This window comes from Pseudaminobacter sp. Soil_N_29 (assembly GCF_057656055.1).
Genome location: NZ_JBDGLC010000002.1, coordinates 57,149 through 171,387, shown reverse-complemented (window position 1 = coordinate 171,387; position 114,239 = coordinate 57,149). Strand labels below are relative to the sequence as shown.

The following is a 114,239-nucleotide window of genomic DNA, read 5'->3' as shown; positions in this document are numbered from 1 at the left end:
AACGATTTGCTCCCGGTTGCCGATGCGATCAGTTCGATTAAACCTTTTCCCATCAGAAGGCCTGCGGGCACGGCAACAATGACCTGAAAGCTCAGGGCGCTAACCAATACCGTCGCAACCTCGCCCCGAGTGAAGCCGAGGATGCGGAGGCTAGCAAGTTCCCAGACTTGCTCCTGCAACGCGATGCGAGCACTATTGTAGACGACGCCAATGGCGATCAGCATGCCAAAGGTGGCGAGGATTACCGCCCCCACCAGCACAATTCCAGCGATTGTGTTGTTGAACAGCGTGATCCAAAGCATCTTAACGGAACTTGCCTCTACCTTAGGCATCAACTCGATCAGCTTTAAGATTTTGTCGAGTTGAGTAGGGTCGATCCTCAGGGTTGCGGCATTCGCTACAGGGCTCTCCGCCATCAAGCGATTGAGCGCAGTACGTTCCATCATAACCGAAAGGCCGAGGATATCGTCGGAGATTCCCCGGACTCGCACTTCGCGGATCGGCCGACCGGATTCCAGAATTTCAAGGGTGACATTGTCCCCAATGCCCAGATGCAGCAGTTTCGCGAGCTGTCGACTGACCACGACACCGTCTAGCGGAACGGGTATCGCGCGTAGCGACGGGTCTCTCAGGACCTTGAGTTCCGACCCCGGATCGACCCCGAGCAGCGAAGTGCGGTACGTGCGATACCCTGAACGTAGTTTCATTTGCACAACACGCTGGAGTTCCGCCTTCAACACGCCAGGTATTGCCTGCAATTCATTGAGTGCGTCCGTTGAGACCGGTTCTGTAAAGGCAAGGAATGCATCGCCACGCTCGATGCGCCCGAAACTGACGTCGACCATATAGTCGATTGCGTCAAACCAGTAGAGCCCGAACAGAATGAGGGGAAGAGCCAGCGCGAGCCCAAGGGTCGTCAATAACGTTCTGAATGGCCGCGAAAGCACAGTGCGCACCGCGATGATGGCAAGCATCGAGATACGTCCAGTTTTGACTACCTGTAGCCCCCAGATTGGCAGGTGCGCACCCGGCATTTCAGCCCGCATGGCCTCTGCAGGAGGAAGAGTTACGATGCGGTACACTGTGGATGCGGCGGCTAAATTACCTGCGCCTATACTGACGAGGGTCGCAGCGGCCAGGAGCCACGGCTCAAGTTGGATTTCAAGCAAAGGAAATCGGAAGAAGGTGCGATAGCTCTCGACGACAAGGATGGCGAGCCAACGCCCAAGGGCAACACCGAGTGCGGAGCCCAGCAATGCAATCACTGTCACCAGCTTGAAATAGTGGAACGCAATAGAGAGGTTGGTAAAGCCAAGTGCCTTCAATGAAGCTATCTGTCCTCGTTGGGTCTCGACTATCCTGGCAATGACGACGTTGAGCAGAAACGCCGCGACACCGAAGAACAGAGACGGCATGACAATGCTAAGAGTCTCTTGCTCGGCCAGTTCATCCGCGAGGAATCGATGTGAAGGCTGATCATTGCGGTCGTAAGCACCCGTGCCGCCGTAGGGTGCCAACAATCGATCGATCTTGTCTATGACGCTTGTTTTGCTTGCACCGGGCGCAAGCGTCATCACCACGTCGTTGAACGCACCCTGCATGTCAAAGGCGCTCGCTACCGCCTCTTCACTGGCCCAGAGCACGACGAAGTTTCGGTCATCTGGGAGCGGCAGGGCAGCACGCGTGGCGAACACGAACTCAGGCGACAGTGCGGTGCCCACGACGCGGAACTCTTGCAGACGGCCATTGAGAACCACATCGATGCTGTCCCCCGGCCGCACCGAACGCGCAACAGCATAGGCAGCGCTGATGACGACATCCTCTCGGTGCAGTGGATCGGGCAAGCGTCCTTCCAGGATGTACAGCCGATTTAGCAGAGGCTGCCCCGAGGATGGCAGCGAGATCACGCGTCCCGAGATCGGTAGGTTCGTGTCGTCGCGAATGACGCGAACCGTTTTCGCCACGCGCGGTTCCACCAACCCGATGCCGTCGATCTCACGCAGACGGTCTGCAATGTTGAGAGGGGCTCGCGTCACGCCAGCAAAAAGATCCGCGAAACGCTCATTGCGATAGTGCATGTCCATCGCGGTGACCAACGCGAAGTAATTCGAAAGTGACATCACGAATACGGCCACCCCGGCCGCGATCAGCACAACGATGCTGAGGACTTGTAGTCGCATCACCCAAAGATCGCGCACCAGCTTGATATCCAGGACCGCTACCACGTGACCTCCTGGGCCCGGATACGCTTGGAATTCAGTTCCTCCCGGACGATACGTCCCCCACTTAACCGCAACACCCGATCAGCCATTCCCGCTATTGCAGAGTTATGTGTGATTACGACGGTTGTTGTCCCGAACTCGGCGTTGACCTTGGCGATCGCTGCAAGAACAAGCCGTCCGGTCTCTACGTCGAGTGCTCCTGTCGGCTCATCGCAGAGCAATATGTCCGGCCGCTTAACAATTGCCCGTGCGACCGCGACGCGCTGCTGTTCGCCGCCAGACAATTGGGAAGGGAAGTGACGCGCACGATGCGACAGTCCAACAAGCTCGAGCGCCACAGCCGGCTGCATCGGGTTGCTGGCAATCTGTGCCACCAGCCGCACGTTTTCCTCAACGGTGAGACTCGCTATTAGATTGTAGAACTGGAACACGAAACCAACGTGCTCACGTCTGTATGCCGTGAGCTCGGAATCAGCAGCTCCGGTCAGTTCGTGGTCGCGCCAAGTCGCCATACCAGACGTTGGGGCGTCCAAACCGCCAAGGATATTGAGCAATGTCGACTTACCCGAACCGGATGGCCCGAGGAGGACGATAAATTCTCCTTCCCGGATTTCCAGATCAACGTCTTTCAAGGCAACAACGCGGGAGTCGCCTGAGCCGTAGATCTTAGTCAGCCCACGCGCCACGAACACAGGTGCAGAAGTAGGCTCAGACTTCTCGGACTCGGGATGCGCTGGGTTTCCCACTCCGGATTTACACCCCTACTAAAAGCAGTTGGGCGGGGTCGCCGAGGGCATCCTGACACCCTTCGCCACCAACAGACCAGCGAAATTGACGTCGCGAACACATGCTGAGTGAAAACATGATCGCGGGTTCCTCCACTTCGTGACCTGGTGTAAGCGGCTGGACTGCTGCTCGATGCAACGACACTTCGCATTCTGCAAATACCGCTCCTGTAACAAGGAGCCCGCCTACCCAGGTGAGACGGCAGGTTTCGGCGGTGACTATCCTTCATGCCAGCCGATGAGACGGACATGCCGTTCGCGTGGGCGAAAAGAAGCTACTCCACCGTCAGGCTGCACCTTGCCGCCGATCTAGACTGTCAGCGCAACCCCCGGGGCACGGAGATTAGCCCATTGAAGCAAGCTATTTTGGCACTGCACCCCCTGGGCCGATATTGCAGGGCGGTTTCAAGCGCCACCTTGGGGGCTGTTAATAGGCGATCCACCTGAATATGGCGGCGATCGAGAGGGCCTCTCAGTGGGAAAGAAGCACCGGCATCGTCAAGTGGCTGAGTACGCCCTCGGTCGCGCCGCCGAGGACGAAGTCGCGCACGCGCGAATGCCCGTAACCACCCATGACAAGCAGGCCACACTCCATGTCGACTGCCTGTCTTTGCAGCGTTTCGGCAATTGGCCGCCCATGGCCGGTCACTGCGACGGCTTCTGCCGGAAAGCCGCGCTCGCGCAGGCTCCCCGCCATCCGCGCGCCGGCATTCGCCTCCGTCAGCGGTTTCTCGTCGCCCACGGTCAGAACATGGATGTTGGATGCCAGTTGGAGGAAAGGAAAGGAATCCGCGGCGGCACGGGCGGCGACCCTGCTTCCATCCCAGGCGATCGCGACGCGGTCCAACTTGATGGCTTCCGTGCTGGTTTCCGGCATCAACACTGCAGGGCGGCCAGAACCGAAGATGACGGCTTCCGCCACCATCCGAGAGGTCGGGTTTCCGGGAGACCATCCGACCAAACTCAGATCGTGGTAGCGCGCATGCCCGGCAGCGGTTTCGCCAAAAAAGGCAAGGGCTGCTCCGACCTCCTGTGTTGCGACCTCGACATCCATCACCAGCGCCTTCTCTCGGACAGCGTCCAGCAGATGTCTCCCCTGCCTGCGGCTCAACTCTTCAGCTTCGCGGATCATATCGGGCAGGTTCATCAGAAGACGGGCAAGCACATTGGAAACGGCAGGAATGTCGGCATTGAGCGCGATGGCATGCAGCTTTGCGTCGATGTGGGCAGCAAACGTTGCAGCGTTTGCCGCAGTCGCCGGCGAGTTGGGGTCTGGATAGGTGACAAGAGGAACAAAGGCCTGCAACTTCAAGACGATCCACTCCTGTGCTGGTGATTGGAGGTTTACCGACCTGTGTGCGCGAAGCATATTTGCCGCTGCGCGTGTCCCGCCTTGATTTGCCTCAAACTTCGCGAGTGAATGCCCAGATGAACAAAAGTACGCGCGCCCATTTGCTGCTCGCCTGATTGCATGGTCCGGATGAAAATGGCGAAGATGTCCCGTGCAAATGGGCGCGCACCGTCGGAATAGTTCCCCATCGCGGTTTTTCCTGACTTGGCGCGAAGCCGCGTTATCAAAACAATCAAGTCCAAAGAAATCCTGGTGGTGTCGATGGCGATCATGCAGGCAGGTGCATATGCTCCATCCATGAAGGCCCTCCACTGGCTGATCTTTTTTCTGGTGATCGGCTTGTACGGCCTCTCCTACAATGAGGATTTGTTCGCCCGCGGCAATCCTTGGCGCGACACCGCATGGTGGCTGCACATCTCTTTCGGGCTGCTGCTCTTCGTGCTTGTCCCGATCCAGATCGCTCTTCGGCTTTGGCGGGGAGCGCCTAAACTTCCTCTCGCGATGAGCGGACTTGAGCGAAATCTCGCTCACCTCATGCATTTTTTACTGTACGTGCTTCTGATCACAATCACAGTGCTCGGAATTCTTCTAACCTGGTTCAGGGGCGACCAGTTAACCTTCTTTGGTCTCCTCACGGTGCCATCTCCTTTTCCCACAAACCGGGAAACAGCCGAATTTTTCGAGGAAACGCATGAACTCGCTGCCAATATCATCCTTGTTCTGGCCTCGATGCACGCTGCGGCCGCACTTTGGCATCACTTCGTTCGCAAGGACGATGTCTTGAAGCAAATGCTGCCGGGAGCTTACGGGCGGCGAACTCGTTGATGTCGCGCGTGCGTGCTTCCGGTCCAGAGGCATTGAGCGGTCGAACTCGAGAAATGCATTTTGCCCGGATCAGGCCGCGTCGATGCCGGTGTGAAGTCGGCTGCCACCGCGGCAATGTCGGCCTGTAGGGCCGCGATCCATCAGGGTCGCAGGCAGCCCGGCAGACGGAGGCTGATTGCAAAATGAGTACGGACCGCGAGCGTTTCGGCCTCGCCGGGCCGCCGCCCTACAGGAACACCGCGCCGGCGGTGGTCGCTGAGCTCCGCTCCGATTCCGAACGGGGCCTGAGCGAGGCCGAGAGCGCCTCTCGGTTGAGACATTGCGGCCGCAATGAGTTGCAGGCGCAGACGCCCCGTCCTGCCTGGCGCAAATTTCTCGCGGAGTTCAACAATCCGCTGGTTGCGCTGCTGGTCGGCGCAGCCGCGATCTCGATGGCTCTGTGGGCCTGGGAGCGCAACGCTGTCCTGCCGTATGAGGCGTTCGCCATCCTGGCGATTGTGCTTTTCAACGTCAGCATGAGTTACGTCCAGAAGGCCCGTGCGGAACAGGCGGTGTCGGCACTGCAATCGATGACCGCCGCTCATGTGGATGTCCTGCGCGACGGCAAGAGGCGCAGCGTGCTGGCATCGGAGCTTGTGCCGGGTGATCTCATGTTTGTCGAGGAAGGCGACATCGTACCCGCCGACGCGCGGCTGACGAAGTCGATCTCGCTGCAGATGAATGAGGCCGCGCTTACCGGCGAGAGCTTTCCCGTTTTGAAGGATACCGCCGCGATCCCGGACGACGTGCTGCTGGGTGATCGCAGCAACATGATCTTCAGCGGTACCGTTGTCACCTATGGTCGCGGCCGGGCAGTTGTAACCGCAACCGGCATGCAGACCGAAATGGGCCGCATTGCCGATTTGCTCGAAACGACGCTGGAGCAGCCGACTCCCCTGCAGGCGGAAATCGATCAGATCGGCCGCCTGCTCGGGGTGATTGTCGCGGTCATTGCGGTCGCGATTTCCGGGACATTGTTGTTCGTCACGGGCCTCACGGGCCTGGAAGCTATTTTCGACATCCTGTTCCTGGGAATAGCTCTCGCCGTCGCCGCCGTTCCCGAGGGGCTTCCTGCGGTCGTGACCCTGGTGCTTGCAATCGCCATCAAGCGCATGGCTGCGCGAAACGCCATCGTCAGACGGATGGCAGCCGTCGAGACCCTCGGATCGGCCGATGTCATCGCATGTGACAAGACGGGGACGCTGACGCGCAACGAAATGATGGTCCGGCAAGTTGTGACCGCGAGCGGCAACGTGAGCCTGGGCGACTGCGGCTGCGATCCGACGGGCGAAACTCTCGGTGGCATCGAAGGGCGGATCGCGGGTCGATTGCGGGCGGAGTTCATGCGGACACTCATTGCCGCCGACCGCGCCAGTAATGCCGTTCTGCTGGAACAAGGCGCGAGCCTGACGGCGCGAGGCGACCCGACCGAGGTCGCCCTTCTTGTTGCCGCTCGCAAGGCCGGAGTGGATGCTGGTAAGCTTGACGCCCGTTTTGAGCGCGCAGGTGAAGTTCCGTTTTCCTCGGAGCGGAAACGGATGAGCACGGTCCACACGGATCGGGAGCGGCAAGACGCGCTACGCGTCTTCACCAAGGGCGCGCCGGAGGTCGTCCTCGAGCGCTGCGCATATGAACTGGTCGGCGAAGGGGTTCGACCTCTGACAGCGGAGCGCAGGGCTGGCATTCTGTCGGCCAACGAGCACCTGACACATAAGGCATTGCGAACCCTGGGCGTCGCGTTCCGGACCTTGCCGACAGTTGCCGCCCAACGGATTGACCACGCCATCGAGCACGAACTGGTCTTTCTGGGTATGGTAGGGATGATCGACCCGCCGCGAGACGGGGTCAGGGAGTCCGTCGCCCGCGCGCTTGCTGCCGGCATTCGCGTCATCATGATTACCGGTGACCACCCGTCAACCGCGGCCGTCATCGCCGGCGAACTGGGGATTGCACATGAAAAGCGCGCGCTGAGCGGCGCAGATATCGAGGCCATGACCGACCAGGAGTTGGCCGAGACGGTTCTTCGGGCCTCGGTCTATGGCCGTGTCAGCCCCCAGCACAAGCTCCGCATAGTGACGGCATTGCAGCGGAACGGAAAGATCGTGGCGGTGACCGGGGACGGCGTCAATGACGCGCCTGCGTTGAAAGCAGCCGACATCGGCGTGGCCATGGGCATCAGCGGAACAAGCGTCTCGAGGCAGGCGGCCGACATGGTGCTCGCCGACGACAATTTTTCGACCATCGTCGCCGCTGTCGAGGATGGGCGCGCCATCTACGCCAACATCCGCAAATTCCTGTTCTACCTGCTCTCATCCAATGCGGGGGAGGTAATGACGATGTTCTTCGGGGTGCTGCTTGCGCCGGTCATTGGCTTGTCGTCGAGCGGAACCTTCTCACTGCCCTTGCAGGCGACGCAGATACTGTGGATCAACCTGTTGACCGACGGCGCGCCGGCTCTGGCTCTGGGGGTGGAGCCTGCGGCTGCAACCGTCATGAACGTGCCTCCGCGGGCGCGGGATGCAGCCGTTGTCACAGTTGAGATGGGGCGCGACATTCTTCTCGTCGGGACGATCATGGCCCTCGGTTCCCTTGCCATCCTCGATGCCGCGCTGCCTGGAGGGCTGCTCGAGGGCACCGGCTCGCTGGCATATGGGCAGACGATGACATTCACGACCTTGGTGATGTTCCAGATGTTCAACGTCTTCAACGCGCGTTCCGAGACGCAAAGTGCGTTTGCCAGCCCGTTCGTCAACCGTTGGCTCTGGATGGCGGTTGGTCTTTCCATTGGGCTTCAGGTGGCCGTGGTGTACGTGCCGTTCTTGCAGGAGGCATTCGCGACAGTGCCCTTGAGCGGCAGAGACTGGCTCGTGTGCACGGCAGTGGCAAGTTCGGTGCTCTGGCTGCGAGAACTCTCGAAGCTCGTTGTCCGCTATCGGAAATGAGCACCGTCGTCCCGGCGCGGCTTCGACGATGGTTGGTACCAAACGGTTGGATTAAGATCGGGCTCGGTGGGCCGAGGGATTGGCGATCCACCGACAGCAACATGGGAGAGTTGGCATGTATCCGCATATTCTAATAGCGACGGACGGATCGGAGCTTGCATACAAGGGCCTCGAGCAGGGCCTGGCGCTTGCGAGTGCGCTGGGCAGCAGGGTCACAATCATCCACGTGACAGAGCCGTATCCCGCCATGGCGCTGCCAGGTTTTGGCTGGCCGAGCACGCCTGACGAAATCGGAGCCTACATGGAGCGCGCCGATAAGTATGGGGCTTACATTCTCTCCTCCGCCAAGGCCAAGGCAGAGCAGATGGGCGTGGCCGCGGAGACCGTCTATGTCGATCAGGCCAGACCGGCCGAAGCCATCATCGAGACGGCAGAAGACCTGCTTTGTGATGCCATCGTCATGGCGTCGAACGGCCGCCGCGGTCTCAGCAAGCTGCTGCTCGGGAGCCAGACTCTTGAGGTGCTGACAAAGACCAGGATTCCCGTCCTGGTGGTGAGGTGACAAACTCATTTCACATCACCGACGATTGTCGCCGCGGGGGAGGGGCCTTCGTCCGCACTGGCGGAACATTCGATGCCGACCGGCTAACGGTCCACCAACCCGATCAGGCGGCGACGGTCCCGAACAGCCAGCCGATGCCGGCAGTCGCTGCCATCGCCGCTGCTCCCCAGAACAGCACACGTCCAGCGCCCACCACGGGGCTCGCACCTCCGGTCTTCGCGCCCACCGCGCCCAGCCCGGCCAGGAACACCAGGGATGCAGCAGCGACAGCCGGGATCAGCACGCCGCGTTGTCCGGGAAGGTCGACGGCCATGTGATCGATCAGCCCCTTGATCTCGCCGAGCGGGATCTTCGCCACAAGCTGGATGCGAAGCAGCGGCCTGCGCAAGCGGCGGCTTCATCGCGGTCGCCGCGGCCATCGCAAGAATGCTTCGCGCACGCACAAGGTACCGCTTCATAACGAGCCCTCAGCGCTTGGCGGCCCTCACGTGATCGAGCGCAGCGCGCAGTCCCTTGGCGAGTTTCCCGGCCTCGTCATGCGCCCAGAAATGCATGAAAAACAGCCGCGGCTGGTCGGCGAGCATATGGTTGTGCAGGGCCGTCACCTCGATGCCGTTCTCCCGCAGGGCGCGTAGCACGGGGTTCACCTCCTCGGCGGTGAGGACGAAATCCCCGGTGGTCGCCGCCTTGCCGTCGCCGAGGGGCTGGAAGTTGATGGCGGTGGCCGATCCCATCGCACCCGGAACGGGTATGCCGCGGTCCGCCACGGGATCAGCGCGTGGGATCGAAACTTGATAGACGCCTCCGTTCGCCTTTCCCGTGTGGCCAAGCTCGCGGTCGATCCCGGCAGTGTCGAGGTCGAGCTTCTCGTCGGCCCCGCCAGCAGGAGCGGCAGCCGACGCCCCTCCGCTGACCGGGGTTCCGCTCTTGCCCAGTGCCTCGCCAAGGGCTCGTGCCAATGTCACGGGGTCGCCCTGGCCCTCCACATGCATGTACATGGTCGCAGGCTGCGACCGCAGCAGGTGGTTGTGCAGACCCGTGATCTCGATGCCGTTGTCGGCGAGTGCCTTCATCACCGGGCTGACTTCGTCCTGGGTGAGCACGAGATCGCCCATCACCATGGAGTCCCTGTCGCCCGTAGGCCTGAAGGCCAGCCAGGAGCCGAGCGCCAGCGCTGGCTTGATGGCGATGCCGTCGAGTGTAACCTTGAGATCGGAGCGGGGCAGCCCGACCCTGTAGATGCCGTCTGGTAGCTCGGTGCCGGATTTCCCGAGCGCCTGCGCAACTGCTTTCCAGTCTGGTGCTGCCAGAACAGGCTGAGCGACTCCGAGGGAGGCCACAAACGCTAGGCCAGCAATGATGTTTGCACGCATGGTTTACTCCTGTACTCCCACCCTCCGGTGCCCAATCGGGCAAATGTCGAGCGCCGCGAAGACGACAGCACGCTCCCGGAATTTTGACGTGCGGTACCCGATCACGCGGCCGGATGCATGGAGGGCGGCCAGCTATGTGTCTCCGTCTTGCGCCGCGAGGCCCAGGCATAGAGCGCGTCGTAGATGATAAAACCGTGTTTCAGCACCTCGTGGTCGTCGGGCGACAGGTCCCGAAGGCCCATCGATATCGCCAGCAATCCCGCCGACTGGGGCGTGAGGTTGTGCCGGTCTGTGTCGGCACCGCGGACGATGGCGGCGATGGTAACGATCCCGGGATCACGATCGAGGCCGTGCTTTGAGACGAAGGTGTCGAAGCTGCAGCCTTCGCCGACATGAGTGTATTCGACACCAGGCACGTCGTAGGGAATGGCTCCTGTCTTCTCGGCAACCTTGATCACCTGATCCGGCGGCACGAAGAGGAATTCCGGCTCCTTGTCGATGAACCGTGCGATCAGCCAGGGGCAAGCGATGCGGTCGATGACGGGACGTTCGCGAGTGACCCATTTCATGACGCAGTCCTTTCTTCAGTGAACGCGAATGGGACCGTCGGCCCGCCGATTGCATGCCAGGCGGCGATGCCGCCGGAGAGCATGTGAGCGTCGAGGCCGCGGCGGCGCAGTTCGGCAACGGCATCGCCGCCGACCTGGAAGCCGTAGAGGCAATAGACGATGATGGGCTTATTCCTGGGCAGGTCGTCGGCCCAGTCAGCGATCGTCTCCGATACCCGCGAGATCGCCCCCGGGAGCATGTCACTGCGATCTGGCAGGTCTTCGGTGAGACAGACGTCCAGCACGACGACTTCGTCCCGCCGTTCAATGCAAGCGAGCAGATCCTCGGGCGCGATGCGGTCATCGGAGACCGCTGTCTGGAACCCATCTGTCCGCTGCGTCGCCAGCCGTTGGAAACGCTCACCGACGCGCGCCCAATGGATGTTCTTCATGAAGGCCTCGACATACGCGCCCGCCTTGGCCCCGAAATCGAGGTGGTAGGCATGTTCATACATGTCGAGCGCCAGGATTGGCACACTGCCAGCAAGGCAGTTTGTATGATCCTGCGCCCACTGGATCATGAGGCGTTGATGGCGCTCCGACCAGGAAAGCAACGTCCAGCCCGAACCGCCCGCCTGGGCCTTGGCGCAAGCCGAGAATTTGGCGCGCCATCCGGCAACGCTTCCGAAATCCCGTTCCAGTGCGGCGGCGAGATCGCCAGTCGCATCTCCAGAGCCACCGAGCCCTTCGAAATAGATCTCGTGCAGGATCGCCGAATTGGCGGCGATGAGTTCCTCCCGTTTCAACCCGTTGATGTCGAAAACCGGAGCCGTGCTCCAGTCGAGATCGTCAAGACGGCGCTCGATAGCATTCAAGCGCCGGACGGCACCCCCGTAATTGTTCTCGTAATGGCTTGCCAGCAGTCGCTCCGACAGCCCGTCTAGGCGTGGCGGCTTGAAGGGCAGCGGCATGATCCGATGCATGTCATCCTCCTGCAGGATCCGCGATGGAGGGATGCTACGCGTAAATGCAATATGATACAACTGTTGCTTTTCGCATGGCCAATGATACGGTATACTTATGAGAGAGAATGAGACACCGGCACAGCAGAGTTGGTTGCTGCTGATCCACCAACTGCCGAGCAAGCCAGCCTACTTCCGGGTGAAAATCTGGCGTCGCCTGCAAGGGATTGGCGCGGTCGCCGTCAAGAGCACGGTCTACGCGCTGCCTGCGAACGCCGACACGCAGGAGGATTTCGAATGGCTTCTGAAGGAGATCGTCGAGGGTGGCGGCGAGGCCTTTGTATGCGAGGCGCGTCTGATCGATGGCCTTTCCGACGCCCAAGCACGTGCGCTCTTCGATGCCGCGCGCGACGAGGACTTCGAGGAAATTGTCAAGGAAGCGCGGACGTTGCTGGCCCGACTCGGGAACAGTGCGCCACTTCAGGAAGGAGCCGATGTTCGCGCGCTGGTCAGGCGTCTGCGCAAGCGGCTAACGGATATCGCGGCGATCGACTTCTTCGGTGCGACCGGTCGCCTCTCGGCTGAAAGCCTGGTCGCGGAGCTGGAGCGTAGGCTCACAGAGGACACGGACATGACCAGAGACTTGCCAGAAGCGCCGCCGCCGCTGGCGGGCGATCTCAAGGGACGAATTTGGGTCACACGCAAGGGCGTGCATGTCGACCGCATTGCCTGCAGTTGGCTCATCCGCCGCTTCATCGATCCCCACGCCGTCATCCGCTTCGTGCCAGGCAAGGGATACGTTCCAAAGGAGGGTGAGGTTCGCTTCGACATGTTTGAAGGCGAGATCACCCATGAAGGCGACCATTGCAGCTTTGAGGTCTTGCTGAACCGGGCCCACATCAATGACCCGGCGCTTCAGGCCATTGCCGAGATTGTCCACGACATCGACTTGAAGGATGCGAAGTTCGGTCGGGAGGAGACGAGCGGCATTGCCAGCCTAATCGCCGGAATCTGCGTGGCGAACGCTGAAGACGATCATCGGATCGCCCAAGGCGCACCTGTCTTTGACAACCTCTACCAGTATTTTCGCGCCAAAGGCGGATGACGCCCAGGAAGGAAACCATGGGCAAGATGGGCGACCTCAACACCGTCCCGGACCGAAATTCCGGTATCCCTGTCCATGGGGTTTCGTTCGGCGAAGCGGTTCGCGTCTGGGCGCGGGTCGCCGCCCTCAGCTTCGGCGGCCCCGCCGGGCAGATTGCGGTGATGCACCGCATACTTGTCGAGGAGAAGCGCTGGATCGGAGAAGTAAGGTTCCTCCACGCCCTCAACTACTGCATGCTGCTGCCAGGACCCGAGGCCCAGCAGTTGGCGGTCTATGTCGGATGGCTGCTGCACAAGACGAAGGGCGGCCTCGTTGCCGGCACGCTGTTCGTGCTTCCGGGCTTCCTGTCGATACTGGCGTTGAGCTACATCTACGCCGCGTTCGGAAACGTCGGAATTGTGCAAGGCCTCTTCTTCGGGCTCAAGGCAGCGGTGTTGACCATCGTTGTGCAGGCCGTGATCCGGATAGGCCAGAGTGCCCTGAGAAACACCGTCATGGTGGGGATTGCGGTCGCGGCGTTCGTCGCGATCTTCTTCTTCCGCGTACCCTTCCCACTCATCATTCTCGCCGCCGGGCTGGCCGGATACATCGGAGGTCGTACGGGGTCGCCCCTCTTCCGCGTCGGCGGCGGGCACAATGCTGGCGACGACGCGCTGATGGACAGGGATTCGGCACTGGGCGAGGACACACCTCGACACGCGCGTCCGAACATCATCGGGTCGTTGAAAATATCCGGAATCTTTCTCCTGTTATGGCTGCTACCCGTTGCGATTTGCCTCGCTTTGCTGGGACGCGACAGTGTCTTCAGCCAGATCGCGGTGTTCTTCAGCCAGATGGCGATGGTGACGTTCGGCGGTGCCTACGCCGTGCTGGCCTATGTCGCGCAGGAGGCTGTTCAGCACTACGGATGGCTGCAACCAGGGGAGATGCTGGATGGGCTGGGAATGGCCGAAACGACACCGGGTCCCCTGATTATGGTTGTTCAGTTCGTCGGTTTCATGGGCGCTTTCCGAGTTCCTGGCCACCTTAACCCGATGCTGGCCGGGACTCTTGGAGCGGTACTGACCACCTGGGTTACCTTCGTGCCATGCTTCCTTTGGATCTTCCTGGGCGCGCCATACATCGAAGCTCTGCGGAGTAACGCGGCACTGACCGGTGCGATGTCCGCGATCACCGCGGCGGTCGTCGGTGTGATCATGAACCTGGCTACATGGTTCGCACTGCACACGCTGTTCGGACAACTGAGCCCATGGCGAGGTTTTGGCGTTTTCATCGATGTGCCCATCTGGCAGACGGCGAACGTTCCCGCCATCGTCCTGACCGTCGCTGCCGCCATAGCCACGTTCGGAGTTGGAGCGAAAATGATCCCGACGCTTCTTGCCTGTTCGATCGCGGGAGTGATCTGGTACCTGGCGGGTGGCACTGTGTGACGGCCGCACCTGGCTGACCTCGTGTCGAGAATTCGGGAACTGTGTCGGTATCGCCCAGTGGACTTTAGGCAGAGCCTGGGAGCATTCCGGCCCCGGCACGTGATCGCTGCGCTTATGCACTGCGCTGGATGAGTATTGGCGAATGCTGCGGCTGTCACTTAGTTTGGCTTCTTCCTTTTGGGGGCTCCAACGGGTGCTCGGCCAATCCCGAAGCGCTGGGTCGAATTGGCGGGTGTCATGATACTCCGGTTCGACCGACCAGGCGGCCTTCACCGGGTCGAGAGGCCTGGGAGGTGAAAGAACTCCGACTCACCGCACTGAAAGAGCATCTCGATGAAAGGTGGGCCGCTCGACGAAGGCGACTAGCCAGCGAAGCGACAAACCAAATAAACTCCGCGGAGATGTCGGTTCCGCCACAGCCTCTTCGAATGAAACTGGCTTCCGCTTTAAACAGCAACAGGAGATGAGTCGAAGTGCGCGTGATCGTTTTTGTGAAGGCGACCGAGGACAGTGAACAGGGCGTGATGCCTTCGACAGAATTTGTCGAAGCGATGACTAAGTTCAATGAGGAGTTGGTCAACGCTGGCATAATGGTGGGCGGCGATGGCCTGAAGCCCTCAAGCGAAGGCAAGCGCATCGCGTTCGACGGTCCGAGCCGGACAGAAATCGACGGACCGTTTGCCCAGACGCGAGAACTGGTCGCTGGGTTCTGGATCTGGGAAGTCAAGGATATGGCCGAGGCTGTTGAGTGGGTGAAGCGGTGCCCCAACCCGATGCCTGGCCCCTCCGAAATTGAGATCCGCCCAGTCGTTGAGTTTGCTGACTTCGGCGGCGCCATGACGCCGGAACTCATCGAACGCGAAGAGCAAATGCGCGAGAGACTTTCCCAGTGAGAAGAATGGTATTTGCAGCCAGACCGGGGAGCCGGCCAAGTGGCCGCTAAAACCGCGGGCCGCCCGAGGTACATTTCTGGCGAACCTCGGTCGGCCTTTCTCGACATGGGCAGAAGCCAATTTCAGCGAGATTGGGGCTGGTGTTGGCAATACGGCCGTGCAGGGCCCAGTCATGCGTTCAATGCTAGCGCCAGGTCATCGGCGCGCATAGCTTCCGCTGCAGGATCATCTGGCAGTCCTTCTCACCTTTAGGTTCGCAACGCGCCCGTGGCCGCGTCGGCGACCTTGGCGCGCAGTCGCACGGGAAAAAGTACACGATGGCATGTAATGACCTTCAACCAATAAATGCATGCGAACTCAATGTGGCGCACCGCAATGTGAGACCATGGAGGGTCAAGCCATGACCAAGACCTCACACGAGGCTTGCGCGACGCGCTTAAGTCCTAAAAGTTTTCAACTCTCCGCCATTAACTCACGATTGTTTTCGTTTGAACTCTCCTGTCTTTTAGCCGGGCCGAGCGTTGACTATGCTCCTGAACGCGGCGTGACCTGCCGGAGCGCGCCACTTCAATTCCCAGGTCTTGCCGAGTCTGCCGCGAATGGGCCAATGCGGTCGGCGAAGGCGAGATAGACCTCGCTCTGGAATGCTATGAGTTGCTGTTACAGCCAGAGCACCAGAACGATGCCTTTATCAGCGCATTCCAGCCGATCGATGTCAAAGCTAAGCGGCGGGCTGGCCTGTCCTACGTCTCAGCCCGCGGGCCAAGCCTTGTGGAGGTCGTCGATGACGTAGGCGTGAACGTGGTTGCGGCCATTTCCCGCCCCAGCAAGGTGCGGATGATCGGGCGGGAGGTCGTGGTGGGTGTGCTCGATGGCCTCCGGATCTCGGGCGGGCCAGACCGAGAACGCGATGGCGACCGCGGCGGCGGCAAGCACGGCGAGGATGGCCGCTGTCAGCGGCAGGCCGAGCGCCGATCCAGCCCATCCGGCGAGCGGATATGCGATGAGCCAGCAGGCGTGCGAGAGGGCGAATTGAGCGGCGAAGAGTGCTGGACGGTCCTCGGCATTCGCGGAGCGGCGCAGGAGACGCCCGGAAGGGGTCTGGGACATCGAGTAGCCGAGGCCCAGGATGAACCATAGTGCCAGCAGCCATGGTAGGAGGACAGCGCAGCGGCGGCGAGCGTTCCAAACGCGAGGAGGGCCGCGCCGCCGAGCATCGCCGTGCGGTCCGGGACCGCCTCCAGCAGTTGCGGGAGCAGAAGCGCAGCGACCATGGATCCACCTCCGAAGGACGCGAGGGCGATGGCCGTCGCCTCCTGATCGAGTCCGAACACGGCTTGCACGTAGACCACGGTGTTCACGATCACGAGCGCACCAGCCGAGGCTACAGCCAGATTGACCGCAAGCAGTCCCCTGAGGCGCGGGGTCGCGAGATAGATGCGGATGCCGCGCGTGGTCCGGTCGTAGCTGCTGCGCGGCTGCGACGGCTTCGGGCTGGGTAGCGACACGGTGAGCACAAGCGCTGCGGAGGCAAGAAAACCGACGACTGTGCCGCTGAACAGGCTGTGGAAGGAGATTACGGTCAGGAGCGCAGCCGCCAGCATGGGGCTGACGACGCTTTCGAGGTCGTAGGCAAGGCGGGAGAGCGACAGCGCCCGGGTATATTCCTTCTCGTCCGGAAGTACGTCGGGGATCGTCGCCTGGAAGGTCGGAGTGAAGGCCGCCGACGCCGACTGGAGCACGAAGATCAGCACGTAGACCTGCCACACCTCGGTCACGAAAGGGAGCAGAACCGCAACCGCCGCCCGCACGAGGTCAAGGGCCACCAGCATCGACCGGCGCGGCAGCCGCTCAGCAAAGGCTGAGGCGACGGGTGCGACCCCGACGTAAGCGACCATCTTGAAGGCAAGCGCTGTGCCGAGCACGGCCCCGGCTTTCGCCCCGGCGAGTTCGTAGGCGAGCAGCCCGAGCGCGACCGTCAGCAGTCCCGTGCCGACGAGCGCGATCACTTGAGCGGCAAAGAGATGGCGGTAGGTTCGGTCGGAGAGAACAGCCAGCATCACAGGTACTTCGCGATTTCCTTGAACTCGTATATCGGGCGGCGGCGCTCGCGGGGCTGACGACCGACAACCCCCTCCAGGCAATGATCGAGATGGTCCTGGATCTGCGTGCGTTTGGCGCAAGCCACGGCCTTCTTGATCGCGTGCAGCTGCTGTGGGACGTCGAGGAAGGGTTTTCCGCCTTCTATCATAGCGATGACGCCGCGAAGGTGACCGTCAGCGCGCTTGAGGCGTTTGATGATGTCGGGGTGGGGCATGGCGGTGCTCTGTCATGCGGCATTATATAGTCAACATGCGAACCGCCTGCCGCCTTCTCGAGGCTCGGAGCGGCTGCTTTCGATTGTCGCAGCCGTAAGCAACCCAGTTGCGTAGACTCCCGTGAAGTGCAGTCCGAAATGGGTCCGCCAGCATCGCCGCGACAGGCCTCGGTCGGGAGAGGGGAATATGTTCTTTTTGGCACTCGTTCGCTCTTGCCGCCCCGCTGGTTCCAATTGAAACAAGCGGTTGCGAAACCTGGTTGCATTGCTGGACGAGTTCGCTAGACCCGATCGGGGTGAAATAACGGAGAAAGCAGTGCCTAATATAGACGATGTTGCGCTCGTGCGGCTGACTTCTGACGTCGTGTCGGCCTACATTTCCAACAACGCCGTTCCGGCGGCTTTGCTCCCTGATTTGATTGCTGAAATTCATGCGTCCCTCAGCAAGCTCGGCAAAGAGTCCGTGGCCCCTGCTACCGAGGGCCCGAAGCCTTCAATTGGGATCAAAAAATCAGTGACGGACGACTATCTGATCTGCCTCGAAGACGGAAAAAAGTTCACATCCTTGAAGCGACATCTTGCAACGCGCCATAACCTGACCCCCGACGAATATCGGGTAAAATGGGGACTTCCGGCCGACTATCCGATGGTTGCGCCTGCTTACGCAGCGGCTCGGTCGACACGCGCCAAGAAAATTGGTCTGGGCAGGAAACGCATTTAGATAGAGCTTCAAAACGCGGCCAAAAAGCTGCCAGCTGGACAGCTATGTCTCTCGCCAACTCTATATCGGCGATTACGTCTGCATCTCCTAATGGGCGGCAACCATACGCACCGCACGGACTGGTTCAGCCTCTACCCGTTCCCCGATGTCGTTCGCGATGCCTATATCGGCAAAGGCGATACCGTGATCGGCGATGGAGCCTGGATCGGAATGCGTGCCATGATCATGCCAGGCGTCACGATCGGCGAAGGGCGCGCTGTGGTGGCTTCGGGTGCCATTGTCACCAAAAACGTCGCACCCTACACGATCGTGGCTGGCAATCCCGCCGCGCCCATTCGCCTACGGTTTCCTGCGGCGGCGGTGCAGAAGCTTCACGAGCTTGAGATATACAAATGGACAGACGTCAAGTTCGAAGCCTTGAGGCGCTTCATAACGGCGACTGATATCGACACTCATGGCAGCTTCCGCCAAATACGACCAGCAACAGGGAGCGACCGCTTAGGGGTGGGAAGCGGAATGGCTGCTTTTGGGCGGGCATAGCAAGCAAGCGGACGTTCGGTCAGCCAACACGATCTTCAGCTCTGCGCACCATTGTTGACGTTCATTGCTCGATCGCCAATCCTGAAACCCGCCGTTCCCAAGACGCGCCGTGAAGCATGCTCAAGGCGGCCTGGGCTTTCAAGTTACGCGACCTACGCTGGGATCATCTCATCTGGAGCGGCGGTTTTTCAGGACGGTTTTACCTTGCCTTTCAACGGGGCAATCCGGCGATAAAGTCATAGATCGTTTGGTCGAGTACCTCAGTCGGATCATTGGCCTGCATTTGCTCTGGCGTGCCGCCCTCCTTCAGCTGAGCATCCTTCGCCCGCAGCATTTTGGCCAAGTCCGCATCCGACAAAAAGACCAAAAGTTTACCGGATTCCCGCATTGCGCCCGAGGCTGCTTGGATCGCATGAGGCTGCGGCGGCTTACGGCTGAGGACGAAGCAAATGGGCCGTAGCGTGCCAGCGCTGAGGTATCTCTCAGTGGTGAATACTTGCATTGCGCCAATAGGCTTTCCGTAATTCTTGCATTCGAAGAGGACCACTCTCGCTCTAAAATCTCGTGTCAGCGTCAACCAGAATGGGTGTTTTGGACTAACACGGTATATCAGATCATAAATATTTAGGCCGTCTGACGTCCTTTTCTGCGACCGGACATCCTTGAGATCATCAGCAAAGAGGTAGCTTATGATATCTTGGCAAGCGGTTTCAAAATCTTTTGCATTTTTCTTGCCGGGCGCGATTGCACCAAGCCGAGCTATCAGCGCTTCGCCCTGAGGTTCTTGATGTTCATTGAGCGGGAGTTCTGTCGTCGCTGGGGCATTTCCTCGAACGAATTCCGATGGAGACGGAGTATAGCCTTTGGAAGGTTGGAAAAACTCGCTAAAGAAACGCTCCAGTCTCGGCAGCTCGGGGCCGGCGTTCTGCAGTAGGATGCCGCGATCCCAAATGTCGATCTGGAATTCTTGCTCAGCCCATTTGAGACGACTAGGTTCAATGTAGGCACCGAAAACCAGAAGAGGTTTCGCTTTGACTGCAAAGTCATTTAAGCCGCTAGTAAAAGAGCTTGCCTCGCGTAGCCTCGAAAGCGGCACACTCTCAAGGGTGCTGAGCTTTACCTCGACTGGCAACACAACTCCATTGCCGTTTCGGGCTACGACATCAATCTCACGGATGCGATCCTTTGGACCAAAGGGGCGTAGAGAACGAATGTCGACATCGTAACCCTGCGCGGCAAGGACAGCACCTACTAACCGCTCGAACTCCAGCCCGATTTGTCGCTCGATCACCTCATGCCCCCAAAAATTTGCTTGAATTAAGAGTCGCTATTGCATGAAGTACCTGAAGGATCTGTAACCGCTCAAGGGTACATTTCAGGTCCATGTCGGCAGATATGAGGGCGTGGCCGGTTGCAGATACGCGCCCCATTGCTGCCGTCCAGGGTACTCGCACGACTTCCCAGAGGCTGCCGTTCAGCCGGCCCACTTGGAATTTGAACGATATGCTCCGCGGACCGTCAAAAACCATTGCCATCGATCGGCAGCGGCATCGCGAAACCCGGCTGCTCGCTATTACTTAAGGGTGGCCGCGACCGCCAAGATCGGGATGAAGGAGCATCATCGGCTGGCGTTTGCCAAAACAATGATGGACCGAAAATTGGAGCGCCGACGGACGTCATCAAAGCTGACGGAAACCTTCTAGTTTCACGCTTCTCCTCCAAATAGAGCCTCTCCTTGGCGAAAGTTCATCATGATCTCGACGCAGAGGAACACAGCTATCTGCATAAAGATTCGGGTGCACCGATCAAGATAGGTCACGTAGGACATGGACTGTTCTTCCCCGGCACCCCCCTTACCCGCGCGGTATAGCACGCTGTGACGATCCGCGGAAATTTTGATCCCTCGATGGTGTGAAGCATTTCTGATCTGGTTGTCGATTTCGACGCAGAGTTCCTTGAAGGCCGCGTTGCTGGCGAAGGGGTTGAACTTGCTCGCGTTGTCCAGTTCCCGATACTTCTTCAAGGTCAGCCGTTCTCCTTGGTCGTATTCGCGCTCGGCATCCAGGTTGTTGAGCATCGTGAATAGCTCTACCAGACCGGCGAAAGTCTCAAAGGCATCTCCATAGAAGGTCTTCACATTCTCGAAGTTCGTTGAGCCGGCAACTGCATCTTCTGGTGGTTGCGCGCCCAGTCGGACGCGATACAGCACCTGAGAAAATTCAGAATAGTTTCGGAAGAAGTCGGTCAGGATCGCGAAATATGCGTCTCGTCTGGAGACTCTAAGATCGGCAAGATAGTGCTTCATCAGGCCGCTCGCATCCTTAGCTTCAATGATGCGTTCGACTTCCTTGCTGATTTTTTCAACGAGCTTGTCATTATCCGGGCCGACGAGCCTTCGCAGAAACCGGATAAGCCAATCGTCCAGACTGTCGAGCCTTTCACCTTCATAAAACAGCTCGCCACTCTTGTCGATTTCGCGTCTTGAAAGCTTCGACTTGCCCCGTGCTTCAAGCCCGATCGCTTTTCTGAGATGTGTCCACTCTGTCGGAAACGTCGGTCCCCGTTCGCGCGAGGCTCGAGCCATTTGATCGAGCGATATACCGCGCGACTCCATCGCCTTGAGCATTGTCCTCATTTGCTCAAGCCGAGGAAACGACAGCGGCGAATTTGCCTGGCCTTTTGGAATTACAAAGTTGGGGTCCAGATTGACAGTCAGGGCCTCGGCAGGTTCGTCGCAAAACTCAGCGTTGTCGGAACACGAAAAAGCCCCGTCGCCGCTTCCGGTCCCAAGTGTAAGCACGACCTCAAGTTGCTCTCCGCAGTTCATACACGCGAAGTGATGCGGCTGTCGTTTTGCATCGCCAATGGCTATGCGCAGCATATGGACTTGATCGCATGTCAGGCATCGAAGGTAGTTTCGGATAATCACAGCGATTTTCTCACTTGGCGCGGCGAGCTCGGAGGTTAGCGAGGGAAAAGGCCGAAGCGACCTTCATCAACCATTCCGGAAAAATGAATGACCCGATCGCCGAGCTCGACGTCTGACGGAGGATCCATGTTTTCTACGATGATTGCTTGCCGGTCGCTTTTGAGGCCAAGAAGGTACCGGTAAAAGTTTCCGTTCAAATTAGTCTCGCTGAGATCGTCATCCGCCCCATCCGGCTCACGGTAGGAAAGCAGTGGGGAGTCAAGCACTACGATCCCAGGATGTGCCAAGTCGTTGTCGGCGCAATATTGCAAAAGTGAGATAGTGAAGGCCGACTGTGTGATTGCCCTGAGCCCCTTTCCATAGGACGTTCTAGCCTTCCCGGAAATTATGAGGTCTTTCGAGTTCGTGTCGAAATGTACGTGTTCAACTCCGGGGAAACCCCACTGCAGGAGCACGCTCTCAATGAATTTCGCGAACGGTGCCACAACTGTGCTGGTCAGACGGTTGTTAGACGCAGAGTCGCCAGATCCTCCTTGATTTTGCCGTTCCAACGAAGCTTTGCGACCGATCAAATCACTCAAATTTGTAAAGAGCCCGAGCGCTTCGCGTACATTTGCGCCCTTGTCTGCCAGCTCTTTGTACGTTGCACGTTGTTTCCTGAGGTCCGGTGATACGACCGTCTCGATTTCAATCGACAGCTCGCGGAGTGAATCCCTCATGTTAGGGAGCGATTTCTGTATCGACCGCGCCTCCGCATTCAACGAGGCTATTGTTGTCATAAGCTCGTTCTGACGAGACTCGATTTTTTGCATTTCGGCCTCGGCAGCCAAGACTGTCACCCCGACATCGCCGTGGCAGACCGCGCTGACGTCGTGATGATCGGGGGAGGCACCGCACGTAGGACAAACCTCCGGTTCGAGAACCGAAAAAAAGCTTCCAGCTTCCCGAATCCCTAAAAGCCGCTCGTAATCCGAACCGTAGTGTTCCCGCAGGAGATTGAAACGGTCTAGCAAAGTGACAATTTCAGTGTAGCGATCGTTGGTTGTCTCGAGCCTTTGGATAATGCTGCGCCTTTTGTTTGATATCGCCTTAAATTTTTCTTCAGTGAATGCGAGCTGCTCGGCGCGATTGTCCATCGCTTTGATGAGCCGTTCTTCCTGATTAGACAGCTCATCTCTTGACCCGGATATGGTCGTGATGCGTCTTTGAGCGTCGGCAATCAGTTCGTCAAGGAGATCGATTTGTGCCAGGCGTTTCTGCTCCTCTGAGGACGCGCCTTTGCGCGATAAGAGAGCTGTGTCATCAACACCCGTCAAGAGCATAGTAAATACGGACGTGTTCGCCGTGTTTGCTGTGTAATTTCCGTCAGACAAAGGTGAGCGTTTCTGAATTATCTCCTCTTCGTCAACGATCGCCAGTCTCGCGAGATTTCGGAAGCTCAGGGCCTGGGTTTCGTCTTTTGCATTCTTCTTAATTCGCCTCCCCGCGAGGCCGATCTTTGACAGAAGAAAGGAAGAGAGATTCGATTCATCTCGATCACTGTGGATTTCACCAAGGAGACTGCCGTCAGCGTCAGGAATCGACGTGTGCAGACCTTCGAACGCTTGAAACTGTCCACCGGCCATGCTTCTGAGCAGAGTCATTTCCGATCCGTCATCGAATGCAATCGCGAGCAAAGCCCGATCATAGCCCTTTGCCTGTGGGATATCGGGCAGAGGGCCTTTTCCGCCGAGCATAAAATCGATCGCCTCTACGATGTACGACTTTCCAGTGTCGGAGGCCCCGTAGACGACGTTGAGACCAGACTTGAACGAGACGATTGCCGGCTTCCTATCTGAGCCGTGAAATGAAAGATGACGGATCTGGAAGCCTGAGTATGCCATTAGGTGGGCCCGGTGGCTTCGTCTTGGAATTCGGATACCCAATTCGTGAGGAGATTGCGCATTAGCTCGTCAAAATCCTCATCGCTATGATGTTCAAAATAACCCGCCAGCCATTGGGCGCGCTCGTGTAGCTGTTGCAGGTAAGGTGTTTGAAGCGCGTTAACAAAGAACTCCGAGTTGTCTCCCGCCTGAAATAGAATGCCGCTTTCGTCTACAATTTGGTCGATGAGCCCCCGGGACATCATGAGGGCGACAGCTGATTGAACGGACTTTCTCCGCACTTGGGTGACGGGTGACATAATCGGTGTTGGCGGGTGCAAGTCCCTTGGCCCATCCAACACGCTGGTTCGCACAACGAGATAGTCCATAGCGGTAAGCCGGTTCAGATCTACCGCTCGAGGGAAATGCGCGTGCAACACAAAAACCGCTCTCACTCCAGTCTCGAACGGGCCGTTGAAAGTCGAGGCCGAAGTCACTAGCGTCGCCATGTCAACTTCCCGTCATTGGCGAGCTGATGGCAAATTCCCCTACGGTCGGTGGGCATAGCGCTTCTGTTCAGCGGATGAGCATCGAGAGCCAAGGACTGCGCTTTGTCGGTAACAGCGACCACTCTCGCATATCCGTCCGAGTGTTCGCCATCGTAAGTATCTAAGACACCTTCTAATATCTCGGTCTGCAACCCCTCGAACGTCCCAGGCTCAACCTTTTCTCGCACGAACACCCGTAGTGACTCCGCGTGGTAGAATGCCTCGCGGGCGCGTTGAAAGTGGGACTTCAAATTGGCCCACTTCTCAAGATGCCATGCTGCGGTAACTACTTCACCCTTGTGCTCCCCATAGGCATCAAGCAGCTTGCTTGTATAGGTCGCCTCCGCCTCATTAATCTCATCTGGAACAGCGTCGGGCCGCGGTCGGGACGGCAATCCGCCGCCAAATCGGCCGATGTGGTAGGCAGTTCTGGAATGGGCCTCGATTATCGATCGAGGCTGTACCGCCGAGAATATCCGGAAGTCGAACTCTTTGACGTAATCCAGAAATTGCCTATCCAACGTTATTACACTGGTCGAGGTGATTTTTCTGGAGATAGTTTTTTCCCAATCCGCTAGGACCTTCTTTTTCAGTTTGTCCGCATTGGCAAGCAATAAGGATAGTGATGTCGAAGCCCCTTTGGGCGCAATGAATCGGCACGCTCTCGGTGCTTTGTACTCTCCCGAGAACGAGTACCACAGCATTTTTCCAATTTCTGGAGCGATAATGCTGAAACTCAGGGGGGTATTATAGTGCTTGCACTGGTGATTGTCCCACGTGCCGAGTAGCTGGTCGGCGTCGCAGAACCCTGCGATATCTATCCCCTTATCGCCAGCGCCGGTCGGACGCATCACACTGACATACGCGCATTTGAGCGAGTGGACCCACTCGTCGATGAACGCCTCCCAATCGCTAGCATCATAAATCTGGATGATTTTAAGAGGATCGATCTTCGGACCGTTCTCAAACTCGTTTGCCAGCAGAATTCTGGCTGATGGCAGCTCTTTCAACGCACTCTGTAAGGATATCAAAGATGCCTGCATTTCAGCCATATGATCGAATCACAATCGCAATTATTTTGAGACTTTAGCCAAAAAACTCGAATTAACACCTGCAACCCAGAGTACACCTCCATTCATTTATGTCTCATTCTGTTTCAACTAGGTTCGGGACCTATTAATCCCGATTGAGATGTGCTTCACGGCCTCTGCTGAACGTGGCCGTGATGGGGGATTTGTTTCTGCTCAGCGGCACAAGACCCTCTATAACCGCATCATCTGCCTGAGTCTGATGAGCGTGTTCGATCGCATCTTCGTCGGCTTTGCGGGCGAAGATGCCCCCAGTGCATCATGATCAACGCCAACCGCCTGGAGGCCCTCCGCACAGCGGCGAGCGGTTAAATAAAGGGGTTGTTCCCCCGCCGTATCGGGCGCAGCAGCAAGGGCGGGCTGCCTGCTCCGATCTGTCGATGAATGGCCGCTATCGCGGATTAGTACTTGAAACCGGACGGACGGCTCCCGGCCCCACTCATGTCGATAATCGGCCGCTCCATGTACGGCAGGTTTTGGACAGCGACCGTAAGAAGCGCAACGACCACAATGCGGTCGGAAGCCGAACGGCTGCTTATTGTCAGCATCTGCTGAGACCGGATCTTCCGGTACCGGTCCCTAAGCCGCAATCGCCTGGGCCCTGCTTGATGGCGCACTGCACCGTTCCGTTAGCCTCAAGAAAAAGCCGGGAAGCTCTCAAGGCTTCGGTCACATATCTGTCCGCACGTACGCCCATCGCTAAACTGCTCGCAAACATCAGGACGATGGCGGGACGACACCGGGATTGTCGCGAAATCAGTACGGGGTTCATTTTTCGGAGCCGACAAACATTGGTGCCGTTCCGGCGCGGCTGCTTTCGATCATTGCAGCCGTAAGCAAGAGAATTGCGTAAGCTCCTGTGAGAAGTGTGATCCGTTTCGATGAATTTCCGGGCGGTGGCTAGGCGTAACCGAATGTCCGTGGATACTCGAGGGATCTTGCCACTCTGGGAGCTAGGACAGGGCGACCTTGTCTGTGGATAGGTGAGGGGTGATTTCATGGACGCCGCCGCCCTCGGAGGCCGATAGAAATCTGACTGTGGCTTTTCGCGATATCACCGCAGCGGTCAGCAGGCCAGTGTGGAAGGCTCCGGTGTCGACGGCGATACGATTTGGGAACACTTCGGGCAACCCGCTTGTGGTTTCAGTGTGTCCGTGGATCACAATTTTCTCGAATGGCTCTTCACAGGCGAGGAAATCGTTCCGGATCCACCTGAGGTCCTTTTCGGTCTGCCGATCGAGCGCAACTCCAGGGCGAACGCCTGCGTGCACGAACGCGTAGTCGCCTTCGACGATTATGCAAGCGGCTTGCGTAAGTGCATCAACGTGGCGCGAGAAGCGGTCGCGCATCAATCGTGGCACCATTTTGGCTTCTTCGCAGTCGAGAAGACCATAAGAAGCCAGTGTCGGAGCTCCGTAACGGGCTGCCCATCCCCTCAACAGCTGTCCGCAATCGTCACCTAAGTCCATAACTTTCAGCAGGAACTCATCATGGTTTCCAAGGATCAATCTCGATCCCGGTACGGCATCCAATGTGCTGCAAACGAGGTCCATGGCCTGCCTGCTTTGAAGGCCGCGGTCGATGATGTCGCCCAGGAAAGCACTTTGTAAGGAGCGTTGTGCCTACTGGCGTCTTGAGCAATGCCGTCGAGCAACCGAGCCAAAAGATCGGCTCGGCCTTGGACGTCGCCGATGGCGTAGGTGAGGGTAGGGGACTGCATGTGGTTCAATAAACGAGAGGGGAAAAATCTCCCCCTACTGCATGCAAGCTCACAGAAGGTAAATGACGATTGACGCCGACGACCCATCTTGCGCCTCCCTAGACACGCCATTTCAATACCGAATTGCATCAGCGTCGCCATTCCAAGCAAGCCGCGCCGGGCGTCGATGACCTCGCCGACGCCCGGCGTTTAGTCAGGCTTCGTAGACCATCGATGTCATCATGCCGCCGACCATATGGTAGAGATGGTGGCAGTGAAGCGCCCATTGGCCGAAATTGTCGGCGTCGAAGGCGATGGTCACCATGCCCATGCCGGCGGGAACCAGCACCGTGTCACGCATGGCTCCGGCGATACGGCGGCCGTTGACGGCCACGACCTGGAAGTGATGCCCGTGGAGGTGCATTGGATGCGACATGGTGGTGTGGTTCATGAAGGTCAGTTCGAAACGGTCGCCTTCCTTCACCGCAAGGGGCTTGTCCGCGCCGTGCACCGCTCCGTCGAGCGTCCAGACGTAACCGGATGCTTCGCCAAGCATCATGGTGTGCCGACGCGTCGCCTGCCTCTCGGCCAGCGGATTTGCCGCCCGCAGCCTCTCCTCGAGCCCGGCACCGACGGCGGGAAAGTCCTCTTCCGCCATTTCGGCGAACCTGCCGACCGCCGCCCCCTTCGCAGCAAGTACGACGCCTGTACGCATGCGGCCGCCCTCCTGCACGGCCAGGACAGGCCATGCCGAAGTCTCTTTCGGCAGGTCGAGCAAGATGTCGAGGCGCTGTGCGACGGCGAACTCGAAGCGCGAGCCTTCAAGAGGCTCGACCTGCATGCCGTCGACGGCGATCAGTTTGCCCGATAGCGAGCCAAGGTCGATCCACATGTTCGTGCTGGCAGCGCCGTTGATCAGACGCAGGCGGACGCGACCGCCAGGCTCGACGGCAAAAACCTCCGGATCGTCGAGCGTACGGTCGTTGGCAAGCAGGGCGTCATACTGCACGTCCTGCAGGTGGGCCATGCCGCCCATCTGCATTCCGCCCATGTCCATGCCGCCGTGATCCATGTGGCCGCCGCCCATCGACATGCCGGACATGTCGTGTCCGCCAGACTTGAGTTCGGCCAAAATCTCGGCCGGGTCGCGGAAGGTGAAGTCGTGGAACAGCACCACGACTTCCTGGATGTCGGCATTGGCTTCCGCCGGGTTGCGCACGATCAGCGGTGCTGCGAGCAGGCGTTGCTCCTGCAACCCCACATGCGAGTGCATCCAGAAGGTGCCCGGACGCGCGACCGGGAAGTCGTAGTCATGGCTGCCGCCGTCCGGAATCGGCTCCTGCGAGATGCCCGCAGCGCCGTCCTGCTGCCAAGGCGGGGTAAGCCCGTGCCAGTGGATGGCCGTCGGCTCGCCGATGCGGTTTTCCAGCCGGACGCGGAAATTCTCTCCGGCATTCATGACGAGGCCATGGCTGCCGTCGGCTCGGGTCAGGCCGAAGACGTTGGCGGCGCGGCCCTTGACCTCGATGACACGTCTGCCCGCGGTGATGACCGTCTGGCCCTCGGCGCGCGCCGGTCGCGCGGGAAGCAGCAGCGATGGGACCGCGGCGGCCGAAAACGCAGCGGCGGAAGCCGCGAGGAAACCGCGGCGCGAAAGGGTGTTCATGGTTGATCTCCAAACTGATTGTTGGCCGGCTCCTGGCGAGCCGGGTCTCGCGTCAGTTCAGGAGATGGATGGCGGCCTGGGATGGGGCGACGCTATTGCGCCGCGTAGGGGATCGTCCGTGGCGGGGAGGGGCGACGCGACTGGTACGTCGGGAAAGGCCGCTGGAAGGGGCAACGGCGCGCAAAAGCTGCAAGAGGCCAGGCATTGGACTAGACAGCTTTTGACGGCCCCATGCTGGGGACGGTCGTCGCAGCAGGTGGTGTCGGCCTTGGCGTGGTGCCATGTCGCCTCGGCCGCATGGGGGTGATGCTGTTGGCCCATCGGCTGGGCGAAGGCCGCTTGTCCAAGCGTGAAGACCACCAGCAGAAGAAGCGGCAACATCAGGCGCAGGAAATTTCTCGCGGCCAGCGGAAATGCAGGCAGCACGGCCGCACGCGCCTGGCGAGCGGCGTTGCGTCGGTGTGGCGTGGCCATGGGCTGCTGCGTCAAGTTCATGTCGATAATATTGGATCTCTAGGCATATGCAGGTCAACTGACCTTGTGTCGTTTTGACTCGATCCAAGGTACGGGGGACACGGCATGCCTCGGCAAGAGTGAGTGGAACCTGGAAGGCGACCCGCATTTCGGAGCGGGTCGCGGGGCTATTCGGCGAGTGCTGGCAAGGGTGCGCTTGTAGCGGCGGCACGGGCCGGTGCCTGGAAGCGCTTGAGACGCATGGCATTGCCGAGCACGAAGACGCTCGACAGCGCCATCGCACCAGCCGCCAGCATCGGCGACAGAAGCGTGCCGCCGACCGGGTAGAGCACGCCTGCGGCCACCGGGATCAGGCTCGCATTGTAGGCGAAGGCCCAGAACAGGTTCTGGCGGACGTTGCCGATGGTCGCCTTGGAGAGCGCGATCGCGTTGGTGACGCCGAGCAGGTCGCCCGACATCAGCACCACGTCGGCGCTTTCGATAGCGACGTCGGTGCCGGTGCCAATGGCCATGCCGACATCGGCTTCGGCCAGAGCTGGCGCATCGTTGATCCCGTCGCCGACGAAGGCCACCGCCCGGCCGCCCGCGCGCAGGCGCTTGATCGCATGCACCTTGCCGTCAGGCAGCACCTCGGCCACAACCTCGTCGATGCCGAGTTGAGCGGCGATGGCTTCGGCAGTGCGGCGGTTGTCGCCCGTGATCATCGCGACCTTCAGGCCCATCCCATGCAGGGCGCGAATGGCCTGCGGGGTCGTCAGCTTGATCGGGTCGGAGACGGCAATCGCTGCTGCCAACCTGCCGTCGATGGCGGCATAGAGGGGCGTCTTGGCGTTCTGGCCCATGCGGGCGGCGATGTTCGCGAACTCCTCGACGTCGATGCCGAGCCGCGCCATGTAGCGGTCGGCCCCGACCGCCACGCGGCGACTGCCGACTGCGGCGCTGACGCCGAAGCCCGGAACCGCCTCGAAAGCGTCAACCGCATCCAGGGCAACGCCTTCTTCCTTGGCCGCCTCCACGATCGCGGCAGCCACCGGATGTTCGGACTGGCCCTCGACGGCGGCAACCAACGCCAGCACCTCGGCGCGCTCGAAACCCTTGGCGACCTCAAGGTCGGTCAGCGACGGCCTGCCTGCGGTGAGCGTGCCGGTCTTGTCGAGCGCGACGATCTCGACGGACTTGAGCGCCTGCAGCGCCTCGCCGTTGCGGAAGAGCACGCCAAGCTCTGCGGCACGGCCGGTGCCGACCATGATCGAGGTCGGCGTCGCAAGCCCCATGGCGCAGGGGCAGGCGATGATCAGAACAGCGACCGCATTGACAAGCGCGAAGGTGACGGCGGGTTCGGGCCCAAAGGACAACCAGACTAGGAAGGTCAGTGCGGCGGCGGCCATGACGGCGGGTACGAACCAGGCCGTGACCTTGTCGACCAGGGCCTGGATCGGCAGCTTCGAGCCCTGGGCGGTCTCGACCATGCGGATGATCTGGGCAAGCAGCGTGTCGGCCCCGACTTTGGTGGCGCGATAGGTGAAGCTGCCAGTCTTGTTGATGGTGCCGCCGATGACTTCAGCACTTTCACCCTTGCTGACGGGAATGGGCTCGCCGGAGATCATGGATTCGTCGACGAAGGACGAGCCGGAAAGCACGATGCCGTCGACCGGAACCTTGTCTCCGGGACGCACCTGTATGACGTCGCCGGCAGTGACTTCCTCAAGGGCAACGTCAACGAACTCGCCGTTGCGCTCGACGCGGGCCGACTTGGCCTGCAGACCCATCAGCCGCTTGATCGCTTCGCTGGTACGGCCCTTGGCCTTGGCCTCAAGAAGGCGGCCGAGCAGGATCAGCGTGATGATCACGGCGGAGGCCTCGTAGTAGACGTTGACCGTGCCGGCAGGCAGGACCCACGGCGCGAAAGTGGCGACCACCGAATAGGCCCACGCCGCGGATGAGCCGAGGACGACCAGCGAGTTCATGTTGGGCGCAAGGCGCAGAAGCGCTGGCACACCCTTGCGGTAGAAGCGCAAGCCGGGGCCGAACTGGACGATCGTCGCCAGCACGAAGAAGGCGATGTAGAGCGCCTGCTGACCGACATTCATCAGCAGCCAATGATGCAACGGGGGAATGGCGTGCGAGCCCATTTCGAGCACGAAGATGGGCAGCGTAAGGGCCGCCGCGATGCCGAGGTCGCGCTTGAGCTGGGACAGTTCGCGGCTGCGGGCTTCCTCGCGGCTGTCCGCGCCAGCGCGACCCGTGTCCGAGCGGCGTGGCTCGTAGCCTGCCTTGCGGATTGCGGCGTCTATGGCAGAGCGCGGCGTCACGCCTGCCAGGCTTTCCACCGTCGCGCGTTCCGTTGCCAGATTGACCGACGCCTTGAGCACCCCCGGCACGGTCGCGATCGCCAGTTCCACGCGGCGCACGCAGGAGGCACAGGTCATGCCCTCGATTTGGATTTCCGTGCGCTCGGCGGGAACCTCGTAGCCGGCCTCCATGATGGCAGCAACGACGGCCGTCGGATCGGCCTGGCCGCTGAAGACGACCTCCGCGCTTTCCGTGGCAAGATTGACCGTTGCGGACGCGACGCCCGCCACCTTGGCAATCGCCTTCTCGACCCGGCGCACACAGGATGCGCAAGTCATCCCGGCGATCGGGAAACCTTGCCTGACGGTGGCCGCACCGGGATTCGAATGGGCGTTCATGGAGATCAGACCTCTGTTCATTCTCGATTGGATAGAGGTCTAGAGCTTCCAGTGACGGGAAGGTCAATAGGGAGGCCCACCTTTCTGAAATAACGGTAAGTTATTGAAATGCCGAGACGAAGTGAATATCGCGACTAATTCCAGCGCGGAATGAGAGAAAATATCGGGCGGCACAAAGAGAGCCCCTTGACCTTCCAGCCAGGGGAAGGCGCACATGTCGACAATGGCAATCGCCGGATCAACAACAGGAGTTTGAAATGATCACATTAAAGGTTCCGGACATGACCTGCGGCCATTGCGCCGAGGTCGTCACCAAGGCTGTGCAGGGTGTCGATGCCGACGCACGCGTCCACATAGACCTCAAGACTCAGACAGTCACTGTGGAAACGAAATCTGATGGAGGAGTGGTAACTCGAGCGCTCGAGACAGCTGGCTATCCTGCCGAATCCGGCACGACACGCTAGCGGTTGAAGAGGACGGCCAAAGTTGACCGCATCGTCCTACCCAGAACGCCTCGCAACCTAGCGACCGACAGGCTGTAGGTCCGGCGAAACGATGTCTTGTAGTGGATTGGCGCGCAAGCCAGCCAATCGTCGGGCGAGGCAACAACAAAGCTGGTCCACAGGCTCCTGGTCTGGTCGTTTTTTCGTTGGCTCTGCATATCGCGTCAGCAAGATTGCGAGTCCTCGTGCACGGCGATGACGTTCTGGAAGCCATGTTGGTTAGCAAGAGCCATCATGCGATACATATGAGCCGCCTCAAAGGGGCGACCTGAGGATACCCGGACCTTGCTGCTTGGGTGCGGACTTGCTGTGCCCACTAGAATGGAGGACGACGATGGATCAGATGATGTCGGGAGGAATGTGGGGGATGGGGATCACAAGCCTTGTCCTCCTTGTCTTGGCAGTGCTCGGGATAGCGGCGCTGATCAAATATCTGTTCTTTCAGTGATCCTGTCCGCCTGCCTCAGGCGGGCCGAGGAACATGAGGACTTGACCGTCTGCTGCAAGCGTACACAGGTGCGGCGATGAGGAAGCTTGCGGCACTTTCCATCGTAGCCATGGCGATCGGCCTACTTGCAGGCACGACATTCCTGCACCGTAATTATGCCGGATTGCTGAAGCCGGATGATCTTCAGGTCGTCGGCAGGGGCGAAGTCGTCTATGCCGAGCATTGCGCCTCGTGCCATGGCCCCAACCTCGAAGGGCAGCCAGACTGGCAGACCAGAAACGAGGACGGCTTCATGCCTGCCCCGCCGCACAACGAGAGCGGTCACACATGGCATCACCCCGACAAGCTGCTGATCGACATCACCAAACTTGGTTTGGCTGAGGCGGCCAATCTCAGGGGCTACAAGACCAGGATGCCGGCTTTCGGTCCAGTTCTGGACGACAACGAGATCGTCGCGGTCTTGTCATACCTCAAATCGAGATGGCCGAAGGACGTCCAGAAGAGGCACGACGAATTGAATCTCGAATTCGAGCGCCGGGAACGGTTCGTGAAATAATGCTTGAGTGCTGCAGTTTTTCTTGACCTTCCACCTGGTGGAAGGTGCAATCTTGAGGGCCAAGGAAATAGCCATGGCACAGGCGCTCGATCGAATGATCATAAAGGCCTTCAAGACCGCAACCGATGTCGGCCGCAATGATGTCGCCGAACATCTGCTGTGCGCCCTTGAGCGCCTTTGCGGCGGTCCTCAGACCGACGGCGCAGACGAAGCCTACAAGGCGATTTCCCGAGGAAGTGTCTGCGGAAGTTCACGAGCCCGTCACACAAGACGCGTGGCGCGTTAGGTGCATGCGATCCGGTCGATTGCCCCAGCTTTCTTATCGTTGTGGAAACGGTATCCGACCATAGGATGGAGCGAAGCTTCCGTCCGGCACCAGAAAGGTCCGAATGATGACGAGGCCGCACAATCCCGGCGAAGGAGAAAATGGAACTATCGGTTCAAGACCTACGCTGACTGATCGCCTCCTATGGCTGTGTCCGATCGTCGGGTTGCTTGCAGGAGCAGCTGTTCTCTGGCTGTTCGGGATCGGCCTCTGGACAGCGATCGCGTTTATGTTTCTGGTAGCTTGCCCGATAGTAGTCGCCTGGGCGTTACTGAGCGAGCGCAGCCAGAACCCGTTCAGGAGGAGAAAGCCGTGAGACCATACGCCTCCGGCCATAATTCGTCCCTTCACACCAAGGATGCAGTCGTCGTGGAACAAGAATGACTTTCCCGCAACAGGCTCAGGACCAAATGACCCCAGATCGTCACCCCCATCACGGCAATCACCAGCATGTGGACTCGACCTTGATTGAGAAGGAGGGCGCGCCCAAGCCGGCCGATGTCGTGGCGGCTGGAGACGCGCATTCGGACCATGTCGGACATGGCGGCGGCCATGACCACGCGGAAATGGTTGCCGATTTCCGTCGCCGCTTCTGGGTCACGCTCGTTCTGACACCGCCCATCCTGCTACTGTCGCCCATGATCCAGCACTGGCTGGGGATGGCTGAGAGTCTTGCCTTTCCTGGCGCAGGCCTTGTTCTCTTCGCCCTTTCCACCGTCGCCTATGTCTATGGCGGCTGGCCGTTCCTGACGGGCTTCGCTTCCGAACTACGCCAGCGGCAGCCGGGAATGATGACGCTGATCGCCCTCGCCATCTCGTCCGCATATTTCTTCTCTGCTGCCGTGACTTTCGGCTTTCCCGGTCAGGAGTTTTATTGGGAACTGGTGACGTTGATCGCCATCATGCTTCTGGGACACTGGATCGAGATGCGCTCCGTGATGGGAGCGTCAAGAGCGCTCGAGGAACTGGTCCGGCTCCTGCCAGACAGCGCGACCAGGATCGATGCGGACGGCACCACCCACGAGGTGCCGATAACCATACTTAAGCCTGGCGACCGCGTCGTCGTGCGGCCGGGAGCCAAGGTACCCGTCGACGGCCGAATCATCGAGGGGTCGTCAGCCTTCAACGAAGCGATGCTGACCGGAGAATCCCGTCCGGTCTCCAAGGGCGTTGCGGCGACCGTCATCGGAGGTGCGATCAACGGGGCCAATGCGGTGACCATTGAGGTTACGGCCACAGGGGACGCAACCTATCTCGCCCAGGTCATCGATCTCGTTAAGAAGGCGCAGGCGACACGCTCCCGAACGCAGGACATCGCCAACCGCGCCGCGGCGTGGCTCACCTACATCGCCCTGGCGGTCGGGATCGGTACGCTCCTCGTTTGGTGGCTCGTTCTTGGAGCTTCGCCTCAATTCGCAATGGAGCGCATGGTAACCGTCATGGTGGTCGCATGTCCGCACGCGCTCGGCCTCGCGGTGCCGCTGGTGGTCGCCGTCAGCACTTCGCTCTCGGCTGGCAACGGCCTGCTGATCCGCGACCGAGCCGCCTTCGAGCGGGCGAGGAAGCTCAATGCCGCCGTGTTCGACAAGACTGGCACGCTGACCGAGGGGCGCTTCGGGGTGAGCGACATTGTGCTGCTCCGCGAAGGTGTCGAGGATACCGAACTGGCCTATGCGGCGGCAGCCGAGAGTCAGTCAGAGCACCCGATCGCCCATGGCATCGTCGCGGAAGCCAGGAAACGCGGCCTGAAGATTGCCAAGCCCAGCGACGTCAGCAACATCACCGGGGAAGGCATCACCGCCAAGGTGGGTGATCAGGACGTCAGGATCGTCAGTCCCGGCCATCTCGCGCGCCAGGGCAAGGCAATAAGCCAACCGCGTCTGCGGCAAATGGAGGACGAAGGAAAGACCGTTGTTGTGCTGGTGCGCAATGGCGAGCCACGTGCCCTATTTGCGCTGGCTGACATCGTACGCCCGGAGTCCAAGGAGGCGGTCGCCGAGCTGGGTCGACTGGGAGTCAAGTCAATCATGCTAACCGGCGATTCCCGCGGTGTCGCCGAGACCGTCTCGAGGGAGCTGGGCATCTCTGAGTTCTTTGCCGAGGTACTTCCCGATCAGAAGTCGGCCAAGATCAAGGAACTGCAGGTGCGTGGGCTCTCCGTGGCGATGGTCGGCGACGGCGTCAACGACGCGCCTGCGCTGGTGGAGGCCGACTTGGGTGTGGCGATTGGAGCCGGCACCGATGTCGCCGTAGAATCGGCCGATGTAGTTCTTGTCAGGAGCGATCCGCGCGACGTCGCAGCGATCCTGGGGCTCTCGCGCGCAACCTACCGCAAGATGGTGCAGAACCTGGTTTGGGCGACGGGCTACAACACATTCGCCATTCCCATGGCCGCCGGCATTACATTCGGAACAGGTTTCATCATGTCGCCTGCAATTGCTGCGGTGTTCATGTCCGCCAGTACCGTCATCGTCGCCCTCAACGCGCAGTTGCTGCGTTTCTACAGGAGACCCTAGTCCCAAGGTTCGTAAGACGCGGCATGCAGCGAGCGACATTATAGGATGGTAGGCTGAGCACCGATATGGGAGAGCTACTGCAGCAACGGCTGGACACCGGAGAACGGCTTCATTCCATACCGCTGGGAAGGGTATGACGAGGCTTTGCGCGAGGCGCTCGCCGAGTTCGGCGCAGAATACGAGAGTTGTATGCGTAAGTTGCCGCCATTCGTTCCGCGCCTCTGGACGCTTGTCCACGGTCCGACTGACGGACGACGCGCCGCTTCCCTATCAGCTCAGCGACTGACGCCGCGAAGGGCGAACGTCCTTTGACGCAAACACCCATTTCTCGGCCCTACGTCGTTTCTCATTCACCCGCTTGGTAGAACAGCGACGGGCGAACTGTCTGATCGCGCGATACGGCGTAGACGTTGTACGTGGCCTTGGGATCATCGCCCATTCCAAGCGATCCTTCCGGCATGCCCGGGACCGCGATGCCGGCGACGTCCGGCCGTTCGCTCAGAAGCTTGTCGATAGCCTCTAGCGGCACGTGGCCTTCCAGGAAATACCCGTCGACCGCGGCGACATGGCAGCCTTCCATTGCGGCGGGCACGCCCGCTTGCTTCCTGACCTGCGACAGGTCCTCCAGGTCAACGGACCTGACGTCGTATCCCGCCTTTTCGACGGCCTCGGCCCACAGGTGGCAGCAGCCGCACCAGGGGGTCTTGTACACCGTGACTTTTGCGGCTCGACCATCCGCGACCGCGGCAATCGACGACGACAAGAGCAGAATCGCAGCGCCGAGTACGGATTTGTTCAAAATGCCCACATTACCCTCTTTCAATGATCACGCGGCGGGCCAGCGTACCCCATCGGCTGATCCTTGTCTTGGGCCCGGTGGTTCTGCGGCTAGCCACCGCAGGCCCTATGCGCAAGTCGCATATGTGGGCTACATGCCAGCGCTACAACGACCAAGCATAGTTGCAGGAGAAGATCGGTATTGCCTCTCTGTCCACCGCTGACCCGCCACCTGAAGCACCCGGACCTGTTTTGCTCCATCGACCGCGTGCCGGCACTTGCCACGCCAATCAGCGGACGAACATTCGAGGTCATGAATCCATCCACGGGTGAACTGCTGGCAGAACTCCCCGACATGGGTGTCGAAGAGACGCGTGCGGCGATCGACAAGGCCTATGTCGCGCAGGCCGAATGGGCCGCGCTGACGGCCCGGGAGCGCAGCGACACGCTGTGGCGCTGGCATCAGCTGATCGTCACCCACACCGACGATCTCGCCGCGATCCTCACCGCGGAGATGGGCAAGCCGCTTGTCGAGGCCAGGTCGGAGGTGTCGCACGCGGCGGCCTATCTGCAATGGTATGCCGAGGAAGCCAACCGCATCTATGGCGAGACGATTTCGGCACCGTCGACAGATCGTCGCATGATGGTCATCAAGCAGCCAATCGGCGTTGTCGGCACGATCACGCCATGGAACTTTCCCGCGTCGATGGTGGCGCGCAAGATCTCTCCGGCACTGGCAGCGGGGTGCACGATCTTGCTGAAGCCCGCCGAACAGACGCCGCTGGTTGCTGGGGCCATGTTCGCGCTCGCGGCGGAGGCTGGTTTCCCGGACGGCGTCGTGAACCTGGTCTACGCCTCCGAAGGCGCGGCGGTGGGAAGCGAACTTTGTTCCAATCCCAAGGTGCGCAAGATCAGTTTCACCGGGTCGACCGAGGTCGGACGGCTGCTCATGCGCCAGTGCTCGGACCAGATCAAGAAGGTCAGCCTCGAGCTGGGCGGCAATGCACCTTTCATCGTCTTCGACGATGCCGATGTCGATGCCGCCGTAGATGGCGCGATCCAGGCGAAGTTCCGCAATGCCGGCCAGACCTGCGTTTCTGCGAACCGCCTTTATGTCCAATCGGGCGTCCATGACGAATTCGTCGACAAGTTCGTCGAGAGGGTCCGCCAGCTTTCGGTTGGCGACGGCTTCGCGCCGGGCGTCGCGATCGGGCCGCTGATCGACAGGCGTGCCCTGGCCAAGATTGAGTCCCACATTGCCGACGCGGTGGAAAAAGGCGGCGCAATTCGATGCGGCGGAACCCGGATCGGCACAGACGGCACGTTTTTCCAGCCGACGGTCCTCACCGCGATCTCCAGCGAGATGAAAGTGGCGCAGGAGGAGACATTCGGGCCTTTGGCCCCGATCATTCGCTTCGAGGACGCGGAGCAGGTGGTGCGTGCGGCAAACGACACGATCTACGGCCTCGCCGCGTATTTTTATGCCTCAAACCTGAAGCGTGTCTGGCGTGTGGCCGAGGCCTTGGAATATGGCATGGTCGGCATCAACACGGGACGCATGTCCTCGGAGGCCGCGCCTTTCGGAGGGATGAAGCAGTCCGGCATCGGGCGGGAGGGCTCCCGCCACGGGCTCGAGGACTACCTCGAAATGAAATACCTCTGCATGGGCGGCATCTGAAGCATACGGAGAGGTCCTCTTCCCATCGGTAAGCCCTTCCGTTGCAAGACTATCCGCGCAGAGTGACTGCGCTACTACGGCCCCATAGGAACATGACGGGGATGGCGCTGTGATCAAGGGCTCTACGAAGTGCGCCTGTGCATCAGTATCCGCCTCGCAAGCTTCACGCAGGGACACGTGTGCGGGAGCAAGCGTCAGGATCACCTTCAATCCCTGCGCGCAGTGGAAAGCCCGCGGGTCGGCGTAGCGTTAGACGGCTATCAGCAAAATATTTATTTCGAATTAGAACCGAGGTGAGCAAGGCGTTGACGCTGGTCGCCCACATCGTCAACACTCGCCAAGGTTTAGCCGGAGATACGCCGCATGGCACAATCGACCCAAGCCACGATCAGCCGCTATCCTGTCCCCGCACTTGAGACGCTGCCGGAAGACATCCGCGCTCGCATTGTAAGGGTGCAGGAGAAATCTGGTTTCATTCCGAACGTCTTCCTAATGCTCGCCTACCGGCCAGACGAGTTCCGCGCCTTTATGGCCTATCACGACGCCCTGATGGACAAGGAGGGAGGGCTCAGCAAAGCCGAGCGCGAGATGATTGTGGTCGCAACCTCGTCGGCGAACCAGTGCCAGTACTGCATCATTGCCCACGGTGCGATCCTGCGAATTCGCGCCAAGAACCCGCTGATTGCCGATCAGGTCGCAGGCAACTACCGAAAGGCGGACATCACGCCGCGACAAAGAGCGATGCTCGACTTTGCCATGAAAGTTTCCCAGGAGGCGTGGGCGGTGGATGAGGCCGACAGTGTGGCTCTACAGGAGCATGGCTTCAGCGATGACGAGATTTGGGACATCGCGGCCATCGCTGCTTTCTTCGGCATGTCGAACCGTTTGGCGAACTTCACTAGCCTCCGTCCCAACGACGAATTCTATTCGCTAGGCAGAAGTTGAAGACCTGCTCGGGCGTCTAGTGGGGCGGCCGCTTGAGTTTCGCTTAAGGCTCATCGGCGAGCGGCATGCTCATGGTCCAGGGCAAATCAGTTGGCGCGAGCCATCAAGCGCGCTGTGGTGGCGCTGTGGACCGCAGCGGTGACAGCCGGGTGCCCTGGTACGCGAAGGCCATTGTCGGAGTCGTCGGCTCCTGTCTGACGGCCATTTGCCGCCTGCGCCAAAGCTGAGCATGCCAAGCTTTTCGCGATCGCCGAGGTGTTGGAGTCGCTCAGGGTTGCTGCGGCCCTCGCTGCTATTTCCGATGAGGTCTGCTTCTTAATGATGGACATCGAACTGCTTCCTTGTTTGAGAGTGGCGCATTCAGGAAGCGCCACTCGAAGGCGCTCATTCAATCACCAAGGGCATTCATTTGTCTGGGAAGGCACATCAGACTGCAACCCATCTCATTCGGCACCTGTACGGTAGTCGCAATTACGTACCGCAGAATGTCTGCAGGACGCGCTCTTCGTGAGCGGGTGGCTGCGAATATTCCTCCATCTCGGGCTGCTCGTCGAACGGACGCGCCAGGACAGCGAGCAAGCTCCGGAAAGGGCCAAAGTCGCCTTCATCGGTGGCGGCGGCGATGGCAGCTTCGACGCGGTGATTGCGCGCTATGTATTTCGGATTGATCGCGCGCATCCGAGCAGTCCGGTCGGCTGCATTCTCCGGCTCGCGGGCCAGCCGTTCACGCCAGCGCGAAGCCCAGCCGTCAAAAGCAGTCGGGTCGATGAAGTGGTTGCGTACTCGGCCGGAGCCGTCGACCTCATGCGCGAGATCGCGAAACGTAAGGGTGAAATCCGCCCCGTTGCGCGCCATCAGGTCAAGCAGTTCGGCGGCAAGATCAAGGTCGCCCGGCTGCTCGGTAAACAGCCCAATCTTGTGGCGGATGCCTTCATGAAACGCCGCCTCGTAGCGGGCCTGGAACGATCCGATCGCCGCTTTCGCCAGCTCGAAGCCTTGGTCGTCTCCACCTGCATCATCGCCCAGGATCGGCAGCAGCGCTTCAGCTAGGCGCGCCAGGTTCCAGACGGTGATGCGCGGCTGGTTGGCAAAGGCGTAGCGACCCTGATGGTCGATGGAACTGAACACGGTCGCCGGATGATAGGCGTCCATGAACGCACATGGACCATAATCGATCGTCTCACCCGAAATGGCGACGTTGTCGGTGTTGAGGACGCCATGGATAAAGCCGACCAGCATCCATTGTGCCACCAGCTTCGCCTGTGCTGCGACAACGGCGTCGATGAACCCAAGGTAGCGACGGGGGACTTCGGCGAGATGCGGATAATGCCGCGCAATTGCGTAGTCGGCCAAGGCCCGCAGGCCGTCGATGTCTTCCCGTACGGCAAGGTACTGGAACGTGCCGACGCGGATGTGGCTGGCGGCAACGCGCGCGATCAGCGCTCCGGGAAGCCTGGTCTCGCGGTAGACGTGCTCGCCCGTGGCAACCAGCGCTAGGGTCCGCGTGGTTGGGATCCCGAGCGCGTGCATCGCCTCGCTGACGATGTACTCGCGCATCATCGGTCCGAGCGCTGCGCGCCCGTCGCCATTGCGGGAAAACCGGGTCGGACCGGAGCCCTTCAGCTGTACGTCGCGCAAATGGCCGCTGGTATCGAGCAACTCTCCGACGAGGACGGCACGACCGTCGCCAAGCTGCGGCACGAAGTTGCCGAACTGGTGACCCGCATAGGCCTGGGCGATGGGGCGCACGTCAGCGGGGAAGCGGTTTCCGGCCAGCATTATGATACCGTCAGGACCACGCAACCAGCCGATGTCGAGGCCCAGTTCCGTCGCCAGTGTTTCATTCAGTTCAAGCAGACGCGGTGTCAAAACCGGGGATGGATCCGGGCGGGCGTAGAGCCGTTCGGGGAGGTCGGCGGCATAAGTGTGTTGAAACCGGGGACTGCGCATGACATCTCGGGAGTTGTTCAGGTTACCGGCTACATAGGGATGCCGCGGGTCGGGGCCAACAATCTGAGAGCGGCTGTTGGGTCGCAACCCAATCGCAGTTTCGGATATTGGACGACCAGCCAGGAAGCTGCTGTCAATTGTCGCCGTAGCGCCATTCCTAGCAGGAAGCGAGCGGCCGAGGTGTCTGATGTTGCGTACTCTTGACGGAGTCCGCGTTCTGGGTCGCCAAGCGCAGACCAACGACTCCGAAGTCAGCATTCTCGCCAGTGCCAGCGAGGACGGATAATTCTAGGCTCTATGAACATTCTTCTCGGTGTGATCTCGGATACTCACGGCCTTCTGCGTGAAGATGCTGTTGCGCTTCTCCAAGGCGTCGACCACATCGTCCATGCGGGCGACATTGGAGACCCCACCATCATCGAGAGATTGGAACGTGTTGCGCCAGTCTCGGCAATTCGCGGCAATGTCGATGTCGAGCCGTGGGCGTCTCAAGTGACGCTGTTCGGCCAGAAGATATTCGTGATCCACGACCGAAAGGATATGACGTTTGCCCCAGCCAGGATGGGCATCAATCTCGTGATTTCTGGTCATTCTCATCGTGCCAGTATCGAGAGCCGCGATGACGTTATTTATCTCAACCCGGGCAGTGCAGGCCCGCGCAGGTTCAGGCTGCCCATCACCTTGGCAATGGTCCAGATCATCCACCGGGCGACTGGTGCCTAAGATTTACGAGATTGCCTCAGATCTTCACTGAAGCCGTCAGCATGTCTGGCAAGGGCCGTTTATGGACCGCCCGGTCTCGGGCTTGCACATTGCGGTAAGCTGCCGTCATGTTGGCACCGTGGGGCTTTTATTTGGACCTAGAGAGGGGAGATGCTTATCTTCGCATTGTCAAGGCACTGGCGATCACCGACGTCGGCGACAGGAATGAGACAGCTGCCAGAATCCTGTCGCTCCACATTCTTGGCGGCAGGAGCCCGGAAGAGATCCTGGACGTCGCAATCGGTCTGCACCAGCAAACCTCGCGCCCGGTGGGCGTCGATCGAGCGTGCGGCCTCCATAACGGATCAAGGCCAAGCGACAGCGGCGTAACCTGAAAGCTCGATGAGGTTCTTCTTTTCCGCTCCGGTCACTGGGGCGCTCCTCTCGCGATCTTCCAATGGTAGGCAAACAGGTGGCGACGGCATGAGGACTGACTACTGATGCGATCACGCCAGACCTTATGCCGCCATTCACCTGTAGGGGGAAATAGCTGTCTCCGATGGATTTGGTGTTCCTGCTGCTCGTCACAGAAGCGGCGTCGCATTCTCTGGGTGATTTTTCGTCGTTGACAGATGGAGCTATCCAGATCGGCGTGTTTGTCGGACTGAATTACCTGACCAACAAGCTGACCTACCACTTCCCAGCGGTGCGGCGTTTGCTTGAGCAAAAACCGCTGATCGTTGTCAAGGATGGTGAGATCATCCCGAAAAATCTGAACAACGAAGCGCTTACAGAAGAGGAATTGAAGGCAAATCTTCGCATGCAGGGCGTGAAGGATGTTTCAGCGGTGAACGTTGCACATGTAGAGGGCGACGGGCGCGTAAGCGTGGTTGAAAAATGAAGGCTTTGGACAGCCTGAGGAAGGGCTCGACTGCCAAACGTGTCCGCGCCGGACCGATGGGGCGGTCAGATGCCGTCGCTTGCTTTGGATACTGCGGGGCTTGCAGCCGAAGTTACAATGGACATCACCCAGTTCTTTTACCTTCTGCTTGCGCCTGCTTTGTTCGTCATTCTAGTTGTGGTTGATTCGCTGTATTGGTCCAGGTTTTTAGGCATTACTTTTCTATAGACCCGAGCATTCATTGTTAAGACGGTCAGTTGTGTCGCTCGGCGAGGTCTTTGGTTGCCGCCGTATTGCAAGAGGCAATTCGATTGGATGGATGCCCGTTGCGCCCGGAACCGATGAACGCTTGCACACCTGACTTGCACAAGGATCCCGGGGAGCCTTAAGTCGCAAATGTTATCAAATCCGAGGGTAAATTCAGGATTGTTTTCATTTCCAACCGCGTCGGGATACTTAAGTGGCGTCGGTCAGCTAAGGCTGACCAAGCGCGGGCACAGGATTTTCTGCGATGCGGTTTCTGACCTCCTGGATGGCCGCTTCCAGCGCCTCGCCCTCCAAAGTCTCCTCGGCCAGAAGGCGGCCGGCCAGATATTCGATTGCCCTTCGGTGCCGGACGACGATGTCGCGTGCCAGCACATAGGCGCTTTCGAGCCGCCGATTGACCCGCTCTGCGATGCTGGGATTGAGAGCCAGAAGGGCGTACGGGTCGTCCACGTCTCGATACAGGAAGGGATACTCTCCAGCGATACCGAGCGTCATCTCCAGATTGAATGCCAGCCTGGTGACGCGCGCGAGATCGCTGTCTTCGGCTCCCCCTGAGCCCGCGGATACGCAAATGCAATATTCTTGCTCGGCGGCGCGTCCGGCAAGATTGATCACGATCAGCGTGGTGAGCATCTCCTCTGAGATCACCTCTTGAAAGCTATCGACGGGCGCAACCACGTATGCGGACCCATTAGCGCCGTTGATGGTTATCTGCTTGATCGATCCCAACCCGAAGTAGATTTGCGCGACGGCGTGCCCTGCCTCATGATGGGCAAGAACAAACTTTACGTCATCCGACTTTGGTGGCTTTCGCTGCAGCAACGCCTCTTCGATGTCGGCCATCGTGATTTTCCGCTTCTCGCGACGCGCTGTCCCGCGCGCATCGTTGACGAGGGACGCGATGTCGGCCCCGCTCATGCCCGTCGTTTGGCGCGCGAGTTTGCGCAAAATCTGGTCTGTGATGCTTGATGTCCTGTCAGTTGGGTCGATTGCCATGACTATTGTCTCTCTTCGAGTCTCGCTGGTCTGCCTTGCTGGGCCGCTCGGCCGCGCGTTTGGTCAGGGGCCATCAGTGGGCAGCCCTGGCGCGCTGGCCACCACGGCGTCGAGATCGTCACGCAGATGATGGCGAAGGATGCCCGTCAGCGCGGCGGTGTCGGGCAGACCGACCTCGATGTGAGGCATCAGCCGTCCGGCGCGCAGGAGCGCTGGATCGATGTGCGCGGGCCGGTTGGTCGCCCCGACCACGATGACGCCGTTCAGGTTTGTGACGCCATCAAGGAGCTCCAAGAGTGTGTTGACGAGCGCATTCCAATAATCTGCATGGTCCCGGCTGGGGTCTAGCCGGGCTCCGATGCCGTCGATTTCGTCAATGAAAAGGATGGCGGGACTTGATGATTGGGCTTCCTCGAAGGCCTTGTTCATGCGGCTGATGACATCGCCGAGATGACCCGGCCGCAGCCACGTGCTCACCGACGTGCAAAACAATGGCAGTTGCAGCGAGTTGCACAGTGCGCGGGCAAAGAAGGTCTTTCCCGTTCCCGGCGGCCCCGACAGCAGGATCTTCGAAGGCAGCTCGTCCCAACTCAGGTCTTCGGCCCGCCAGTCCTCCAGATCGCTTTTCAGGTTCGTCGCCCAGACGGCGGCGTCTCCGTATCCCGACAGGTTCTCAATGCGCGGGACGCGGCTGTGCTGAGCCGGATCGGTCATCTGTTCTGGCATGAACTTTTCGCTGCCAGAGCCAACAGCTTCGCCGCGCTTGTCTTTCGTCCCCGACGTGGGACGCCGATCGACGGACCCGGATTGCGCGTGACCGTTCTGCTTGTCCGCAGCGAGCTCCTTCAGCAGCGTTGCCGCCCGATGCGGGGTGTTTCCCGGTCGGATGGCCACGGCCACGTCCACCAAGTCGAGGCCCGAGCAGTCGACCGCGGCCAGCGCGTCATCGGGCAGATCGCCCAGGATAGCCGTGATCGTGTCGCGCAGCAGCTCGGGCGTGAGCGGACCGCAGTTCAGGCGCAAGTCGGCGGCGATGACGAACTTGGGCGGCAACGCACTGGCGGACTCGCCGACACACAGGATGGGACGGTTGCGAACCGCCGCCTTCATCGTCCAGGAGTCGAGATGCACAGGCGCACAGTCGTTTCCCTGGAAGCAGGTGATGCGCCGCTGGTTCTTGCCGTTGAGGTTTGCTTTCAATTCGCCGCGATCAAAGGATTCGTAGCCGTTCGAGCGCACCACCGCGCCAGTCAGAATGAAGCCGCGGTCGAGCAATGCGACGAACTGCTCCTCAAAGCCCTTGACCGAACACGTGATCGAGATGATCGGGCGCACTCGCCTGAGAATGGCGAGCACATCGGCCAAAGCCGCGTTTTCGCGTGCGATCGCCTCAGCAACCAGCAGCAGAGTAACAAGCTCTGCTGCCTCTGGTGGTGCGGCGCACTGCCGGACCAGCCGCAACAGATCCGCCCGCGACATCAATTGCCGGACAATACCGAGGTGAGTTTGCGGCTTATCGCTTGTTTGTTTTTTGCTGAACGCAGACTTGCCACCGGAGAATTTCGTCAGCGGATATCTGTCCTCCTGAATGAGATATTCGCCATCCTCGACGACAAAATTGCCGGCCCGGTTAGCCCTGTTTTCGGCTGGATTCGCAAGAACGCGCAGAATTTCAGCTTCGGTCTTTCCTGCGGCCACCGGACCGGGCTGAAACACGGCACCTGACAAACCATCATGCGAAAACGCGCTCGAAACCAGGATTTCGCGATCGAGCGCTGAGATAATTGCTTCCGCAGCGTTCGCGTGCCGCAGACGTTCGAGAAAGTTCGAAAAAAGCCGTTCATACACGGCATGGCTATTATCGGCGCTGGTCATCAGGGGACACTGCGCATTTTTTGGTCGCGCGGTGCGAGCCGATACCAACGAGAAAGCGTCCGCGCCCAGCCAAGCTGCGGTGAAAATGCGATTATTTCGGACGTGCTAATTTCACGTCGAGCACCAGGTAATTTGGGATGGCCGGTCGACAGCCCTACGAGACAAGGCACCGTGCGCACAGCCAGTCGCCATTCTTCGAGAATTGGCGCTCCCGAATTTTCGTGAATATTCGGCCATTTTCCTCGGGCCAGCTTTTCGAGATCATCCACCAAATATTGGAAGCGCAGGATTTTCCGAAGGTTATCGTCGGAGGCGATTTCGATATTCGGGCCAAATCGGAGCATCATTTCAGACCTATCGGATTATTTGAGCAGCGGAGGCCATGAGGAATGCCGTTTCCTTCGCTTTCCAAATCGTGGCGCAGAGCGACGGAGCCGCGATGAGTCGTGCAGCCAACTCCGTGATTTCCAGAGCCTGATTATCAGGGTCAAAAATTCCGTATCGAATCACTTTCGAATCCTTTGCAGCCGTGACCAGGGATTGCCGGGGGACCAATGCAGGAACCTAACTCTACGATTCTTAGCAAGGTGTCCAATCATTTTAGCCTGATGCTAAAAATTATTGAGGAAATAGCAAATCCTTGACTTTGCCTAAGCACCGCCGGTTTCCTGAAAAAATGTCGGCCATCTACACGAGAGAATTGCTGCGCGCCGCTCGCATTGCGCTGAAAATGAGCCACGAGGAACTGGCCGCCCGTTCACGCGTGAGCAGACCCACTCTGACAAAAATTGAACTTACCGCGGAGAACGTCGGGACCCGCTCAATTGAGAAGGTCCAAGGGGCATTAGAGGATGCTGGTATAACATTCTTGCCCCCTGAACAGGGTCTTGGGCCAGGTTTTAGAATTCCAGCAAGGACTAGAATTCAGCAGTCAACTGCAAGGAAATAGCGCAAATAGGCACGTCCAAATGGAGCGGTTTTTGCGCGCTGCAAATAGTCAGGAAGCCTACGGCCGAGCCGAATATCAGAGTTCAGAATGCCGGGCCAACTGAGCGGTGGCAGTACCCTCATAACCAAAAGTCTAGCGGAAATAATGGCAAGATTAATTAGGGAATCTTATTCCACTATTCCCGGTCCGCCAGAACCGAACGTGCAGAGAGCAGACTGACTTGTATGCCACGTGCATTCAGCAGCTTGCAGGGAGCAGTTCAGCTGGATCATAGCGTGTGGCAGTAATTTTGAGTTCTGGTTTGCCGAGGTTGGTGTACTGCGGACGCCGAGCGCCATTCTTCGAGGCATTCAGCACAAAGGCTACGGGTCGGCGCTTTGGCCGACCCGTCGTCGTCTGCGCGGCCATCGCCGTCCCCGGCTGTACCGCGCTAACTGTGTAACGGATAAAATCGTCTGCTGCAAATATCCTAGCGGGTGAATGCCGGACCTTGGTCCGGCAGAGGGGCGGCAATGAGCCCCTTATGACACCTCCGCCGCAGAGCGCTAGAAGTATAACAACTTTGACCCAAGTGAGTGGCTGTCCGGCCGGCTGAGCCGCAGCAGGGGTACGATGAATTAAATCTTGACGCTCATTGGACAGTTGCACTCCGGATAAGGTTCGAATCCCGCCACTCCGACCATTTTCCTTCTGCTAAGGTTCGAGATCCGGCAGCCGCCCCAGCGGTTGCTCTCGCCATCCTCGGCTAGCCGAGTGCGGGCACATTGCCTTCCCGCTGGTGGCGGTATTCCAGCCCGATCGCGCCCCAGATCAGCCCCAGCAACAGGTAGAAATGTCGCCAGTGGTCGGTGTCGATGACCGTGCCGAGCGCGATGTGCCCGATGAGCACGACATAGGCGCACAAGAGGTATGGCTGCCACGGCCGGTCGCGAAACAGGATGCGGAAGCCGGCTGCCAGAGTCCAGCAGATCATGGTGAGATAGGCGACGAAGCCGAGCCAGCCGTAATCCATCAGAGATTTCAGCCAGATGTTGTGCGTGTCCTCGCCATAGATCTGGCCGAACACCAGCGGCCCGATGCCGAAAGGCCTTTCCAGCGCAAGCAGAAAACCGATGCCGTAGCGCGCGAAGCGGCCGAGGCGGGCGCCGTCATAGTCCTGCACCAGTTGCGCGCGCGTGGTGAACAGGTCCGAAATGCTCGGTATCTGCAGGGCGATCAGCAGCGCGAAGGCGAGCAGCAGGAAGGCGGCAATGCTCATGGCAACAATGCGCAGCCGGAAGGCGCCGCTTGAACTTTGCAGGAAAAGCGCGGCAATCAGCAGGATGGACGAGGCAGCGAACAGGCCCCAGGCTCCGCGCGAAAACGAAAGAAAGATGCCGCCGACAACGACCAGCAGCGGCACGGCATAGACCGCCATCATCAGCGGTCGACCGGTCATCAGCCGGTGCAGCAGGTAGATGCCGGGCAGGGCAAGGAAGGGGCCGAACACGTTGGGGTCCTGAAAGGCGCCCGCCGCGCGGCCATATTTGGTGAACATGGCCGCGCCCGGAAAGGCGTTGAAATAGCCCAATATGCCAAGCGTGGATGTGCACAGGGCTGCCGTTACCCAGGCCGCGAAGATGACCCGATAAAGCCCCGGCCGCATTTCCGTGACGGCGGCGAAGAACACGGCGGTGAAGGCGAGAAACAGCGAGACCGCCAGATAAAGCGGCGTGCTCATCAGGTTCGACATCTGGCTCATGGAGATCATGCCGCCGATGTTGAAGATCACCAGCAGCACCAGGAGCGGCGCGACGGCGCGCGAGATTCGCAGGCCGAAGAGCGACCAGATGCCGATCAGCGCCGCCATGTAGAGTTCGTAGGGCGCCGGCTCGTTGATGACGAACCCGGACAAGAGAACGCCGAGCCCGATCGCGCCCGAAGAGATCAGCGCCACGAGCTTGGCGTTGACCGCTGCCGGCGGCAGCTGATGGATAATCGCGCTCAATAGGCGTTTTCCGTGTCGAGCAGGCGCAGCGGCGTCAGCAGAAGTATCTTGAGGTCGAACCAGAGCGACCAGTTCTCGATGTAGTCGAGATCATATTCCGTGCGCATGCGGATCTTTTCGTCCGTATCCATCTCGCCGCGCCAGCCATTGATCTGCGCCCAGCCGGTAACGCCCGGCTTCACGCGATGGCGGGCGAAATAGCTGTCCACCACTTCATTGTACAAGAGGTTGTGCGACTGCGCGGCCACAGCGTGCGGGCGGGGCCCGACAAGCGACAGGCTGCCAAATAGCACATTGAAGAACTGCGGCAGTTCATCAATCGAAGTCCTGCGGATGAAGCGGCCCACGCGTGTGACCCGGGGATCGTTCTTGGTCACCGCCTTGCGCGCCGTCGGGTCCGACTGGTCGGCATACATGGAGCGGAACTTGAAGACCTCGATGACCTCGTTGTTGAAGCCATGCCGCTTCTGCTTGAACAGCACCGGCCCCTTGCTGTCGAGCTTGATGGCGATCGCCGTCGCGAGCATCACCGGAGAGAACACGATGATGCCCAGCAGGCTGAACGCGATGTCGAAGGCGCGCTTCGCTACAGAATCCCAGTCGTTGATCGGCTTGTCGAAGATGTCGAGCATCGGCACCGAGCCGATGAAGGAATAGGCGCGTGGCCTGAACTGGAGTTGGCTGGAATGCGCCGAAAGACGAATGTCAACCGGCAGCACCCAAAGCTGTTTCAACAACGACAGGACGCGGGTTTCCGCCGTGATCGGCAAGGAAACGATCAGCATGTCGATGCGGGCAATGCGTGCAAACTCGATGAGTTCGCTGACGTCGCCGAGCTTCGGATAGCCGGCGACGACGGGCGGCGAGCGGCGTTCGTCGCGATCGTCGAAAATGCCGCAGACGCGTATGTCGTTGTAAGGCTGTTGTTCGATGGCGCGGATCAGCGTTTCCGCAGCCCTTCCGCCGCCCACGATGACGGCGCGTCGTTCCATGGTTCCATTGCGGGCCCAACGGCGAATGAGCTGCGCCATCACCAGGCGAAATCCGAATACCAGGGAAAAGCCGGTCACGAACCAGGTGCCGAACATCAGCCGCGAGAACTCGCTCGAGATTTTCAGGAAGAAGCCGGTGATAGCCACCAGCGCAAAGCCGCACGCCCACAGGAGAGCCAAGCGGCCGGCGCGGCGGAACGGCCTGAGCAGTTCGGGTATCTGGTAAAGGTCGCAAATCTCGAAGAGCAGGACCGTCAGCAGTGAGACCCCGCCGATGACCCCCGCATATTGCCACAACAGGTGGGTGCTCAGGCCGACATGGAAGGCAAACAGCGCGGCGCCGGAGACGAAGAACAGAGCGAATTCGACGAGCCGCATCACGCCGCTCACCATCACCGGCGAGGTGGTATCGCCGCGGTACTGCGAGGCGACCTGCAGCGCAACCTTGTTGAGCTTGCCGGCCGGCTTGTCGATGCCGGTCGCTGAGCCGTCGAATCGACGAACCGCTTCCGTCGAATAGAGGCGCGAAGGGTCTAGCTCTTTCATGATGATGATCCGTAGCTTGCGCGGGATCATTATCGGGCAGGCGCTAAGAAACCCTTGAAGCAATCGCGTCGTTTGAGACGCTCCTGCCAGGAGCGGCGCGGCCGAGCGCGCCGAAATAGATGCGCTCGATTTCGGCCGCCATCACATCGGCGCCGAAGCGCGCCTTCAGTTCGGTGCTCGTGGGCATTGCAGCGCGGTAGACGGCGGGCGAAGCCAATGCGCCGCTCATCTTCTCGGCAAGCTGCGAGGCCAGCGGCAATACGAGGGCCGGTGAATCGTGGCCGAATATTTCGGGTATGCCACCCACGGCCGTCGCTATCATTGGCATGCCGGCGCCAAGCGCCTCCAGCACGATATAGGGCATTGCCTCGGCGCGTGAGGGAACGACAATAAACCTAGCCAGGGCAAAGGCTTTCCGGGCCGGCATGGGCGGCAGGAAAAGCACCCGCTCGGAAAGACCCAGTTGCCGCACCTGATCCCTATAGCGTGGCAGGTCGTCTCCATCGCCCACCATCACGGCGGTCACCCGGCGCGAAAGGCGGGCTTCCGTTTCGGCCAGCGCCGCGATGAAGAGGTCCGGACCCTTCAGGTCGCGCATCATCCCAGCATAGAGAAAGTCGGCAGCGCTATCTGCCGGCCTGACCGGCTCGAACTCGCCCGAGCGCAGCCCATTGTAGACGAGGCTATTGGGTGCCTGGGGCTCGCCGATCTTGCGTTTGAACGTGCGTCGCTCGTAGTCGGAAACGAAAAGCAGGTGGTCGGTCAGGCGCCCCATCAGTCGCTCGAGACTGAAGATTACGCGCCCGCTAGCGGTCGCTTCGTCATAATGCAGGCTGCCGCCATGCGGCGAATAGAGGCGGGCTACGCGAGACCTTGAAACCCGCAACAGTGAGCCGAACAAGCGCGCATAGACGCCACCTTTGGCGCCGTGTCCGTGCAAGATGTCCGGCCGCAATTCCTTGATGATTCCGTAGGCGCGTACGGCTGCGGCGACGTCGCCCGGTCCGACATGGCGCTGCATCGGCGTGCGCCAGATGCCGAGCTCCAACGTGCTTTCGATCTCCTGGAAAATTCGGTCCTCGAATTCGCCGCCCGTGGTCGAATCGCAGACGATGCCGACTGAATGGCCAGCGGCTACCTGCGCGGCGACCAGGTCGCGCACGTGGCGAAAGATGCCGCCGACGGGCGAACGAAAGCAGTGGACTATGCGCAGCTTGGCGGTCACGGCCGGGACGATCGCTTCCGCGGCCTCATGCTCCCGGCTCTGCCTCAAAAGAATCGCTCACGCACATAGATGGTGTCGCCGGGCAGCAGCGGATCGGTCGTCTTGACCCGGCCGGTCATGACCTTGCCGTTGATGTCGCGGGTGATATCGACATCGGCCTGGTTTGCGCGAGGCGTAAATCCGCCCGCGATTGCGATCGCCTTTTGCACGGTCAACCCGGGAACGTAAGAATATTGGCCGGCCGCGCCCACTTCGCCCATGACGAAGATGGGCCGGTAGCGGTCGATCTCGACGGAGACGTCGGGCGAGCGCAGATAACCATTGCGCAGCCTGCCGGCGATCGTGGCTTCCACCTGCTGGGCGGTGGACCCGCGAACGGGAACCAGGCCGATCAGGGGGAAGGCGATGTGGCCGGACTGGTCGACGCTGTAGGTGTTGGTCAGCCCCTCCTGCTCGAAAACAGTGACGCGGATGCGGTCGCCTGCGCCCAGCCGATAGGGCTGGTCGAGCACTTCATGGAAGGCGGTAGGGGCCGGGCGATAGCTCGTGCAGCCGGCAAGCAGTGCCGTAGCCAGCATTGCGCAAACAAACGGGCGAAAGCGTTGCATGAGTTGCCGATACCTTTGGCGTTGCGTCGGAGAGCCCCGAGCGGATTCGATGGCGTTTTATCGGCGTGTTAGGGTTAATGGCTGGTAAAGGTGCGCTTGCGCGCGCTCGCACGCTGCTGTTGCGGAAGGAATGCCGCCGAAGGCTGCAGCAGGCGTGGCGATCTTAACTGCCGAGTTACCATAGATGTTTACCATGCTGCTGTCAGATACTGGGAGCAGGATGCATGTCAGGCGTTCACTCGACTGCCGGCGATATCGACGTCGATCTTGGAAAGCTGTTTGCTTCGCTTTTGAGAAGCTGGCGGCGGATTCTGGCTGTCGCGCTGGGCGCTGCGGCCTTGGCTTTCCTGTTTGCCTCGCTGGCCACGCCGCACTACCGCGCCGAAACGCGCCTGCTCATCGAAACGCGCGAATCCGTGTTCACCCGCCCCAGCGGAGAGGCAGATCGGCCAATCCTCGACGAAGAGGGGGTGGCCAGCCAAGTCGAGGTCATCGCCTCCACCGACATTCTCAAGCAGGTAGCCCAGAAGCTGGAGCTGTCGAAGCTGCCGGAATTCGATCCCGCGGCCAACATGTCCGTGGTGTCGCGGCTGCTCGTTCTCGCCGGTCTGAAGAGCGACCCGCACGAAATTCCCTCCGACGAGCGCGTGCTTAAGGCGTTCCGCGAAAAGCTGAACGTCTACCGCGTGGAGCGGTCGCGCGTCATCGTCATCGAGTTTTCTTCCAAGGATCCGAAGCTTGCGGCCGAGGTGCCGAACGCGTTGGCCGATGCCTATCTGGCAGTCAGCCGCGACGCCAAGCTCGCCTCGAACTCCGATGCCACTGGCTGGCTTGCGCCCGAGATCGCCGATCTCGACAAGCGCGTGAAGGAGGCCGAGGCTCGCGTTGCCGATTTCCGCGCCAAATCGGACCTGTTGATCGGCCAGAACAATTCTATCCTCGCCACCCAGCAGTTGGCGGAGCTTTCCTCCGAGTTGTCGCGCGTGCGGGCCAGCCGCGCCGCGGCCGAAGCGACTGCTGAAAGCGTGCGCAAGGCGCTGGAGAAGGGCGGCTCGCTCGATGCGCTACCGCAGGTGCTTTCCTCGTCGCTGGTGCAGCGACTGCGCGAACGGCAGGCACAGCTCAAGGCGGATATTGCGGACCTGTCCACAACGCTGCTGGAAAACCATCCGCGCATCCGTGCCCTCCGATCGCAGCTCGCTGATCTCGATGCGCAGATACGTGCCGAAGCGCAGAACGTTCTCAAAAGCGTCGCTACCGAAGTGCAGGCCGCGCAGTTGCGTGAAACCCAGATCACCGCCGATCTCAACAGGCTCAAGGCCGAGTCGGCACGCGCCGGCGAGGAAGAGGTCGAGTTGCGCGCGCTGGAACGCGAAGCCGCCGCACAGCGCCAGCTGCTCGAATCCTACATGACCCGTTACCGCGAGGCCGCCTCGCGGCAGGATCGCAACTATCTGCCGGCGGATGCGCGGATCTTCTCCCGCGCAGTCGTGCCGTCGGAGCCCTATTTCCCAAAAATCGTGCCCATCGTGGGGGCTGCTTTCGTGGCTTCCCTTCTCATAATGGCGGTGGCGACCCTGCTGCAGGAGCTCTTTTCCGGACGAGCCATGCGGCCTGCGCCTGGTGCGCGCCTGGACCCGGTGGAGCAGGTTGCCATGCCGGCGCTGCACGAGCCGGAACAGACGCCAGTGCTCGAGGCAGACGCAGTCGCCGCTCCAATGCCGGAGACTGTTGCGGAGATGGTGCCGGAGACCACTCCAGTGGCCAGGCGTGCTGCTCCGCGTCTCCGCAAGCTGGGCGAAATCGGCATCGAGCGCGCCGCCGAGAAACTGATTTCAAGCGGCACCACAAGGGCCATCGTCGTCTCGCCCGAAGGCGACGAGGCTGCGGCCACGGCCATTCTGGTGGCTCGGGAAATTTCGGATGCGGGCCTGCGTGTGGTGCTGCTCGACCTGACCGCCTCCGGTGCCGCGTCGCGGCCGATGCTGGATGGTGTCCGCCGTCCGGGCATCACCAATCTTCTCACCGCGAAGGCGCAGTTCACCGACGTGATCCATGCCGATCATTATTCGGGCTGCCATGTGATTCCGGTGGGAACCGCCGACCCTGTCCGTGCAATGCGCGCCGCCGACCGGTTGCCGATCATCCTGGAATCGCTTTCCACGGCCTATGACCTTGTCATCGTCGAATGCGGTCCGATCGACGCTGATGGCATCCGCCGGCTCGTGGGTGAGGACACCGAAATCCTGCTGAGCGTCATCGAGCCTGAGGACGAGGTGGTGGCCGCCGCCGAAAATCTGAAGGCCGGTGGCTATCTCGATCTGATTCTGGTCACGCCTGCCGGTTCCGAATTGCCGACCACGCCGGTGCCAGGACGCAACGCCGCTTGAGGATGCAGGAGGCGGCGGTCAGTCGTCCGATGAGGCGGCGGACCGGCTTGCCGCGCGCTTGCGCAGCGCCTTTGCGAGCCTCCACATCACAGGGCTGTTCTTGATGTGGGTCTTGAGACGGACCGAAACGCGCATGGCAAGTGCAAAACCGTGCCCCTTTGCGGTCAATGGCACGAGCACATCGGCTTGCCTGGTTTCGACATCACACCACAACCGCTTGTAGGGCTCGTCTCCCACGCTGAAGTCATAGACCTCAAAGCCCTGTTCGCAGGCTTTCTCGATGTTTTCGTAGAACAGGAACTCGCCGGGGCTGGCGGGCGCCAGCTCGTCGTCGCGGATTGCGCCGAATTCGCAGATAAGGCTGTTGCCGCAGCGGCTGGTGCCGGTTACGGCGCGCAGCTTGCCGGCCACTTCCAGCCCTTCGAGCGTGAAGCCTCGCGTGCCGTTACGCAGTGCGTCGGCGAAAAGCGCGTTAAAAAACGCCTGGATCTCGGCTTCCGCAAACACATTGGCCACGCCGGCCTTGCGGAACCGCTGTTCCTTCATCTCAAGAAATGCGTCGAAAAGCCGTCGGATCTCCTCCGGCGTGTCGGCGACAATGCGCCTATAGCCGCCGGCGGCTTCGAACTTGCGCATCTGCGCCCGATGCTTCTTGCGTTTGCGCTTGGCACTGGTGTGCTCCAGCACGGCGTCAAACCCGGATCGCAGGTCTACCGCGAGCGCGATATTCGGGCTCGGCACGTGCGGCAAGCCAAGCAGCGGGTTCTTGTGGCCGTCGAGGTCAAGGGCGAGGCGCTGCAGGAGCAACGCGTCTATATCGGGCCTCGCTGCGCGAATGGCCTTTACCATCTGCGCCATCTCGGCCCGTGTTACGACGCTTGACCAAGCGGGCAGGGCGGGTGCGAAATTGCCGTTGGCATGGGTGCCGCCCATGAAACGGGCGATGCGAAACGGCCCGGCCCGCACAACCTCCAGCGCCAGCGCGAGAACGGCGCGGCCATCTGCCTTCAGCGAGACGATCAGTCCTTCCGGGTGCATATGGGTAACCCAATTTTGCACCCAGAGCGGGGCTTGCGCCGGTCCGTGGGGGCTCGTCGCGCAAAGCTGGCCATAAGCCGTGAGTGCCGCCGGAGTGACCGGAGATACCTCGACGTCGGTCAGCACGCCGCTGGCGGCGCCTGCATTGTCGAATGATGCGGCCGCGTCAACCATACCTCAATCCTTCGCGGCTACTGCTGGCCACCTGGGTTCATCAGGGCCGCCAGGGCCCGGCTGTCATGGACAGTAGTGGCTAAAGGTGAATCAATGTTCGATGGGGTCGATGCTCTGCGCCGGCTGGTACTGAACGGTCTTGGCGCCTCCGGTCTGTCCCGGCTGGCGCGCCCGCTTGTGGGCGGCGTCGGCGCCATCCTCATGTTGCATCGCGTTACCGCCCATCCGCGGAAGCCGGATGGCTTCAATCGGCATCTCAACATCGAACCAGCCTTTCTCGATGCGCTGATCGCCGACATGAGGGTTGGCGGCTACGAGTTCGTTACGCTCGATGAGGCGCTGGTGCGCCTTGCGCAGGGCAGGGGCGCCCGGCGTTTCGCGACCATCACCGCCGACGACGCCTATCGCGACAACCTCACCGAGGCTCTTCCAATACTGGAAAAGCACGGTGCGCCCATCACCATCTACGTCGCGCCGGGGCTGATTGATGGCGCGGTCGATCTTTGGTGGGAGGTGGTCGAAGACATTGTGAATAAGCGCGGCATGCTGGTGCTCGAAACGGCGGAAGGCCCGCTCAAGCTCGACTGCTCGACATTGGAGGGGCGCATTCGCGCGAATGCGCGCCTGCACCAGTTTCTGACCGTCGAGACGCGCGAGGAAGATCAGCGCGCCGTGCTGGCCGCGCTGACGCAAGCGAACGGTGTCGATTCACGCGCGCCGAGCCGCGAAACGCTTATGAACTGGGACGAGCTTGCCCAGGCGGCGGCGCATCCTCTGGTCACGATCGGCGCGCATACCGTCCACCACTACAGCCTGAAGCGGCTTGACGCGGAAACGGCGCGCCGCGAGATCGTCGGGGCTGCAACGGTTCTGGAGGAGCGCCTTGGCGCGCGGCCGCGCCATGTGGCCTATCCCTACGGTTATGCCAGCGCGGTCGGCAGTCGCGAGGTGGAATTGGCCAGGGAGGCGGGCTACGCATCTGCCGTCACGACGCGCCACGGCGTTCTGCAGGCCGGCCACGCGCGGCATCTTCACGCCTTGCCCCGCATCTCGGTCAATGGCCGCTATCAGGAGCTCGCCTATCTGCGCACGATGCTGTCGGGCATCACCACGCCGCTCGCAAATCGCGGCAGGACGCTGGTGACGGTATAGATCGAAAGGGGCTATCAGCCCTTCTTCGGCTTGCGCTCGACGAGCAGCCACTTGATGATGCCCATTGCGGGCAATATCCAGAGAAGGCCGGTAAGCAGGAAGAACAGGAAGTGGACCAGCGCGCTGGATTCGCCAAGCCGCGCCACTGCAATCGTCGTCGCCACGAGCGAATAGACGATCACCAGCACGATCAGCAGTATGGTTCCGATCAACTTCTTGAGGCGAATGGGCATGGCTTTTCCTTCGCGGCCGTCCTAGGACTTCCTGGTGCCGTGCGCAAGCCGAACAACGGCGCGACGGCGTGTCGCGCGCATCACAGCCTTGTAACCGCGGCCCCGATGGTCCACCAATCGCCGCGGTTCGAAACGCCGGAATATTGCCATGTCAGCGACGATAAATTCCACTGCGCCCCTTGCCATTCGCGAAAAGGAACTGCGCGACCGCAGGCTGGTCCGCGACTGGCTTTATATTGTGCTGGTGGTGCTTTTTGCTCTGGTCATGGTGGGCGGCGCCACGCGCATGACCGGCTCCGGCCTGTCGATCACCGAGTGGAAGCCGATCCACGGGGTCATTCCGCCGCTCAATCAGGCCGAGTGGCAGGAAGAGTTCGAGAAGTATCAGCAGATCCCGCAATACGAGCAGATCAACAAGGGCATGACCCTTGAGGAGTTCAAGGAAATCTTCTGGTGGGAGTGGGCGCACCGTTTGCTGGCGCGCGGCGTCGGCTTCCTGGTCGCCATTCCGCTTGTGCTGTTCTGGGCGTCGGGCCGCCTCGAGCGCGGGCTGAAGCCGCGTCTCGTCGGGCTGCTGGCACTCGGCGGCCTGCAGGGCGCGGTCGGCTGGTGGATGGTGGCTTCGGGGCTTTCGGAACGTGCTTTCGTCAGCCAGTATAGACTCGCAATCCACCTCACCTTCGCCTGCGTCATCGTCATGGCTGTGACCTATATTGCGCGCGGGCTGGCAATCTATTCGCAAGCGCCGGCCGGGCGAGGCGTGCAGCGCTTCGCCGGCATCATGGTGCTGCTGGTACTGGTGCAGATCTATCTCGGCGCGCTCGTGGCTGGTCTGCATGCAGGCCTGACCTACAACACCTGGCCGCTGATGGACGGCGCCATCATTCCGGGCGATCTGTTCGTCATTGATCCGGCTTGGCGCAACCTGTTCGAAAACCCCAAGACCGTGCAGTTCATCCACCGTATGTTCGCCTATACGGTGCTGGTGGTAGCGATCTGGCATGCCGTGGCGACCGCCCGGGCAGAACCGGGAACGACCCATGCGCGCCGCGCCTGGGTGCTGGTCGGCCTTGTTTTGGTGCAGGCCGCAGTCGGCGTCGGCACGCTGTTGGCTCAGGCGCATATGCATTGGGCACTGCTGCATCAGGGAGTCGCACTTGTGGTGCTTATCTTCGCGACGGCCCACTGGCGCGGCACAAAGGGTGCCTATCCGCTTCCGACCGAGGTGGTTGTCGGAAGGTAACCAGCCGGAACTTTCTCTTGGCGAAGGCCGCGACCGCAGAGGCGCGGCCTTTTCGTTACTTCAGGCTGTCGAGCTGCGACGCCAGAACGCCGACGGGCAGCGCCAGGCAAGCGTCGAGCGAAGACCGGCCCAACGTCCGGATGTGGCGAGAAAACCCAGGGAAAGTAGCAGGGCCGGCCTTCAATCAGACGGGAAGGCCGGCCCTTTATTCTGCGGCTACAGGCCGAGCATCAGGTTCAGGTTCTGCACGGCCGCGCCCGAAGCGCCCTTGCCGAGATTGTCGTAGACGGCAATCAGCAGCGCCTGGGCGCGGGCGTTGTTGGCGCTGACATACAGCTTCATCTTGTTGGTGCCGTTATAGATCTCCGGCTGGATATCGGCGCTGCGCTCGAAGTCGACCAGCGGTGCAACCTCGACCACGCCGCCCTTCACGCCGGCATAATGGTCTGCGATTGCCGCATGCAGTTCCGCGCCGGTGGGCACCTTCGGCAGGCGGCCGAGCTGCAACGGCACCACGGTGATCATGCCTTGCGCGAAATTGCCGACGGCCGGCTGCATGATCGGGTCATGCGAGAGCTTCGCATAGGCGCGCAGCTCGGGGATGTGCTTGTGCTTGAGCATCAGGCCATAGGGAAGGAATTCGGGCGAATCCTCCCCCTGCGCTTCATAGTCCTCGATCATCTGCCGGCCGCCGCCCGAATAGCCGGAGATGCCGTTGATGGTGACGGGGAAGTCGGCCGGCAGCAGGCCGGCGGTGACCAACGGGCGCAAGCCTGCAATGGGACCCTGCGGCCAGCAGCCGGGATTGGCCACTCGCTTGGATGCGGCAATCGCCTGCATCTGCGCCTTGTCCATCTCCGGAAAACCGTAGGTCCAGCCCTCCGCCACGCGGTACGCAGTCGAGGCGTCGATCACCCGTGTGGTGTCGTTCTCGATCAGCGAGACGCTTTCGCGCGCCGCGTCGTCGGGCAGGCACAGAATGGCCACGTCCGCCTTGTTCAGGAACTCGGCGCGCGCTTCCGTTTCCTTGCGTCGTTCGGCAGGAACCGAAATGATCTCCAGGTCGCCGCGGTCAGCCAGCAGTGCCCTGATCTGCAGGCCTGTCGTGCCATGCTCGCCGTCGATGAAGATTTTCGGTTTCATTCCTGTCGTCCGTAAGAAGGTTCACATTGTTTGGCCGACCGCGCCCGAAGCCGGGCTGGTCTGGCTGCTCGGCTCAGGCGCTCTCGCGCGCCTTTCGCTCTGCCAGCAAGCCGACATACTGCATGGCCACGGTGGCGCCCGCGATTGCCGTTATATCGGCGTGGTCGTAGGCCGGCGCAACCTCTACGATATCAGCGCCGACCATGTCGATCTGCGTCATCTGGCGCAATACAGACAGCATTTTGGCTGAGGAGGGGCCGCCAGCAACCGGCGTGCCGGTTCCGGGCGCATATGCGGGGTCGAGGCAGTCTATGTCGAAGGTCACATAGGTCTTCCGACCGCCGGTGCGTTCGGCAATCGCATAGGCGATGTCGGACGCGCGCATTTCTTCCACGTCGTAGCCATAGAGGATCTTGATGCCGAACGTGTCGGGCGCATGGGTGCGGATGCCGATCTGGATCGAGCGATCCGGATCGATGATGCCTTCGCGTACCGCGCGCGCCACGAAGGAGCCGTGGTCGATGCGCTTGCCGTCGTCGTCCCAGGTGTCCTGATGCGCGTCGAATTGCACCAGCGCCATCGGCCCGTGGATGGCCGCATGGGCCTTCAGAACCGGCCAGGTGACGAAATGGTCGCCGCCGAGCGTCAGCAGGAAAGCACCGGATTTCAGGATCTTGGCCGCTTCGCGCTCGATGATGCCCGGCGTTTTCTGGTGGTTGCCGCTATCGAGCAGGCAGTCGCCATAATCGACCACGCCGAGTTCTTCGAACAGATCGAGATGGAACGGATATTGCGGGTCGCAGTCGAAAATGGCCGATGCGCGGCGGATGGCCTGCGGGCCGAAGCGTGCGCCCGGCCGGTTTGTCACGGCCGCGTCGAAGGGGATGCCCCAAACGACCACGTCGGCACCCTTCACGTTCTTGGTATAGCGCCGGCGCATGAAGGACAACGCTCCGGCATAGGTCGGGTCGCCCGAGCGGCCGGTGTTCCTGGTGGCCGTGAAAGCATGGTCAATGGAGTTTGCAGGCATCACGATTTCCTAAACGGGTCTGGTGGGACGAAGCCATTGCGCGGAAACTGCTTGGCTTCGGTCGAGAGGGTTTCGTCCCGGCTCTACACCATTCCGGACGAAAAGTGGACCCGCGCAGACTGCATGTTCTGCCGCAGCCGGCAGGGGCCCGTCCAACTGCTCGTGGCCTTCGCAGAGCCACAAAAAAAAGCCGCCCGAAGGCGGCTTTTCCGACAGGCACCTGTCGCGAGGCAGTGCCCGAATGTTTCGAGCCGCTTAGCGCTTCGAGAACTGGAAGCTGCGGCGAGCCTTGGCCCGGCCGTACTTCTTGCGCTCGACGGTACGGCTGTCGCGGGTCAGGAAGCCGCCCTTCTTGAGCACGCCGCGCAGCGCCGGCTCGTAGTAGGTCAGCGCCTTGGAGATGCCGTGACGGACCGCGCCGGCCTGGCCGGAGAGGCCGCCGCCGACAACGGTGGCGATGATGTCGAACTGGCCTTCGCGGTTGGTCGCCACGATCGGCTGCTTCAGGATCATCTGCAACACCGGACGGGCGAAATAGGCGCCGTATTCCTTGTCGTTGATGATGATCTTGCCGGTGCCGGGCTTGACCCAGACGCGAGCGATGGCGTCCTTGCGCTTGCCGGTGGCGTAGGCGCGGCCCTGGGCATCCAGCTTCTGGACGTGGACCGGAGCGGCCGGCTGTGCGGCGGCAACGGTGCCGAGATCTGCGAGCGAGTTGAGCTCAGCCATGATTACGAAGCCTTCTTGTTCTTGGCGTTCAGCGCGCCGACGTCGAGCGTCTCGGGCTGCTGGGCGACATGCGGGTGTTCAGAGCCGGCGTAAACGCGCAGGTTTTTCATCTGGCGACGGCCGAGCGGGCCGCGCGGGATCATGCGTTCCACGGCCTTCTCAAGCAGACGCTCGGGGAAACGGCCTTCGATCAGCTGGCGAGCGGTGCGCTCCTTGATGCCGCCGGGGTGGCCGGTGTGCCAGTAGTACATCTTGTCGGTGTACTTCTTGCCGGTGAGCACGACCTTCTCGGCGTTGATGATGATGACGTTGTCACCGTCGTCGACGTGAGGCGTGAAGGTGGGCTTATGCTTGCCGCGCAGGCGGTTGGCGACGATGGATGCGAGACGGCCGACGACGAGACCTTCGGCGTCGATCAGCACCCACTTCTTCACCACGTCCGCAGGCTTCTGCGAAAAGGTTTTCATGGATCTTGCTTTCGTTCTGGACCTTCCGGAGAAGGCGTTTCTTGTTGCTTGGTTTGCCGGATGGCCGAGGCCGCCCGCCAAATACAAGGACTGCGGCCTGGAAGGCTGCTGGTCCAGACGGGCTTATAGGCAAAGCCCAATATTCGCGTCAAGTGGGCGTTGCCGGATCGGCCTATAATAAATTCCTTAAAAACAAAGACTTAAGATTGTGGTATTATTTTACCGTACCGAACCGTTCCGTTTCGGCGGAATCGAATAGGTGCCGGTAGCGTGCGCCACCGTGCGATTATCCGCCCCGGCCACGATGTCGATGTCGAACACCATCAGGCTTTTTCCCATCTTCAGGATGCGGCAGTGACCCAGAATCGGCCCGGCCTCGGCCTTGCGCATGAAATTTATGTTGAGATTGGTTGTGACGGACAGCGCGTCCGCACCGGCATGGGTGAGCACGCAGACATAGCCGCCAATGTCGGCGAGCGTGAACAGCGAAGGCCCGGAAACCGTGCCGCCGGGGCGCAGGTGCCGCTCGTCGGCGTTCAGCCGCACCGTGCAGCCGCCCGGAAACACGTCGACCGCCTCGTAGGCGGCGAATTCGCCATTGAGCTGCGGATAGACCGAGCGTAGCAGGGTGTTGGCCTCGGCGGCTGTCATGTGCGGGGTAAGGTTGTTCTGGGTCGGCATGGCGAGTTTCGTCGGCCTCATTCGTGAATGCTGCCGCTTCGGCGGCGTTGCGCGCACGGAAACTTGCGCAAGTTCGCGGCCATAAGACCCGTTTGGCCCCTGTTCTTCAACCCGGGCCGTGGTAGTTCTTTGGCAAGCTTGAATGCGTGGCTGTCTCATACAACATTGGAAGACCACGCGTTGATTGAAGGTGTCGCGGCCGCCGTCATGGGCAGTTACCGTGGTGCGCAACAAAGCCGGAGAATAACATTGGCCGAAATCCTCGCCATGAAAGCCGCCGCCGAAGGGCCGGTCACCGCAATTTCCAGGGATGGCGTGCTGCGCCTGACGCTGTCCAATCCGCCGGCAAATGCGCTGTCACTGGCGACAATGGCCGCGCTCCAGGCCGAATTCGACCGCGCCCGCGACGACAAGGCGGTGCGGGTGATCGCGCTGGCAGCAGAAGGCAAGGTGTTCTGCGCCGGCCATGACCTCAAGGAAATGACGGTGCATCGCGCCGATGCCGACGGGGGCAGGGCCTTCTTCGAGCGCACCATGGCCGCCTGCGCGCAGCTGATGCAGACCATCGTGCGCCATCCAAAGCCTGTCATCGCTGAGGTGGCCGGGCTGGCGACTGCGGCCGGTTGCCAGCTTGTGGCAAGCTGCGATCTTGCAATCGCCTCCAGTGAGGCCACCTTCTGCACGCCCGGCGTCAATATCGGCCTGTTCTGCTCCACGCCGATGGTTGCGCTATCGCGCAACGTGTCACGCAAGCAGGCGATGGAAATGTTGCTCACCGGCGAGACGATCGACGCCACGACCGCGCGGGAATTCGGGCTGGTCAATCGTGTCGTGCCACCCGAGTATCTGAACCAGATCGTGAGCAAATATGCTCAAACCATCGCATCCAAGTCGCCGCTGACGTTGAAGATCGGCAAGGAAGCCTTTTATGCGCAGGCCGAGATGGGGCTTTCGGATGCATATGAATACGCCTCGCGCGTGATGGTCGAAAACATGCTGGCGCGCGACGCCGAGGAAGGCATCGGCGCCTTCATCGAAAAACGCAAGCCGGAGTGGAAGGGGGAATAAGCTCTCGCGATTGCCCTCGTCCGTCCTGAAAGCGCATGAAGACATGAACCACGACGCCTACGAAAACTCCTACATCGCCGGCATCCTGAACTCGGTGAAGACCATCGCGGTGGTCGGCGCCTCGGCGAACGAGGCGCGGCCGAGCTATTTCGTGATGAAATACCTGCTCGCCAAGGGCTACTCCGTCATCCCGGTCAATCCGGGGCAGGCGGGCAAGGAGATCCTCGGGCGGATGACCTATGCCAGGGTGGCCGACATTCCGGTGCCGATCGACATGGTGGACATTTTTCGCGCCTCCGAGGCGGTGCCGGCAATCGTCGACGAGGTTCTGGCGCTCAAGCCGCTACCCAAGGTTATCTGGACGCAGTTGACCGTGCGCCACGATGAAGCGGCCGCGCGGGCGGAAGCCGCCGGCATCAAGGTCGTCATGAACCGCTGCCCAAAGATCGAATATGCGCGACTGGCCGGTGAAATCGGCTGGAACGGCGTCAATTCAGGCGTCGTTTCGGCCAGGAAGCCGGTGCTGCGCGGGGGCTTCCAGAGTTTCGGTGTCAGGCAGCGCTAGTTTTGTAAAATTATTCCCGCCGCGGCTGCATTTTGCGGCGCAACGGCTCAATTGCCGGTCTGGCGAGGCATTTTGTTCTTTGCATTCCCGGCGGCGGTCCGTCAAGAATAGCAACGAATTTCAGCATCCCTTTTCGGAGAAAACGATGTCCCAACGCACCCCTGGCTTCAACACGCTCGCCGTGCATGCCGGCGCCAAGCCCGATCCGGCCACGGGCGCGCGCGCCACGCCGATCTACCAGACGACGGCCTATGTGTTCGATGATGTCGACCACGCCGCCTCGCTGTTCGGCCTCAAGGCTTTCGGCAACATCTACACGCGCATCATGAACCCGACCCAGGCGGTGCTTGAGGAGCGCGTGGCCGCGCTCGAGGGAGGCACGGCGGCGGTGGCGACGGCTTCCGGCCATGCCGCGCAGTTGCTGGTGTTCCACACCATCATGCAGCCGGGCGAGAACTTCATCGCGGCCCGGAAGCTCTATGGCGGCTCGATCAACCAGTTCGGCCATGCCTTCAAGAATTTCGGCTGGGAAGTGCGCTGGGCCGATGTCGATGACCTGTCGACCTTTGAGAGCCAGATCGACGACAAGACCCGCGCCATCTTCATCGAGAGCCTGGCGAACCCCGGCGGCGTGTTCGTCGACATCGAGGCGATCGGCAACATCGCGCGCAAGCACGGCCTGCCGCTTATCGTCGACAACACCATGGCCAGCCCCTATCTGGTGCGCCCGATCGAGCATGGCGCCGACGTCGTCGTGCATTCGCTGACCAAGTTCATCGGCGGCCATGGCAACTCCATGGGCGGCATCATTGTCGACGGCGGCACCTTCGACTGGTCGAAGTCGGGCAACTACCCGATGCTGTCGCAGCCGCGTCCGGAATATGGCGGCCTCGTGCTGCACGAAACCTTCGGCAACTTCGCCTTCGCCATCGCCACGCGTGTGCTCGGCCTGCGCGACTTCGGCCCGGCGATCTCGCCGTTCAACGCCTTCCTGATCCAGACCGGCCTGGAAACCCTGCCGCTGCGCATGCAGCGCCACAGCGACAACGCGCTGAAGGTGGCAGAGTGGCTGTCCAGGCACGACAAGGTCGCCTGGGTGTCCTATCCGGGCCTGCCGGGCGACAAGAACCATGCGCTGCAGCAGAAATACTCGCCCAAGGGCGCGGGTGCCGTCTTCACCTTCGGCCTGAAGGGCGGCTACGAGGCCGGCGTCAAGCTGGTGGAATCGCTGGAGCTGTTCTCGCACCTGGCCAATATCGGTGACACCAAGTCGCTGGTCATCCACCCGGCCTCGACCACGCACCGCCAGCTCTCCGACGAGCAGAAGATCGCCGCCGGCGCCGGTCCGGACGTGGTGCGCCTGTCGGTCGGCATCGAGGATGTCGCCGACATCATCGCCGACCTGGAACAGGCGCTGGCCCAGGCCTGAAGCCGCAAGCCGAAATTTGAACCTGCGCCCCGGACGCCATTCGGCCGTCCGGGGCCGTTTCCGTTTGCTGGAGGGAGAACAGCGTGACCGAAAAATTCCTGACCGTTGACATTGCCGGTATAGAGCCGGAGGAGGGCGCCCCGGCCGAGGGGCGGCTTATTTCTGGCAACCCGAAGTTCCGAAGCTGGAACGTCGAAGATGTCGATGGCGGTCTTTTTGCCGGCATCTGGGAGTCGACGCCCGGCAAATGGCGCATCGAATATGACGAGTGGGAGTTCTGCCACATCCTTTCCGGCGTTTCGATCATTACCGAGGATGGCGGCGAGCCGCGCACGGTGAAGGCAGGCGACCGCTTTGTCATCCGCCCCGGCTTCAAGGGTAGCTGGGAAGTGATCGAAACCACGCGCAAGGATTATGTGATCCGGCTCTAGTTTTTGTTGCCCGGTATTTGACAGATATGCATTGATCTAAAGAGTTTTGCCGCCACCGGAATAGAGTGGGCAGATGACGAAAGTTTATCTCGTCAACCTTGATAGATCTGTTGCCCGCTTGGAGCATATGCGGCGCCAGTTTGCTGCACTCGGCTTGGAGGTCGAGCGCGTGTCAGCCACGGACGGCTCGTTAATTGACCTCACCCCTTATGCCGGCAGCGGGCTGCTGCCCGGTGAGATCGGCTGTTTTCTCAGCCATCGCGAAATCTGGGAGAAGCTGGTGCGATCCGAGGAGGAATATGCCCTGGTGCTCGAAGACGATGTGCGCCTGAGCCCCGATCTTCCCAGGCTGCTCTCGGCTCTCGACTGGGTTCCGGGTTCGGCCGGGCTGGTGAAGCTCGACACTTCCGGGGGTCTTATCGGCGTGGGCAAATCAGGGGCGAGGACGCCCTGCCGGCGCTCGCTGCATTTGCTGCGCACCCACCACGGCGGCACGGCGGGCTACATCGTCAGCCGCGCTTACGCGGCAAGGTTGCTCGCAGGTTCCACGACCTTGAGGGAGGCGGTGGATCACTTCATGTTCGGCCACGATGCGGTGGCGAATGACGATGGCCAGATCTGGCAACTGATCCCCGCACCGGTCGCCCAGGAAAAGCGGTTTAGTCCCAAGCCGGATCAGGAGTTCGAAAGCCTCATACAGCCCAGCCGGCGCAGGCGCCGCTCGCTCCCGCGGCGGCTCCTACGCAGTCTGGGCAAGCCGTTCAGCTGGCTGGCCGGTGCGACCGAAAGACTATATCGGTCGGCCACCGGAGACATTCGTTTCGTGAAGATGACTTTCAGATAGGTTGCCTGAGCGTTCCTACCACCTGCACGTCAGCCTCTCCAACCCGTGGAAATGGTAGCTGTCGCGGTAGAGGGGTTCTTCGGCCAGCGAAATCTGCGGCAGCCTGTCGAACAGCACTTTCAGCGAGGTCTGCATCTCCAGTCGCGCCAGCGGCGCGCCGATGCAGAAATGGATGCCGGCGCCGAAAGACACGTTCTTCTGGTCGCTGCGGCCGGGCTGGAATTCATCCGGTGCGGCATAGGCTTCCGGATCGCGGTTGGCGCAGCCAAGCAGCAGGCCCACCTGCTGGCCCTGCTTCAGCGTCAGGCCCTCCGCGGCCTCGATCTCGCCATAGGCATAGCGCGTGAACATGTGCAGCGGCGCGTCGTAGCGCAGGCATTCCTCTACCGTCGCGGCAGTGGCTTCGGGCGAAGCGAAGAAGCGGCGCGGGTCGCCGCCCTGCTTCAGTATGGTGCGCACCGCATTGCCGGTCTGGTGCACGGTTGCCTCGTGGCCGGCGTTGAGCAGCAGGATGGCCGACGATACGAGTTCGTCTTCGGTCAGTTTCTGGCCGTCTTCCTGCGCCGAGATCAGCAAGCTGAGCAGGTCGTCGCCCGGATTCTTGCGCCGCTCGGCCACATAGGCGCGCAGAAAGTCGGAAAACGCCTGCGAAGCGGCATTGGCCCGGTCTTCGGTCTCGCGGGTGCGCCCGTGCATATACATGGCCACCATGTCGTGGGACCAGGCCAGAAGCTGTGGGCCCATTTCCACCGGCACGCCCAGCATCTCGGCGATGATGGTGATCGGCAGCGGCGCGGCAAAGGCCGGCAAAAGGTCGACCTGGCCGCCTGCCTCGAAGCCATCGATCAGTTCGTTGGCCAGCGCTTCCACGCGCGGACGCAGGCGCTCGACCTGGCGCGAGACGAAGGCGCGGTTGACCAGCGTGCGGAGGCGCGTGTGCACCGGCGGCTCCAACTCCAGCATCGAGTTGGCCTCGATCGCATCGAAAGCCGTCAGGTGCGAGCGGTCGCCGGCAAGACCCTGGTCGTCCGCGCCCGCAGGCTTTTCGCGGCCGAAGCGGCGATCGCGCAGCAGGCGATTCACGTCGTCGTAGCCGGCAAGGCACCAGAAGCCGAAATCTTCCCAGAAGAAGCTGCGCGCATTGGCATGCAGCCACGCATAGGCCTCATAAGGGTCTTGCACGAAACGCTGCTCATGCGGGTCGAGCCGCAGGCAGCGCGTGGCGGGGTCGTAATTCAGGTAGGATGGAGGTGCGGAGATGTTCGTCATGGCGGCCTGTTTAGCCCGCCTTGCCAGGCCTGATCCAGTGCATATCTGTCGCGCGCCCGGTTTTGGTTTGATCCAGAAGCCCTTGGGGCTTCCCGACCGGCTCCCGAGAAACTGCCAGAAACAAGGTGGGCATCGGCGCGCTCGACCACCAGGGTCGGCGAGGTCGATCTGGCCGCGCGGATACGCATGCGCAGTTGCCAACGCGCGCGGTCCACGATCTCTGAAACGTCGCGTTCTAAGCGTGGCTTGTCGAGAGAGAAGCCTAGGCGCGGCCCGCTACGCCACAGCGCTCAAGTGCTGAGGCGAGGGTCGTGGTTTCGGTAAGCCCAAGCACCTTGCGGATGGCGTCGGTGCTTTCGCTCACCACGATCTGCCCCATGACATGGGTGACCATGGTGCCTCGGCCATGTTCTCTCATCGCGACGATATGGTTGGTGTTGAGATAAACGAGTTTGCCGTCAAAATCCGTTAGTGCAATCCACATGCCGGTCCCCTTGCAGTCGCCAAACGCTGCCCCCTCAGGCCGGATGAACTGCCTCCCTCGTCAAGGCCCACGTACATCTGAGAAAAATCATAGTCCCGCAAAATCGAATCGATTGCAACGGTCTGCTCCGATTCGCGAAAGCCGCAGGGCTTGGATCTGCTGTGGCTTCCCAAATCGATCTCAGCGCGGCGATTCATTCGCTCTTCCACGTGGCAGGTGGGTCTGGTGGGCGGATCACCTCGCCGCCAGTTCGCCACAGGCAGAGGATCGCGAGAAAGGGCGTGGAGGCAAATGCGAGCGATTCGCGCAAAGCGTGTGCGGGCAGCCCAAGTCTGCCAAGGCGGATCGCATTTTCCTGGAGATGAGTGGCACGCCCAACGGGACTCGAACCCGTGTTTCCGCCGTGAAAGGGCGGCGTCCTAGACCGCTAGACGATGGGCGCGCGGCAGGGATGAGCGCCTTATAGACAGGCAATCGGCGGTGGGCAACCCATCAAATGGCGCGGCAGGTTCTTGACGGCCAATGATCGCAGGAAAAGTCGTTGCAAGCCAAAGCATGACGTTCACGCGCTGCGTTAGCCTGCGCCAGTAAGCCGATAGCTCGCCAAGGTTTTATGGGAAAACCACTGGCACGCCCAACGGGACTCGAACCCGTGTTTCCGCCGTGAAAGGGCGGCGTCCTAGACCGCTAGACGATGGGCGCGCGGTGGAGATGGCGCCTTATAGACAGGCAATTGGTGGCGGGCAACCCATCAAAGCGAGCTTCAGCAGATTTTTTTCGCGTCACTGGCGGCGACGGCAGCGCCAGTTCCAGTCCCGCTCGGGGCCGACGTCCACATGCACGGAATCCGTGTGGCAATAGGTGCCCACGCCGCCGCGGCCGGGCATGGAGCGCACGTAGTTTGCAAGCTCCCACTTGCTCACGCCTTCGATCTGGATGTCGGCAGCCGCGCAATACATATGCAGCGAGTTCTTGGCCCCGCGCGCGCGACGGTTGTGAGAGGGGCTGCGGTAGCCGGAAGTCACGATGATCTTGCCGCCGTAACGCTGCTCGATGGCCTTCAGCATGCGCACAAGGGACGGCTTGAGGCAGGCAATGTCGACGTTTTCGGTCTGGCGCAACAGTCCGTTGGGAGCAAGGCGCGCCAATCCGGCCGCTGACGCCAGCTGGTATGTGCCGGCTTCGTCCTCGTGCAGGTCGACGTCGCTGTCGTCGTCTATGCCGGACTTTCGGGTGATTTCAAAAAGGCCGCTCTGGCGCACGCCTGGCAGGGCTGATTCGCCGGTGATGGAAGCCAGAGCCGCGGGCTTCGCGGAGGGATCAGCGGCAGCAATCTGGATGATCGGCTTTGCCTGCGGCTGCTCGGCGGTCTCTATCAGCGGTTTGCTGGCAGGGGCGGCGGTTGCGACCAGAGGCTTTGCCGAAACACCAGGCGCTCCGCGACCGGAACCCGCCGCAGTGACGGGCGATGCCGAAGAGGGGGAGCCGAAGAGCGAGGTGAAGAATCCCTTCTTCTTCGGCGCTTCCGGCTGGGCAGCCTCGGGAGTGCTGGCCGCCGACGATTCGGCCTGAACCGCCACGCCTGTGTCGGGGTTGGGGGCAACAGCGGCTTCCGCCGCTCCGACCACTTGGGAGGGTGCTGTCTCGGGCAGGCTGCCGGTGGGCGTCGCGTCCGCCTGGGTCTCGGCAGCTGCGGCCGGCTTGGCCGGCTCTGCTGCCTGCGCGGCAGCAATCGCCAGCCGCTCGGCCTGTGCTTCTGCCGCAACGGCCTCCTGCAGTGAAATGGTGGCGCCGGTGGCTGGCTTGGCTGTAGGCAGGTAGGCAACCGCCAAAGGCAGTTCCTTGTCGTTGGCGTCCATCACCGTTGTCATCGCTGGCGCGGTGTTCGCATCTGCAGCTGCTGGCGTAGCTTCTGCGAGTTGCGCGCCTTCGGCCGGCGCCGCTTCATTGCCGTCGACGGCGGCCTCTGCCGCCTCGGCCGGCGTGACCCCGACATTGAAACCCGGCGCGTTGAAATCGAGGTTGGGATCGTTGGTCGAGGTGCAGGATGCAAGCAGCGCACAGCAAAGCGCAGCCAGCACCGCACGGCTTTCTCGTTTGGCGACGCGAGTGCCTACTGCGGTCAAACCTATCCCCTTCTTGTCTTTATATTCGCGTGGTGGATGGGCACGGCGTTCAAAAATGCAGTCGAACTATGTCGTCTCAGCAATCGGGCTCAGAGCCCGCCGATTCTGCAGCACCCCGGCCGGAGTCGAGCTAGGGTTGAAATAAGGCAAGAACGTGTTTGCCACGCCATCATTTCGCCTGCTTTTCTGGAAAGGTCAATTCACCACGCATTACAATGTGTTACACGCGCACCCTTACATAGGTACCCGGCGCATCGCCAAGGGTGGGTGTGTGCGCGCCCGGGTGGCGCGCCGCAACCTTGCGGTTGTCTCGTTCCAAGATCCAGCTTTGCCAGTGCGGCCACCAGGAACCCGTGTTTTCCTGGGCGTTGGCAACCCATTCATCGAAGTCGCCCGCCGGTTTCCCGTTGGTCCAGTATTGATACTTGTTTTGCGCCGGCGGGTTCACGACGCCGGCGATGTGGCCGGATCCTGCCATCACATATTCCACCGGCCCGCCGAAATATCGGCAACCCAGAAACACCGATCGGGCCGGCGCGATGTGGTCTTCGCGGGCGGCAAGATTGTAGACGGGGATGGTCACGTCCCCCAGCGAGACGGTGCGGCCAGCCAGTTCCATGCGGCCGTGCGAAAGATTGTTCTCCAGATAGCAGTTGCGCAGGTAGAACGAGTGGTTGGCCGCGCTCATGCGCGTCGAATCCGCGTTCCAGTAGAGCAGGTCGAAGGGCAGGGGCTCCTTGCCGCGCATGTAGTTGTTCACCACGTAGGGCCAGATCAGGTCGCTCGAGCGCAGCATGTTGAAGGCAGTGGCCATCTTGTTGCCTTCCAGGTAGCCCTTGCCGCGCATCGAGCGCTCGAGCGCCGCGATCTGATCCTCGTCGACAAAGACCTTGAGGTCGCCGGCATGGGTGAAGTCCACCTGTGTGGTGAAGAAGGTGGCCGTCTTGATCCGCTCGTCGCCTTCCTGTGCCAGCAGCGCCAGCGCCGCGGCCAGAAGCGTGCCGCCGACGCAGTAGCCGATTGCGTTGACCTCGTGCTCGCCCGTGGCGGCCTCGACCGTATCGAGGCCATATTGCAACCCCTCCCGGATATAGGCTTCCCAGCCCTTCATGCCGTGCCGCTCGTCCGGATTGATCCAGGAGATCACGAACACCGTGTGGCCCTGTTCGACAGCCCAGCGGATGAAGGATTTCTGCGGGTTGAGGTCGAGGATGTAGAACTTGTTGATCCAGGGCGGGCAGATCAGCAGCGGGCGCTTCAATACCGTTTCGGTCGAAGGATCATATTGGATGATCTCGGCCACGTCGCTGCGCCCGACCACCTTGCCCGGCGTCATCGCCAGGTTGCGGCCGATCTCGAACTGCGAATGGTCGGACTGCCGCAGCTTCAGGTCGCCGCCGCCGGCCTGAATGTCCTCGGCCAGCATCTTCATGCCGCGCACCAGGTTCTCGCCATTGGAGGCGACGGTTTCGCGAAACAGCTCCGGGTTGGTGAGGATGAAGTTGGACGGCGACAGCGCGCTGGAAATCTGCCTGACGTAGAAGCTGGCCTTGTGGCGCGTATGCTCGTCCAGCCCGTCTGCGTGCTCGACCAGATCGGTCGCCCAGCGAGCGGTCACCAGATAGGCCTGCTTCAGGAAGTCGAAGAAGGCGTTGCGGCCCCATTCGGGGTCCTGGAAGCGCTTGTCGCCCTTGTCGGGGGCGACGCTCTCGCCTGCGCCCGCTTGTTCGCCGCCGCTCATGCGCAGGATCGCGCTCGACCAGACGTTCATGTATCCAGAAAACAACCTGGTCTGCGCTTCCAACGCTCGCGCGGGATCGGAAAGCCAGTACTCCGTGAGCTTGGAAAACGTCTTGACCATGTCGGCCATGGGTTCGGAGACGCTGTCGCGCAGTTCGCCGCGCTCGCGCGGCTCGATCCATGCCGAGGCAGCCTTGCCGGCCTGTTCGACCATGCGCGCGAGGTTGAGTGCGAAGCGTTCCGGGTCCTTGACCAGATACTGCTCGACCGAAGAGGCCTGCTCGCTATCGGTCTTGCCCGAATCGGCGGTCTTCGACATGGTTCCCGCTTGTCCTCCCGTGTCTTTTTACTACCATATTAAGATGTGATGCCCAAACGGGTCGAACAACACCGATGCCGACGTGTAATAGAGCTGCGGGGGAATTGATATGACAGGGCAAGCTCGGCTGGGCATTTTTTCCGCTTTGCGTCCGGGGTTTTTCGGCGCGGCCATGGGTTTGGCGCTGATCGCGCTTTCCGGCTGCACTACCCCGGAGGAAGTGGCGTTCACCGCTCCGCCATCGGGCCTGTCTTCGGGGCAGGCAAGGCAGACCGGCACCTTTCCGAACCTGAACATCCTGCCCCAGGTGGCGGCCAGCCAGATCAGCGAGGGCGAGAAGGCTGAAAAGCTGTCGGAATTGCAGGCGGCGCAAGCCTCTCAGGCCGCGGCCGGGCAGGGTAACGTGCCCAAGGACGAGGCCCTGTTGAAGAAGCTCGCCACGACTCACGGCAAGAAAACGCTGCAGGAAATCGAGGGCAAATGATGGCCTCGACCAGCCTCCGCATAGGGTATATACCGCGCCACACAAACTGATCGCTGGGCTGGCACTTCAATGGAAGAATTTCATAAGGTTCGTAGACTTCCACCCTACGTCTTCGAGCAGGTCAACCGTTTGAAGGCCAGCGCCCGAGCCAGGGGCGCCGATATCGTTGATCTGGGCATGGGCAATCCCGACCTGCCCACGCCCAAGGCCATCGTCGACAAGCTTTGCGAAGTCGTGCGCGATCCGCGCACGCATCGCTATTCTTCCTCGCGCGGTATTCCCGGCCTGCGCCGCGCCCAGGCCAATTATTATGCCCGCCGCTTCGGCGTGAAGCTCGATCCAGACACGCAGGTCGTCGCCACGCTCGGTTCCAAGGAAGGCTTCGCCAACATGGCGCAGGCCATCACCGCACCCGGCGACGTGGTGCTGTGCCCGAACCCGACCTATCCGATCCATGCCTTCGGCTTCATCATGTCGGGCGGCGTCATCCGCTCGCTGCAGGCCGAGCCCGACGATGGCTTCATCCCGGCGCTGGAGCGCGGCATGCGCCACTCCATCCCCAAGCCGCTGGCGCTGATCCTCAACTACCCGTCGAACCCGACGGCTCTGGTCGCCTCGCTCGACTTCTACAAGGACGTGGTCGCCTTCGCCCGCAAGCACGAGATCATCATCCTTTCCGACCTCGCCTATGCGGAGATCTATTTCGACGATACGCCGCCATCGGTGCTGCAGGTGCCGGGCGCGATGGACGTGACGGTCGAGTTCACCTCCATGTCGAAGACGTTTTCCATGCCGGGCTGGCGCATGGGTTTTGCCGTGGGCAACGAGCGCCTGATCGCGGCGCTGACGCGGGTGAAATCCTATCTGGACTACGGTGCCTTCACGCCGATCCAGGTGGCGGCGACCGCGGCCCTCAACGGCGACGGTTCCGACATCGCCGAGGTGCGCGACGTCTACCACAAGCGTCGTGATGTCATGGTGGACGCGTTCGGCCGCGCCGGATGGAACATTCCGGCCCCGGCCGCGACGATGTTTGCCTGGGCGCCCATTCCCGAGCAGTTCCGGCATCTCGGCTCGCTCGAATTCTCCAAGCTTCTGATCGAGAAGGCGGATGTGGCCGTTGCGCCGGGCATCGGCTTCGGCGAATACGGTGACGACCACGTGCGCATCGCGCTGGTCGAAAACGAACACCGCATCCGCCAGGCGGCGCGCAACATCAAGCGCTTCCTCTCGTCGGATGTCGACAAACCGGACAATGTGGTGCCCCTCGCGGCACAACGCTGAACGGATCCCACGAACACTCATCAAATAGCCAAGGGGACACTGCTGGCATGGCCGAAGCTTTGCGTATTGGAATAGCCGGGCTCGGCACTGTCGGCTCGTCCGTGGTGCGCGTTCTTAGCGAGAAGGCTGCCGAGCTCACCCGCCAGTGCGGCCGCGATATCGTGGTGACCGCCGTCTCGGCCCGAAACAAGTCGCGTGACCGCGGCATCGATCTCGGCGCTGCCACCTGGTTCGACGAGCCGCTCGAACTGGCCAAGAGCCCGGACATCGACGTCTTTGTCGAACTGATGGGCGGCGAGGACGGACCGGCGCTGGCCTGTGTGAAGGCGGCGCTTGAGGCGGGCAAGCATGTCGTGACTGCCAACAAGGCGCTGCTTTCGAAGCACGGCGTGGCGCTGGCGGAGATCGCCGAGAGCAAGGGCGTGCTGCTCAACTACGAGGCGGCGGTGGCGGGCGGCATTCCCATCATCAAGACCATGCGCGAGGCTATGGCGGGAAACACCGTGTCGCGCGTGCTCGGAATCCTCAACGGCACCTGCAACTATATCCTGACCCGCATGGAGGCCGAGGGCCTGTCCTTCGAGGCCTGCCTGAAGGACGCGCAGCGCCTGGGCTACGCGGAAGCTGACCCGACTTTCGACATCGAGGGCCACGACACCGCCCACAAGCTGTCCATCCTGACCAGCCTTGCGTTTGGCTGCAAGATCGCGGCCGACAGCATCTACATGGAAGGCATCAGCAACATCAGCCAGGCTGACATTCGCGCCGCGGCCGAACTCGGCTACCGCATCAAGTTGCTCGGCGTCGCCCAGCAGACCGAAAGCGGCATCGAACAGCGCGTGCACCCCACCATGGTGCCTACCTCATCGGTCATCGCGCAAGTGCATGGCGTGACCAACGCGGTCGCCGTCGAGACCGACATTCTGGGCGAACTGCTTCTGTCCGGCCCCGGCGCCGGCGGCAACGCCACCGCCTCGGCCGTCGTGGGCGACATTGCCGACATCGCCAAGAGCCGGCCAGGATTCCAGCACGGCCCCGTCTTCGGCCGCCCCGCCAAGGAGCTGAAGCCCTACAAGAAGGCGCAGATGCGCAGCCATGCCGGCGGCTATTTCATTCGCCTCACGGTGCACGACCGCGTCGGCGTGTTCGCCGGGGTCGCCAAGCGCATGGCCGACAACGACATTTCGCTGGAATCGATCGTCCAGCACGGTTCGAGCGCCGAGGGCGGCGACAGCAAAACCGTCATCCTCGTCACCCATGAGACGACCGAGGCGGCGGTGCGCAAGGCAGTGGAAGGCATCACCAAGGACGGTCATCTGGTCGATAAGCCGCAGGTCATTCGCATCGAGCGCGCTGACTGACGCCCGCCGCCGCAAGGCGGCCCCGCGTGAATCCGAAGCGGCGTGGACCGATGGGGCCGCGCCGCTTTTTACGTTTGGAGTATGCCCCTACGCCGGCTTCTACTCTCTTCGGCTAGGGACCGCCTTCGCTGCCCACACCTTAATCGATTGAGGTTTCGCCAGGTCGCAACAAGTGCACGTGGCGGGTCTTGCCGTTGTCATGTCACTTTGACACAAGGGTTCGGTAAGCGCCGATGACGGCGTAACCATCAGAATTCACGGGAATACTCAGCTATGGCGAAAAGAGACGCAGCCGGCCTCGACCGGATCCTCACCATGGAACTCGTGCGCGTGACCGAGCGCGCTGCCGTGGCAGCCGCAAGGCTGCGCGGGCGCGGCGACGAGAAGGCGGCCGACCAGGTTGCGGTCGACGCCATGCGCGCCGAGCTGAACCGCCTCGCCATCAAGGGCACCGTCGTCATCGGCGAAGGCGAGCGCGACGAGGCGCCGATGCTCTATATCGGCGAAGAGGTTGGTCTGGGCGACGGGCCCGAGGTCGATATCGCGCTCGACCCGCTGGAAGGCACAACCATCTGCGCCAAGAACCTGCCCAACGCGCTGGCCGTCATCGCCATCGCCGAGAAGGGCAGCCTGCTGTTTGCGCCTGACGTCTACATGGACAAGATCGCGGTCGGCCCCGGCTATGCCGACGGCGTCATCGACATCGACGCCTCGCCGGAAGACAATATCCACAGCCTCGCCAAGGCCAAGGGCGTGCCGGTGACCGAAGTTACCGCCTGCATCCTCGACCGCCCGCGTCACGCCAAGCTGATCGACGCCGTGCGCGGCACCGGCGCTGCCATCCGCCTCATCGGCGACGGCGACGTTGCCGGCGTCATCCACACCACCAACCCGGAAGAGACCGGCATCGACATCTACATGGGCACTGGCGGTGCGCCGGAGGGCGTTCTGGCTGCTGCTGCGCTGCGCTGCACCGGCGGCCAGATCCAGGGACGCCTGCTGCTCGATACGCCGGAGAAGGTCGCGCGCGCGGCCAAGATGGGCATCTCCGATCCCAACAAGGTCTATCGCACCGAGGAAATGGCGCGCGGCGACGTGCTGTTTGCCGCCACCGGCGTCACCGACGGCAACATGCTTGCCGGCGTGAAGTTCGGCCGCAACTTCATCACCACCGACACGATCGTGCTGCGCTCGTCCTCGCTCACGGTGCGCTCGATCAAGGCCCGCCACCAGGATCTGGAGAAGTTCCAGTAATTCCCGGCGGACTTTCCACGGCTTCGATGCCGCAGCCTGTTTGGCTTTGCCGCACGATCCCTTATCCTGCATTCAAGGATAGGGGATCTGGGGACGCATGACAGCCGAAAAGCGTTTCTTTCTGGGCGTCAGGCGCTCGGCGACCGGGCTTGCCTGGGAGCACAGGCTCAATGAACGCCAGGAGATGACGGCGCTCGCCATTGCCCAGGGGCATGGCGTGCCCGACATCGTGGCCCGCGTGCTGGCCGGGCGCGGGGTTGCCGCTGACGACACGCAGCGCTTTCTTGATCCGACCATCCGCGACCTGCTTCCGAACCCGGCAACCTTCACCGACATGGAGAAGGCGGCGGAGCGCATCGCCGCGGCGATAGTGCGTCGCGAGAGCGTGGCTATCTTCGGCGATTACGATGTCGACGGCGCGGCGTCCTCCGCGCTGCTGAAGCGATTCCTGGCGCATTACGGCGTCGAGGCCGAGATCTACATTCCCGACCGCATCTTCGAAGGCTACGGGCCGAACCCGGATGCCATGCGCGAGCTGGTGTCGCGTGGGGCGCGCCTGATCGTCACGGTCGACTGCGGCACCAACAGCGCAGCCGCAATCGAAGCGGCGCGCGAGGCCGGCGCCGATGTCGTCGTGCTCGATCACCATCAAGTGGGCGGCCCGCTGCCGGAGGTGGCCGTCGCCATCGTCAATCCCAACCGCGAGGACGACCTGTCGGGCCAGGGGCATCTATGTGCCGCCGGCGTGGTGTTCCTGGCGCTGGTGCAGACGGCCAAGGTGCTGCGCAACGCGCGCCCCGACCTGCCGCACATCGATCTCCTGTCGATGCTCGACCTAGTGGCGCTCGCGACCGTCTGCGACGTGGTGCCGTTAACCGGCGTCAACCGGGCCTTCGTTGTCAAGGGCCTCGTCGCCATCCGCCAGCAGCGCAATGTTGGGCTGGGCGCTCTTGCTCGCGTCTCGCGCATAGGCGAACCGATCAACAGTTTTCATCTCGCCTTTCTCATCGGTCCCCGCATCAATGCCGGCGGCCGCATTGGCGATGCAGCACTCGGCAGCCGCTTGCTTGCCACCGACGACCCCGTCGAGGCGGGCAAGATTGCCGAGACGCTCGACCGCCTGAACCAGGAGCGACAGGCGATGGAGCAGGAGATGCTGGCCGAGGCGCGCGCCGAGGCCGATGCGGAACTTCTCGGCGGGCAGGGGCCTGCCGTCATGGTCACCGCCAGCGCGAAATGGCACCCGGGCATCGTGGGCCTTCTGGCTTCCCGGCTGAAGGATCATGCGCGGCGCCCCGCCTTCGCCATCGCCTTCAATGCCAATGGCGTCGGCACCGGCTCGGGTCGCTCCATCCCCGGCTTCGACCTCGGACGGCTGGTGCGTGAGGCGCATGAGCGCGGACTGATCGTGAAGGGCGGCGGCCATGCCATGGCGGCCGGCATCACGGTGGAGCGCGAGAAACTTGGCGCGCTGCGCGCCTTCTTCGAGGAACACGCCGCGTCCGACGTCTTCCGCCTGCAAAGCGAGGAAAGCCTGCCCATCGACGCCGCGCTTGCCGCTGATGGCGCAACCACGAACCTGCTCGACACGCTTGAGCGCGCCGGCCCCTTCGGCTCCGGCCATGTCGCGCCGGTCTTCGTGCTGCCGCGCCACAAGCTGGTGGATGCGCGGCTGGTGGGCACCTCGCACATCCGCGCGGACCTGCGCTCGGATGGCGGCGGCCGCATCCAAGCGATCGCCTTCCGCGCGGTGGATACGGCCTTGGGGGATTTCCTGTTCAAGAGCCGCGGCGGCACGGTGCATCTCGCCGGCTCGCTGTCCTCAAACTATTGGAACGGCAACAGAAGCGTGCAATTCCGCATCATCGATGCGGCGCTGGCCTGATCAGGCCAGAACCGTCTGCAGCCGCTCCAGCTCCCCGAGCTGCGCCTGCGTGGCCTCGTAGCCCAGGCGGATCGCCTCGTCTGCGCGGTGAAATTCCGCGAGGCCGATATGGCCGAGCTTGGGCTGGAGCGAGAGGTCCGGCGGGTCGCCGGCAAGCCGCGCCCGGGAAATACGGTCCTGGATGATGTTGAAGGCTTCCACCATCACGCCGGTGATGCCGAGCCGGCTCTCGCGCGAATAGGCGTTGAGCTGGCGCGAGCCGCCAGCGGGCGCGTCGGCCTCGACCAGAAGTTCGCCGGCGCTGTGCTTGATCACGGCTGCGCGCCCGAACAGGTCGTAGTGCAGGTTCACCGCCACCACCAGCCGCTGCTCATAGGCGCGGCAGACCGAAACCGGCACGGGATTGACCAGCGCGCCATCGACCAGAATGCGCTTGTTGGCCAGTACCGGCTCGAACACGCCGGGCAGGGCGTAGGATGCGCGCATGGCGGTTATCAGCGAGCCGCTGGACAGCCATATCTCATGGCCGGTGCGGATCTCGGAGGCGACGCAGACGAAGGGCTTTGGCAGGTCCTCGAAGCGCAGGCCGGAAAGATGTTCCTGCATGCGTGCTGTCAGCTTCATGCCGCCCAGCAGCCCGCTGCCTCCGAGGCGGAAGTCGAGCAGGCCGAAGATGCGCCGCTTGGTCAGGTTGCGGGCGAACTCCTCCAGTTCGTCCAGCTTGCCGGCGAGATAGCAGCCGCCGACCAGCGCGCCGATCGAGGTGCCGGCGATCATGTCGATCTCGATGCCCGCCTCGTCCAGCGCGCGCAGCACGCCGATATGGGCCCAGCCGCGCGCCGCGCCGCCGCCAAGGGCGAGTGAAATTCCGGATTTCTTTGCGGGTTGTGGGTCGGAAAGTCCGCCCGACGAGGCGGGACCGTTGGCCTCCCTCACATCTGGCCTATTGCGCAGTGACGCCCATTCGAGCATCGCAATCTCCATCTTCCCACGCCTAAGTTAGGCGGGGGGCGTATCGAAAGAATGAATCTTCCCTTTTTCTGGCCGAGAGGCCGACGCCTATTATGTGGCGCCTTGATATGTCCTTTTCACGTCGAAAAGCGGTTCGGTGCCATCACCTGTTAGAACGACGCCGCCGTCCTTGCGTTCCACCTTTCGATAGAAGCAGGAGCGTCGTCCGGTATGGCAGGTTGAATCGTGACCCGACACATTTACGCGCAGCCAAACGGCATCCTGGTCGCAATCAGTGCGCATCTCGACCACGCGCTGGAAATTGCCGGATGTCTCGCCCTTCTTCCAGAGCGACTTGCGCGAGCGCGACCAGTAGTGCGCGATGCCGGTCTCGATGGTGAGCGCCAGCGCCTCGGCGTTCATATGCGCCACCATCAAGAGCACGCCGTCGCTGGCGTCCGTCACCACGGCCGTCACCAGCCCGTTGGCGTCGAAGAGCGGCGCAAAGACTTCGCCCTCTTCGAGCGCCTTCTTGTCGGTCGGAGTTTTGGGGAATTCAAGCGCGGACATCGCCGGCTCCCTGTCTCGCGAAGCCGGCGGCCAGCCGCCCGGCTTATTTGCTGCCGTGGCGCACCATGGTCATGAAGCGCAGCTGTTCTTCGGGGCTGTCCTTGAACACGCCGGTAAAGGTCGAGGTCAGGGTGGTGGAGCCCTGCTTGCGGATGCCGCGCATGGCCATGCACATATGCTCGGCCTCGATCATCACCGCCACGCCGCGCGGGTTGAGCACATCCTGGATGACGTTGGCGATCTGCGCCGTCATGGCTTCCTGCGTCTGCAGGCGATGGGCGAAGATGTCGACCACCCGCGCGATCTTGGAGAGGCCAACGACCCTGCCGTCCGGCAGGTAGCCGACATGGGCCCGGCCGATGATCGGCACCATGTGGTGCTCGCAATGCGAATGGAACTCGATATCCCGTACCAGCACGAGGTCGTCGTAGCCGGCCACTTCTTCGAACGTGCGGCCGAGCTCTTCTGCCGGGCACATATCGTAGCCGTTGAACATCTCGAGAAACGCCTTGGCCACGCGCTTCGGCGTGTCGATCAGGCCCTCGCGGTCCGGGTTGTCGCCGGTCCAGCGCAGCAGCGTTCGCACCGCCGCCTCGACTTCCGCCTGGTCTGGCCTGTCGGTCGCCGGCTTTTCGAGGTATTCGGATTTCGGCATCAATTTCTTGATCACGGCGTCCATGAAAGGTGTCTCCCGTAGTCCCACTCAGAGGAGGGACGAGTTGAACGGACCACAGCCTTTAACGGGATGTCGGAGAGTCCGGCCCGAAAGCGGCGTGACGGAAATCCGAGCGGGCAGGGCGCTGCCTTGCCGTTGTCGGATCATGAGCATTATATAAGGGTTAGCGGCACGAATGAAAGATGCCGAAACGGCACAGGCTGTTTCCGAAACGGCGACGGGTTGGAAAATCATGATCGATGACGTCTACAATGCGAAAATTCTTGGCTTCGCAGGTAATATTGCACGGATCGGTCGGCTTGAGCACCCCGATGCCACCGCGACCGCACACTCAAAGTTGTGCGGATCGACCGTGACCGTCGATCTCAAGATGGAAGACGGCGTCGTGACCGATTTCGCACATGACGTGAAGGCCTGCGCGCTCGGCCAGGCCTCATCCTCGATCATGGCCGCCAATGTGGTGGGCGCCAGCGCTGACGAGTTGCGGCATGTGCGCGAGACCATGCTGAAGATGCTCAAGGAAAACGGCCCGCCGCCGCAAGGTCGCTTCGCCGACCTGAAATATCTGGAGCCCGTGCGCGACTACAAGGCGCGCCATGCCTCGACCATGCTGACCTTCGACGCGGTCGTCGACTGCGTCGGCCAGATCGAGAAGAGGCTCGCCGAAGCGGCTGCCTGAAAGCGATTCCGCAGCTGGAAAGACAAGCGCCGGCCCATTGCGAGCCGGCGCTTTTGTTTCAGGCAAGCAGATCGCGCACCATCGGCACCACCTTGGTGCCGTAGAGCTCGATTGAGCGCATCATCTTTTCATGCGGCAGCGGCCCGGACGAGTATTTCATCTGGAAACGCGAGATGCCGAGCGCCTTGACCGTCGCGGCGATCTTGCGGGCCACCGTTTCCGGCGAGCCGACATAGAGCGAGCCGAGATCGGCCTCCGAATTGAACGCGGCCTGCGTGGTCGGCGGCCAGCCACGCTCGGCGCCAATGCGGTCGTGCATCTTCTTGTAGTTAGGCCACAGTTCCTCGCGCGCCTGCTCGTCCGTGTCGGCGACATAACCCGGCGAATGCACGCCGATCGGCTGCCTTTGGCCGCCGAGTTGGTCGATAGCCCGGTAATAGAGGTCGACAAAGGGGCGGAAACGCTTCGGATCGCCGCCGATGATGGCAAGGATCATGGGCAGGTTGTAGCGCGCCGCGCGCACCACCGATTCGGGGCTGCCGCCCACGCCGATCCAGGTCCTGAGCGATCCGGATTCGGTCGGGGGGTAGACGCGCTGGTCGTTGAGTGGCGGCCGCGTCGAGCCCTGCCAGCTGACAGGCCCGCCCTTCAACAGCCCCGCGAACAGGTCGAGCTTTTCGGTGAAGAGCGTCTCGTAGTCGTTGAGCCGGAAGCCGAACAGCGGGAAGGATTCGGTGAAGGAACCGCGGCCGAGGATCACCTCGGCGCGCCCGTTCGACAGGGCGTCGACCGTGGAGAAGCGCTGGAAAACGCGGATCGGGTCGTCCGAACTCAACACCGTGACCGCCGAGCCGAGCTTGATGCGCTCGGTGCGTGCCGCAATCGCCGCCAGCACCGTTTCCGGTGTCGATACAGCAAAATCGTCGCGGTGATGCTCGCCTACGCCGATGAAGTCGATGCCGATCTGGTCGGCCAGCACGGCCTCGTCCACGACGTTGCGGATGACCTGTGCCTGCGGCAGAAGCTGGCCGTCGGCGCCGGCGGTGACGTCGCCGAACGTATCGAGCCCGGATTCTATCTTGTCCGACATGGTGTCCCTCTGCATTGAGCGCCGGATGATTGCCCGGCGACGAGGATAGCGCAATCGCCCGCAGTTGCTCATTAACGGTGGGGTGGGACGATCAATTCGAAATTGCACATAAGCGACTTAATGACCGCTTCACATCGCTCGGCCGACTACGGACTGTTCACGTCAGGTTGACGACCTTGCGAACACATCTAGCATTTCACCGAAACATTGCGAAACCCCGCAGGGCGGGCCATCTACAGCGCATGAGTTTCTCTTTTAGGAAAGACGGACGATGAGCGACCGCGCCTGTAATCATCGGCACGGTGAAGAGCGCGAGCGCAAGAAGGGTCCCGTCGCCCAAGGGCGGAACTGGTCCGGTCCTTGGTCGAAAACGCCCGGGCGCGTTCTAGGGGTGTCACTGGTGCGCCTCTATCAGCTCACGCTGTCCGGGTTTGTCGGCAATTCCTGCCGGCATCTGCCTACTTGCTCGGAATATGCCTATGAGGCCATCGCCCGGCACGGCCTGTGGGCCGGCGGCTGGATGGGACTGTTCCGGGTCATGCGCTGCGGCCCCTGGGGCACCCACGGCATCGACCGTGTTCCGGAGATATTGCAACAGCGCTATCGCTGGTACACGCCCTGGCGCTACTGGCACATTGGCAAGGCGCCGCAGGGGCATTCCTGACGCTCGGTGCTTTACGACGCGCCAAACTCACCCTAAAAGACCGCTCGCCGCCGGATGCGAAAATCCGGCATCACCACCCGCGCTCGTTTGCGGGACTGGATATGGAGAAGAGCTTTGCTGAATTCTGTTTCCCTTACATTTCCCGATGGTTCCGTCCGCGAATACGAAGCGGCGATGACCGGCATGGGCCTGGCCGAGTCGATTTCCAAGTCGCTGGCCAAGAAGGCGGTGGCCTACGCCATCGACGGCGAACTGCGCGATCTGTCCGACCCGCTCGGCAAGTCCGGCAAGGTCGAGATCGTCACTCGTGACGATCCGCGCGCGCTGGAACTGATCCGCCACGATGCCGCTCACGTGCTGGCCGAGGCCGTGCAGGAACTGTGGCCGGGAACCCAGGTCACCATTGGCCCGGTGATCGAGAATGGTTTCTACTACGATTTTTCCCGCAACGAGCCCTTCACGCCGGAGGATTTTCCCGCCATCGAGAAGAAGATGCGCGAGATCATCGCCCGCAACAGGCCCTTCACCAAGGAGGTCTGGGACCGCGAGAAGGCCAGGCAGGTCTTCCGCGACAAGGGCGAGGCCTACAAGGTCGAGCTGATCGACGCCATTCCCGAGGATCAGGACCTCAAGATCTACTCGCAGGGCGAGTGGTTCGACCTCTGCCGCGGCCCGCACATGGCCTCGACCGGCCAGATCGGCAACGCGTTCAAGCTGATGAAGGTGGCCGGCGCCTATTGGCGCGGCGACGCCAACAACCCGATGCTGACGCGCATCTACGGCACCGCCTGGGCCGACCAGGCGCAGCTCGACCAGTATCTCCACATGCTGGAAGAGGCCGAGAAGCGCGATCACCGTCGCCTCGGCCGCGAGATGGACCTGTTCCACTTCCAGGAAGAAGGTCCGGGCGTGGTCTTCTGGCACGCCAAGGGCTGGAAGATGTTCCAGAACCTCGTGTCCTACATGCGCCGCCGCCTCGACCAGCAGGGCTATCAGGAAGTCAACGCGCCGCAGGTGCTCGACAAGAGCCTGTGGGAGACTTCGGGCCACTGGGGCTGGTATCGCGACGCCATGTTCAAGGTCACGGTCGCTGGTGACGACACCGACGACGACCGCGTCTTCGCGCTCAAGCCCATGAACTGCCCGGGTCACGTGCAGATCTTCAAGCATGGCTTGAAGTCCTACCGCGATCTGCCGATCAAGCTTGCCGAATTCGGCAACGTCCATCGCTACGAGCCATCCGGCGCGCTGCATGGGCTGATGCGCGTGCGCGGCTTCACGCAGGACGATGCGCACATCTTCTGCACCGAGGACCAACTCGCCGAAGAGTGCCTGCGCATCAACGATCTGATCCTGTCGACCTATGCCGATTTCGGCTTCGACGAGATCAGCGTGAAGCTCTCGACGCGACCGGACAAGCGCGTGGGCTCCGACGAGGCGTGGGACCACGCAGAGGAGATTATGTCCAACGTTCTGGAGACGATCCGGACCCGTTCGGGCAACCGCATCAAGACGTCGATCAATCCGGGCGAGGGCGCCTTCTACGGGCCGAAGTTCGAATATGTGCTGAAGGACGCCATCGGCCGCGAATGGCAGTGCGGCACCACGCAGGTCGACTTCAACCTGCCGGAACGCTTCGGCGCCTTCTACATCGGCAACGATTCGGAGAAGAAGCAGCCGGTGATGATCCACCGCGCCATCTGCGGCTCGATGGAGCGCTTCCTCGGCATCCTGATCGAGAACTATGCGGGCCACTTTCCGCTGTGGTTCGCACCGCTGCAGGTGGTGGTGGCGACGATCACCTCGGACGCCGATGAATATGCCGAGAGCGTGGTCAAGCGGCTCAAGGCGGCCGGCCTGTCGGCCGAGGCCGACCTGCGCAACGAGAAGATCAACTACAAGGTCCGCGAGCATTCGCTGGCCAAGGTTCCGGTCATCCTCGTCTGCGGCAAGCGCGAGGCGGAGGAAGCGACGGTCAACATCCGCCGCCTCGGCTCGCGCGACCAGCAGTCCATGACGCTGGACGAGGCGGTCGCCGCCCTTGCCGACGAGGCTATCACGCCGGATCGTCGCCGCGCCCTGCAGGGCTGAGGCGCCGGCCATCAACAGCGATTACTAAAAAGGCGGAGCGATCATCGCTCCGCCTTTGTTTTTCTGGTCCGTTTTTGCGGGCCCAGCCGCTCAGTCTTCGTTCGCCTTCACGATCACGCCAAGCGTCTTTGGCAGCTCGAGCGGCGCAGACATCGCGCTGGCCGCCAGCAGCGCGAACGGCACCGGCGAGGCCGGAGCGGCCTTGATCTCGATGCTCTGCGGATCGTCCAGGAATTTATTGACCGCCGCAGTGATCTGGCCGGAAAGCTCCGGGTTGTTGAGCTGTGCGGTCATGAACGGCAGGATGGCCTTGGTCTGGTTGGCGACGTCGGACGGCTTCACGCCCTGCTGTTCGGCAAGGTAGTTCAGCACCTTGCCGACCAGCGAAGCATCGTCATAGCGCAGGCTGGCGCCCTGGAAGGTCAGTTGCTGCATCAGCCCCAGCATGGCGAACCCCTGCGCTGTGTTGTCAGCGCCTTCGGGCAACTCGGCCATCTTCTTCTGCACGTCCTGCAACGACTTCATGAAGGCAAGCGTGTAGCCGCCGATGTCGAAGCTCATGCCGAACGTGCCGGCGTTCTCGACCGTCACGTCATATTGCGAAAGCGCCAGCCGGCCGTCGGTCGGCTGCCACAGGCCGGCCATTTCAATGGAGCCGCTGATCTGCTGGTAGCCGAGGCTGTCCAGCACCTTGCGCGTGTCGCGGTCGTCAATGGTGGTCAGGTCGGCGGAGAAACCTTCCGCCGAACCGGTGAATTCCATCGCCTTGCCATCCTTTGGCGGCGTGATTTCCATCGACAGGTTGGAGAGCGTGAACACGTCCTTGTCGTCTGCCTTGATTTCGATGCTGGCCAGTTCCGCCCCTTCATACATCATCACCGACCCAAGTGGATCGGTCGATCCGGCGGCCGGCAGAACCACGCCCGAGAGCACCAGCGAGCTGATGTCGACGGAACTCTTTTCATCGGCGAAGTGGTACGGCTCGGTGGTGATCGTTTCGATCTTGTAGCCGCCGTCGGCCTCGCTCACCCCCTCGAGGGTCAGCTTGCCGATCGAAAAGCGTCCCTTCTCGCCGGGAACGCCGAAGGACACGCCGTCGAGCACCATCTCGGAGGCCCCGCCGCCGACGGACTTCCAGTCGATGTCCATGCTTTGCGCGGCAAGAAGCTGCTTCAGGCGGGAGGCAACCTCGGTCGCGTCCTGCGCATGAGCGCCCTGCAGCGAAGCGGCAATGAAAACGGTCGAAAATGCGAGCTTGTAAAAAGCTGGACGGAACATCGTCATCTTGTGATCCTTGAGATCGGGAAATGCATGAACGTTGCTTCTCGCGTTGGGGCAGGCGCGGGAGGATGAGGTATTTCGCACAGAATGCTCAAAAAAGTATGCAAAAGGCAATTGAAAGAACGGTGCAGGTGGTCCGCGTTCGAGGCTGGGACTGATGGGCTTGCACTTTTGCTACAATTCGCCCACTTGCTGCGAATCAGCCGGTCGGATAACCGAAAACCATGGGAAAAGGGCTTTTGCCGCCGGGCTCCGGCGATGGCGATCATATTGAACCGGTCGATCTGAAGAAGGCGCTGGAAGAGCGCTATCTTGCCTATGCGTTGTCGACCATCATGCACCGTGCGCTTCCGGACGTGCGCGACGGGCTTAAACCCGTGCACCGCCGCATCATGCATGCGATGCGGCTGTTGCGGCTCAACCCCGACCAGGGCTTTGCCAAGTGCGCCCGCATCGTGGGCGAGGTGATGGGCAAGTTCCATCCGCACGGGGACCAGTCGATCTATGACGCGCTGGTGCGCCTGGCGCAGGATTTCGCGGTCCGCTATCCGCTGGTCGACGGGCAGGGCAATTTCGGCAACATCGACGGCGATAACGCCGCGGCCATGCGCTACACCGAAGCGCGCATGACGGAAGTGTCGGTGGCGCTGCTGGAGGGCATCACCGAGGATGCCGTCGACTATCGGCCAACCTACAACGAGGAAGACGAGGAGCCGGTGGTGCTGCCGGGCGCCTTCCCCAACCTGCTTGCCAACGGTTCGTCGGGCATCGCGGTCGGCATGGCCACATCGATCCCGCCGCACAACGCCGCCGAGCTCTGCACGGCTGCGCTCCACCTGATCGATCATCCCGACGCCACCGTCGACGACCTCATCAGCAAGGAGCCCGGCGACGGGCTGGTGCAAGGGCCGGATTTCCCCACTGGCGGCATCATCATCGACAACCGCGCCTCGATCCTCGAGGCATACGAGACCGGCAGGGGCTCGTTCCGCGTGCGTGCCCGTTACACCGTCGAGGACCAGGGCCGCGGCACCTGGAACATCGTCGTCACCGAGATTCCCTACCAGGTGCAGAAGGCGCGGCTGATCGAGAAGATCGCCGAGCTTCTGGTGGCGCGCAAGCTGCCGCTCCTGGAAGATATCCGTGACGAGAGTGCGGAAGACATCCGCCTCGTGCTGGTGCCCAAGAGCCGCACCGTCGACCCCGGCCTGCTGATGGAATCGCTGTTCAAGCTCACCGAGCTCGAGAGCCGTTTCCCGCTCAACATGAACGTGCTGTCGCGCGGCAAGGTGCCCAACGTTCTGTCGCTGAAGACCGTTCTTCAGGAGTGGCTGGAGCACCGCAAGGAGGTGCTGGTGCGCCGCTCCAGGCATCGCCTGGCCGAGATCGAGCGCCGGCTGGAAATCCTCGCCGGCTACCTCATCGCCTATCTCAATCTCGACGAGGTGATCCGCATCATCCGGGAAGAGGACGAGCCCAAGCAGGTGATGATGGCCCGCTGGGCGCTCACCGACACCCAGGCCGAGGCGATCCTCAACATGCGGCTGCGCGCGTTGCGCAAGCTGGAAGAGATCGAGATCCGCAAGGAGCACGATGCTCTCAGCGCCGAGAAGTCCGAGATCGAGCAACTGCTGGCTTCTGACGCCAGACAGTGGAAGACCATCGCCTGGCAGGTCCACGAGGTGCGCCGCGATTTCGGACCCGAGGAAAACCCGGCACTCGGCAAGCGCCGCACCACCTTCGCCGATGCCCCCGACCACGATCTGAGCGACATCCAGAACGCGATGATCGAGAAGGAGCCGGTTACTGTCGTCATCTCCGAAAAGGGCTGGCTGCGGGCCATGAAGGGCCACCTCAACGACCATTCGCTGTTCAGCTTCAAGGAAGGTGACGGGCTCAAGCTCGCCTTCCACGCGCAAACCACCGACAAGGTCCTGGTCTTCACCACCGGCGGCAAGTTCTACACCATCGGCGTCGACCGCTTGCCGGGCGGCCGCGGCCATGGCGAGCCTATCCGCATCATCGTCGACATGGAGAACGACCAGGACATCGTCACCGCCTTCGTCCACGATCCGTCGCGCAAGCTGCTGCTGGTCTCAAACGATGGTAACGGTTTCGTGGTGCCCGAGCAGGATGTCGTGGCCAACACCCGCAAGGGCAAGCAGGTCATGAACGTCAAGTCGCCCGACGAGGCCAAGCGCTGCTTGCTGGTGACGGGCGACCACGTCGCCATCGTCGGCGACAACCGCAAGATGCTGGTGTTCCCGCTGTCCGAAATCCCGGAAATGACCCGCGGGAAGGGCGTGCGCCTGCAGCGCTACAAGGATGGTGGCGTTCTCGACATCAAGCTTTTTGCCATGGCCGACGGGCTGACCTGGCAGGATTCGGCCGAGCGCACCTTCGTGCGCAGCCGCGAAGAACTGATGGAGTGGATCGGCAACCGCGCCGCCGCCGGCCGCATGGTGCCCAAGGGCTTTCCGCGCACCGGCAAGTTCGGCAACTAGAGCATTTTGCAGCCGAGCGGAATCGCCTGGCGTCGCACAAACGCGCCTAAAACAAGAAGATAGGGCGGAGTAAGGCCATACGTCAAGATGGCCGCCGCTCTGGCGGCGATCAGGCCGGGCGCACCCCGTCCTTTTCCTGCTCGGCCCTCAGCTTGCGCGCAATCGGGCCGTATTGCTTCGACCAGGCAATGAAGGCCTCGAAAACCGGGCGCAGACCGTAGGCGGCCTCGGTGATCTCGTATTCGACGCGGGGCGGGCTTTCGTCGTAGGCCGTGCGCTTGACCAGCCCGTCCGCTTCCAGTTCGCGCAGCTGCACCGTCAGCATGTGCTGGGTGATGCCGGCAAGCGCCCGGCGCAATTCACCGAAGCGGTGGGTACGCTGTGCCAGCGCCCACATGATCTCGATCTTCCATTTGCCGGTCAAAGGCCGCATGGCTTCAAGAAAGGGCGTGTAGGGGTGCTGGACGTCGCCGGCCGGGCCTTGGTCGTCTTTGGCGTGCATGCTCATGTGGGGGGGCAAAAAAACGTTTCGGTTGAAAGTCGCCGGCCTGGTGTGCCGGCACGCGCGGGCAACGGAGCCGCGGTAGTGCCTCAATGGCTGTTTGCGCGGGCAAAATGAAGACCTCGGCTCGCGCTGGTCTCCGGTCTCCGGTAACGATTTTTTGAAGGGATCTACGGTTCCCTGAAGGAAGCGTGATTTCGCCACATCCGTCGCCGCCTGCCGCGAAAGCGGGCGCGACGATTCTGGATGTCGCTTTCCGGCGGCGAAGGGGCATTCGCCCCTTCGCCCGGCCCAGTTCTAGAGAGCCTTGGCGATCCTGGCCGCCAGGCGGGCGTTGTTTTCCACCAGCGCGATGTTGGTCTTGAGGCTGGCGCCATTGGTCAGCTCGAGGATACGGCCGAGCAGGAACGGCGTCACTGCCTTGCCGGAAATTCCCTGCGCCTCGGCGTCGCGCTGCGCGGCGTCGATGTAGCCGGCCATCGTCTCGGCCACGATCTCGTCGGCCGCCGGCACGGGGTTGGCCACCAGCATGCCGCCGCCGATCCCGAGCGCCTGGCGCGTGCGGAAGAAGCCGGCAATGTCGTCGGCCGCATCGAGGCGCAGCGGAGCGGCGTAAGGCGAGACCCGCGACCAGAAGGCCGGCATCACGTCCGAGCCGAAGGCGACGACCGGCACGCCGCGGGTTTCCAGCACTTCCAGCGTCTTCTCGATGTCGAGAATGGCCTTGGCGCCGGCCGAGACGACCACGACCGGCGTGCGCGCCAGCTCGTCGAGGTCGGCGGAGATGTCAAAGCTCTTTTCCGCGCCCTTGTGCACGCCGCCGATGCCGCCGGTGGCGAAAACCTTGATGCCGGCGAGATGCGCCGCGATCATGGTGCCGGCAACCGTCGTGCCGCCGGTGCGCCCTTGTGCCACCGCGAAGGCAAGGTCGGCGCGAGAAAGCTTCATGGTGCCGGTGGTCTTGGCCAGCGCCTCGCGCTCGGCGTCCGAAAGGCCGACCTTCAGCCGGTCGTCGATCACGGCGATGGTGGCCGGCACCGCGCCCTCGTCGCGGATGATCTTCTCGACATTGGCGGCCATCTCGCTGTTTTGCGGATAGGGCATGCCGTGGGTAATGATGGTGCTTTCCAGCGCCACCACCGGCTTGCCCGAGGCGAGCGCCTCGGCGACAGGCGCATGGATGTCGACGAAGGGACGGGCGGTTTCTGGCGTCATGGCATGTCTCCGTTCTTTGCGCCTTCATGCAATTCCTCGGCCTGCGGCACAAGGGACAGCACTGCGGCAAATTCCTGCGGGGGGAGGTCCGGCACGGACTTGTCGCTCTCTATCGCCAGCACGGCCGCCGCGACACCCTCGCGTAGCGCTTCGCGCAGCGGCAGGCCGCGCAGCATCGCCACCGTGGTCGCGCCCGCCAGTGCGTCGCCCGCCCCGGTCACGTCCACCACCTTGCCCGCCGGCGGCGGCGTGATGGAAAACAGTTCGTCGCCGTCGAAGCCGATCACCGCGCTTTCGCCGGCCGTGATGACGCCCCGGGCAAGGCCGCGATCGCGCAGGACCTTGATCGAAGCCGCGATGTCTTCGTCTACGGTTTCGGCAAGCGCCCGGGTTTCGCGGCGGTTCATGAACAGGCAGGCCAGGCCCGAAAGCAGGCCCTGCACGCGCACCACCTTGGCCGGCGACACTGCGATGACGAAGACCGGTTTGTCTTCTGCGACCGCCACCAGATCGCGCAGCGCCTCGGCCGGCAGGTTGGCGTCGCACAATATGGCGTCGACGCCGGCGACGGCCTCGCGCATCTTGGAGCGGCGCATCTGCTTGGGGAAGGCGAGTTCATAGAGCATCATGTCGGCGAAGCCGGTGATGACGTCGCCGTCGCGGTCGAGGATGGCCGTGTAGCTCGGCGTGGTTCGGTCGAGGAACACGGCGGAAAGGTCCTCCATGCCTTCCTCGGCGATTGCGCGGGCCACCATGTCGCCGGCCGCGTCGCCGCCGCGCACCGAAATCAGCGCCGCTGTTGCGCCTCGCCGGACGGCATTGCGCACCGCGTTGAAGACACCGCCGCCCAGGTCCTCGCGCATGATTCCCGGGTTCGAGGCGCCCGGCACATATACGCCGCTGACCTGGCCGCGCCGGTCCACATGGGCGCCGCCAACGGCCAGAATGCTGGGAGATCTCATGCTTGTGTCCTGTCGAAACGAGCTTGCCGAAGCGCCGCGGACCTTATGGCTTCTCCCGGCCATGGGCAATCGGCCGCGACGAATCGAGGAAATGGCGGCGAAACAGGGGCGGGAGTGCACCTTCCGCGCCTCGTGTCTCTTGTTCTTTCGGCCATGTACAAAAATAGAACAAAATTGGAATATCTTTCTTTGTCAGATAGTTAACCGCTCTTGTCAAACGTGAACAAAAAAGGTACAAATCTTTTCTCGAAAAGGACATTCCGGCCTTCATTGACGTCCGAGGGGTAATGTATCATGGCTCAGAATTCGTTGCGGCTTGTTGAGGACAAATCGGTGGACAAAACTAAGGCTCTGGATGCAGCGCTGTCGCAAATCGAGCGCGCCTTCGGCAAGGGCTCGATCATGCGTCTGGGCGCAAATGAGAAGAGCGTCGAGATCGAAACGGTTTCGACCGGCTCGCTCGGCCTCGACATTGCGCTCGGCGTCGGCGGTCTGCCGCGCGGCCGTATCGTCGAGATTTACGGCCCGGAAAGCTCGGGTAAGACCACGATGGCGCTGCACACCGTGGCAGAGGCACAGAAGAAGGGCGGTATCTGCGCCTTCGTCGACGCCGAACACGCGCTCGACCCCGTCTATGCCCGCAAGCTGGGCGTTGACCTGGAAAACCTCCTGATCTCGCAGCCCGATACGGGCGAGCAGGCGCTGGAAATCTGCGACACGCTGGTGCGCTCCGGCGCCATCGACGTGCTGGTGGTCGACTCGGTCGCGGCACTCACCCCGCGCGCCGAAATCGAAGGCGAGATGGGCGATTCCCTGCCCGGCCTGCAGGCCCGCCTGATGAGCCAGGCGCTGCGCAAGCTCACCGCGACCATCTCGCGTTCCAACACCATGGTGATCTTCATCAACCAGATCCGTATGAAGATCGGCGTGATGTTCGGTTCGCCGGAAACCACCACGGGCGGCAATGCGCTTAAGTTCTACGCATCGGTGCGCCTCGACATCCGCCGCATCGGCTCGGTGAAGGACCGCGACGAGGTCGTCGGCAACCAGACCCGCGTCAAGGTGGTGAAGAACAAGCTGGCGCCGCCCTTCAAGCAGGTCGAGTTCGACATCATGTATGGCGAGGGCGTGTCCAAGACCGGCGAGTTGATCGATCTCGGCGTCAAGGCCGGCGTGGTCGAGAAGTCGGGCGCCTGGTTCTCCTACAATTCGCAGCGCCTCGGCCAGGGCCGTGAGAACGCCAAGACGTTCCTGCGTGACAACCCCGATACGGCGCGCGAGATCGAGACGGTGCTGCGCCAGAACGCCGGCCTGATTGCCGAAAAGATGCTCGACCAGGGTAGCGAAGACGGTTTCGACGAGGCCGGCGAGGCTTAAAGCCTGCCGCAGTTCGAAAGGTTTGGCAGGCCGTCGGCGTTCGCGCCGGCGGCCTGTTTCGCGTTACGGGCTCGGTGTGTCCCGTCCGGCCCACCAGTGGCCGTGCTACAAGCAAACTCAGGGCTTTCGGCGTTCTGGACAGGGTAGAATGCGAAGGCTAAAAGGCCATGTTCATTTTCCGCCTCCGGCATGGGCGGATCTCTCGCAAAGGCAATGACATGAGCGGCGTAAACGAAATCCGGTCGACTTTCCTCGACTATTACCGGAAGAACGGTCACGAAGTGGTGCCATCGAGCCCGCTCGTGCCGCGCAACGACCCCACCCTCATGTTCGTCAATGCCGGCATGGTGCAGTTCAAGAACGTGTTCACGGGGCTTGAGACGCGCAACTATTCGCGCGCCGCGACCGCGCAAAAATGCGTGCGTGCCGGCGGCAAGCACAACGACCTCGATAATGTCGGCTACACCGCCCGCCACCACACTTTCTTTGAAATGCTCGGCAACTTCTCGTTCGGCGATTATTTCAAGGAACAGGCCATCGAGTTCGCCTGGAACCTGATCACGAAGGAGTTCGGCCTCGACCGCGAGCGCCTGCTGGTCACCGTCTACCACACCGACGACGAAGCTGCCGGCTTCTGGAAGAAGATCGCGGGCCTGCCCGAGCAGAAGATCATCCGCATCCCGACCAGCGACAATTTCTGGGCGATGGGTGATACCGGCCCCTGCGGCCCGTGCTCGGAAATCTTCTACGACCACGGCGAAGGCATTGCCGGTGGCCCTCCCGGCAGCCCGGATGAAGACGGCGACCGCTTCATCGAGATCTGGAACCTCGTCTTCATGCAGTTCGAGCAGGTGACGAAGGAAGAGCGCATCGCGCTGCCACGTCCGTCGATCGATACCGGCATGGGGCTGGAGCGCATCGCCGCGGTCCTGCAGGGCAAGCACGACAACTACGACATCGACCTGTTCCAGGCGCTGATCCGTGCCTCGGAAGAGGCGACCGGCGTCAAGGCCGAGGGCAAGAACCGCGCCAGCCACCGCGTGATCGCGGACCATTTGCGCGCGGCCAGCTTCCTGATCGCCGATGGCGTGCTGCCGTCCAATGAAGGGCGCGGCTATGTGCTGCGCCGCATTATGCGCCGCGCCATGCGCCATGCGCAGCTTCTTGGCGCCAGCGAGCCGCTGATGTGGCGTCTGGTGCCTGCGCTCGTGCGCGAAATGGGCCAGGCCTATCCCGAACTGGTGCGCGGTCAGCCGCTGATTACCGAAACGCTCAAGCTTGAGGAAACGCGTTTCCGCAAGACACTGGCGCGCGGCCTCAATTTGCTCTCCGATGCGACCGAAACGCTGGGCACCGGCGACCGTCTCGACGGCGAGACTGCCTTCAAGCTCTACGACACCTACGGTTTTCCGCTCGACCTCACGCAGGATGCGCTGCGCCAGCGCGGCATTTCCGTCGATACCGACGGCTTCAATGCTGCCATGGAGCGCCAGAAGGCCGAAGCGCGCGCCAACTGGGCGGGTTCCGGCGAAGCCGCAACAGAGGCGGTCTGGTTCGCCGTCAAGGACAAGGTCGGCGTCACCGAGTTCCTCGGCTACGAAACCGAGCAGGCCGAGGGCGTGGTCGCCGCGCTGGTGAAAAGCGGCGAGGAGGTCAGTTCCGTCCAGGCCGGCGAGATGGTCGATATCGTCGTCAACCAGACGCCGTTCTACGGCGAATCCGGCGGCCAGGTGGGCGACACCGGCACCATGTCGGGCGAAGGTTTTGCGCTCGAGATCACCGACACGCAGAAAAAGGGTGACGGCCTGTTCGTGCACAGCGGCAAGGTGGTCAAGGGCAGCGTCCTGGTCGGCGCGGCCGTGGAGATGAAGGTCGACCACGAGCGCCGCACCCGACTGCGCTCCAACCACTCTGCCACCCACCTGATTCACGAGGCGCTACGCGAGGTGCTGGGTACCCATGTCGCCCAGAAGGGTTCGCTGGTGGCGCCGGAGCGCTTGCGCTTCGACTTCTCGCATCCCAAGCCGATTTCGGCCGAGGAACTGGAGCGCATCGAGACCATGGCCAACGAGGTCGTGGTGCAGAACAGCCCGGTCACCACGCGCCTCATGAGCGTCGACGATGCCATTGCCGAGGGCGCCATGGCGCTGTTTGGCGAAAAATACGGCGACGAGGTACGCGTCGTGACGATGGGCACGGGCCTGGATGGCGACAAGGCCGGCAAGCCCTATTCGGTCGAGCTTTGCGGTGGCACCCATGTCAATGCCACCGGCGACATCGGCCTCGTGCGGCTCGTCTCGGAAGGCGCGGTGGCTGCGGGCGTGCGACGCATCGAGGCGCTGACCGGCGAGGCGGCCCGCCGCCATCTCGATGAGCAGGACCGTCGCCTGAAGGCGATTGCGGCGGCGCTCAAGGTGTCGCCCGCGGATGCGCAGGCCCGCGTCGAGGCGCTGGTCGAGGAACGCCGCAAGCTTGAGCGCGAACTCACCGAGGCGCGCAAGAAGCTGGCGCTCGGCGGCGGCGCGGCGGGCGGCGGCGCCGTGGCAGCGAACGAGACTGTTGCCGGCGTCGGCTTCATGGGCCGCATCGTTTCGGGTGTTTCGCCCAAGGACCTCAAGCCGCTGGCCGACGAGGGCAAGAAGTCGCTCGGCTCCGGCGTCGTGGTGTTTGTCGGCGCGGCCGATGACGGCAAGGCCAGCGTGGTTGTCGGCGTGACTGACGATCTCACCCAGCGCTTCAGCGCGGTCGACCTCGTGCGTGTCGCCTCTGCTGCGCTTGGCGGCCAGGGCGGCGGCGGCCGGCCGGACATGGCGCAGGCCGGCGGCCCCGATGCTGCCCGAGCCCAGGAGGCCATCGATGCCGTGAAGGCCTCGCTCCAGTAAGCCGTCAGTCCTTGCGCACCAGCGGACCGATCCTGTCGATGCGATCGGTCCATACGGCTCCGTCGAAGCGGTGAGGCAGCGTGCGCAGGGTGCGGGGTCAAACCGGATCGCCGGCAAGGCAGCCTACCTGCTTTCTGCCGCCGACGACCGTACGCTTGACGCGCATCAAGCCGCTGTCGCGGTTCAATGGGGCGACGCCGACCAGCTTGGCAATCTGCTCCCTGTCGATGCGGCCCAGTTCTGGCAGGCCGGCCGGCAAGAAGCACACGGTACGCAGGCCGATGCCCTCGGGCCTTTTTGTCGAACTCGGTATCCGCCGCACCTCAGGCCGTCATTCGTCGATGACATTGGCGCTGGTCGAGCAGGAAGTGCAAGCTCTCCTTGACCCAGCCTCTTGCCATGTCGGTCATCTTCTCCCGGCCGTTCTCTTCTTGCACGTGGGGCATTTCCGTAGCGCATGACGAGATCCTCCACGACAGCCTCACGGCCGGATTGCCGCGGCAGAGCGCGCATTTCCGTGCGCAGGCCGTGGTCGGCCGGGACGAAGGCGTCGATCTTGTCGTCTTGGAGAGTTGGCCGCAGGCCCTGGCGAACTGACTGGCCTGGTTGGCGTCACCCTGGCGACGGCATCCCGGTCGCCGGCAGTATAAGTCATAGGCTTGGCCCACCTTATACGCGAGCACCAGGCTCTCTCAACGGTTCGACGAAGCCTCTTGAGGCTGGAGCGTCATACTAAATACTCCGGCCGCACTCCGGCCTCACAATGAAAAAGCGCCCCGTGGGGCGCTTTTTCGCTAGGCTTCTTGCCGATCAGCGCTTGGCGATCGGCACGTAGTCGCGCTCCGGCGAGCCGGTATAGAGCTGGCGCGGACGGCCGATCCTCTGGCTCGGATCTTCGATCATTTCCTTCCACTGCGAGATCCAGCCCACGGTGCGCGCCACGGCGAACAGCACCGTGAACATGGTGGTGGGGAAGCCGAGGGCCTTCAGCGTAATGCCCGAGTAGAAGTCGATGTTCGGGTAGAGCTTCTTTTCGATGAAATATTCGTCGGTAAGCGCGATCTTCTCAAGCTCCATCGCAACGTCGAGCAGCGGATCGTCCTTGATGCCGAGCTCGCCCAGAACCTCATGCGTGGTCTTCTGCATGATCTTGGCGCGCGGGTCGTAGTTCTTGTAGACGCGGTGGCCGAAGCCCATCAGGCGGAACGGATCGTTCTTGTCCTTGGCGCGATCGATGAATTCCGGAATGCGGTCGACCGTGCCGATCTCGGCCAGCATGTTCAGCGCCGCTTCATTGGCGCCGCCATGCGCTGGGCCCCACAGGCAGGCGATGCCGGCAGCAATGCACGCAAACGGATTGGCGCCCGACGAGCCGGCCAGGCGAACCGTCGAGGTAGAGGCGTTCTGTTCGTGGTCGGCGTGCAGAATGAAGATGCGCTCCATGGCGCGGGCGAGCACCGGGTTGACCTTGTATTCCTCGCACGGCACCGCAAAGCACATATGCAGGAAGTTGGCGGCGAAGTTCAGCTCGTTCTTCGGGTAAACGAAGGGCTGGCCGATATGGTACTTGTAGGCCATCGCCGCAATCGTCGGCATCTTGGCGATCAGGCGGATCGAGGCGACCATGCGCTGGTGCGGATCCGAAATGTCGGTCGAGTCGTGGTAGAAGGCCGACAGCGCGCCGACCACGCCGCACATCACCGCCATAGGGTGCGCGTCGCGGCGGAAGCCGGTGAAGAAGCGCGACATCTGCTCGTGCACCATGGTGTGGCGCGTCACGCGATAGTCGAAGTCGTCCTTCTGGGCCTTGGTGGGCAGCTCGCCATAGAGCAGCAGGTAGCAGACTTCCAGGAAGTCGCCATGCTCGGCAAGCTGGTCGATCGGATAGCCGCGGTGCAGCAGCACGCCGGCGTCGCCATCGATATAGGTGATCTCCGACTCGCAGCTGGCGGTCGAAGTGAAGCCCGGATCGTAGGTGAAGGCCCCGGTTTCCTTGTACAGCGCGCCAATATCGATCACCGATGGGCCGACAGAGCCACTTCGCACTTTGAATTCGTGGGTCTTGCCACCAAATTCTAGTTTGGCTGTCGAGTCGGTCATCGCAAACTTCCTTTTCTATTCGGCGAACGGCGTCACCCGCGAAAAATGCCGTTTTTCCGGCATTCGAAATGCGGGTTTTTGCTAACGCATTTCCGGGGGCGTGCCAAGTTCGGCAACGGAGATATGTTGCACCGCAGCAGGCATGTTGCAACGCCAATCCGCGGTGCGACCGCAACGTTAATCGATTTGATCGGCGATGCGCGCCAGGCTTTCCTCGCGACCCAGCACAGCCAGCACGTCGAATACGCCCGGTGAAGTGCTTTTCCCCGTCAGCGCTGCGCGCAACGGCTGGGCAACGCCGCCAAGCTTGAGCTCCTTGGCGCTGGCGAATTCGCGAATCGCCGCCTCGGTCGAGGCTGCGGTCCAGTCCGCGCCAACACCTGCCAGGGCCGCGTGCGCACCGCGCAGGATCTCACGCTGCTGCTCGCCCAGAAGCGCGGCAGCCTTCTCGTCCAGCGGCAGCGGGCGCTGAGCAAACAGGAAGGCTGCCCCATCCGCGAGTTCCAGCAGCGTCTTGGCGCGTTCCTTGAGGCCGGGCATGGCGGCCAGAAGTTGCGCCTTGCGAGCGTCATTCAGCCCGGCGCGGATCGCCTCCGCGTTCTCCAGATGGGGCAGCGTGTCGATGAAGATGTCGAGCAGTTCCGCGTCGTCCATCTTGCGCATATAGATGCCGTTCAGCGCCTCGAGCTTCTGGAAGTCGAAACGCGCTGCACCCTTGTTGACGTCGACGATGTCGAACCAGCGGATCATGTCCTCCATCGCCATCACTTCGTCGTCGCCATGGCTCCAGCCGAGGCGCGCGAGATAGTTCAACAGCGCCGCCTGCAGGTAACCCATGGAACGATAGGCTTCGACGCCGAGCGCGCCGTGCCGCTTGGAAAGTTTTGCCCCGTCCGAGCCATGGATCAGCGGGATGTGCGCCATCTGCGGCACGTCCCAGCCCATGGCGTTGTAGATGACGGTCTGACGTGCGGCGTTGGTCAGGTGGTCGTCGCCGCGGATGATGTGGGTGACGCCCATATCATGGTCGTCCACCACCACCGCATGCATGTAGGTGGGGTTGCCGTCCGAGCGCAGGATGATGAAGTCGTCGAGGTCCTTGTTGGGGAAGCGGACCTGTCCCTGCACGCTGTCATTCACCACCGTCTCGCCCTCGGCGGGCGCCTTGATACGGATGGCGGGCTTCACGCCGGCGGGTGCCTCGGAAGGGTCGCGGTCGCGCCAGCGGCCATCATAGCGCGGCGGCCGGCCCTCGGCACGGGCCTTTTCACGCATCTCGTTGAGCTCTTCGGGCGTGGCATAGCAGTAATAGGCCTTGCCCGTGCGCACCAGCTCTTCGGCCACTTCGCGGTGCCGCGGGGCGCGCTCGAACTGCGACACCGGCTCGCCTTCCCAGGTCAGGCCGAGCCAGGTGAGCCCGTCGAGGATAGCGGCGGTCGCCGCGTCTGTGGAGCGTTCGCGGTCGGTGTCCTCGATGCGCAGCAGCATCTTGCCGCCGGTGTGGCGCGCGTAGAGCCAGTTGAACAGCGCCGTGCGGGCGCCGCCGATATGCAGATAGCCGGTGGGCGAGGGGGCGAAACGTGTGATGACTGTGTCGGACATGAGGGTTCCAGAAGGAAGGATCAGGCTGGCCGGAGCCGCAAGGGCAGGCGCATGGCAATTTGATAGCGTTCATGTAGCATAGAGGGTCAGTGGCGCAAGGGGCAGGCTGGCCGGCAGTGCGAAGCGCTGTGCGGGCGGCCGCGCTCTCGGGCAGGGGGAGCCGGGGCAGTGCGTGCACCACCAAGGGGGGATGTGAGCGAGCGCGAGCTGTTCACCGGCGGGCCGGAAGGCCTGACGCTGCTGCAACCGCCCGCGTTGCCGAACACAGCGGACCCACCGCGCCCGGCCCCGCAGCCGCCGCCACGAGTCGCGACGCTGCGCGCAGCCGCGCGCCAGACGCTGACGGCAGTTGTCGATCCCATCAAGCGGGGCCATCGCAACGGGGAGCTGGCTGCCGCCTTTGCAACGGAGCTCGATCGGGGCACGCCGTTTCTATTCATGCCCGTCCTGCTTGGCGCGGGCGCCATCATCTATTTCCGGCTCCCTTCCGAACCGGACTTCCAACCGCTCCTCGGCGGGGTTGCGCTTACGGTCGCCCTTGCGGCGCTGGTGCCGGCGCGGCGTCAGGCTGTGCGGCTTGTGCTCATTGCCGTTCTGGTCTGCCTTTCGGGCATGGCGCTGGCGAAGCTGGAGACCTGGCGGGCCGGAACCGCCATGCTGGGCGGTGAAATCTCCACGCGCCTCACTGCGCGGGTCGCGGCGATAGAGCAAATGGCCAATGGCCGTGCGCGGCTGACAATGGATGTTCTGGCCACTGCGCGGCCCACGCTGCGCTACGCGCCGCAGCGCGTGCGGCTGACCGCCCGCCGCGTCCCGCCCGGCACCATCGTCGGCTCGCAGATCGAAGGTGCGGTCACGCTGATGCCGCCTTCCGGGCCGGTCCGGCCGGACAGCTACGACTTTTCCTTTACCAGCTATTTCGACGGCATCGGCGCCAGCGGCTTTTTCCTGCGCGGTCCCGATCTGGTCGAAGGCGCGCCGCAGCCGTTGTTGCGGACCAGGCTTTCCAACAGCCTGGAAAATGTCCGCAACGCCATCGCCGCGCGCATTCGCGGCCACATAGGCGGCCCTGAGGGCGAAATCGCCGCCGCCCTGGTGGTGGGCATTCGCGCCGGCATTCCGGAAGACATCAACGAGGCGATGCGCCGGACCGGCATCTACCACATCATCTCGATTTCAGGCCTGCACATGGCGCTGGTGGCCGGCACCGTGATGAGCGCGCTGCGAGTGGCTTTCGCGGCTTTTCCCGGCTTCGCCTCGAGGCGGCCGGTCAAGAAATACGCGGCCGGAGCAGCGCTCGCCGCAATTGCCGGCTATGTGTTCCTGTCCGGTGGCGACGTGGCGGCGCAGCGCAGCTTCCTTATGCTGGCGGTGATGCTCACAGCCCTGCTTTTTGACCGCGGCGCGCTCACCACGCGCAATCTCGCCATCTCGGCGCTCGTCATCATGGCCGTATCACCGCATGAGGTGGTGGGCCCAAGCTTCCAGATGTCGTTTGCGGCAACCGCGGCGCTGGTGAGCGCCTATGCGATATGGGCTGAACGCCGGAATGTGAAGAAGCGGGCGCCGCCGGCCCAGCCCAGATCGCTCATTGGGCGCGGAATTGCCAAGGCCTTCGGCGCCGTGGGCGCGCTTGCCATCACATCCGTTGTGGCGGGCGTCGCGACGACTGCTTTCGGCGTCTATCACTTCCAGCGTGTCTCGCCGCTTAGCCTGCTTGCCAATCTGGCCGTGATGCCCAGCGTTTCTATACTCGTCATGCCGTTCGCCGTCGCCGGCTCGCTGGCAATGCCGATCGGGCTGGACGCGCCGTTTTTCTACGTGATGGGGAAGGGCCTGTCGCTTATGATCGCAGTGTCGATCTGGATATCAGAGCGCTCCCCGATCGACGCGGTCGGGCTCATCTCGGCGCAGTCGCTGGTGCTGCTGACAGTCGCGCTGGTGTTTGCCTGCATGGCCTCGACCTGGCTGCGGCTGCTCGCGGTGCCGGCTGCACTTGCCGGCGCGCTGACGCTCACCGATGTTCGCACGCCCGACGTTTTCGTTTCCGAAGACGGACGGCTCGTGGCCGTGCCGCTTGGCGGTGGAAAACTCGCCGTCAACAGGACAAGGCCGAACGCTTTTACCGTTGAAAACTGGAAACGGGCAGTACGTAGCGAGGAACTCGTTGGCCCAGTCGACACCACTTCGAAGAGAAGCGCCGGCAAGGGAAGGTCGCGCACTGCGCAGAAGCTGAGCAGCCAGGCTGCAGTTACGGATCGCGAAATTTCAGGCGCGGAAGTCGAAGGCGAGGGCATTGCGCCGCCGAAAATCCGAACGCAGCCGCCGGCGCTACCAAAAGCCGAAACGGGGCAAGATGAAGCGCCAAGCTCGGGCTTCGACTGCCACGACAGCCTCTGCGTTGCCGTGCATCCCTCCGGCGCGATTGTAGTTCACGCGGCAAACCCGGCAATCGCGCGTCCCGCCTGCGAATATGCCGCCGTGATTGTCGTCGACGACGCCACCGCCAAAAACATCTGTCGGCGTGAGGGGGCGCTGGTCCTCACCAAGCGCGATCTGGCGAAACTCGGCAGTGCCGTCGTCTATCTTGGTAGCGGCGAGGTGGGCAGCGAAAGCGCGGAAGTCCACTACGCGGTGGGCGAGCCCTATCGGCCGTGGCATGCCCATCGCCAGTTTTCGCGCGAGGCGCGAGGTTTGGCGCCCTACGTCAAAAAGTCGGAGACCCAGTCAGCCGAAGCGCGTGGGTCATCCCAGGACGCACAAATACAACGACCGCGCGCCTCCGAAGACTGAGTTGAGCTCCTTGCTCACCCGACACTCCGCCCGGTTCAATAGCGCCGAATCAGCCCAACCAGCCTGCCCTGCACCTTCACCCGGTCGGGCCCGAAAATGCGCGTCTCATAAGCCGGGTTCGCAGCCTCGAGCGCGATCGAGGCCCCCTTGCGACGGAAGCGCTTCAAGGTCGCTTCCTCGTCGTCCACCAGTGCCACCACGATCTCGCCGGGATTGGCCGTATTGGCGTTGCGGATGATGACCGTATCGCCATCGAAAATGCCGGCCTCGATCATGGAGTCGCCCTTGACCTCGAGCGCATAGTGCTCGCCACCGGAAATCATCTCTGGCGGCACCGTGATGGAATGGGTCTTGTGCTGGATTGCGTCGATGGGCACGCCGGCGGCAATGCGGCCCATAACCGGGATCGAGATCGCCGTCCCGGATTCGTCGTTGCTGGCCAGAGGCGCGCGAGCCGGCTCCGGGGCGGCGCGGCGGCCGAGGCTACCTTCAATCACACTGGGCGAGAACCTGGTGCGAGGCGTGAGGCCGGGGGCAATGGAATCGGGCAGGCGCAGCACTTCAAGCGCGCGCGCCCGGTTGGGCAGCCGGCGAATAAAGCCGCGCTCTTCCAGTGCGGTGATCAGCCGGTGGATGCCGGATTTGGAAGCAAGGTCCAGCGCGTCCTTCATTTCGTCAAAGGAAGGCGGTATGCCGGATTCCTTCAGCCGCTCGTGAATGAAGAGAAGCAACTCGTGTTGTTTGCGCGTCAGCATGGCCAGCCCCCCCGGGGAGAATCGACCCCCAAAACAAAACCAGAACAAACACTATCTGTTCCAGTTGTGTTCTGCAACTGTTTAAATTTCCATGAAGACGCGCAAATCGGTTGCCGGCTGAGATATTGGCGTGCTCCGCTCCACCTTTGCCACCTTGCTGCAGCAAAGCGGCGCAAGAGGTTGGTTCCGCGCAATTTCCGCCTTTTGCGCACCAAGCCTCAATCGCGCCGCGACCGGCTTCCGGAGGGCGGCATCCATTGCGGTGTAGACCGTGGGAAGCCGCGCGCAGTCAGCGTAGCTTCAGAATCGTGCAAGGGGCGCCGGCCGGCGCTGCCGGGGCGAAGGGATCGCGAATGATCAGCGCATTGGCTTCCGCGAATGTCCTCAGCATGGACGAATCCTGCACTTCGAAGGGCGTCGCCACCGGGCCGTCATGCCCTTCTCGCAACACCGCCCGCACAAAGTCCTGCCGGCGGCCGTTCGCCGCCATCGGCTTGCCGAGAACGGCCTGGCGCAGATCGGGCTCGTAGGAACGGCCGGCAAGTCGCGACAGAAGCGGCTTCAGGAACAGATGCGAGCACACAAGGCTGGCGACGGGATTGCCGGGCAGCCCCAGGAAGCGCGTGCGGCCGCGGCGGCCGAACATCAGCGGCTTGCCGGGGCGCATGGCAATCTTCCAGAAGTCCAGCACCATGCCCTCGCTCGCCAGCGCCTCATGGGTAAGGTCGTGGTCGCCCACGGAAGCCCCGCCAAGCATGACCACCACATCGGCGCCGTGGTCCAGCGCCTGCCTGATGCGCGCGGCGATTGCCGGGCGGCTGTCGGGGACGATGCCCAGATCGAGCACCCGCGCGCCCACGGAAGTGGCGATTGCCGCCACGCCGAAGGCGTTGGATGCCACGATCTGGTCGGGCCCAAGCTCGCTGCCAGGCGGCAGCAGTTCGTCGCCGGTGGCGATGATGGCGAGCAGTGGCCGTTTCACGACGTCGAGGCGAGGGTGGTTTGCCGACGCCACCAGCGAAAGCGCGCCGGCATCCAGCTCGCGGCCCTTTTCCAGGAGCAGGTCGCCGGTGACGAAATCCAGTCCCTTGCGGCGGATGTGCCGCCCTGCGGCTACGGTTTCCAGAACTTCGACCGTGTCCTGGCCCAGCTTACGCGCGTTTTCCTGGATCACGATGGTGTCGGCGCCCTCCGGCACCGGCGCACCGGTGAAGATGCGCACCGCCTGGTCGGGTCCGATCGGGCCGTTGAATCGCCGGCCAGCCGGGGCCTCGCCGATGATCTGGAGCGTGACGGGCACTGTCTCCACGTCCTGGGCGCGCACCGCGTAGCCGTCCATGGCCGCCGCATCGAAAGGAGGCTGCGTTCTCAGCGCGCGCACGTCTTCGGCAAGTATGCGGCCCGCAGCCTCCGCCAGCGGCACGGCTTCGGGCTCGCAGGCAACCGCCCCTTGCAGAAGCCGCTCGAGCGCGTCCTTCACCGGCAGCAGCGACATCGTCAGCTATCCGCCCGGTAGTCGCCGGATTTTCCGCCGGATTTCTCCAAAAGCCTGATGCCGGAAATCACCATGCCGCGGTCCACCGCCTTGGCCATGTCGTAGATGGTCAGGCAGGCCACCGAGGCGGCGGTCAACGCTTCCATTTCGACGCCCGTCTTGCCGGTCACCCGAGCCAGCGCGGTCACGCGCAGGCCGGGCAGCGCTTCGTCGGGCTCGATGTCCACCGAAACCTTGGTCAGCAGCAGCGGATGGCATAGCGGAATCAGTTCATGCGTGCGTTTGGCGGCCATTATGCCGGCCAGCCGCGCGGTGCCCAGTACGTCGCCCTTCTTGGCATCGCCGGCGCGGATCATGCGCAATGTCTCGGGCAGCATGGTCACGATGCCTTCGGCAACCGCCGTGCGTTCGGTTTCCGCCTTGGCGCCGACATCGACCATGTGCGCCTGGCCATCGGCGCCGAGATGGGTAAGGGCAGGCTTGCTCGTCATAGCCTAGACTAACCGTTCACGGCGCGGGCTGCTTCGGCGCCCGTCAGCAGCCGCCGGGTGGCCTCGGCCACGTCGGCCTGCCGCATCAGGCTTTCGCCCACCAGGAAGGTGCCGATGCCGCAACGCTCCAGGCGCCGGCAGTCGTCATGGGTGAAGATGCCGCTTTCGCCGACAAGCAGCTTGTTGCCCGGAACAAGCTTCGAAAGCCTTTCGGAGGTCTCGAGGCTGACCTCGAAGGTGCGCAGGTTGCGGTTGTTGATGCCGATCAGCGGCGAGGCGAGTTTCAGCGCGCGCTCGGCCTCGGCCTCGTCATGAACTTCCAACAGCACGTCCATGCCCAGATGGTGTGCGGTGTCCTCGAGCGCCTTGGCTTCGTCGTCGTTCAGGCTGGCCATGATGACGAGTATGGCATCGGCGCCCCAGGCGCGCGCTTCGTAAACCTGATAGGGCTCGAACATGAAGTCCTTGCGCAGAGCCGGCAGGTTGCAGGCGGCGCGCGCTTCGGTCAAAAATTCAGGCGCCCCCTGGAAGGAGGGCGTGTCGGTCAGCACCGACAGGCACGCCGCCCCGCCCGCTTCATAGGCGCGGGCAAGCGCCGGCGGATCGAAATCCGGACGGATCAGCCCCTTGGAAGGGCTGGCCTTCTTGATCTCGGCAATCAGCGCGAACTCGCCGCTGGCGCGCTTGGCCTTCAACGCGGCCAGAAAGCCGCGCGGCGGCTCGGCATCGCGCATGCGCGCCTTCAGTTCCACCAGCGGCAGGCGTGCCTTCGCAGCGGCGATCTCCTCGCGCTTGTAGGCCTCGATCTTCGCAAGAATGTCCGACATCGCTTATCCGTTGGAAACTTTCACCAGCGCCTCGAGAACGCCCAGCGCGCGGCCGTTGTCGATCGCAGCGGCGGCGGTGGCCACGCCTTCCTTCAGGCTTGCCGCCCTGCCGGCAACGACCAGGCCGGCGCCGGCATTCATCAGCACCGTCTCGCGATAGGCGCCGTTCACGCCCGAAAGAACGCCGCGCAACGCATTGGCGTTGAAGGCCGCATCGCCGCCGCGCAGTTCTTCCTTGGTGTGGCGGCTCAAGCCCACCTGCTCGGGGCTCAGCACGAAGCTGCGCAGTTCCCCGCCAACCACTTCCGTCACATCCGTTTCGCCAGTGGTGGTGATCTCGTCATAGCCGTCGCCATGCACGACCCAGACGTGGTCCGCGCCAAGGGTCTTCAGCGTCTCGGCCACGGGCACCACCCACTGAGGCGAGAACACGCCCACCATCTGGCGCGTCACGCCGGCCGGATTGGAGAGGGGGCCGATGATGTTGAAGATAGTACGCGTGCCGAGCTCTACCCGCGTCGGGCCGACATGGCGCATCGCCGGGTGGTGCGCCGGCGCGAACATGAAGCCGACGCCGGCCTCGCGCACGCATTCGCCGATCTGCTCCGGCGTCAGGTCGATCTTGACCCCCAGCGCCATCAGCACGTCGGCCGCACCGGTCTGCGAGGAAAGGCCGCGATTGCCATGCTTGGCCACCGGCACGCCGGCGCCCGCAATCACGAAGGCCGAGGCGGTCGAAATGTTGACGCTGTGCGACCCGTCGCCGCCGGTGCCCACGATGTCGACGGCGCCGGCAGGTGCGTCCACGCGCAGCATCTTCTCGCGCATCGTCGCTACCGCGCCGGAGATTTCGTCCACGGTTTCGCCGCGAACTCTCAGCGCCATCAGGAAGCCGCCGATCTGGCCCGGCGTAGCGTCGCCGGACATGATGATGTCGAACGCCTCCTTCGCCTCCTCGAAGGAGAGGGGGGCGCCCGTGGCGATCTTGGCGAGATGTGGTTTCAGCGTGCTCATCGTCAGAAGGCCAGTGCCTGAGTGATCGCGTTCTGGTTGATCTGCACTGGGTACTGCGTCTGCAGCTTGGCCACCAGTTCGTCCAGCAGGTCGTCGGCAATGCCCCTTGCAACGACCTTCCGGTCTTCTTCCGGAACCGAATGGGCATCGGCACCGGCCGGCTCCACCACATCCGTCACCTTGAACAGGATCTGTGCATCCCCCGTGGGCGAAGCGAACAGGCCCACGCCATTCTGCCCGACGCTGAACACGACGCCGACGCCCGCGCGTCCGAAGTCGCCATCATCGGCTTCGCGCTTCAGGCCGCGCTTGGTCTGCTTCTCCTGCGACAGCTCGGAAGCCAGCGTCTCCATGGGGGTGCCGTCCTTGAGGCGCTTGCGCAGTTCCTCTCCCTTTTCGGCCAGACGCTTCTCTGTCTCGATCTTGGTCCAGTCGGCCACGACCTTCTCGCGCACTTCGTCCAGCGTGCGGTCGCGGGCGGGGGTCACGTCTTCCAGTTCATAGAACACGTAGCCGGCCGAGCCGATGTTCAGGGGCGGGTTGTCGGCGCCGACATCGGCCTGGAACACGGCCTGCAGCAGTTCACGCGGCTGCGGCAGGGAATCCACCGCCGTGCCGTCCGGGCGCTGGCCGGCGCGGTCGATGTCGACGGTCACCAGCTTCAGATGCGTTTTGTTCGCCGCTTCCGCCATGGAATCGCCGGCAGCGCGCGCGTCCTCGAAGTTGTCGTGCACTTCCAGCAGCAGCCGGTTGGCATCGACCAGGGCAAGGTGCTTGCGGATCTCGCCCGCCACCTCGTCGAGCGGCTTCACCACCTCGGGCTTGATTTCCGTCACGCGCAGCAGCACCGGGCCGAACTGGCCCTGCACCACGGGGCTCACCTCGTTGGCAGCCAGCGAGAAGGCAGCTTCGGCAACAGCCTTGTCCGGGATCCTGTCCTTCGGCAGCGTGCCGAGCAGCACGTCGGTTTCCGTCTTGCCTTCCGCCGCCATGATCTTCTCGAAGGTGGCTCCGCCCTTGATCGAATCGAGCGCCGCGTTGGCCGCCTCGGGCGACTTGAAGACGATCTGCTCGATCGTGCGCGTCTCCGGCGTGGTGTAGTGCGCCTTGTTCTTCTCGTAATCCTCGCGAACCTGCTCGTCGGAGATCGACTTCTCGTCGGCAATGTCGGCCGGCTCGAGCTTCACGTAGGAAAACTTGCGGAATTCAGGAGCCGCATAGTTCTTCTTGTTGTCCTCGAACCACGCCTTGAGCACCTCGTCGGAGGGCGCGGCGACTGGCTCGACCAGCGACTTGGGCAGGACCACATAGTCCACGGTGCGATCTTCACCGCGATAAAGCGCAACCGCGCGCAGGAACGTATCGGGCGCCCGGAGCCCGTCGGAAACCGCCTCGATGATCTGCTGGCGGACGGCAACCTGCGAGCGATTGGCGAAATAGTCGTCGGGCCGCATCCCGATCTGGCGCAGCACATAGTCGAACTGCTGGCGGTTGAAGCGGCCATCCGGGCCCTGGAAGGCGGGGTCCTCGGCGGTCAGCGCGGCGAGGCGATCCTTGGAAAGGCCAAGCCCCATCTTGCGGGCCTGTTCGTCGAGCAGGGCACCGGCCACAAGCTGCGCCAGCACCTGGTTCTCCAGGCCGAACGCCTTCATCTGCTCGCGCGTCAGGCGCTGGCCGAATTGCTGCGACATCAGGTTGGCCTGACGGTCATAGGCCAGGCGGAACTCGTTGATCGAAACCGACGTGCCGCCGGCGGTCAGCACCTTGTTGCCGCCGTGGCCCTCCATCATCTTGCCGGTGATGCCCCAGATGGCGAAGCTCAGGACCAACATGAGAAGCAGCAGCTTCGCAACCCAGGTTCCAGCGGCATTTCGCAAGCTATTGAGCATCTATCACTTCCGGTCTTGGCGCATACGGGCGCGGTTTCGCGTCTGAATGAACGGCAATAGCGCCGTTCAGGGCCAGTGTCGATTGCTTTGTGGCCTGATTTTGGTACTGAGGGCGGGGGTCACCGGTCACAGATACAGGATAAAGAGCATAATGACGCCAGGAATTCGCCCGCTGGTCGCCGGCAACTGGAAGATGAACGGAACGAGCGCCTCGCTGGGCGAGTTGCGCGCCATTGCCGAAGGCCTGGGGCAGGGGCTGGACGCCTTTGCCGACGCACTGGTCTGCGTGCCGGCAACGCTCATCTCTCGCGCCGCCGAGGTGGTGGCGGGCACGCCCGTGGGCGTAGGCGGCGAGGACTGTCATCCCAAGGAAAGCGGCGCTCATACGGGCGACATCTCGGCCGAGATGCTGAAGGACGCCGGCGCCACTCATGTCATAGTGGGCCACTCCGAGCGCCGTACCGATCACGGCGAGAGCGATGCGCTGGTTCATGCCAAGGCGGAAGCGGCCTGGCGCGCGGGGCTCGTGGCCATCATCTGCATCGGCGAGACCAAGGACGAGCGCGAAAGCGGCGCGACGCTGGACATTCTGTCGCGCCAGATCGAGGGTTCGGTGCCTGGCGCCGCAACTGCCGCCAACGCGATCATCGCCTATGAACCCGTCTGGGCGATCGGCACCGGCCTCACGCCTACCGTCGCCGACGTTGCCGAGGCGCACGCCCACATCCGCTCACGGCTGACGGCGCGTCTGGGTGCGGCGGCTGGCTCGGTGCGCATCCTCTATGGCGGCTCCGTCAAGCCCTCAAACGCAGTCGAACTGCTGGCGGTCGGCAATGTCGATGGCGCGCTGGTCGGCGGCGCCAGCCTCAAGGCAGTCGACTTCCTCGGCATCGCCGAAGCATATCGCTCGCTCTGACACCGAGCGTCAGAACACTTTGCAATGCCGGTTTCGCATCCCATATTCGCTCTCGGACTTGGAAATGCCGCGAAACCGTTGTATTGAGCCGCCTCCAATGCCGCGGACGCGACCGCGCCCGTAAATCCGCCAGCTTCAGGTGAAGTCATGCAAACCATTATCATCGTCATTCATCTGATGATCGTTCTCGCGCTCGTCGGCGTCGTGCTTCTGCAGCGTTCCGAAGGCGGCGGGCTCGGCATCGGCGGCGGCTCCGGCTTCATGACCGCCCGCGGTGCCGCCAACGCGCTCACCCGCGCCACGGCCATCCTGGCAGCTGGCTTCTTCGCCACCTCGCTGATCCTTTCGATCCTCGCACGCTACGGCGAGCGTCCGATCGACATTCTGGACCGCGTGCCGGTTACGCAGGGCGGCACTTCCGGCGGCGGCGTGCTCAACCAGCTTGGCGGCGCGCCCGAGGCGCCCGCGCAGACCGCTCCGGCAGAGAGCGGCACTGCTCCTGCGCCCGCCGAGCAGCCGGCCGCGCCGCAGGTCCCCAATCAGTAACGGATTAGCCCGGAATAGGCCTCCGCGGGGCTCTTGAAGCCCGGCGGAGGCTTTTGTTTTGCGCCTCCAGCAACGAGCCGTCCGACAACTGTGGTCATTTGATCACAGTTTGGGTGAATGGGGTTTTGTCCTCGGAAAACACCCTAAGGCGGAGAATCGGTCCCTTGAGATTTTTCGGGTTTATTGCTTATAAACCCGACAGCGGTAGCCTGCGCTTTGGCGTAGTATGATGCTCTGCCGCACAGTTTTTATCAGGATCGCAAACAATGCATATTCGCAGCCTACTATTCCTGGGCATCTGCGCTTCCCTTGGCCTGTCCGCTTCGGCCTACGCCGAAACCCCGCCGCAGAAGACCTATCTTTTCCCCAAGACCGTCAAGGCCGCCGAGGTCGATGCCAAGCAGGAGAAGCTTCCGATCAAGAAGCCCAATGGCAAGCAGCAGGCCAAGAAGGACGAGAAGAAAGCCAAGCAGGACTTGATTACGACAGGCGCTGTGCTTGCCGATCCGCTCTCGATCGCGCGGGAAGGCAATAGTGGCGAATTGCGTAGCGCGGAGCACGGCAAGCCGCAGGGCGGCTTCCTGGCGCTTCTTTTCGGCGGCGAGGCTTCCTCGCCCAGCATGCTGCCGCAGACCCGCGCGCTGGATGCGGTGCTCGAAAAGCGCCAGTCCCAGAAGAAATTTCAGGTGAGGTCGGAGTTCGAGCCGCAGACGGTTCCGTTCTCCGGCTATGAGCGCGGCACCATTGTGATCGACACCAGGGCGCGCTACCTCTATCTGGTCGAAACCTCCAGCACTGCACGCCGCTATGCGATCGCGGTCGGCCGCGAGGGGCTCGAGTTCAAGGGCACCGCCAAGGTCGGCGACAAGCAGGAATGGCCGCGCTGGATCCCCACACAGGATATGCAGAAGCGTGAGCCGCAAAAATACGGTCAGTACAAAGACGGCATGAATGGCGGCCCCGACAATCCGCTCGGCGCCCGTGCCATCTACCTCTATCAGGGCCGGAACGACACACATATCCGCATTCACGGCACCAACCAGCCGCAGACCATCGGCACCAACTCGTCCAATGGCTGCTTCCGCATGGTCAACGATCACGTGATCGACCTCTACAATCGCGTCAAGATGGGCACGGAAGTCGTCGTTCTCTGATCGATAGGGCATCATAAAAAGGGCCGGCCCTGCCGGCCCTTTTTGTTTGGGCGCCTGGCGCCCAAAAAAATCATTGCCGGGAAAATGCGCCCTGCGCGGATTTTTCACTGGCGGAATCAATCCTACAGCGATAAGCGATGACTCCCATGGCGCGATACGTATTCATCACTGGCGGCGTGGTTTCTTCCCTCGGAAAAGGCATAGCCGCGGCAGCACTCGGTGCTCTCTTGCAGGCACGCGGTTACCGCGTGCGCATCCGTAAACTCGATCCCTATCTGAATGTGGATCCCGGCACGATGTCGCCGTATCAGCACGGCGAGGTGTTCGTGACCGATGACGGGGCCGAAACCGACCTCGACCTCGGCCATTACGAGCGCTTCACTGGCCGCTCGGCCAACCAGAGCGACAGCATCACCACCGGCCGCATCTACAAGAACATCATCGAGCGCGAGCGGCGCGGCGACTATCTGGGCGCGACCGTCCAGGTCATTCCGCACGTCACCGACGAGATCAAGAATTTCATCCTGGCCGGAAACGACGATTTCGATTTCGTCCTGTGCGAGATCGGCGGCACGGTGGGCGACATCGAGGCGATGCCGTTCCTGGAAGCCATTCGCCAGCTCGGCAACGACCTGCCGCGCAACAATGCGGTCTATGTCCATCTGACCCTGATGCCGTATATCCCGACTGCCGGCGAACTGAAGACCAAGCCGACCCAGCATTCCGTCAAGGAGCTGCGCTCGATCGGCATCGCCCCGGACATCCTGCTGGTGCGTGCCGACCGGGCAATCCCCAAGGAAGAGCGCAGGAAGCTTTCGCTGTTCTGCAATGTGCGCGAATCGGCAGTCATCCAGGCTCTGGACGTCGGCCACATCTACGATGTGCCGCTGGCCTATCACAACGAAGGGCTGGATTCGGAAGTCCTGGCCGCGTTCGGCATCGACCCCGCGCCCAAGCCGCGTCTCGAGCAGTGGCAGCATGTCTCCCAGCTCATCCACAACCCCGAGGGCGAAGTCACCATCGCGGTGGTCGGCAAATATACCGGCCTCAAGGACGCCTATAAATCGCTCATCGAGGCGCTGTCCCATGGCGGCCTGGCCAATCGGGTCAAGGTCAAGCTGGACTGGATCGAGGCCGAGATCTTCGAGAAGGAAGACCCGGTGCCCTGGCTGGAAAAGGTGCACGGCATCCTGGTTCCGGGCGGCTTCGGCGAACGCGGCGCGGAAGGCAAGATCCTGGCCGCCAAGTTCGCCCGTGAGCACAAGGTGCCATATTTCGGCATCTGCTTTGGCATGCAGATGGCCTGCATCGAGGCGGCGCGTTCGCTTGCCGGCGTTCAGAAGGCCTCTTCGACCGAGTTCGGCCCCACCAGCGAGCCTGTCGTCGGCCTGATGACCGAGTGGCTGAAGGGCAACATGCTCGAGAAGCGCCAGGCGGCCGGCGATATGGGCGGCACCATGCGTCTCGGCGCATATGAGTCTCATCTCGCCGCGGGCTCGAAGATCGCCGAAATCTACGGCGACACCATTATCCACGAGCGCCATCGCCACCGCTATGAGGTCAACGTCGACTACAAGGAACGGCTGGAAGAGTGCGGTCTGGTGTTCGCCGGCATGTCGCCCGACGGCGTCCTGCCCGAGACGGTCGAGTATCCGGACCATCCGTGGTTCATCGGCGTGCAATATCACCCCGAGCTCAAGAGCCGCCCGCTCGATCCGCATCCGCTGTTTGCAAGCTTCATCGAGGCGGCGGTAGAGCAGAGCCGGCTCGTCTAGCCGCCGCGTCGCCGGACGCGAAGGCGGGTCAAGAAGCCCGGAAGAAAAAAGCTCGGCCCGAAAATCGGCAGCGATTTCGGGCCGAGCCTTTTTCATGCGGTATCACGAATGAGCGGAGGCGTTGGCGGCCCACTGAGAGCGGCGGGCGAACACTGCAGCGTCGCCCGCCCATCAACTACGGCTGGTGCCGGGTTATGCCCTGGCCGCCACGCGGCCGGCGCCGCGCCTCGCCATGCGAAGGGCGTAGTAGATAACCCCGGCGATGGCGACGCCGAAGAACCAGCCATAGACACCCCAC

Annotated in this window: 96 protein-coding genes, 2 tRNA genes and 3 pseudogenes (2 of these 101 running past the window's edge); 43 read left to right on the top strand and 58 right to left on the bottom strand. The window is 62.1% G+C overall.

Features of this window, described 5'->3' with window-relative positions; all coding sequences use genetic code 11:
* The 4 genes from AC3A4H_RS06800 to AC3A4H_RS06785 form a co-directional block, all read right to left on the bottom strand.
* Nucleotides 1–2,225 carry the 5' portion of an ABC transporter permease gene (locus tag AC3A4H_RS06800; protein ID WP_487766023.1) on the bottom strand. The gene continues 142 nt to the left of window position 1, outside the view, so the window shows 2,225 of its 2,367 coding nt (coding positions 1–2,225); its start codon is at nucleotides 2,223–2,225; its stop codon lies beyond the left edge, outside the window.
* Nucleotides 2,219–2,968, bottom strand: a complete 750-nt coding sequence (locus AC3A4H_RS06795; protein ID WP_487766022.1) for an ABC transporter ATP-binding protein — start codon at nucleotides 2,966–2,968, stop codon at nucleotides 2,219–2,221. The genes AC3A4H_RS06800 and AC3A4H_RS06795 overlap by 7 nt, the downstream gene beginning before the upstream one ends.
* 511 nt (nucleotides 2,969–3,479) lie before the next feature.
* Nucleotides 3,480–4,319: a universal stress protein gene (locus tag AC3A4H_RS06790; RefSeq protein WP_487766021.1), complete on the bottom strand. Its 840-nt coding sequence runs from the start codon at nucleotides 4,317–4,319 to the stop codon at nucleotides 3,480–3,482.
* Between the two features lie 32 nt (nucleotides 4,320–4,351).
* Nucleotides 4,352–4,630, bottom strand: coding sequence for a hypothetical protein (locus AC3A4H_RS06785; RefSeq protein ID WP_487766020.1), 279 nt, complete (start codon nucleotides 4,628–4,630; stop codon nucleotides 4,352–4,354).
* Between AC3A4H_RS06785 and AC3A4H_RS06780 the strand changes: the two genes are divergently transcribed.
* The 3 genes from AC3A4H_RS06780 to AC3A4H_RS06770 all read left to right on the top strand — a co-directional run bounded on the left by AC3A4H_RS06780 (nucleotide 4,620) and on the right by AC3A4H_RS06770 (nucleotide 8,726).
* Entirely contained in the window at nucleotides 4,620–5,183 is a 564-nt protein-coding gene (locus AC3A4H_RS06780; protein WP_487766019.1) for a cytochrome b, read from the top strand. The genes AC3A4H_RS06785 and AC3A4H_RS06780 overlap by 11 nt on opposite strands.
* Nucleotides 5,184–5,365: 182 nt before the next feature.
* Nucleotides 5,366–8,164, top strand: a complete 2,799-nt coding sequence (locus AC3A4H_RS06775) for a cation-translocating P-type ATPase (RefSeq protein ID WP_487766018.1) — start codon at nucleotides 5,366–5,368, stop codon at nucleotides 8,162–8,164.
* A 115-nt stretch (nucleotides 8,165–8,279) separates the two neighbouring features.
* Entirely contained in the window at nucleotides 8,280–8,726 is a 447-nt protein-coding gene (locus tag AC3A4H_RS06770) for a universal stress protein (protein WP_487766017.1), read from the top strand.
* A gap of 103 nt (nucleotides 8,727–8,829) precedes the next feature.
* Here AC3A4H_RS06770 and AC3A4H_RS06765 read toward each other — a convergent pair whose 3' ends face one another.
* The 4 genes from AC3A4H_RS06765 to AC3A4H_RS06750 all read right to left on the bottom strand — a co-directional run bounded on the left by AC3A4H_RS06765 (nucleotide 8,830) and on the right by AC3A4H_RS06750 (nucleotide 11,630).
* A complete protein-coding gene (locus AC3A4H_RS06765) occupies nucleotides 8,830–9,114 on the bottom strand; it encodes a VIT1/CCC1 transporter family protein (protein ID WP_487766016.1) in 285 nt (94 codons plus the stop codon).
* 79 nt (nucleotides 9,115–9,193) lie between these two features.
* Complete coding sequence (locus AC3A4H_RS06760) at nucleotides 9,194–10,099, bottom strand: DUF1259 domain-containing protein (RefSeq protein ID WP_487766015.1); 906 nt, start codon at nucleotides 10,097–10,099, stop codon at nucleotides 9,194–9,196.
* 101 nt (nucleotides 10,100–10,200) lie between these two features.
* Nucleotides 10,201–10,668: a chromate resistance protein ChrB domain-containing protein gene (locus tag AC3A4H_RS06755; RefSeq protein WP_487766014.1), complete on the bottom strand. Its 468-nt coding sequence runs from the start codon at nucleotides 10,666–10,668 to the stop codon at nucleotides 10,201–10,203.
* Entirely contained in the window at nucleotides 10,665–11,630 is a 966-nt protein-coding gene (locus AC3A4H_RS06750) for a Fe-Mn family superoxide dismutase (protein ID WP_487766013.1), read from the bottom strand. Before AC3A4H_RS06750 ends, AC3A4H_RS06755 begins: the two co-directional genes overlap by 4 nt.
* A 133-nt stretch (nucleotides 11,631–11,763) precedes the next feature.
* Here AC3A4H_RS06750 and AC3A4H_RS06745 point away from each other — a divergent pair, with 133 nt between their 5' ends.
* The 3 genes from AC3A4H_RS06745 to AC3A4H_RS06735 all read left to right on the top strand — a co-directional run bounded on the left by AC3A4H_RS06745 (nucleotide 11,764) and on the right by AC3A4H_RS06735 (nucleotide 15,037).
* Nucleotides 11,764–12,714, top strand: coding sequence for a chromate resistance protein ChrB domain-containing protein (locus tag AC3A4H_RS06745; protein WP_487766012.1), 951 nt, complete (start codon nucleotides 11,764–11,766; stop codon nucleotides 12,712–12,714).
* 17 nt (nucleotides 12,715–12,731) lie between these two features.
* Nucleotides 12,732–14,144 carry a chromate efflux transporter gene (chrA, locus tag AC3A4H_RS06740; protein WP_487766011.1) on the top strand — a complete coding sequence of 471 codons (1,413 nt, stop codon included), beginning with the start codon at nucleotides 12,732–12,734 and terminating at the stop codon, nucleotides 14,142–14,144.
* 473 nt (nucleotides 14,145–14,617) lie between these two features.
* Nucleotides 14,618–15,037 (top strand): YciI family protein, encoded by a 420-nt coding sequence (locus tag AC3A4H_RS06735; RefSeq protein ID WP_487766010.1) that lies wholly within the window; start codon nucleotides 14,618–14,620, stop codon nucleotides 15,035–15,037.
* A 750-nt stretch (nucleotides 15,038–15,787) separates the two neighbouring features.
* Here the strand turns inward: AC3A4H_RS06735 and AC3A4H_RS06730 are convergent.
* Nucleotides 15,788–17,097, bottom strand: a pseudogene (locus AC3A4H_RS06730) (MFS transporter).
* A complete protein-coding gene (locus tag AC3A4H_RS06725) occupies nucleotides 17,097–17,354 on the bottom strand; it encodes a metal-sensing transcriptional repressor (RefSeq protein WP_487766009.1) in 258 nt (85 codons plus the stop codon). Before AC3A4H_RS06725 ends, AC3A4H_RS06730 begins: the two are co-directional and overlap by 1 nt.
* A gap of 316 nt (nucleotides 17,355–17,670) precedes the next feature.
* Between AC3A4H_RS06725 and AC3A4H_RS06720 the strand changes: the two genes are divergently transcribed.
* The gene (locus AC3A4H_RS06720; protein ID WP_487766008.1) at nucleotides 17,671–18,075 is read left to right on the top strand and encodes a Ros/MucR family transcriptional regulator; all 405 of its coding nucleotides are present in this window, start codon (nucleotides 17,671–17,673) and stop codon (nucleotides 18,073–18,075) included.
* Between the two features lie 90 nt (nucleotides 18,076–18,165).
* Nucleotides 18,166–18,615 (top strand): CatB-related O-acetyltransferase, encoded by a 450-nt coding sequence (locus AC3A4H_RS06715; RefSeq protein ID WP_487766007.1) that lies wholly within the window; start codon nucleotides 18,166–18,168, stop codon nucleotides 18,613–18,615.
* A 211-nt stretch (nucleotides 18,616–18,826) separates the two neighbouring features.
* On the opposite strand, the gene AC3A4H_RS06710 is transcribed toward AC3A4H_RS06715, so the two are convergent.
* Nucleotides 18,827–19,906, bottom strand: coding sequence for a nuclease-related domain-containing protein (locus AC3A4H_RS06710; RefSeq protein ID WP_487766006.1), 1,080 nt, complete (start codon nucleotides 19,904–19,906; stop codon nucleotides 18,827–18,829).
* A gap of 230 nt (nucleotides 19,907–20,136) precedes the next feature.
* On the opposite strand from AC3A4H_RS06710, the pseudogene AC3A4H_RS06705 reads away from it, so the two are divergent.
* Nucleotides 20,137–20,309, top strand: a pseudogene (locus AC3A4H_RS06705) (DUF1612 domain-containing protein); the annotation flags it as partial.
* A gap of 11 nt (nucleotides 20,310–20,320) precedes the next feature.
* On the opposite strand, the gene AC3A4H_RS06700 reads toward AC3A4H_RS06705, so the two are convergent.
* From AC3A4H_RS06700 to AC3A4H_RS06675, 6 genes are all read right to left on the bottom strand, one after another.
* Entirely contained in the window at nucleotides 20,321–21,496 is a 1,176-nt protein-coding gene (locus AC3A4H_RS06700) for a hypothetical protein (RefSeq protein WP_487766005.1), read from the bottom strand.
* An 83-nt stretch (nucleotides 21,497–21,579) separates the two neighbouring features.
* Nucleotides 21,580–23,427, bottom strand: coding sequence for an AAA family ATPase (locus AC3A4H_RS06695; RefSeq protein ID WP_487766004.1), 1,848 nt, complete (start codon nucleotides 23,425–23,427; stop codon nucleotides 21,580–21,582).
* Complete coding sequence (locus tag AC3A4H_RS06690) at nucleotides 23,427–23,915, bottom strand: ABC-three component system middle component 2 (protein ID WP_487766003.1); 489 nt, start codon at nucleotides 23,913–23,915, stop codon at nucleotides 23,427–23,429. The genes AC3A4H_RS06695 and AC3A4H_RS06690 overlap by 1 nt, the downstream gene beginning before the upstream one ends.
* The gene (locus AC3A4H_RS06685; protein ID WP_487766002.1) at nucleotides 23,903–25,006 is read right to left on the bottom strand and encodes an ABC-three component system protein; all 1,104 of its coding nucleotides are present in this window, start codon (nucleotides 25,004–25,006) and stop codon (nucleotides 23,903–23,905) included. Before AC3A4H_RS06685 ends, AC3A4H_RS06690 begins: the two co-directional genes overlap by 13 nt.
* A gap of 989 nt (nucleotides 25,007–25,995) precedes the next feature.
* Complete coding sequence (locus AC3A4H_RS06680) at nucleotides 25,996–26,637, bottom strand: metallophosphoesterase (RefSeq protein ID WP_487766344.1); 642 nt, start codon at nucleotides 26,635–26,637, stop codon at nucleotides 25,996–25,998.
* A gap of 318 nt (nucleotides 26,638–26,955) precedes the next feature.
* Nucleotides 26,956–28,407 carry a multicopper oxidase family protein gene (locus tag AC3A4H_RS06675; RefSeq protein WP_487766001.1) on the bottom strand — a complete coding sequence of 484 codons (1,452 nt, stop codon included), beginning with the start codon at nucleotides 28,405–28,407 and terminating at the stop codon, nucleotides 26,956–26,958.
* Nucleotides 28,408–28,638: 231 nt separating this feature from the next.
* Here AC3A4H_RS06675 and AC3A4H_RS06670 point away from each other — a divergent pair, with 231 nt between their 5' ends.
* On the top strand, nucleotides 28,639–28,959 hold the full coding sequence (locus AC3A4H_RS06670) for a hypothetical protein (RefSeq protein ID WP_487766000.1): 321 nt from the start codon (nucleotides 28,639–28,641) through the stop codon (nucleotides 28,957–28,959).
* 89 nt (nucleotides 28,960–29,048) lie between these two features.
* Here the strand turns inward: AC3A4H_RS06670 and AC3A4H_RS06665 are convergent, their stop codons facing one another.
* A complete protein-coding gene (locus tag AC3A4H_RS06665) occupies nucleotides 29,049–31,571 on the bottom strand; it encodes a heavy metal translocating P-type ATPase (protein ID WP_487765999.1) in 2,523 nt (840 codons plus the stop codon).
* Between the two features lie 257 nt (nucleotides 31,572–31,828).
* On the opposite strand from AC3A4H_RS06665, the gene AC3A4H_RS06660 reads away from it, so the two are divergent.
* From AC3A4H_RS06660 to AC3A4H_RS06645, 4 genes are all read left to right on the top strand, one after another.
* The gene (locus tag AC3A4H_RS06660) at nucleotides 31,829–32,035 is read left to right on the top strand and encodes a heavy-metal-associated domain-containing protein (RefSeq protein ID WP_487765998.1); all 207 of its coding nucleotides are present in this window, start codon (nucleotides 31,829–31,831) and stop codon (nucleotides 32,033–32,035) included.
* Nucleotides 32,036–32,598: 563 nt separating this feature from the next.
* On the top strand, nucleotides 32,599–33,078 hold the full coding sequence (locus AC3A4H_RS06655; RefSeq protein ID WP_487765997.1) for a c-type cytochrome: 480 nt from the start codon (nucleotides 32,599–32,601) through the stop codon (nucleotides 33,076–33,078).
* A 73-nt stretch (nucleotides 33,079–33,151) separates the two neighbouring features.
* The gene (locus AC3A4H_RS06650; RefSeq protein WP_487765996.1) at nucleotides 33,152–33,364 is read left to right on the top strand and encodes a hypothetical protein; all 213 of its coding nucleotides are present in this window, start codon (nucleotides 33,152–33,154) and stop codon (nucleotides 33,362–33,364) included.
* 503 nt (nucleotides 33,365–33,867) lie between these two features.
* Entirely contained in the window at nucleotides 33,868–35,919 is a 2,052-nt protein-coding gene (locus AC3A4H_RS06645) for a heavy metal translocating P-type ATPase (RefSeq protein ID WP_487765995.1), read from the top strand.
* A gap of 346 nt (nucleotides 35,920–36,265) precedes the next feature.
* Here the strand turns inward: AC3A4H_RS06645 and AC3A4H_RS06640 are convergent, their stop codons facing one another.
* Nucleotides 36,266–36,721 (bottom strand): DUF411 domain-containing protein, encoded by a 456-nt coding sequence (locus AC3A4H_RS06640; RefSeq protein WP_487766343.1) that lies wholly within the window; start codon nucleotides 36,719–36,721, stop codon nucleotides 36,266–36,268.
* 177 nt (nucleotides 36,722–36,898) lie between these two features.
* Here AC3A4H_RS06640 and AC3A4H_RS06635 point away from each other — a divergent pair, with 177 nt between their 5' ends.
* Nucleotides 36,899–38,374, top strand: a complete 1,476-nt coding sequence (locus AC3A4H_RS06635) for an NAD-dependent succinate-semialdehyde dehydrogenase (protein WP_487765994.1) — start codon at nucleotides 36,899–36,901, stop codon at nucleotides 38,372–38,374.
* A gap of 363 nt (nucleotides 38,375–38,737) precedes the next feature.
* Nucleotides 38,738–39,319 (top strand): peroxidase-related enzyme, encoded by a 582-nt coding sequence (locus tag AC3A4H_RS06630; protein ID WP_487765993.1) that lies wholly within the window; start codon nucleotides 38,738–38,740, stop codon nucleotides 39,317–39,319.
* 471 nt (nucleotides 39,320–39,790) lie between these two features.
* On the opposite strand, the gene AC3A4H_RS06625 is transcribed toward AC3A4H_RS06630, so the two are convergent.
* A complete protein-coding gene (locus tag AC3A4H_RS06625; RefSeq protein WP_487766342.1) occupies nucleotides 39,791–41,269 on the bottom strand; it encodes a protein adenylyltransferase SelO in 1,479 nt (492 codons plus the stop codon).
* 297 nt (nucleotides 41,270–41,566) lie between these two features.
* On the opposite strand from AC3A4H_RS06625, the gene AC3A4H_RS06620 reads away from it, so the two are divergent.
* Both AC3A4H_RS06620 and AC3A4H_RS06615 read left to right on the top strand, forming a co-directional pair.
* Nucleotides 41,567–41,992, top strand: a complete 426-nt coding sequence (locus AC3A4H_RS06620; RefSeq protein WP_487765992.1) for a metallophosphoesterase family protein — start codon at nucleotides 41,567–41,569, stop codon at nucleotides 41,990–41,992.
* Nucleotides 41,993–42,530: 538 nt separating this feature from the next.
* Nucleotides 42,531–42,872 carry a DUF421 domain-containing protein gene (locus AC3A4H_RS06615; protein ID WP_487765991.1) on the top strand — a complete coding sequence of 114 codons (342 nt, stop codon included), beginning with the start codon at nucleotides 42,531–42,533 and terminating at the stop codon, nucleotides 42,870–42,872.
* Between the two features lie 474 nt (nucleotides 42,873–43,346).
* Here AC3A4H_RS06615 and AC3A4H_RS06610 read toward each other — a convergent pair whose 3' ends face one another.
* From AC3A4H_RS06610 to AC3A4H_RS06600, 3 genes are all read right to left on the bottom strand, one after another.
* On the bottom strand, nucleotides 43,347–44,135 hold the full coding sequence (locus AC3A4H_RS06610; RefSeq protein ID WP_487765990.1) for an ATP-dependent metallopeptidase FtsH/Yme1/Tma family protein: 789 nt from the start codon (nucleotides 44,133–44,135) through the stop codon (nucleotides 43,347–43,349).
* A 63-nt stretch (nucleotides 44,136–44,198) separates the two neighbouring features.
* Nucleotides 44,199–46,010 (bottom strand): AAA family ATPase, encoded by a 1,812-nt coding sequence (locus AC3A4H_RS06605; RefSeq protein WP_487765989.1) that lies wholly within the window; start codon nucleotides 46,008–46,010, stop codon nucleotides 44,199–44,201.
* Nucleotides 46,010–46,357 (bottom strand): DUF6634 family protein, encoded by a 348-nt coding sequence (locus AC3A4H_RS06600; RefSeq protein WP_487765988.1) that lies wholly within the window; start codon nucleotides 46,355–46,357, stop codon nucleotides 46,010–46,012. Before AC3A4H_RS06600 ends, AC3A4H_RS06605 begins: the two co-directional genes overlap by 1 nt.
* 329 nt (nucleotides 46,358–46,686) lie before the next feature.
* Here AC3A4H_RS06600 and AC3A4H_RS06595 point away from each other — a divergent pair, with 329 nt between their 5' ends.
* Entirely contained in the window at nucleotides 46,687–46,959 is a 273-nt protein-coding gene (locus AC3A4H_RS06595; RefSeq protein ID WP_487766341.1) for a helix-turn-helix domain-containing protein, read from the top strand.
* Nucleotides 46,960–47,704: 745 nt separating this feature from the next.
* Here the strand turns inward: AC3A4H_RS06595 and AC3A4H_RS06590 are convergent.
* The 4 genes from AC3A4H_RS06590 to AC3A4H_RS06575 are packed head-to-tail and all read right to left on the bottom strand — an operon-like array spanning nucleotide 47,705 to nucleotide 52,317.
* Nucleotides 47,705–48,946, bottom strand: coding sequence for an O-antigen ligase family protein (locus tag AC3A4H_RS06590; protein WP_487765987.1), 1,242 nt, complete (start codon nucleotides 48,944–48,946; stop codon nucleotides 47,705–47,707).
* The gene (locus AC3A4H_RS06585; protein WP_487765986.1) at nucleotides 48,943–50,484 is read right to left on the bottom strand and encodes an undecaprenyl-phosphate glucose phosphotransferase; all 1,542 of its coding nucleotides are present in this window, start codon (nucleotides 50,482–50,484) and stop codon (nucleotides 48,943–48,945) included. Before AC3A4H_RS06585 ends, AC3A4H_RS06590 begins: the two co-directional genes overlap by 4 nt.
* A 43-nt stretch (nucleotides 50,485–50,527) precedes the next feature.
* Nucleotides 50,528–51,709: a glycosyltransferase family 4 protein gene (locus AC3A4H_RS06580; RefSeq protein ID WP_487765985.1), complete on the bottom strand. Its 1,182-nt coding sequence runs from the start codon at nucleotides 51,707–51,709 to the stop codon at nucleotides 50,528–50,530.
* Nucleotides 51,710–51,753: 44 nt separating this feature from the next.
* Nucleotides 51,754–52,317, bottom strand: a complete 564-nt coding sequence (locus AC3A4H_RS06575) for a polysaccharide biosynthesis/export family protein (protein ID WP_348776974.1) — start codon at nucleotides 52,315–52,317, stop codon at nucleotides 51,754–51,756.
* A gap of 224 nt (nucleotides 52,318–52,541) precedes the next feature.
* Here AC3A4H_RS06575 and AC3A4H_RS06570 point away from each other — a divergent pair, with 224 nt between their 5' ends.
* Nucleotides 52,542–54,707, top strand: coding sequence for a GumC family protein (locus tag AC3A4H_RS06570; RefSeq protein WP_487765984.1), 2,166 nt, complete (start codon nucleotides 52,542–52,544; stop codon nucleotides 54,705–54,707).
* 18 nt (nucleotides 54,708–54,725) lie between these two features.
* On the opposite strand, the gene AC3A4H_RS06565 is transcribed toward AC3A4H_RS06570, so the two are convergent.
* Complete coding sequence (locus AC3A4H_RS06565; RefSeq protein ID WP_487765983.1) at nucleotides 54,726–55,919, bottom strand: GNAT family N-acetyltransferase; 1,194 nt, start codon at nucleotides 55,917–55,919, stop codon at nucleotides 54,726–54,728.
* Nucleotides 55,920–56,012: 93 nt separating this feature from the next.
* Here AC3A4H_RS06565 and AC3A4H_RS06560 point away from each other — a divergent pair, with 93 nt between their 5' ends.
* On the top strand, nucleotides 56,013–57,071 hold the full coding sequence (locus tag AC3A4H_RS06560) for a polysaccharide deacetylase family protein (protein ID WP_487765982.1): 1,059 nt from the start codon (nucleotides 56,013–56,015) through the stop codon (nucleotides 57,069–57,071).
* 14 nt (nucleotides 57,072–57,085) lie between these two features.
* Here the strand turns inward: AC3A4H_RS06560 and AC3A4H_RS06555 are convergent, their stop codons facing one another.
* Nucleotides 57,086–57,304, bottom strand: a complete 219-nt coding sequence (locus AC3A4H_RS06555) for a DUF2842 domain-containing protein (protein WP_348776970.1) — start codon at nucleotides 57,302–57,304, stop codon at nucleotides 57,086–57,088.
* Nucleotides 57,305–57,452: 148 nt separating this feature from the next.
* Here AC3A4H_RS06555 and AC3A4H_RS06550 point away from each other — a divergent pair, with 148 nt between their 5' ends.
* Entirely contained in the window at nucleotides 57,453–58,547 is a 1,095-nt protein-coding gene (locus tag AC3A4H_RS06550) for a COX15/CtaA family protein (protein WP_487765981.1), read from the top strand.
* A 216-nt stretch (nucleotides 58,548–58,763) separates the two neighbouring features.
* Here AC3A4H_RS06550 and argC read toward each other — a convergent pair whose 3' ends face one another.
* The 5 genes from argC to AC3A4H_RS06525 form a co-directional block, all read right to left on the bottom strand.
* On the bottom strand, nucleotides 58,764–59,690 hold the full coding sequence (gene argC / locus AC3A4H_RS06545) for an N-acetyl-gamma-glutamyl-phosphate reductase (RefSeq protein ID WP_487765980.1): 927 nt from the start codon (nucleotides 59,688–59,690) through the stop codon (nucleotides 58,764–58,766).
* A 73-nt stretch (nucleotides 59,691–59,763) separates the two neighbouring features.
* Complete coding sequence (speB, locus tag AC3A4H_RS06540) at nucleotides 59,764–60,720, bottom strand: agmatinase (protein WP_487765979.1); 957 nt, start codon at nucleotides 60,718–60,720, stop codon at nucleotides 59,764–59,766.
* A 255-nt stretch (nucleotides 60,721–60,975) separates the two neighbouring features.
* Nucleotides 60,976–61,449 carry a 30S ribosomal protein S9 gene (gene rpsI / locus AC3A4H_RS06535; protein ID WP_348776966.1) on the bottom strand — a complete coding sequence of 158 codons (474 nt, stop codon included), beginning with the start codon at nucleotides 61,447–61,449 and terminating at the stop codon, nucleotides 60,976–60,978.
* A 2-nt stretch (nucleotides 61,450–61,451) separates the two neighbouring features.
* Nucleotides 61,452–61,916: a 50S ribosomal protein L13 gene (rplM, locus tag AC3A4H_RS06530; protein WP_348776965.1), complete on the bottom strand. Its 465-nt coding sequence runs from the start codon at nucleotides 61,914–61,916 to the stop codon at nucleotides 61,452–61,454.
* Nucleotides 61,917–62,135: 219 nt separating this feature from the next.
* Nucleotides 62,136–62,597, bottom strand: coding sequence for a PaaI family thioesterase (locus AC3A4H_RS06525; RefSeq protein ID WP_487765978.1), 462 nt, complete (start codon nucleotides 62,595–62,597; stop codon nucleotides 62,136–62,138).
* A 249-nt stretch (nucleotides 62,598–62,846) separates the two neighbouring features.
* Between AC3A4H_RS06525 and AC3A4H_RS06520 the strand changes: the two genes are divergently transcribed.
* The 5 genes from AC3A4H_RS06520 to AC3A4H_RS06500 all read left to right on the top strand — a co-directional run bounded on the left by AC3A4H_RS06520 (nucleotide 62,847) and on the right by AC3A4H_RS06500 (nucleotide 66,934).
* A complete protein-coding gene (locus AC3A4H_RS06520; protein ID WP_487765977.1) occupies nucleotides 62,847–63,665 on the top strand; it encodes an enoyl-CoA hydratase in 819 nt (272 codons plus the stop codon).
* A gap of 43 nt (nucleotides 63,666–63,708) precedes the next feature.
* On the top strand, nucleotides 63,709–64,230 hold the full coding sequence (locus AC3A4H_RS06515; RefSeq protein ID WP_487765976.1) for a CoA-binding protein: 522 nt from the start codon (nucleotides 63,709–63,711) through the stop codon (nucleotides 64,228–64,230).
* A gap of 145 nt (nucleotides 64,231–64,375) precedes the next feature.
* On the top strand, nucleotides 64,376–65,659 hold the full coding sequence (locus tag AC3A4H_RS06510; RefSeq protein WP_487765975.1) for an O-acetylhomoserine aminocarboxypropyltransferase: 1,284 nt from the start codon (nucleotides 64,376–64,378) through the stop codon (nucleotides 65,657–65,659).
* Nucleotides 65,660–65,742: 83 nt separating this feature from the next.
* Nucleotides 65,743–66,090 (top strand): cupin domain-containing protein, encoded by a 348-nt coding sequence (locus tag AC3A4H_RS06505; protein ID WP_487765974.1) that lies wholly within the window; start codon nucleotides 65,743–65,745, stop codon nucleotides 66,088–66,090.
* Between the two features lie 73 nt (nucleotides 66,091–66,163).
* A complete protein-coding gene (locus tag AC3A4H_RS06500; RefSeq protein WP_487765973.1) occupies nucleotides 66,164–66,934 on the top strand; it encodes a glycosyltransferase family 25 protein in 771 nt (256 codons plus the stop codon).
* Nucleotides 66,935–66,949: 15 nt separating this feature from the next.
* Here AC3A4H_RS06500 and AC3A4H_RS06495 read toward each other — a convergent pair whose 3' ends face one another.
* The 6 genes from AC3A4H_RS06495 to phaC form a co-directional block, all read right to left on the bottom strand.
* Complete coding sequence (locus AC3A4H_RS06495; RefSeq protein WP_487765972.1) at nucleotides 66,950–68,203, bottom strand: cytochrome P450; 1,254 nt, start codon at nucleotides 68,201–68,203, stop codon at nucleotides 66,950–66,952.
* A gap of 262 nt (nucleotides 68,204–68,465) precedes the next feature.
* A complete protein-coding gene (locus tag AC3A4H_RS06490) occupies nucleotides 68,466–68,687 on the bottom strand; it encodes a hypothetical protein (RefSeq protein WP_348776957.1) in 222 nt (73 codons plus the stop codon).
* Between the two features lie 366 nt (nucleotides 68,688–69,053).
* Nucleotides 69,054–69,129 (bottom strand) — tRNA-Glu (locus AC3A4H_RS06485).
* Nucleotides 69,130–69,313: 184 nt separating this feature from the next.
* A tRNA-Glu gene (locus tag AC3A4H_RS06480) sits at nucleotides 69,314–69,389 on the bottom strand.
* Nucleotides 69,390–69,469: 80 nt separating this feature from the next.
* Nucleotides 69,470–70,813, bottom strand: coding sequence for a YcbK family protein (locus AC3A4H_RS06475; protein ID WP_487765971.1), 1,344 nt, complete (start codon nucleotides 70,811–70,813; stop codon nucleotides 69,470–69,472).
* A gap of 220 nt (nucleotides 70,814–71,033) precedes the next feature.
* Nucleotides 71,034–72,872 carry a class I poly(R)-hydroxyalkanoic acid synthase gene (phaC, locus tag AC3A4H_RS06470; RefSeq protein WP_487765970.1) on the bottom strand — a complete coding sequence of 613 codons (1,839 nt, stop codon included), beginning with the start codon at nucleotides 72,870–72,872 and terminating at the stop codon, nucleotides 71,034–71,036.
* A 178-nt stretch (nucleotides 72,873–73,050) separates the two neighbouring features.
* Between phaC and AC3A4H_RS06465 the strand changes: the two genes are divergently transcribed.
* The 5 genes from AC3A4H_RS06465 (at nucleotide 73,051) to recJ (ending at nucleotide 79,140) form a co-directional block, all read left to right on the top strand.
* Nucleotides 73,051–73,356 (top strand): hypothetical protein, encoded by a 306-nt coding sequence (locus AC3A4H_RS06465; protein ID WP_487765969.1) that lies wholly within the window; start codon nucleotides 73,051–73,053, stop codon nucleotides 73,354–73,356.
* A gap of 69 nt (nucleotides 73,357–73,425) precedes the next feature.
* Nucleotides 73,426–74,640 (top strand): LL-diaminopimelate aminotransferase, encoded by a 1,215-nt coding sequence (locus AC3A4H_RS06460; RefSeq protein ID WP_487765968.1) that lies wholly within the window; start codon nucleotides 73,426–73,428, stop codon nucleotides 74,638–74,640.
* Nucleotides 74,641–74,687: 47 nt separating this feature from the next.
* Nucleotides 74,688–76,001 carry a homoserine dehydrogenase gene (locus AC3A4H_RS06455; RefSeq protein ID WP_487765967.1) on the top strand — a complete coding sequence of 438 codons (1,314 nt, stop codon included), beginning with the start codon at nucleotides 74,688–74,690 and terminating at the stop codon, nucleotides 75,999–76,001.
* 273 nt (nucleotides 76,002–76,274) lie between these two features.
* The gene (glpX, locus tag AC3A4H_RS06450; protein ID WP_348776951.1) at nucleotides 76,275–77,255 is read left to right on the top strand and encodes a class II fructose-bisphosphatase; all 981 of its coding nucleotides are present in this window, start codon (nucleotides 76,275–76,277) and stop codon (nucleotides 77,253–77,255) included.
* A 97-nt stretch (nucleotides 77,256–77,352) separates the two neighbouring features.
* Nucleotides 77,353–79,140 (top strand): single-stranded-DNA-specific exonuclease RecJ, encoded by a 1,788-nt coding sequence (recJ, locus tag AC3A4H_RS06445; protein WP_487765966.1) that lies wholly within the window; start codon nucleotides 77,353–77,355, stop codon nucleotides 79,138–79,140.
* Here recJ and AC3A4H_RS06440 read toward each other — a convergent pair whose 3' ends face one another.
* The 3 genes from AC3A4H_RS06440 to folE all read right to left on the bottom strand — a co-directional run bounded on the left by AC3A4H_RS06440 (nucleotide 79,141) and on the right by folE (nucleotide 81,340).
* Nucleotides 79,141–80,112 (bottom strand): patatin-like phospholipase family protein, encoded by a 972-nt coding sequence (locus AC3A4H_RS06440; protein WP_487766340.1) that lies wholly within the window; start codon nucleotides 80,110–80,112, stop codon nucleotides 79,141–79,143.
* Between the two features lie 90 nt (nucleotides 80,113–80,202).
* Nucleotides 80,203–80,661: a phosphoribosyl-AMP cyclohydrolase gene (gene hisI, locus AC3A4H_RS06435; protein ID WP_487765965.1), complete on the bottom strand. Its 459-nt coding sequence runs from the start codon at nucleotides 80,659–80,661 to the stop codon at nucleotides 80,203–80,205.
* Nucleotides 80,662–80,704: 43 nt separating this feature from the next.
* Nucleotides 80,705–81,340: a GTP cyclohydrolase I FolE gene (gene folE, locus AC3A4H_RS06430; protein WP_487765964.1), complete on the bottom strand. Its 636-nt coding sequence runs from the start codon at nucleotides 81,338–81,340 to the stop codon at nucleotides 80,705–80,707.
* Between the two features lie 229 nt (nucleotides 81,341–81,569).
* Here folE and AC3A4H_RS06425 point away from each other — a divergent pair, with 229 nt between their 5' ends.
* A complete protein-coding gene (locus AC3A4H_RS06425; protein WP_487765963.1) occupies nucleotides 81,570–82,016 on the top strand; it encodes an iron-sulfur cluster assembly scaffold protein in 447 nt (148 codons plus the stop codon).
* A gap of 58 nt (nucleotides 82,017–82,074) precedes the next feature.
* On the opposite strand, the gene AC3A4H_RS06420 is transcribed toward AC3A4H_RS06425, so the two are convergent.
* Nucleotides 82,075–83,106, bottom strand: coding sequence for an LLM class flavin-dependent oxidoreductase (locus tag AC3A4H_RS06420; protein ID WP_487765962.1), 1,032 nt, complete (start codon nucleotides 83,104–83,106; stop codon nucleotides 82,075–82,077).
* Nucleotides 83,107–83,377: 271 nt separating this feature from the next.
* Here AC3A4H_RS06420 and yidD point away from each other — a divergent pair, with 271 nt between their 5' ends.
* Complete coding sequence (gene yidD, locus AC3A4H_RS06415) at nucleotides 83,378–83,770, top strand: membrane protein insertion efficiency factor YidD (RefSeq protein WP_487765961.1); 393 nt, start codon at nucleotides 83,378–83,380, stop codon at nucleotides 83,768–83,770.
* A 114-nt stretch (nucleotides 83,771–83,884) separates the two neighbouring features.
* Complete coding sequence (gene thrS / locus AC3A4H_RS06410) at nucleotides 83,885–85,861, top strand: threonine--tRNA ligase (protein WP_487765960.1); 1,977 nt, start codon at nucleotides 83,885–83,887, stop codon at nucleotides 85,859–85,861.
* A gap of 90 nt (nucleotides 85,862–85,951) precedes the next feature.
* Here the strand turns inward: thrS and AC3A4H_RS06405 are convergent, their stop codons facing one another.
* Complete coding sequence (locus AC3A4H_RS06405) at nucleotides 85,952–87,145, bottom strand: hypothetical protein (protein ID WP_487765959.1); 1,194 nt, start codon at nucleotides 87,143–87,145, stop codon at nucleotides 85,952–85,954.
* A 221-nt stretch (nucleotides 87,146–87,366) separates the two neighbouring features.
* On the opposite strand from AC3A4H_RS06405, the gene parC reads away from it, so the two are divergent.
* A complete protein-coding gene (parC, locus tag AC3A4H_RS06400; RefSeq protein WP_487765958.1) occupies nucleotides 87,367–89,646 on the top strand; it encodes a DNA topoisomerase IV subunit A in 2,280 nt (759 codons plus the stop codon).
* A 109-nt stretch (nucleotides 89,647–89,755) separates the two neighbouring features.
* Here parC and AC3A4H_RS06395 read toward each other — a convergent pair whose 3' ends face one another.
* The 3 genes from AC3A4H_RS06395 to AC3A4H_RS06385 form a co-directional block, all read right to left on the bottom strand.
* Nucleotides 89,756–90,079, bottom strand: a complete 324-nt coding sequence (locus AC3A4H_RS06395) for a winged helix-turn-helix transcriptional regulator (RefSeq protein ID WP_487766339.1) — start codon at nucleotides 90,077–90,079, stop codon at nucleotides 89,756–89,758.
* 366 nt (nucleotides 90,080–90,445) lie between these two features.
* Complete coding sequence (locus AC3A4H_RS06390; protein WP_487765957.1) at nucleotides 90,446–91,363, bottom strand: pseudouridine-5'-phosphate glycosidase; 918 nt, start codon at nucleotides 91,361–91,363, stop codon at nucleotides 90,446–90,448.
* Entirely contained in the window at nucleotides 91,360–92,325 is a 966-nt protein-coding gene (locus AC3A4H_RS06385; protein WP_487765956.1) for a carbohydrate kinase family protein, read from the bottom strand. The genes AC3A4H_RS06390 and AC3A4H_RS06385 overlap by 4 nt, the downstream gene beginning before the upstream one ends.
* Nucleotides 92,326–92,619: 294 nt before the next feature.
* Here AC3A4H_RS06385 and recA point away from each other — a divergent pair, with 294 nt between their 5' ends.
* A complete protein-coding gene (gene recA / locus AC3A4H_RS06380; protein WP_487765955.1) occupies nucleotides 92,620–93,702 on the top strand; it encodes a recombinase RecA in 1,083 nt (360 codons plus the stop codon).
* Nucleotides 93,703–93,920: 218 nt separating this feature from the next.
* Nucleotides 93,921–96,584, top strand: a complete 2,664-nt coding sequence (alaS, locus tag AC3A4H_RS06375; protein WP_487765954.1) for an alanine--tRNA ligase — start codon at nucleotides 93,921–93,923, stop codon at nucleotides 96,582–96,584.
* Between the two features lie 90 nt (nucleotides 96,585–96,674).
* Here the strand turns inward: alaS and AC3A4H_RS06370 are convergent.
* From AC3A4H_RS06370 to gltX, 3 genes and pseudogenes are all read right to left on the bottom strand, one after another.
* Nucleotides 96,675–97,198, bottom strand: a pseudogene (locus tag AC3A4H_RS06370) (transposase); the annotation flags it as partial.
* A 196-nt stretch (nucleotides 97,199–97,394) separates the two neighbouring features.
* Nucleotides 97,395–98,684, bottom strand: coding sequence for a citrate synthase (gene gltA / locus AC3A4H_RS06365; protein WP_348776936.1), 1,290 nt, complete (start codon nucleotides 98,682–98,684; stop codon nucleotides 97,395–97,397).
* A gap of 177 nt (nucleotides 98,685–98,861) precedes the next feature.
* The gene (gene gltX, locus AC3A4H_RS06360; protein ID WP_487765953.1) at nucleotides 98,862–100,286 is read right to left on the bottom strand and encodes a glutamate--tRNA ligase; all 1,425 of its coding nucleotides are present in this window, start codon (nucleotides 100,284–100,286) and stop codon (nucleotides 98,862–98,864) included.
* Between the two features lie 168 nt (nucleotides 100,287–100,454).
* On the opposite strand from gltX, the gene AC3A4H_RS06355 reads away from it, so the two are divergent.
* Entirely contained in the window at nucleotides 100,455–103,079 is a 2,625-nt protein-coding gene (locus AC3A4H_RS06355) for a ComEC/Rec2 family competence protein (RefSeq protein ID WP_487765952.1), read from the top strand.
* Nucleotides 103,080–103,114: 35 nt separating this feature from the next.
* On the opposite strand, the gene lexA is transcribed toward AC3A4H_RS06355, so the two are convergent.
* From lexA to AC3A4H_RS06325, 6 genes are all read right to left on the bottom strand, one after another.
* The gene (lexA, locus tag AC3A4H_RS06350; RefSeq protein WP_348777702.1) at nucleotides 103,115–103,834 is read right to left on the bottom strand and encodes a transcriptional repressor LexA; all 720 of its coding nucleotides are present in this window, start codon (nucleotides 103,832–103,834) and stop codon (nucleotides 103,115–103,117) included.
* Between the two features lie 289 nt (nucleotides 103,835–104,123).
* On the bottom strand, nucleotides 104,124–105,329 hold the full coding sequence (locus AC3A4H_RS06345) for a molybdopterin molybdotransferase MoeA (RefSeq protein ID WP_487765951.1): 1,206 nt from the start codon (nucleotides 105,327–105,329) through the stop codon (nucleotides 104,124–104,126).
* Between the two features lie 2 nt (nucleotides 105,330–105,331).
* Nucleotides 105,332–105,820 (bottom strand): cyclic pyranopterin monophosphate synthase MoaC, encoded by a 489-nt coding sequence (moaC, locus tag AC3A4H_RS06340; RefSeq protein WP_487765950.1) that lies wholly within the window; start codon nucleotides 105,818–105,820, stop codon nucleotides 105,332–105,334.
* Between the two features lie 8 nt (nucleotides 105,821–105,828).
* Nucleotides 105,829–106,647: an indole-3-glycerol phosphate synthase TrpC gene (gene trpC, locus AC3A4H_RS06335; RefSeq protein WP_487765949.1), complete on the bottom strand. Its 819-nt coding sequence runs from the start codon at nucleotides 106,645–106,647 to the stop codon at nucleotides 105,829–105,831.
* A 3-nt stretch (nucleotides 106,648–106,650) separates the two neighbouring features.
* Nucleotides 106,651–107,661: an anthranilate phosphoribosyltransferase gene (gene trpD, locus AC3A4H_RS06330; protein WP_487765948.1), complete on the bottom strand. Its 1,011-nt coding sequence runs from the start codon at nucleotides 107,659–107,661 to the stop codon at nucleotides 106,651–106,653.
* 2 nt (nucleotides 107,662–107,663) lie between these two features.
* Nucleotides 107,664–109,550 (bottom strand): SurA N-terminal domain-containing protein, encoded by a 1,887-nt coding sequence (locus AC3A4H_RS06325; RefSeq protein WP_487765947.1) that lies wholly within the window; start codon nucleotides 109,548–109,550, stop codon nucleotides 107,664–107,666.
* Nucleotides 109,551–109,701: 151 nt separating this feature from the next.
* On the opposite strand from AC3A4H_RS06325, the gene tpiA reads away from it, so the two are divergent.
* The 4 genes from tpiA to pyrG all read left to right on the top strand — a co-directional run bounded on the left by tpiA (nucleotide 109,702) and on the right by pyrG (nucleotide 113,941).
* Nucleotides 109,702–110,466: a triose-phosphate isomerase gene (tpiA, locus tag AC3A4H_RS06320; protein WP_487765946.1), complete on the top strand. Its 765-nt coding sequence runs from the start codon at nucleotides 109,702–109,704 to the stop codon at nucleotides 110,464–110,466.
* Nucleotides 110,467–110,613: 147 nt separating this feature from the next.
* The gene (gene secG / locus AC3A4H_RS06315) at nucleotides 110,614–111,012 is read left to right on the top strand and encodes a preprotein translocase subunit SecG (protein WP_348776927.1); all 399 of its coding nucleotides are present in this window, start codon (nucleotides 110,614–110,616) and stop codon (nucleotides 111,010–111,012) included.
* Nucleotides 111,013–111,278: 266 nt separating this feature from the next.
* Nucleotides 111,279–112,166: a L,D-transpeptidase gene (locus tag AC3A4H_RS06310; protein WP_487765945.1), complete on the top strand. Its 888-nt coding sequence runs from the start codon at nucleotides 111,279–111,281 to the stop codon at nucleotides 112,164–112,166.
* Between the two features lie 146 nt (nucleotides 112,167–112,312).
* Nucleotides 112,313–113,941, top strand: coding sequence for a CTP synthase (gene pyrG / locus AC3A4H_RS06305; protein WP_487765944.1), 1,629 nt, complete (start codon nucleotides 112,313–112,315; stop codon nucleotides 113,939–113,941).
* Nucleotides 113,942–114,133: 192 nt separating this feature from the next.
* Here pyrG and AC3A4H_RS06300 read toward each other — a convergent pair whose 3' ends face one another.
* Nucleotides 114,134–114,239: the 3' portion of an NCS1 family nucleobase:cation symporter-1 gene (locus tag AC3A4H_RS06300; protein WP_487765943.1), read on the bottom strand. It continues 1,352 nt past the right edge of the window; the window shows 106 of its 1,458 coding nt (coding positions 1,353–1,458); its start codon lies beyond the right edge, outside the window; its stop codon occupies nucleotides 114,134–114,136.

What these genes read in the sequence shown, in the direction of transcription:
- AC3A4H_RS06780 (WP_487766019.1), top strand. Translation starts at nt 4,620, where the DNA reads ATGGCGATCATGCAGGCAGGTGCATATGCTCCATCCATGAAGGCCCTC.
- AC3A4H_RS06785 (WP_487766020.1), bottom strand. Translation starts at nt 4,630, where the DNA reads ATGATCGCCATCGACACCACCAGGATTTCTTTGGACTTGATTGTTTTG.
- AC3A4H_RS06775 (WP_487766018.1), top strand. Translation starts at nt 5,366, where the DNA reads ATGAGTACGGACCGCGAGCGTTTCGGCCTCGCCGGGCCGCCGCCCTAC.
- AC3A4H_RS06770 (WP_487766017.1), top strand. Translation starts at nt 8,280, where the DNA reads ATGTATCCGCATATTCTAATAGCGACGGACGGATCGGAGCTTGCATAC.
- AC3A4H_RS06760 (WP_487766015.1), bottom strand. Translation starts at nt 10,099, where the DNA reads ATGCGTGCAAACATCATTGCTGGCCTAGCGTTTGTGGCCTCCCTCGGA.
- AC3A4H_RS06755 (WP_487766014.1), bottom strand. Translation starts at nt 10,668, where the DNA reads ATGAAATGGGTCACTCGCGAACGTCCCGTCATCGACCGCATCGCTTGC.
- AC3A4H_RS06750 (WP_487766013.1), bottom strand. Translation starts at nt 11,630, where the DNA reads ATGCATCGGATCATGCCGCTGCCCTTCAAGCCGCCACGCCTAGACGGG.
- chrA (WP_487766011.1), top strand. Translation starts at nt 12,732, where the DNA reads ATGGGCAAGATGGGCGACCTCAACACCGTCCCGGACCGAAATTCCGGT.
- AC3A4H_RS06725 (WP_487766009.1), bottom strand. Translation starts at nt 17,354, where the DNA reads ATGCCCCACCCCGACATCATCAAACGCCTCAAGCGCGCTGACGGTCAC.
- AC3A4H_RS06715 (WP_487766007.1), top strand. Translation starts at nt 18,166, where the DNA reads ATGGGCGGCAACCATACGCACCGCACGGACTGGTTCAGCCTCTACCCG.
- AC3A4H_RS06700 (WP_487766005.1), bottom strand. Translation starts at nt 21,496, where the DNA reads ATGCTGCGCATAGCCATTGGCGATGCAAAACGACAGCCGCATCACTTC.
- AC3A4H_RS06695 (WP_487766004.1), bottom strand. Translation starts at nt 23,427, where the DNA reads ATGGCATACTCAGGCTTCCAGATCCGTCATCTTTCATTTCACGGCTCA.
- AC3A4H_RS06690 (WP_487766003.1), bottom strand. Translation starts at nt 23,915, where the DNA reads ATGGCGACGCTAGTGACTTCGGCCTCGACTTTCAACGGCCCGTTCGAG.
- AC3A4H_RS06685 (WP_487766002.1), bottom strand. Translation starts at nt 25,006, where the DNA reads ATGGCTGAAATGCAGGCATCTTTGATATCCTTACAGAGTGCGTTGAAA.
- AC3A4H_RS06675 (WP_487766001.1), bottom strand. Translation starts at nt 28,407, where the DNA reads ATGAACACCCTTTCGCGCCGCGGTTTCCTCGCGGCTTCCGCCGCTGCG.
- AC3A4H_RS06670 (WP_487766000.1), top strand. Translation starts at nt 28,639, where the DNA reads ATGCTGGGGACGGTCGTCGCAGCAGGTGGTGTCGGCCTTGGCGTGGTG.
- AC3A4H_RS06665 (WP_487765999.1), bottom strand. Translation starts at nt 31,571, where the DNA reads ATGAACGCCCATTCGAATCCCGGTGCGGCCACCGTCAGGCAAGGTTTC.
- AC3A4H_RS06660 (WP_487765998.1), top strand. Translation starts at nt 31,829, where the DNA reads ATGATCACATTAAAGGTTCCGGACATGACCTGCGGCCATTGCGCCGAG.
- AC3A4H_RS06655 (WP_487765997.1), top strand. Translation starts at nt 32,599, where the DNA reads ATGAGGAAGCTTGCGGCACTTTCCATCGTAGCCATGGCGATCGGCCTA.
- AC3A4H_RS06650 (WP_487765996.1), top strand. Translation starts at nt 33,152, where the DNA reads ATGGCACAGGCGCTCGATCGAATGATCATAAAGGCCTTCAAGACCGCA.
- AC3A4H_RS06630 (WP_487765993.1), top strand. Translation starts at nt 38,738, where the DNA reads ATGGCACAATCGACCCAAGCCACGATCAGCCGCTATCCTGTCCCCGCA.
- AC3A4H_RS06625 (WP_487766342.1), bottom strand. Translation starts at nt 41,269, where the DNA reads ATGCGCAGTCCCCGGTTTCAACACACTTATGCCGCCGACCTCCCCGAA.
- AC3A4H_RS06620 (WP_487765992.1), top strand. Translation starts at nt 41,567, where the DNA reads ATGAACATTCTTCTCGGTGTGATCTCGGATACTCACGGCCTTCTGCGT.
- AC3A4H_RS06615 (WP_487765991.1), top strand. Translation starts at nt 42,531, where the DNA reads ATGGATTTGGTGTTCCTGCTGCTCGTCACAGAAGCGGCGTCGCATTCT.
- AC3A4H_RS06610 (WP_487765990.1), bottom strand. Translation starts at nt 44,135, where the DNA reads ATGGCAATCGACCCAACTGACAGGACATCAAGCATCACAGACCAGATT.
- AC3A4H_RS06605 (WP_487765989.1), bottom strand. Translation starts at nt 46,010, where the DNA reads ATGACCAGCGCCGATAATAGCCATGCCGTGTATGAACGGCTTTTTTCG.
- AC3A4H_RS06600 (WP_487765988.1), bottom strand. Translation starts at nt 46,357, where the DNA reads ATGATGCTCCGATTTGGCCCGAATATCGAAATCGCCTCCGACGATAAC.
- AC3A4H_RS06595 (WP_487766341.1), top strand. Translation starts at nt 46,687, where the DNA reads ATGTCGGCCATCTACACGAGAGAATTGCTGCGCGCCGCTCGCATTGCG.
- AC3A4H_RS06585 (WP_487765986.1), bottom strand. Translation starts at nt 50,484, where the DNA reads ATGAAAGAGCTAGACCCTTCGCGCCTCTATTCGACGGAAGCGGTTCGT.
- AC3A4H_RS06575 (WP_348776974.1), bottom strand. Translation starts at nt 52,317, where the DNA reads ATGCAACGCTTTCGCCCGTTTGTTTGCGCAATGCTGGCTACGGCACTG.
- AC3A4H_RS06570 (WP_487765984.1), top strand. Translation starts at nt 52,542, where the DNA reads ATGTCAGGCGTTCACTCGACTGCCGGCGATATCGACGTCGATCTTGGA.
- AC3A4H_RS06565 (WP_487765983.1), bottom strand. Translation starts at nt 55,919, where the DNA reads ATGGTTGACGCGGCCGCATCATTCGACAATGCAGGCGCCGCCAGCGGC.
- AC3A4H_RS06560 (WP_487765982.1), top strand. Translation starts at nt 56,013, where the DNA reads ATGTTCGATGGGGTCGATGCTCTGCGCCGGCTGGTACTGAACGGTCTT.
- AC3A4H_RS06555 (WP_348776970.1), bottom strand. Translation starts at nt 57,304, where the DNA reads ATGCCCATTCGCCTCAAGAAGTTGATCGGAACCATACTGCTGATCGTG.
- AC3A4H_RS06550 (WP_487765981.1), top strand. Translation starts at nt 57,453, where the DNA reads ATGTCAGCGACGATAAATTCCACTGCGCCCCTTGCCATTCGCGAAAAG.
- argC (WP_487765980.1), bottom strand. Translation starts at nt 59,690, where the DNA reads ATGAAACCGAAAATCTTCATCGACGGCGAGCATGGCACGACAGGCCTG.
- speB (WP_487765979.1), bottom strand. Translation starts at nt 60,720, where the DNA reads ATGCCTGCAAACTCCATTGACCATGCTTTCACGGCCACCAGGAACACC.
- rpsI (WP_348776966.1), bottom strand. Translation starts at nt 61,449, where the DNA reads ATGGCTGAGCTCAACTCGCTCGCAGATCTCGGCACCGTTGCCGCCGCA.
- rplM (WP_348776965.1), bottom strand. Translation starts at nt 61,916, where the DNA reads ATGAAAACCTTTTCGCAGAAGCCTGCGGACGTGGTGAAGAAGTGGGTG.
- AC3A4H_RS06525 (WP_487765978.1), bottom strand. Translation starts at nt 62,597, where the DNA reads ATGCCGACCCAGAACAACCTTACCCCGCACATGACAGCCGCCGAGGCC.
- AC3A4H_RS06515 (WP_487765976.1), top strand. Translation starts at nt 63,709, where the DNA reads ATGAACCACGACGCCTACGAAAACTCCTACATCGCCGGCATCCTGAAC.
- AC3A4H_RS06510 (WP_487765975.1), top strand. Translation starts at nt 64,376, where the DNA reads ATGTCCCAACGCACCCCTGGCTTCAACACGCTCGCCGTGCATGCCGGC.
- AC3A4H_RS06500 (WP_487765973.1), top strand. Translation starts at nt 66,164, where the DNA reads ATGACGAAAGTTTATCTCGTCAACCTTGATAGATCTGTTGCCCGCTTG.
- AC3A4H_RS06495 (WP_487765972.1), bottom strand. Translation starts at nt 68,203, where the DNA reads ATGACGAACATCTCCGCACCTCCATCCTACCTGAATTACGACCCCGCC.
- AC3A4H_RS06490 (WP_348776957.1), bottom strand. Translation starts at nt 68,687, where the DNA reads ATGTGGATTGCACTAACGGATTTTGACGGCAAACTCGTTTATCTCAAC.
- phaC (WP_487765970.1), bottom strand. Translation starts at nt 72,872, where the DNA reads ATGTCGAAGACCGCCGATTCGGGCAAGACCGATAGCGAGCAGGCCTCT.
- AC3A4H_RS06460 (WP_487765968.1), top strand. Translation starts at nt 73,426, where the DNA reads ATGGAAGAATTTCATAAGGTTCGTAGACTTCCACCCTACGTCTTCGAG.
- AC3A4H_RS06455 (WP_487765967.1), top strand. Translation starts at nt 74,688, where the DNA reads ATGGCCGAAGCTTTGCGTATTGGAATAGCCGGGCTCGGCACTGTCGGC.
- glpX (WP_348776951.1), top strand. Translation starts at nt 76,275, where the DNA reads ATGGCGAAAAGAGACGCAGCCGGCCTCGACCGGATCCTCACCATGGAA.
- recJ (WP_487765966.1), top strand. Translation starts at nt 77,353, where the DNA reads ATGACAGCCGAAAAGCGTTTCTTTCTGGGCGTCAGGCGCTCGGCGACC.
- AC3A4H_RS06440 (WP_487766340.1), bottom strand. Translation starts at nt 80,112, where the DNA reads ATGCTCGAATGGGCGTCACTGCGCAATAGGCCAGATGTGAGGGAGGCC.
- hisI (WP_487765965.1), bottom strand. Translation starts at nt 80,661, where the DNA reads ATGTCCGCGCTTGAATTCCCCAAAACTCCGACCGACAAGAAGGCGCTC.
- folE (WP_487765964.1), bottom strand. Translation starts at nt 81,340, where the DNA reads ATGGACGCCGTGATCAAGAAATTGATGCCGAAATCCGAATACCTCGAA.
- AC3A4H_RS06425 (WP_487765963.1), top strand. Translation starts at nt 81,570, where the DNA reads ATGATCGATGACGTCTACAATGCGAAAATTCTTGGCTTCGCAGGTAAT.
- AC3A4H_RS06420 (WP_487765962.1), bottom strand. Translation starts at nt 83,106, where the DNA reads ATGTCGGACAAGATAGAATCCGGGCTCGATACGTTCGGCGACGTCACC.
- yidD (WP_487765961.1), top strand. Translation starts at nt 83,378, where the DNA reads ATGAGCGACCGCGCCTGTAATCATCGGCACGGTGAAGAGCGCGAGCGC.
- AC3A4H_RS06405 (WP_487765959.1), bottom strand. Translation starts at nt 87,145, where the DNA reads ATGACGATGTTCCGTCCAGCTTTTTACAAGCTCGCATTTTCGACCGTT.
- parC (WP_487765958.1), top strand. Translation starts at nt 87,367, where the DNA reads ATGGGAAAAGGGCTTTTGCCGCCGGGCTCCGGCGATGGCGATCATATT.
- AC3A4H_RS06395 (WP_487766339.1), bottom strand. Translation starts at nt 90,079, where the DNA reads ATGCGGCCTTTGACCGGCAAATGGAAGATCGAGATCATGTGGGCGCTG.
- AC3A4H_RS06390 (WP_487765957.1), bottom strand. Translation starts at nt 91,363, where the DNA reads ATGACGCCAGAAACCGCCCGTCCCTTCGTCGACATCCATGCGCCTGTC.
- AC3A4H_RS06385 (WP_487765956.1), bottom strand. Translation starts at nt 92,325, where the DNA reads ATGAGATCTCCCAGCATTCTGGCCGTTGGCGGCGCCCATGTGGACCGG.
- recA (WP_487765955.1), top strand. Translation starts at nt 92,620, where the DNA reads ATGGCTCAGAATTCGTTGCGGCTTGTTGAGGACAAATCGGTGGACAAA.
- alaS (WP_487765954.1), top strand. Translation starts at nt 93,921, where the DNA reads ATGAGCGGCGTAAACGAAATCCGGTCGACTTTCCTCGACTATTACCGG.
- gltA (WP_348776936.1), bottom strand. Translation starts at nt 98,684, where the DNA reads ATGACCGACTCGACAGCCAAACTAGAATTTGGTGGCAAGACCCACGAA.
- gltX (WP_487765953.1), bottom strand. Translation starts at nt 100,286, where the DNA reads ATGTCCGACACAGTCATCACACGTTTCGCCCCCTCGCCCACCGGCTAT.
- lexA (WP_348777702.1), bottom strand. Translation starts at nt 103,834, where the DNA reads ATGCTGACGCGCAAACAACACGAGTTGCTTCTCTTCATTCACGAGCGG.
- AC3A4H_RS06345 (WP_487765951.1), bottom strand. Translation starts at nt 105,329, where the DNA reads ATGTCGCTGCTGCCGGTGAAGGACGCGCTCGAGCGGCTTCTGCAAGGG.
- moaC (WP_487765950.1), bottom strand. Translation starts at nt 105,820, where the DNA reads ATGACGAGCAAGCCTGCCCTTACCCATCTCGGCGCCGATGGCCAGGCG.
- trpC (WP_487765949.1), bottom strand. Translation starts at nt 106,647, where the DNA reads ATGTCGGACATTCTTGCGAAGATCGAGGCCTACAAGCGCGAGGAGATC.
- trpD (WP_487765948.1), bottom strand. Translation starts at nt 107,661, where the DNA reads ATGAGCACGCTGAAACCACATCTCGCCAAGATCGCCACGGGCGCCCCC.
- AC3A4H_RS06325 (WP_487765947.1), bottom strand. Translation starts at nt 109,550, where the DNA reads ATGCTCAATAGCTTGCGAAATGCCGCTGGAACCTGGGTTGCGAAGCTG.
- tpiA (WP_487765946.1), top strand. Translation starts at nt 109,702, where the DNA reads ATGACGCCAGGAATTCGCCCGCTGGTCGCCGGCAACTGGAAGATGAAC.
- secG (WP_348776927.1), top strand. Translation starts at nt 110,614, where the DNA reads ATGCAAACCATTATCATCGTCATTCATCTGATGATCGTTCTCGCGCTC.
- AC3A4H_RS06310 (WP_487765945.1), top strand. Translation starts at nt 111,279, where the DNA reads ATGCATATTCGCAGCCTACTATTCCTGGGCATCTGCGCTTCCCTTGGC.
- pyrG (WP_487765944.1), top strand. Translation starts at nt 112,313, where the DNA reads ATGGCGCGATACGTATTCATCACTGGCGGCGTGGTTTCTTCCCTCGGA.